The organism is Xenorhabdus vietnamensis, assembly GCF_002127535.1.
GTDB lineage: Bacteria > Pseudomonadota > Gammaproteobacteria > Enterobacterales > Enterobacteriaceae > Xenorhabdus > Xenorhabdus vietnamensis.
In genome coordinates, this window is record NZ_MUBJ01000004.1 from 116,595 (window position 1) to 231,937 (window position 115,343).

Annotated in this window: 93 protein-coding genes, 6 tRNA genes and 1 pseudogene (1 of these 100 only partly in view); 72 read left to right on the forward strand and 28 right to left on the reverse strand. The window is 39.7% G+C overall.

The window, feature by feature from the left end; translation table 11 throughout:
- A protein-coding gene (gene pgaA, locus Xvie_RS05685; protein ID WP_208612522.1) for a poly-beta-1,6 N-acetyl-D-glucosamine export porin PgaA crosses the window boundary here: on the reverse strand, positions 1-780 show its start. Its footprint begins 1,764 nt before the window's first position; 780 of the gene's 2,544 nt are visible here — the first part of the coding sequence; the start codon lies at positions 778-780; the stop codon falls past the left edge of the window.
- Between the two features lie 1,729 nt (positions 781-2,509).
- On the opposite strand from pgaA, the gene Xvie_RS05690 reads away from it, so the two are divergent.
- The 10 genes from Xvie_RS05690 to Xvie_RS05735 all read left to right on the forward strand — a co-directional run bounded on the left by Xvie_RS05690 (position 2,510) and on the right by Xvie_RS05735 (position 14,139).
- A complete protein-coding gene (locus Xvie_RS05690) occupies positions 2,510-3,040 on the forward strand; it encodes a fimbrial protein (protein WP_086108387.1) in 531 nt (176 codons plus the stop codon).
- A 103-nt stretch (positions 3,041-3,143) separates the two neighbouring features.
- On the forward strand, positions 3,144-3,842 hold the full coding sequence (locus Xvie_RS05695; RefSeq protein ID WP_086108388.1) for a fimbrial biogenesis chaperone: 699 nt from the start codon (positions 3,144-3,146) through the stop codon (positions 3,840-3,842).
- Positions 3,843-3,898: 56 nt separating this feature from the next.
- The gene (locus Xvie_RS05700; protein ID WP_086108389.1) at positions 3,899-6,475 is read left to right on the forward strand and encodes a fimbria/pilus outer membrane usher protein; all 2,577 of its coding nucleotides are present in this window, start codon (positions 3,899-3,901) and stop codon (positions 6,473-6,475) included.
- Positions 6,476-6,487: 12 nt separating this feature from the next.
- Positions 6,488-7,372 carry a fimbrial protein gene (locus Xvie_RS05705; protein WP_086108390.1) on the forward strand — a complete coding sequence of 295 codons (885 nt, stop codon included), beginning with the start codon at positions 6,488-6,490 and terminating at the stop codon, positions 7,370-7,372.
- Between the two features lie 290 nt (positions 7,373-7,662).
- Positions 7,663-9,336, forward strand: coding sequence for a 2-succinyl-5-enolpyruvyl-6-hydroxy-3-cyclohexene-1-carboxylic-acid synthase (menD, locus tag Xvie_RS05710; RefSeq protein WP_086108476.1), 1,674 nt, complete (start codon positions 7,663-7,665; stop codon positions 9,334-9,336).
- The gene (menH, locus tag Xvie_RS05715; RefSeq protein WP_086108391.1) at positions 9,333-10,130 is read left to right on the forward strand and encodes a 2-succinyl-6-hydroxy-2,4-cyclohexadiene-1-carboxylate synthase; all 798 of its coding nucleotides are present in this window, start codon (positions 9,333-9,335) and stop codon (positions 10,128-10,130) included. Before menD ends, menH begins: the two co-directional genes overlap by 4 nt.
- Entirely contained in the window at positions 10,130-10,987 is an 858-nt protein-coding gene (menB, locus tag Xvie_RS05720) for a 1,4-dihydroxy-2-naphthoyl-CoA synthase (RefSeq protein WP_086108392.1), read from the forward strand. Before menH ends, menB begins: the two co-directional genes overlap by 1 nt.
- A complete protein-coding gene (gene menC / locus Xvie_RS05725) occupies positions 10,987-12,009 on the forward strand; it encodes an o-succinylbenzoate synthase (RefSeq protein WP_086108393.1) in 1,023 nt (340 codons plus the stop codon). The genes menB and menC overlap by 1 nt, the downstream gene beginning before the upstream one ends.
- Positions 12,000-13,469, forward strand: a complete 1,470-nt coding sequence (gene menE, locus Xvie_RS05730; RefSeq protein WP_086108394.1) for an o-succinylbenzoate--CoA ligase — start codon at positions 12,000-12,002, stop codon at positions 13,467-13,469. The genes menC and menE overlap by 10 nt, the downstream gene beginning before the upstream one ends.
- A 127-nt stretch (positions 13,470-13,596) precedes the next feature.
- The gene (locus tag Xvie_RS05735) at positions 13,597-14,139 is read left to right on the forward strand and encodes a YfaZ family outer membrane protein (protein ID WP_086108395.1); all 543 of its coding nucleotides are present in this window, start codon (positions 13,597-13,599) and stop codon (positions 14,137-14,139) included.
- 82 nt (positions 14,140-14,221) lie between these two features.
- On the opposite strand, the gene tyrP is transcribed toward Xvie_RS05735, so the two are convergent.
- The 3 genes from tyrP to Xvie_RS05750 all read right to left on the reverse strand — a co-directional run bounded on the left by tyrP (position 14,222) and on the right by Xvie_RS05750 (position 16,115).
- Positions 14,222-15,367: a tyrosine transporter TyrP gene (tyrP, locus tag Xvie_RS05740; RefSeq protein ID WP_244175480.1), complete on the reverse strand. Its 1,146-nt coding sequence runs from the start codon at positions 15,365-15,367 to the stop codon at positions 14,222-14,224.
- Positions 15,368-15,945: 578 nt separating this feature from the next.
- Positions 15,946-16,021, reverse strand: a tRNA-Thr gene (locus Xvie_RS05745).
- Between the two features lie 6 nt (positions 16,022-16,027).
- A tRNA-Ser gene (locus Xvie_RS05750) sits at positions 16,028-16,115 on the reverse strand.
- Between the two features lie 211 nt (positions 16,116-16,326).
- On the opposite strand from Xvie_RS05750, the gene rcsD reads away from it, so the two are divergent.
- Positions 16,327-19,056 (forward strand): phosphotransferase RcsD, encoded by a 2,730-nt coding sequence (rcsD, locus tag Xvie_RS05755; protein WP_086108397.1) that lies wholly within the window; start codon positions 16,327-16,329, stop codon positions 19,054-19,056.
- 1 nt (position 19,057) lies between these two features.
- Positions 19,058-19,708 (forward strand): response regulator transcription factor RcsB, encoded by a 651-nt coding sequence (gene rcsB / locus Xvie_RS05760; RefSeq protein WP_086108398.1) that lies wholly within the window; start codon positions 19,058-19,060, stop codon positions 19,706-19,708.
- Between the two features lie 81 nt (positions 19,709-19,789).
- Here the strand turns inward: rcsB and rcsC are convergent, their stop codons facing one another.
- Both rcsC and gyrA read right to left on the reverse strand, forming a co-directional pair.
- Positions 19,790-22,624, reverse strand: a complete 2,835-nt coding sequence (rcsC, locus tag Xvie_RS05765) for a two-component system sensor histidine kinase RcsC (protein ID WP_086108399.1) — start codon at positions 22,622-22,624, stop codon at positions 19,790-19,792.
- Between the two features lie 189 nt (positions 22,625-22,813).
- Positions 22,814-25,447 (reverse strand): DNA topoisomerase (ATP-hydrolyzing) subunit A, encoded by a 2,634-nt coding sequence (gyrA, locus tag Xvie_RS05770; protein ID WP_086108400.1) that lies wholly within the window; start codon positions 25,445-25,447, stop codon positions 22,814-22,816.
- A 209-nt stretch (positions 25,448-25,656) separates the two neighbouring features.
- Here gyrA and ubiG point away from each other — a divergent pair, with 209 nt between their 5' ends.
- The 8 genes from ubiG (at position 25,657) to Xvie_RS05810 (ending at position 35,316) form a co-directional block, all read left to right on the forward strand.
- Positions 25,657-26,391 carry a bifunctional 2-polyprenyl-6-hydroxyphenol methylase/3-demethylubiquinol 3-O-methyltransferase UbiG gene (ubiG, locus tag Xvie_RS05775; RefSeq protein ID WP_086108401.1) on the forward strand — a complete coding sequence of 245 codons (735 nt, stop codon included), beginning with the start codon at positions 25,657-25,659 and terminating at the stop codon, positions 26,389-26,391.
- 418 nt (positions 26,392-26,809) lie between these two features.
- On the forward strand, positions 26,810-29,101 hold the full coding sequence (gene nrdA, locus Xvie_RS05780; RefSeq protein ID WP_086108402.1) for a class 1a ribonucleoside-diphosphate reductase subunit alpha: 2,292 nt from the start codon (positions 26,810-26,812) through the stop codon (positions 29,099-29,101).
- Between the two features lie 12 nt (positions 29,102-29,113).
- A complete protein-coding gene (nrdB, locus tag Xvie_RS05785; RefSeq protein ID WP_086108403.1) occupies positions 29,114-30,244 on the forward strand; it encodes a class Ia ribonucleoside-diphosphate reductase subunit beta in 1,131 nt (376 codons plus the stop codon).
- A 1-nt stretch (position 30,245) separates the two neighbouring features.
- On the forward strand, positions 30,246-30,512 hold the full coding sequence (yfaE, locus tag Xvie_RS05790) for a class I ribonucleotide reductase maintenance protein YfaE (protein WP_086108404.1): 267 nt from the start codon (positions 30,246-30,248) through the stop codon (positions 30,510-30,512).
- A 590-nt stretch (positions 30,513-31,102) separates the two neighbouring features.
- Complete coding sequence (locus tag Xvie_RS05795; protein WP_086108477.1) at positions 31,103-31,876, forward strand: N-acetylmuramoyl-L-alanine amidase; 774 nt, start codon at positions 31,103-31,105, stop codon at positions 31,874-31,876.
- Positions 31,877-32,200: 324 nt separating this feature from the next.
- Positions 32,201-33,094: a hypothetical protein gene (locus Xvie_RS05800; RefSeq protein WP_086108405.1), complete on the forward strand. Its 894-nt coding sequence runs from the start codon at positions 32,201-32,203 to the stop codon at positions 33,092-33,094.
- A 475-nt stretch (positions 33,095-33,569) separates the two neighbouring features.
- Positions 33,570-34,133, forward strand: a complete 564-nt coding sequence (locus tag Xvie_RS05805) for an Ail/Lom family outer membrane beta-barrel protein (RefSeq protein ID WP_086108406.1) — start codon at positions 33,570-33,572, stop codon at positions 34,131-34,133.
- A gap of 748 nt (positions 34,134-34,881) precedes the next feature.
- Entirely contained in the window at positions 34,882-35,316 is a 435-nt protein-coding gene (locus tag Xvie_RS05810) for a lysozyme (protein WP_086108407.1), read from the forward strand.
- A 72-nt stretch (positions 35,317-35,388) separates the two neighbouring features.
- Here the strand turns inward: Xvie_RS05810 and Xvie_RS05815 are convergent, their stop codons facing one another.
- The 3 genes from Xvie_RS05815 to Xvie_RS05825 all read right to left on the reverse strand — a co-directional run bounded on the left by Xvie_RS05815 (position 35,389) and on the right by Xvie_RS05825 (position 37,713).
- Complete coding sequence (locus tag Xvie_RS05815) at positions 35,389-35,784, reverse strand: VOC family protein (protein ID WP_086108408.1); 396 nt, start codon at positions 35,782-35,784, stop codon at positions 35,389-35,391.
- Between the two features lie 145 nt (positions 35,785-35,929).
- Positions 35,930-36,523: a lytic polysaccharide monooxygenase gene (locus Xvie_RS05820; RefSeq protein ID WP_086108409.1), complete on the reverse strand. Its 594-nt coding sequence runs from the start codon at positions 36,521-36,523 to the stop codon at positions 35,930-35,932.
- Positions 36,524-37,314: 791 nt separating this feature from the next.
- The gene (locus Xvie_RS05825; protein WP_086108410.1) at positions 37,315-37,713 is read right to left on the reverse strand and encodes a YjaA family stress response protein; all 399 of its coding nucleotides are present in this window, start codon (positions 37,711-37,713) and stop codon (positions 37,315-37,317) included.
- Positions 37,714-37,942: 229 nt separating this feature from the next.
- On the opposite strand from Xvie_RS05825, the pseudogene aac(3) reads away from it, so the two are divergent.
- Positions 37,943-38,623: pseudogene (gene aac(3) / locus Xvie_RS05830) on the forward strand (aminoglycoside 3-N-acetyltransferase); the annotation flags it as partial.
- Between the two features lie 97 nt (positions 38,624-38,720).
- On the opposite strand, the gene Xvie_RS25295 reads toward aac(3), so the two are convergent.
- Positions 38,721-38,957, reverse strand: coding sequence for a transposase (locus Xvie_RS25295; protein ID WP_422645956.1), 237 nt, complete (start codon positions 38,955-38,957; stop codon positions 38,721-38,723).
- A 167-nt stretch (positions 38,958-39,124) separates the two neighbouring features.
- Positions 39,125-39,838 (reverse strand): LexA family protein, encoded by a 714-nt coding sequence (locus Xvie_RS05840; RefSeq protein WP_086108412.1) that lies wholly within the window; start codon positions 39,836-39,838, stop codon positions 39,125-39,127.
- Between the two features lie 1,420 nt (positions 39,839-41,258).
- Here Xvie_RS05840 and Xvie_RS05850 point away from each other — a divergent pair.
- The 11 genes from Xvie_RS05850 (at position 41,259) to lldD (ending at position 50,213) form a co-directional block, all read left to right on the forward strand.
- Positions 41,259-42,092, forward strand: a complete 834-nt coding sequence (locus tag Xvie_RS05850) for a hypothetical protein (RefSeq protein WP_339373938.1) — start codon at positions 41,259-41,261, stop codon at positions 42,090-42,092.
- A 493-nt stretch (positions 42,093-42,585) separates the two neighbouring features.
- Positions 42,586-42,783, forward strand: coding sequence for a Cro/CI family transcriptional regulator (locus tag Xvie_RS05855; RefSeq protein WP_086108413.1), 198 nt, complete (start codon positions 42,586-42,588; stop codon positions 42,781-42,783).
- Between the two features lie 86 nt (positions 42,784-42,869).
- Positions 42,870-43,346 (forward strand): DUF2335 domain-containing protein, encoded by a 477-nt coding sequence (locus tag Xvie_RS05860; protein ID WP_244175484.1) that lies wholly within the window; start codon positions 42,870-42,872, stop codon positions 43,344-43,346.
- 211 nt (positions 43,347-43,557) lie between these two features.
- Entirely contained in the window at positions 43,558-44,100 is a 543-nt protein-coding gene (locus Xvie_RS05865; RefSeq protein ID WP_086108414.1) for an NADAR family protein, read from the forward strand.
- A 312-nt stretch (positions 44,101-44,412) separates the two neighbouring features.
- Positions 44,413-45,168, forward strand: coding sequence for a thioesterase II family protein (locus Xvie_RS05870; protein ID WP_086108415.1), 756 nt, complete (start codon positions 44,413-44,415; stop codon positions 45,166-45,168).
- A gap of 195 nt (positions 45,169-45,363) precedes the next feature.
- Positions 45,364-46,191 (forward strand): alpha/beta fold hydrolase, encoded by an 828-nt coding sequence (locus Xvie_RS05875; protein WP_086108416.1) that lies wholly within the window; start codon positions 45,364-45,366, stop codon positions 46,189-46,191.
- A gap of 124 nt (positions 46,192-46,315) precedes the next feature.
- Complete coding sequence (locus Xvie_RS05880) at positions 46,316-46,918, forward strand: RBBP9/YdeN family alpha/beta hydrolase (protein WP_086108417.1); 603 nt, start codon at positions 46,316-46,318, stop codon at positions 46,916-46,918.
- A gap of 326 nt (positions 46,919-47,244) precedes the next feature.
- Positions 47,245-48,024 (forward strand): polysaccharide lyase, encoded by a 780-nt coding sequence (locus Xvie_RS05885; RefSeq protein WP_086108418.1) that lies wholly within the window; start codon positions 47,245-47,247, stop codon positions 48,022-48,024.
- A 548-nt stretch (positions 48,025-48,572) separates the two neighbouring features.
- Complete coding sequence (locus tag Xvie_RS22670) at positions 48,573-48,722, forward strand: hypothetical protein (protein WP_244175486.1); 150 nt, start codon at positions 48,573-48,575, stop codon at positions 48,720-48,722.
- A 3-nt stretch (positions 48,723-48,725) separates the two neighbouring features.
- Positions 48,726-49,031, forward strand: coding sequence for an L-lactate permease (locus Xvie_RS22185; protein WP_244175488.1), 306 nt, complete (start codon positions 48,726-48,728; stop codon positions 49,029-49,031).
- A 39-nt stretch (positions 49,032-49,070) separates the two neighbouring features.
- Positions 49,071-50,213 (forward strand): FMN-dependent L-lactate dehydrogenase LldD, encoded by a 1,143-nt coding sequence (gene lldD, locus Xvie_RS05895; protein ID WP_086108419.1) that lies wholly within the window; start codon positions 49,071-49,073, stop codon positions 50,211-50,213.
- Between the two features lie 251 nt (positions 50,214-50,464).
- Here the strand turns inward: lldD and Xvie_RS05900 are convergent, their stop codons facing one another.
- Complete coding sequence (locus Xvie_RS05900; protein WP_086108420.1) at positions 50,465-51,253, reverse strand: PhzF family phenazine biosynthesis protein; 789 nt, start codon at positions 51,251-51,253, stop codon at positions 50,465-50,467.
- 173 nt (positions 51,254-51,426) lie between these two features.
- On the opposite strand from Xvie_RS05900, the gene Xvie_RS05905 reads away from it, so the two are divergent.
- A complete protein-coding gene (locus Xvie_RS05905) occupies positions 51,427-51,870 on the forward strand; it encodes a hypothetical protein (protein ID WP_086108421.1) in 444 nt (147 codons plus the stop codon).
- Positions 51,871-52,546: 676 nt separating this feature from the next.
- Here Xvie_RS05905 and Xvie_RS05910 read toward each other — a convergent pair.
- Both Xvie_RS05910 and Xvie_RS05915 read right to left on the reverse strand, forming a co-directional pair.
- Positions 52,547-54,082 carry a peptide MFS transporter gene (locus Xvie_RS05910; RefSeq protein ID WP_086108422.1) on the reverse strand — a complete coding sequence of 512 codons (1,536 nt, stop codon included), beginning with the start codon at positions 54,080-54,082 and terminating at the stop codon, positions 52,547-52,549.
- 696 nt (positions 54,083-54,778) lie between these two features.
- The gene (locus tag Xvie_RS05915) at positions 54,779-55,720 is read right to left on the reverse strand and encodes a Kdo(2)-lipid IV(A) acyltransferase (RefSeq protein WP_086108423.1); all 942 of its coding nucleotides are present in this window, start codon (positions 55,718-55,720) and stop codon (positions 54,779-54,781) included.
- A gap of 482 nt (positions 55,721-56,202) precedes the next feature.
- Here Xvie_RS05915 and trhO point away from each other — a divergent pair, with 482 nt between their 5' ends.
- Positions 56,203-57,261, forward strand: coding sequence for an oxygen-dependent tRNA uridine(34) hydroxylase TrhO (trhO, locus tag Xvie_RS05920; protein ID WP_086108424.1), 1,059 nt, complete (start codon positions 56,203-56,205; stop codon positions 57,259-57,261).
- A 157-nt stretch (positions 57,262-57,418) separates the two neighbouring features.
- On the opposite strand, the gene Xvie_RS05925 is transcribed toward trhO, so the two are convergent.
- From Xvie_RS05925 to Xvie_RS05960, 8 genes are all read right to left on the reverse strand, one after another.
- Positions 57,419-58,012: a LuxR C-terminal-related transcriptional regulator gene (locus tag Xvie_RS05925; RefSeq protein WP_086108425.1), complete on the reverse strand. Its 594-nt coding sequence runs from the start codon at positions 58,010-58,012 to the stop codon at positions 57,419-57,421.
- A 211-nt stretch (positions 58,013-58,223) separates the two neighbouring features.
- A complete protein-coding gene (gene bssS, locus Xvie_RS05930) occupies positions 58,224-58,478 on the reverse strand; it encodes a biofilm formation regulator BssS (protein WP_086108426.1) in 255 nt (84 codons plus the stop codon).
- Between the two features lie 232 nt (positions 58,479-58,710).
- Complete coding sequence (gene pyrC, locus Xvie_RS05935; protein ID WP_086108427.1) at positions 58,711-59,763, reverse strand: dihydroorotase; 1,053 nt, start codon at positions 59,761-59,763, stop codon at positions 58,711-58,713.
- Positions 59,764-59,992: 229 nt separating this feature from the next.
- Positions 59,993-60,068, reverse strand: a tRNA-Asn gene (locus Xvie_RS05940).
- 285 nt (positions 60,069-60,353) lie between these two features.
- Positions 60,354-60,429, reverse strand: a tRNA-Asn gene (locus tag Xvie_RS05945).
- Positions 60,430-60,820: 391 nt separating this feature from the next.
- Positions 60,821-60,896, reverse strand: a tRNA-Asn gene (locus Xvie_RS05950).
- A gap of 476 nt (positions 60,897-61,372) precedes the next feature.
- A tRNA-Asn gene (locus tag Xvie_RS05955) sits at positions 61,373-61,448 on the reverse strand.
- A gap of 126 nt (positions 61,449-61,574) precedes the next feature.
- Entirely contained in the window at positions 61,575-62,090 is a 516-nt protein-coding gene (locus tag Xvie_RS05960) for a YlaC family protein (RefSeq protein WP_086108428.1), read from the reverse strand.
- Positions 62,091-62,605: 515 nt separating this feature from the next.
- On the opposite strand from Xvie_RS05960, the gene cspE reads away from it, so the two are divergent.
- The 16 genes from cspE to Xvie_RS06040 all read left to right on the forward strand — a co-directional run bounded on the left by cspE (position 62,606) and on the right by Xvie_RS06040 (position 80,991).
- A complete protein-coding gene (cspE, locus tag Xvie_RS05965; RefSeq protein WP_045958852.1) occupies positions 62,606-62,818 on the forward strand; it encodes a transcription antiterminator/RNA stability regulator CspE in 213 nt (70 codons plus the stop codon).
- Between the two features lie 1,741 nt (positions 62,819-64,559).
- Positions 64,560-64,778, forward strand: a complete 219-nt coding sequence (locus Xvie_RS26200) for a hypothetical protein (RefSeq protein ID WP_479688391.1) — start codon at positions 64,560-64,562, stop codon at positions 64,776-64,778.
- 336 nt (positions 64,779-65,114) lie between these two features.
- The gene (locus tag Xvie_RS05975) at positions 65,115-65,306 is read left to right on the forward strand and encodes a hypothetical protein (RefSeq protein WP_086108429.1); all 192 of its coding nucleotides are present in this window, start codon (positions 65,115-65,117) and stop codon (positions 65,304-65,306) included.
- A 2,155-nt stretch (positions 65,307-67,461) separates the two neighbouring features.
- Positions 67,462-67,812 carry a flagellar transcriptional regulator FlhD gene (gene flhD, locus Xvie_RS05980; protein ID WP_086108430.1) on the forward strand — a complete coding sequence of 117 codons (351 nt, stop codon included), beginning with the start codon at positions 67,462-67,464 and terminating at the stop codon, positions 67,810-67,812.
- 2 nt (positions 67,813-67,814) lie between these two features.
- A complete protein-coding gene (gene flhC, locus Xvie_RS05985) occupies positions 67,815-68,396 on the forward strand; it encodes a flagellar transcriptional regulator FlhC (RefSeq protein WP_086108431.1) in 582 nt (193 codons plus the stop codon).
- 134 nt (positions 68,397-68,530) lie between these two features.
- Entirely contained in the window at positions 68,531-69,412 is an 882-nt protein-coding gene (motA, locus tag Xvie_RS05990; RefSeq protein WP_086108432.1) for a flagellar motor stator protein MotA, read from the forward strand.
- 2 nt (positions 69,413-69,414) lie between these two features.
- The gene (motB, locus tag Xvie_RS05995) at positions 69,415-70,428 is read left to right on the forward strand and encodes a flagellar motor protein MotB (protein WP_086108433.1); all 1,014 of its coding nucleotides are present in this window, start codon (positions 69,415-69,417) and stop codon (positions 70,426-70,428) included.
- Positions 70,429-70,434: 6 nt separating this feature from the next.
- Positions 70,435-72,663: a chemotaxis protein CheA gene (gene cheA, locus Xvie_RS06000; RefSeq protein ID WP_086108434.1), complete on the forward strand. Its 2,229-nt coding sequence runs from the start codon at positions 70,435-70,437 to the stop codon at positions 72,661-72,663.
- Between the two features lie 30 nt (positions 72,664-72,693).
- Positions 72,694-73,191, forward strand: coding sequence for a chemotaxis protein CheW (gene cheW, locus Xvie_RS06005; protein WP_086108435.1), 498 nt, complete (start codon positions 72,694-72,696; stop codon positions 73,189-73,191).
- 148 nt (positions 73,192-73,339) lie between these two features.
- Positions 73,340-75,043, forward strand: coding sequence for a methyl-accepting chemotaxis protein (locus Xvie_RS06010; protein ID WP_086108436.1), 1,704 nt, complete (start codon positions 73,340-73,342; stop codon positions 75,041-75,043).
- Positions 75,044-75,099: 56 nt separating this feature from the next.
- Complete coding sequence (locus Xvie_RS06015; RefSeq protein WP_086108437.1) at positions 75,100-76,731, forward strand: methyl-accepting chemotaxis protein; 1,632 nt, start codon at positions 75,100-75,102, stop codon at positions 76,729-76,731.
- A 6-nt stretch (positions 76,732-76,737) separates the two neighbouring features.
- The gene (gene cheR / locus Xvie_RS06020; RefSeq protein WP_086108438.1) at positions 76,738-77,625 is read left to right on the forward strand and encodes a protein-glutamate O-methyltransferase CheR; all 888 of its coding nucleotides are present in this window, start codon (positions 76,738-76,740) and stop codon (positions 77,623-77,625) included.
- Positions 77,618-78,670 carry a protein-glutamate methylesterase/protein-glutamine glutaminase gene (locus Xvie_RS06025; RefSeq protein ID WP_086108439.1) on the forward strand — a complete coding sequence of 351 codons (1,053 nt, stop codon included), beginning with the start codon at positions 77,618-77,620 and terminating at the stop codon, positions 78,668-78,670. Before cheR ends, Xvie_RS06025 begins: the two co-directional genes overlap by 8 nt.
- Positions 78,671-78,737: 67 nt before the next feature.
- Entirely contained in the window at positions 78,738-79,127 is a 390-nt protein-coding gene (cheY, locus tag Xvie_RS06030) for a chemotaxis response regulator CheY (protein ID WP_086108440.1), read from the forward strand.
- Positions 79,128-79,136: 9 nt separating this feature from the next.
- On the forward strand, positions 79,137-79,793 hold the full coding sequence (gene cheZ, locus Xvie_RS06035; protein ID WP_086108441.1) for a protein phosphatase CheZ: 657 nt from the start codon (positions 79,137-79,139) through the stop codon (positions 79,791-79,793).
- Positions 79,794-80,193: 400 nt separating this feature from the next.
- Positions 80,194-80,991, forward strand: coding sequence for an alpha/beta fold hydrolase (locus tag Xvie_RS06040; RefSeq protein WP_244175490.1), 798 nt, complete (start codon positions 80,194-80,196; stop codon positions 80,989-80,991).
- 4 nt (positions 80,992-80,995) lie between these two features.
- On the opposite strand, the gene Xvie_RS06045 is transcribed toward Xvie_RS06040, so the two are convergent.
- On the reverse strand, positions 80,996-81,574 hold the full coding sequence (locus tag Xvie_RS06045; protein WP_086108443.1) for a recombinase family protein: 579 nt from the start codon (positions 81,572-81,574) through the stop codon (positions 80,996-80,998).
- Positions 81,575-81,965: 391 nt separating this feature from the next.
- Between Xvie_RS06045 and flhB the strand changes: the two genes are divergently transcribed.
- From flhB to Xvie_RS06090, 7 genes are all read left to right on the forward strand, one after another.
- Positions 81,966-83,117, forward strand: coding sequence for a flagellar biosynthesis protein FlhB (gene flhB, locus Xvie_RS06055; RefSeq protein WP_086108445.1), 1,152 nt, complete (start codon positions 81,966-81,968; stop codon positions 83,115-83,117).
- The gene (flhA, locus tag Xvie_RS06060) at positions 83,110-85,212 is read left to right on the forward strand and encodes a flagellar biosynthesis protein FlhA (RefSeq protein ID WP_086108446.1); all 2,103 of its coding nucleotides are present in this window, start codon (positions 83,110-83,112) and stop codon (positions 85,210-85,212) included. The genes flhB and flhA overlap by 8 nt, the downstream gene beginning before the upstream one ends.
- Positions 85,213-85,812: 600 nt before the next feature.
- A complete protein-coding gene (locus tag Xvie_RS06070) occupies positions 85,813-86,394 on the forward strand; it encodes a DUF4291 domain-containing protein (RefSeq protein WP_086108447.1) in 582 nt (193 codons plus the stop codon).
- A 1,042-nt stretch (positions 86,395-87,436) separates the two neighbouring features.
- On the forward strand, positions 87,437-87,991 hold the full coding sequence (locus tag Xvie_RS06075; protein ID WP_086108448.1) for a fimbrial protein: 555 nt from the start codon (positions 87,437-87,439) through the stop codon (positions 87,989-87,991).
- A 104-nt stretch (positions 87,992-88,095) separates the two neighbouring features.
- Positions 88,096-88,803: a fimbrial biogenesis chaperone gene (locus tag Xvie_RS06080; protein ID WP_086108449.1), complete on the forward strand. Its 708-nt coding sequence runs from the start codon at positions 88,096-88,098 to the stop codon at positions 88,801-88,803.
- Positions 88,804-88,830: 27 nt separating this feature from the next.
- Positions 88,831-91,326: a fimbria/pilus outer membrane usher protein gene (locus Xvie_RS06085; protein WP_086108450.1), complete on the forward strand. Its 2,496-nt coding sequence runs from the start codon at positions 88,831-88,833 to the stop codon at positions 91,324-91,326.
- 100 nt (positions 91,327-91,426) lie between these two features.
- Positions 91,427-92,425 (forward strand): fimbrial protein, encoded by a 999-nt coding sequence (locus Xvie_RS06090; RefSeq protein ID WP_086108451.1) that lies wholly within the window; start codon positions 91,427-91,429, stop codon positions 92,423-92,425.
- Between the two features lie 365 nt (positions 92,426-92,790).
- Here Xvie_RS06090 and Xvie_RS06095 read toward each other — a convergent pair whose 3' ends face one another.
- The 3 genes from Xvie_RS06095 to flgA all read right to left on the reverse strand — a co-directional run bounded on the left by Xvie_RS06095 (position 92,791) and on the right by flgA (position 94,351).
- Positions 92,791-93,231, reverse strand: coding sequence for a flagella synthesis protein FlgN (locus Xvie_RS06095; protein ID WP_086108452.1), 441 nt, complete (start codon positions 93,229-93,231; stop codon positions 92,791-92,793).
- A 26-nt stretch (positions 93,232-93,257) separates the two neighbouring features.
- Positions 93,258-93,557, reverse strand: a complete 300-nt coding sequence (gene flgM, locus Xvie_RS06100; protein ID WP_086108453.1) for a flagellar biosynthesis anti-sigma factor FlgM — start codon at positions 93,555-93,557, stop codon at positions 93,258-93,260.
- A 122-nt stretch (positions 93,558-93,679) separates the two neighbouring features.
- Positions 93,680-94,351 carry a flagellar basal body P-ring formation chaperone FlgA gene (gene flgA / locus Xvie_RS06105; protein ID WP_086108454.1) on the reverse strand — a complete coding sequence of 224 codons (672 nt, stop codon included), beginning with the start codon at positions 94,349-94,351 and terminating at the stop codon, positions 93,680-93,682.
- A gap of 306 nt (positions 94,352-94,657) precedes the next feature.
- Between flgA and flgB the strand changes: the two genes are divergently transcribed.
- The 12 genes from flgB (at position 94,658) to Xvie_RS06165 (ending at position 105,702) form a co-directional block, all read left to right on the forward strand.
- Positions 94,658-95,074, forward strand: a complete 417-nt coding sequence (gene flgB, locus Xvie_RS06110) for a flagellar basal body rod protein FlgB (protein ID WP_086108455.1) — start codon at positions 94,658-94,660, stop codon at positions 95,072-95,074.
- A 5-nt stretch (positions 95,075-95,079) separates the two neighbouring features.
- A complete protein-coding gene (flgC, locus tag Xvie_RS06115; protein WP_086108456.1) occupies positions 95,080-95,484 on the forward strand; it encodes a flagellar basal body rod protein FlgC in 405 nt (134 codons plus the stop codon).
- 13 nt (positions 95,485-95,497) lie between these two features.
- Positions 95,498-96,193, forward strand: coding sequence for a flagellar hook assembly protein FlgD (locus tag Xvie_RS06120; RefSeq protein ID WP_086108457.1), 696 nt, complete (start codon positions 95,498-95,500; stop codon positions 96,191-96,193).
- A gap of 15 nt (positions 96,194-96,208) precedes the next feature.
- Positions 96,209-97,420, forward strand: a complete 1,212-nt coding sequence (gene flgE, locus Xvie_RS06125) for a flagellar hook protein FlgE (protein ID WP_086108458.1) — start codon at positions 96,209-96,211, stop codon at positions 97,418-97,420.
- 21 nt (positions 97,421-97,441) lie between these two features.
- Complete coding sequence (locus Xvie_RS06130) at positions 97,442-98,197, forward strand: flagellar basal body rod protein FlgF (protein ID WP_086108459.1); 756 nt, start codon at positions 97,442-97,444, stop codon at positions 98,195-98,197.
- 22 nt (positions 98,198-98,219) lie between these two features.
- Positions 98,220-99,002, forward strand: a complete 783-nt coding sequence (gene flgG, locus Xvie_RS06135) for a flagellar basal-body rod protein FlgG (RefSeq protein ID WP_086108460.1) — start codon at positions 98,220-98,222, stop codon at positions 99,000-99,002.
- A gap of 68 nt (positions 99,003-99,070) precedes the next feature.
- Positions 99,071-99,850 carry a flagellar basal body L-ring protein FlgH gene (locus Xvie_RS06140; protein WP_086108461.1) on the forward strand — a complete coding sequence of 260 codons (780 nt, stop codon included), beginning with the start codon at positions 99,071-99,073 and terminating at the stop codon, positions 99,848-99,850.
- A gap of 15 nt (positions 99,851-99,865) precedes the next feature.
- Positions 99,866-100,984, forward strand: a complete 1,119-nt coding sequence (locus tag Xvie_RS06145; protein ID WP_086108462.1) for a flagellar basal body P-ring protein FlgI — start codon at positions 99,866-99,868, stop codon at positions 100,982-100,984.
- Positions 100,981-101,949 (forward strand): flagellar assembly peptidoglycan hydrolase FlgJ, encoded by a 969-nt coding sequence (gene flgJ / locus Xvie_RS06150; protein WP_244175498.1) that lies wholly within the window; start codon positions 100,981-100,983, stop codon positions 101,947-101,949. Before Xvie_RS06145 ends, flgJ begins: the two co-directional genes overlap by 4 nt.
- 150 nt (positions 101,950-102,099) lie before the next feature.
- Positions 102,100-103,749: a flagellar hook-associated protein FlgK gene (gene flgK, locus Xvie_RS06155; protein ID WP_086108464.1), complete on the forward strand. Its 1,650-nt coding sequence runs from the start codon at positions 102,100-102,102 to the stop codon at positions 103,747-103,749.
- Between the two features lie 36 nt (positions 103,750-103,785).
- Positions 103,786-104,751, forward strand: coding sequence for a flagellar hook-associated protein FlgL (gene flgL / locus Xvie_RS06160; RefSeq protein WP_086108465.1), 966 nt, complete (start codon positions 103,786-103,788; stop codon positions 104,749-104,751).
- Positions 104,752-105,351: 600 nt separating this feature from the next.
- Positions 105,352-105,702, forward strand: a complete 351-nt coding sequence (locus Xvie_RS06165) for a DUF2645 family protein (protein WP_086108466.1) — start codon at positions 105,352-105,354, stop codon at positions 105,700-105,702.
- Positions 105,703-105,866: 164 nt separating this feature from the next.
- On the opposite strand, the gene Xvie_RS06170 is transcribed toward Xvie_RS06165, so the two are convergent.
- Positions 105,867-106,196 carry an antibiotic biosynthesis monooxygenase family protein gene (locus tag Xvie_RS06170; RefSeq protein WP_086108467.1) on the reverse strand — a complete coding sequence of 110 codons (330 nt, stop codon included), beginning with the start codon at positions 106,194-106,196 and terminating at the stop codon, positions 105,867-105,869.
- Between the two features lie 73 nt (positions 106,197-106,269).
- Here Xvie_RS06170 and Xvie_RS06175 point away from each other — a divergent pair, with 73 nt between their 5' ends.
- The 3 genes from Xvie_RS06175 to Xvie_RS06185 all read left to right on the forward strand — a co-directional run bounded on the left by Xvie_RS06175 (position 106,270) and on the right by Xvie_RS06185 (position 113,598).
- Positions 106,270-106,956, forward strand: a complete 687-nt coding sequence (locus Xvie_RS06175) for an ArsR/SmtB family transcription factor (protein ID WP_086108468.1) — start codon at positions 106,270-106,272, stop codon at positions 106,954-106,956.
- A 263-nt stretch (positions 106,957-107,219) separates the two neighbouring features.
- On the forward strand, positions 107,220-108,314 hold the full coding sequence (locus Xvie_RS06180; RefSeq protein WP_086108469.1) for a hypothetical protein: 1,095 nt from the start codon (positions 107,220-107,222) through the stop codon (positions 108,312-108,314).
- Positions 108,315-108,597: 283 nt separating this feature from the next.
- A complete protein-coding gene (locus Xvie_RS06185; RefSeq protein ID WP_086108470.1) occupies positions 108,598-113,598 on the forward strand; it encodes an RHS repeat-associated core domain-containing protein in 5,001 nt (1,666 codons plus the stop codon).
- A 146-nt stretch (positions 113,599-113,744) separates the two neighbouring features.
- Here the strand turns inward: Xvie_RS06185 and Xvie_RS06190 are convergent, their stop codons facing one another.
- Positions 113,745-114,671, reverse strand: a complete 927-nt coding sequence (locus tag Xvie_RS06190; protein WP_086108471.1) for a hypothetical protein — start codon at positions 114,669-114,671, stop codon at positions 113,745-113,747.
- Between the last annotated feature and the right edge of the window lie 672 nt (positions 114,672-115,343).

The following is a 115,343-nucleotide window of genomic DNA, read 5'->3' on the forward strand; positions in this document are numbered from 1 at the left end:
GGGAATCATTGACAAACGAACCAATTCAGCCGCGGCATCCGTTTCCAGCCTGCGCAATTGTTCAGTGGTTAATTGTGTGGAATGTTGTTGCCCTAAATGCCATGCAGAGCCACTGACCCGATTGTTTTTTAGGCTAATCAAATAATCTTGAACGACTTCTTTATTATTGGGAAACCGTTCATGCGCGGTAGAAAGCATTTGCATGGCATCCCATGTACGCCCGGCAGCTTGATCAACATAGGCCATTAAACGGTAATTGGCGGCGCTAGGTTGATGAAGCAATAAATCTTTTGCCAAACGGCGGGCTTCTTGGTCTTGTTTGGCATCGGCGAGCGTCATGATAAGGCCTGTTTTGATATCACTGTTTTGCTTACCTATATTTTGCTGATCTAAAATCAGGGCAGTGCGCCACAGCTGTATTGCTTGTGACCATTGGCGTTGATTGCGGTAGGCGCGGGCAACGGCTGAGATTCCTCTGGCGGGCAGGGTTACTGAGCGATAGCGTTGCCAGAGAGAAATAACTTCATTGTCATCTCCAGCCCAGCTCGCGACTTGTAACCAATCAGCAATTCGTGAGGAAGAAAGACGCTGTCGTTTTTCTTCCTCACGAATATATTCGAGCATGGGATCAGTATTACCATTTCTGGCTTGTTGAATTAATGCATCGTAATCTGCATGAGCAGATTCTGTTGTTATTAAACACCCTAGTGATATAAATAACGATAACAATTTACACCGATATCTATGAAAGCCGATCGGACGGAAATAAAGATATGACACACTATCCCCTTTTTATACTGCTTATTGGTTTTACAAATAGCATAACCAGACAGATTTTAGCTTAATTTAGATTAAGGTGATTTTTTACATTATTAATTTTCGAAGAGGCAGAATAATACGTACTGTGTGAATTTATATCAATGGGGAAATTTTGAAAAATTATTACATAGGGTTAATTATTCATTGGTATTATATTTTCAATTAATAATTAATTCTGATTATTTTATTGTGTTGTTATTTTTTTAATTGTATATTAATCAGCTGCTTAAGTTTGTTTTTTGTCTGGTATTAAAATGTTTTGAAAAATAAATTCTTGTGCTGTTAGAGAGATCAATAAAAAACACTTAGTCTGATAGTGAATGTTTTTCATAAAAACAGTAGTACAGAAAGTAATAACTGTTTTAGGTAACTGGATTATTTTAAGTTTCAATCGTATTTTTATTAACGATAAGTGAATGTTATTTATTGTTGATGTTTTTATTTGAAATAAATTAATGAAATTAAATTGACTGATTGAATGCTATTTTATCGTAAATATATGCTTGATAAGCTAACTTAATTAATAAATTACGGTCGTAAATTGAAATTTGACGGAGCTATTACCAAATTTTTTTGATTAAGATTATGACACTCATCAGTAGTTTTCCATATATATTCTTCGTCTTTCAAGTTGCCTCTTTGTTGGCTGCACTCACTTTCCTCGGTCACATAGTTATCTATGCTTCCGGGGATTTTCTACCTTGCCGCCGCGGTGCATATTGAAATCCATTGGGTATTTGCGTTTATAGGACTTGAATGCATGGAATTAAGTAAATTTTAATCAAGATCACTTGGGTAATTTACATTAATAATTATATGGATACTATTTTTGCTTGCAGATAACGACAAGTACTTTTGTTTCTAAAGTTTATTATAACTTAAAAATTAATAACAATAATAAATCAATGTTTGTTCGTTAAATGATCATTATGAGATTTGTCTTAGGTAAGATTAGTTCAATCACCAATTAATTCCCAGTCGTTTAATCCTTCTTTATTTTTATATCTATTTGAATTTATGGTATAAATTTAATTCATCATATTTTATGATGTAAGAAAAGAAATCATCTAATGAATTATTTCCATTAGTAAATGAAACCATAGTCAAAATTTATGGAATGATAATAATCATTAGCTTGCTAATTATATATTATTTTTAAATTAGGGAATTTTTAGAATTAAATCCATTGATTTCACCTATATATAATGTCATTTAGTAAACATTTAGGAAAATAATAGTATATAATTCTGAACATGATTTCTATTTAGATTATTATGTTGATCTATGTGAGATTGTCGCTATTATGATCTCGTCTTGTCCGGAATGTGCGAATGAACCCCATAAAAGACCACGTAGGGGAACATAAGCGCATTTTAATTTGGATAAAAGACAATGGCTGTAGGTACGCGGTTATACCTAATAGATTTCAGATTGGGGTATGGTGGAAAGAAAGCGAATTTCCAAAAGCATGAGAATTACGTGTGAGCTATACATGTGGACTAGGTATTTAAACTATGTACGTAAACTCTGTAATTGGTAATTAAGGTGAGTACAGACAGTAATACAACAGTTTGAAAGAGACAGGGTATATTGTGCGAAAGCTGTTTATCAATTAAGTAAATTTGTTTCCATATCGTCTGTAATTAGCCGATAGGATATTTTTGTATATTGACTAATGGGGTTTAATTTAATGAAATATAAGCTGCTTATTTCTTCTCTTTTTGTATCTTCTGTATTTGCTGCAACTGCAAATGCAGGAGATGGGACAGTGAGATTTGAAGGAGAAGTAATACAGAATGCTTGTAAGGTTCATGGTGATTCTGCTGATCAAACCGTTAATATGGGCGTTATTAGTGCTGATGCATTTAAGCAAGTCAATGATACGGCTGCGCCAACGGCATTTCGGATCAAATTGACTGATTGTCCTGCGGATATGAAAGAAAAAAACGTGTCTATTAAGTTTGATGGCCCGAGTGATAGCAATAACAGAGATCTTTTGTCTTTGACTAAAGTAGATAATGCTGCAACTGGTATCGCTATTGGTATTTATGAAGCTGATACTCAGGCCCGAGTTCCTGTAGCAGGAGCTTCTGGCGTTAATTCTCTTCACTTAGGTATTGATCAAGAATTGAAATTTATTGCCAAGTATGTTGCTACAAAGCCAAAAGTTGGTCCTGGTTCTGCTAATGCAGTAACGAATTTTACTGTAGTTTATAATTAATAATTTGATATTCTAGACATTGTATACCCAAAAATAAACCTGGCAAGGATGCTTGGGTTATTCAATTGAATATATACAATTATGATTTGGTGGGGAAACAACCATGTCGTGTTATCGTTTATTGTTTATTATTTTTTTATATTTATTTAGCTGTAATATTTCCATTGCGGGAGTTATTATTGGTGGAACCAGAGTTATTTATTTAAGCGATAGAAAAGAAGTTTCTGTCTCTATTAGGAATCCAGAAAAGAAGAGTGACTACCTCATTCAAAGCTGGATTCAAGATGAAAATGATAAAACCAAAACGCCTTTTGTTATAACACCACCTTTATTTAAGTTATCGGGAAATAATGAAAATATTTTACGTATAGTTAAGGTTGGCAATGATCTACCAATGGATAGAGAATCAGTATTTTGGGTTAACGTTAAATCTATTCCTGAGTCGTTACATACTGATCCAAATATAAATCAGTTACAAATTGTCGTGAATTCACGCTTGAAGCTATTTTATCGTCCTGTACAACTAACAGAACAAGCTGCGGTCGCTTATAAAAAATTAAAATTCAAGTACGAAAGAGGATTGTTATTGGTTGAAAATCCCACACCTTATTTTATCTCTCTTTCATCTCTTAGTGTTGATGAACAAGAGATTAAATATGCGGGAATGATTAAGCCTTTTAGCCAATCAAGTTGGCCTTTGTCATTAACGAATGCTAAAAGAGTGAGTTGGAAAGCTATCAATGATTATGGTGGCGTGACAAAAACAGAGTTTGCTGACCTTCAGTTTGGAAATCATATCTAATAGATATCAAGTTGTCGCCAGCAGGGCTAATTCATCATATTGCCAGAAAATTAAATATGTCAAAGCATGTTAAACATAATTTTGCCAAGCGATCGTATCCTGGCAGTAATTATAAATTTTTACTGTCTATATTCATTGTGGTTGGTAATTTATTTTATCATTTGACCGTATATGCGGAAAATAAATTTAACATCCACGCGTTAAAAATTGGTGGGAACTTACCTGATGATATTGATTTGTCGATTTTTCAGGATGGTATTCAGCCGCCCGGTGTTTACTGGGTGGATATTTATTTAAATTCTAAGATGGTGAGTGAACAAAATATCGAATTTATTTTGGTAGGTGGAAAACTACAGCCTAAAATTACACTTAACAAGTGGCGAAATATGGGCGTGGAAATTGACTCTTTCACTAAATTGGCAAGTTTATCTCCGGACACTGTGATTACAGATATCAGCCAATATATACCGTATGCCAATGCGGAATTTGATTTTAATCGACAGAGATTGAATATTAGTATTCCTCAGATTGCTTTGAGTCAGAAGGTGAGAAATGATGTTTCCCCTGTCTCTTGGGATCAAGGGTTAACTGCATTATTGATTAACTATAATTATAGTGGTGCAACAAGTTGGAATGAACACCATAATTCAGCACAGAGTAATTATTTGAATCTCAGATCAGGAATGAACTGGCACTCTTGGCGTTTGCGTAATAACGCAATTTATTCCGATCAAAACCAACGATGGAAAAGCCTCAATACCTATTTGCAACGTGATATTCAATCAATTCAGGGGCAACTGACAGTCGGTGATAGTTTTACTTCCAGTGAACTATTTGACGGCATTGAATTTCGCGGAATTCAGCTTGCATCTGATGAAAATATGTTGCCGGATAATCAGAAAGGTTTCGCACCGATTGTACGTGGTATTGCTCAAAGTAATGCACAAGTAACAATCAAACAAAATGGTTATGTTATTTATCAGACTTATGTTGCACCTGGCGCATTTGAAATCAGTGATCTTTATCCAACAACATCCAGTGGTGATCTGGAAGTTATCATCAAAGAGGCAGATGGTAAGGAACGCAGGTTTATTCAAGCATTTGCAATCACACCTATCATGCTACGGGAGAGGAGCCACAGATACTCAATTGCAATGGGACGTTATCGTACAACCAGTGGCAAAAAACGCGAACCCTATTTCTCCCAGGGAACATTGAGCTATGGTCTTCACAATAGGCTGACTGTCTATGGCGGCACAATTTTATCCCGTGACTACCAATCTGTTTTGTTAGGGGCTGGTACAGACTTGAGGGAACTGGGCGCGCTCTCTTTCGATGTAATTTATGCTAATACAGAATTATCCCCAATCCAAAAATCCACGGGGCAGGCTTATCGCCTGCGATATACAAAAAATTTTTCAATGACCGGAACAAATTTGGCATTGACGAATTATAGCTATTCAACAGAAGGGTTTTATGATTTTGGTGAGGCAAACCACTTTGGAGATAACCAATACTTGTTTTCTCGTTTTAATAAGAGAAATAGGCTGCAATTGCAAGTCAACCAGACATTAGGGGATTTTGGTAGCGTTTCTGTTACCGCATTGCAGCAAGATTATTGGCAACAGAAAGGTCGTGAGCGTTCACTTAATGCGGGTTATCACATTAGCCGCCAAGGGGTTAATTATAGCCTGAACTACACCTACAACCTTAATCCTGGCTCTAGTAAACATGAACAAATGTTTGCATTAGCTATCAGTGTACCTCTTGATCGTTGGCTGAAAAGAAGTTGGGCGAATTATAACGCTACCTTCAATCATCACGACAAAGTTTCACAGCAGGTCAGCCTGAATGGAACTGCGCTTGAAGATAATAATTTGTTCTACAGTGTGCAACAGAGCTATTCCAGTAGAGGGCATGCCAATAAAGGTGCAAACGTAGGTGGGAATATACATGGGGAATATCGGGGTTCTTATGGTCGAATCAATGGATCTTATAGTTATCAACGTCAAAACCAGCAGCATCAAAACCAGCAATTAAGTTATGGCATTAGTGGGGGAATTGTTATTCATCCGTATGGACTGACTTTATCTCAGGAATTAGGGGAAAGTGCGGTCTTGGTTCGTGCTGAGAATGCAAAAGGCGTCAAAGTTGCCAACAATACTTCAGTTGCCACGGATTGGAACGGTTATGCGATTTTGCCATATGCCAGCAGTTATCGTAAAAATCGGGTGGCGCTGGAGCCTCATTCATTTTCTGATGATGTCGAAATTGATGTGAATACCCAATCTGTCGTTCCGACGAAAGGTGCACTCGTTCTGGCTAATTTTAAGACAAGAGTGGGAAATAGGATTCTTATGTACCTGACTTATCGTGGCAAGCCAGTGCCTTTTGGGGCAAAAGTGGCATTAGAGGATGTGAATAAAAACGCAGGCCAGGCAAATAGAGTTGATGAACTGCATCGTGCCCTCGTCAGTAGTGAAGGGCAAGTCTATCTCACTGCAATGCCGGATAGCGGTAGATTGCGGATCAAATGGGGAGCATCAGGCACCAAAGATTGTGCGGTTAATTATGTATTACCGAAAAAAAGACCTCAATCTGGCGTATCTATCTTAGATATGAATTGTGAATAGGATCAGGTGCATATGTTTATTGTCCATAAGAAATATCGATTATTACTGGCGGTCAGCAATGTGTTGATTGGGTTGTTCGCCAGTATTTGTGCCTGTGCAGAGTCCTGTCACTTTGAGTCGAAATATATTGCACAAAATTTTTCCATCAATTCAGGGAGTTTTCCGGTAAGTCGGGAGATGAATATTGGTGGGATCATTGATTCTTATCCCGTCAAATCCGTGGGATTGAATAAAACCCATTGCGATGCTTCGACAAAAATAGAGTGGAAGTTTTCGGGATATCCCCTTATTACGGCAAACGGTAGCCAAGACCTTTATGATTCTGGGGTATCGGGTATCGGAATACGGGTTAATACCCAAGAGCATGAAGCTAAAATTGAGTTTGTGAAAACAGAGAATCAGACAGGCTCAGGCATGATAAAGTCTGGTACGCTTACTGCGTATATGGAAGGAACTGCCATATATTCTTATCATCTCAGTAACATAAGTTTTATTACTCCTAGCTGTTTTCTGCAAAAAAGAGACATCCTTGTTCCAATGGGAAAAATAGAAAGCGCTGAATTTTCTGGGATTAATAGCACTGCGGGGGAACGGGAATTTACTGTTGAATTGAGCTGTAATACCAGTACTCCTCTTGAATTAGTGTTTGGGACAAGTACGTTAAGTGGTTTTGGTGATGTCTTGGATCTTGATCAAGACAAGAATTCAGCGAGTGGAGTAGGTCTTCAGGTTTTGTACCAGAATCAGCCGATCCCATTTAATTCATCAATAAAACTGGGTAACACCACAGATGGAACTCATTCTGTTTCTTTAAAGGCTCGTTATATACAAACAGGAAATCGGATTACGGCGGGTAAAGCTAATGCAACCACAACATTGGACATTATTTACCCTTAATTTCTTGTCTTAATCGTTTCTGCCGCATGACCAGCCATAACCCTTTTTTATGGCTGGTTTTCATCTTCTCCATTCTATAAATTCACTTTTTGATGTAGACCCCTGCCCCAGTTTTGTTATCAATTGGCCTTACATTTTTTTGTTTATAGCGAAAATATCGCCAATTAAACGGCAATTCCTTGAACTAAGATAAGGAAATCGTTTTTACAGCCGTTAAGATAAAGGATGCTTTATATAATATCTTTTATTCTTTGGTGGCATCATTTTTAAAAGAAGTTTTTGAGCATTATATGTCAAACAGCGCATTTAACCGCCGTTGGGCGGAACTTTTATTGGAAGCATTGACCCGCCATGGATTACGTCATGTCTGTATTGCTCCCGGCTCCCGTTCGACACCATTGACACTGGCTGCTGCAAAAAACCATAAGTTGATCTGCCATACCCATTTTGATGAGCGTGGATTAGGGCATTTGGCATTGGGGTTGGCAAAAGCGGGCAAAGAGCCAGTTGCGGTTATTGTGACGTCTGGAACAGCGGTTGCCAATTTGTATCCGTCCTTGATTGAAGCAGGGCTGACGGGAGAACGGTTGGTGTTTCTCACTGCTGACAGACCACCTGAATTAATCAATTGTGGTGCGAATCAAGCCATTCGCCAGATAAACATTTTTGCTTCCCATCCCTCACAAACTTTAGCATTGCCGCGTCCGACCACAGATATTCCTGCCAGTTGGTTGGTCTCTTCCATAGATAATGAAATGTCAAACCTAAAACAAGGTGCTTTGCATATTAATTGCCCGTTTGCTGAACCTTTGTATGGTAATGAGGTAGCTGCGCATCAATATTGGTTACAAACATTGGGAGAATGGTGGCAAGGGGATGAACCGTGGTTAGCTCAGCCAGAAATGCATACTACGATTAAAGCTGCGGATTGGGATATCTGGCAGAAAAAACAGGGAATTATACTGGCAGGGAGAATGAGCGCTGAAGAAGGAAAATATGTCGCTCAATGGGCAAAAGATATGGGTTGGCCGCTAATTGGTGATGTGTTGTCTCAAACGGGGCAGCCTTTGCCACATGCCGATTTGTGGCTGAATCATCCCCGCACTCAAGAGATTTTGTCACAAGGACAACTGGTGATTCAGCTTGGTGCCAGTCTGACAGGAAAACGACTGCTGGAATGGCAGGCCAAATGCCAGCCTGAGCAGTATTGGATTGTCGATCCAATTGCTGGCAGGCTTGATCCAGCTAATCATCGAGGGCGCAAATTTACTTGCAGTGTGGCTGATTGGCTACGGGAGCATCCTGCATATTCCCGTGTGCCCTGGGCAGATGAATTAAATTCATGGTCAAGAAGCGCGTTTAAAGTTGTTGAAACAAAGTTGGCAGGAGAATTCAGCGAAGCGGCAGTTGCGCATCAGCTACATCAGTTACTACCAGAAGAAGGGCAATTGTTCGTTGGTAATAGTCTGATTGTGCGCTTGATTGATGCTTTGGGACAGCTTCCCGTGGGCTATCCGGTTTACAGCAACCGGGGGGCCAGCGGTATTGATGGATTGATCTCAACCGCTGCTGGTGTACAACGGGCAACAAATAAACCAACATTAGCGATTGTAGGTGATATTTCAGCTCTCTATGATCTGAATAGTTTAGCTTTATTGCGTCGTCTTTCTAACCCCATGTTATTGATCATCGTGAATAATAATGGAGGGCAGATTTTTTCTTTGTTATCAACGCCGCAGGAAGAACGCCAGCGTTTTTATTGTATGCCGCAAGATGTCAATTTTGATCATGCCGCAGCTATGTTTGGTTTGCACTATGCTGCACCACAAAGTTGGTTGGAATTAAAGCAGTGTGCCCAACAAGCATGGGAGCATAAAGAGACTACATTGATTGAGTTAAAAGTTTCAGGCAGTGAAGGGACGGCGTGTCTGCAAGAGCTACTGAAACAGGTGGCTGAGCTATGAAATTAAGCCCTGTAAAACTAAAGTGCCGGACATTTCATACACATAATCAAGGGATATGGTTAGTTTGGTTACATGGATTATTGGGAAAAGGTGAAGATTGGTTTTCCACGGTGGGTGCTTGCGATCAATATCCTTCACTGGTGATTGATTTACCGGGACACAGTAATTCTGCCGATGTTGCGTTGACAGGTGGCTTTGCTGAAATGAGTGAATTGTTGAGTGCAACTTTATCCAAGTATCAAATCACTGATTATTGTTTGATAGGTTATTCACTGGGGGGACGAATTGCCATGCACCACGCGATTCATGGTGAATACGATGGCTTGCGGGGATTGCTGGTGGAAGGAGGAAATCCCGGGCTGTTTTCCCGGCAGGAGCGTGATACGAGATTACAGCATGATCAACATTGGGCACAGCGTTTTCGTCAAGAATCAATAACATCAGTTTTGGCTGATTGGTATCAACAGCCAGTATTTGCTGATTTAACAGCAGCACAGCGTGATCAACTTATTCACCTGCGCAGCCAGAACAGGGGAGATAGCATTGCCGATATGCTGGAAAATATCTCGTTAGGACGGCAACCTTGGCTGGTTCCTGATTTGCAGCAAATAACTATCCCTTTCACCTACTTATGTGGAGAAAATGATCGTAAATTCCAAAGAATAGCACAGCAACATACGCTGCCATTAAAAACCATCCCTCGGGTTGGACATAATGCTCATTACGGCAATCCTGCGGCTTTTTCTAGTGCAGTGAACCACTTTTTATCATTTTTGGTTAAGGAAACACAGTAATGCGTTACCCAAACGAAGAAAAATTGTATGCCCCTATTGAATGGCAAGATTGCTCTGAAGGGTTTGAAGATATTCTCTATCATAAATCCACAGATGGTATTGCCAGAATTACGATTAATCGCCCACAAGTACGTAATGCGTTCCGCCCATTGACGGTCAAAGAGATGGTTCAGGCGTTGGCAGATGCCCGTTATGACGAGGCCATTGGAGTGATTATTCTGACGGGAATGGGTGAAAAGGCTTTCTGTGCTGGTGGTGACCAAAAAATCCGCGGCGATTATGGCGGTTATAAAGATGATAGTGGAGTACATCATCTGAATGTATTGGATTTTCAGCGGCAAATTCGTACTTGCCCAAAACCCGTGGTTGCCATGGTTGCAGGATATGCAATTGGCGGTGGGCACGTCTTGCATTTAATGTGTGATTTGACTATTGCAGCGGATAACGCCATTTTCGGTCAGACAGGTCCTAAAGTTGGCTCTTTTGATGGTGGTTGGGGAGCATCATACATGGCGCGGATCGTCGGGCAGAAAAAAGCGCGTGAAATTTGGTTTTTGTGTCGCCAGTACAGTGCTGAAGAAGCATTGGATATGGGACTGGTTAACACAGTTGTACCTTATGCCGAATTGGAAAGAGAAACTGTACGCTGGTGTCGTGAAATGCTGGAAAACAGCCCAATGGCGTTGCGTTGCCTGAAAGCGGCATTAAATGCAGATTGTGATGGTCAGGCTGGTTTGCAGGAGTTGGCTGGGAATGCCACCATGTTGTTCTACATGACGGAAGAAGGGCAGGAAGGACGCAATGCATTCAATGAAAAACGCCATCCTGATTTCAGTAAATTCAAGCGTAATCCATAATGCGTAAAGCGACTTTATACCAATTCAGCCTGCCAATGGAGGCAGGTATTATTCTGCGTTATCAGCGCCTGAAAACCCGTGATGGTTTTTTGGTTCACTTGCAGGAAGATGGGCGGGATGGTTGGGGTGAAATCTCCCCGTTACCGGAATTTAGCCATGAAACGCTTGAGCAAGCTAAGGCATCGGCTGTGGAATGGTTGCAGCAATGGTTACAACAACCGAGCTTACAACAATGCTTACAACCATCGTGGTGCCTGAACATGCAGCCAGAAGAAAGTTATCTTCCCTCTGTTGCATTTGGCATAAGTTGTGCCTTGGCTGAATTGCTGGGAAAACTGCCCGAAGCGGCTAATTATCGCAAGGCACCATTATGTACGGGCGATCCCGATGATGTGATTCTGCGTTTGGGAAATATGGCTGGTCAGAAGATTGCAAAAGTGAAAGTTGGGCTGTATGAGGCTGTACGAGATGGCATGGTAGTGAATGTTATGCTTGAAGCAGTGCCTGATCTCCAGCTGCGATTAGATGCCAATCGCGGTTGGACACGCACAAAAGCAGAGGGTTTCGCCAAATACGTCAATCCAGATTATCGGCAGAGAATTGCTTTCATCGAAGAACCTTGCAAAACCCGGGAAGAATCTCTGGCATTTGCGCGAGAGACTGGGATCGCCATTGCATGGGATGAAAGTGTACGTGAAGCTGATTTTACGGTAGAAGCACAAGAGGGAGTTTCTGCCATCGTCATTAAGCCAACATTGGTTGGTAGTATTGATCGTTGCCGGCAGTTAATTACCGAAGCACATCGATTAGGGTTGGAAGCAGTGATTAGCTCCAGTATTGAAAGTAGCTTTGGATTGACACAATTAGCCCGCCTCGCTCAATGGCTTACACCTGATTCACTCCCGGGCTTGGATACTCTGGATCTTATACAGTCACAACTCATCCGTTGTTGGCCAAATAGTGACATTCCGTGCGTCACGCTTGATAGGCTGGCAATGGTATGGAGTTGTGAATGTCAGTAACAGAGTGGGCAGCAGCAGAATGGTCAGCAACTGAATGGAATCAGTGGCCATGGCAGCATTGGGCTATTGTTTCGCCTAAAAAACAGGCTGTTCAATTATATGGTGAGCAATTAAATTGGTATCAATTGACACAAAGAATCAACGCCATTGCCAGCCATTTCCATCAACAGGGAGTTGTGGAGGATAGTGGGGTGATCCTCAGAGGCAAGAACAGTGCGGAACTTCTGCTATGTTATCTTGCTGTCTTACAGTGTGGTGCAAGAGCGTTACCCCTCAATCCTCAATTGCCTGACCGACTGTTGGCTGATTTATTGCCTAATCTCAATATGGATCATGGGATAGATTTTATGGATTCACCTTTGTCTGTTATTCAAGTTAAAAAACTTGACTGGCAACAAAAATTTCCAGCAAAACATCAACAGTGGATGAAAGATGCACGAAAGGTAAAAGAGGAACAATGGGTATTGTGGGAAAGTCTACGCCCCGCCAGCATGATCCTGACTTCTGGTTCTTCTGGATTGCCTAAGGTTGCAGTACATTCCATTGGTGCTCATCTTTCTAGTGCGCAGAGCATTCTTTCCTGCATGGATTTTCAGCCAGATGATAGTTGGTTGCTTTCATTACCGCTGTTTCATGTGTCAGGCCAGGGGATCCTTTGGCGCTGGTTGCAGGCAGGAGCAACATTGATGTTGCGGGATTTGCATCCATTGAATCTCGCTCTGTCTGGTTGTACTCATGCATCACTTGTACCGACTCAACTTTGGCGTTTATTAGAGCAATCACATGAATATCCATTGACGTTAAAAGAAGTGTTGTTGGGAGGAGCTATGATTCCAACGGAACTGACCCAACGGGCTGAAGAATTGGGTATCCGTTGTTGGTGTGGTTATGGGCTGACAGAAATGGCATCAACTGTTTGCGTAAAAAGGGCAGATAAATTGCCGGGTGTGGGAAAGCCGCTTCCTGGAAAATCCATCCGTTTAGTTGATGAAGAAATTCAGATACGAGCTGACAGTATCGCAAGCGGCTATTGGTTTAATGGGGAATTGAAGCCGTTAGTCGAGAACAAGGGATGGTTTTCTACTCGGGATAGAGGGATATTTGAACAAGGAGAGTTGCGGATCTTAGGACGCCTCGACAACCAATTTTTCAGTGGTGGGGAGGGGATCCAGCCAGAAGATATCGAGCGAATTATTAACCAGCATCCTCAAATTGAACAGAGCTTTGTGGTTCCCGTTGCTGATGCTGAGTTCGGCCATCGGCCAGTAGCTGTGATTGAAACTCAATATCCTGAGCTGACAGAAACAATTATTGATTGGATTTCAGATAAAATTGCCGTTTTCCAGCGACCTGTTGCTTGTTATCTATTGCCTTCAAAACTGAAAAGTGACGGAATAAAAGTCTCTCGTCAACTTGTTAATCAGTGGATATCGGAGGTAAATGGTAAAGTTTTTGGATAATTCCATTTACTTATGTTTATAAATCTGTACATTTAATTGCCTTTGTCATCTATATCGTCATGCTGATTTAAGTACAATGTCTCAGTCTGAGTTCATATGGGCATTTACTAAATAAAAGGACAATTTTATGAAAGGTTTTATTACTATTGGGACCGTCAGTTTGCTCTTCATAACTGGCGCAGCAAATGCGTTTTCCGTAGATGTACAAACAGGAAAACATAATACCAGTACATTTGTCGGTATTGGTGACAAAAATGCGGGCTTGTCTATGACTGGCAATTGGACTCGAAGTGATCATAATGGTCAGCTCGGTAGCATAGGTTTAGGCTTCGGTCTGCCAGTTTGGCGATTGGCAGTAAACGTTGGCGCGAAAGGGCTTTATTTGTCTCCTAAAGATGGGAAAGATGGGGCAGCATTGGCTGTGGGGGCTGGACTCAGTTGGGCAGTGTTGCCGTGCCTGTCTCTGTACGGGGAGGCTTATGGTTCACCATCAGGTCTAACATCAGGAATGGATTCTTATACTGAGGCCTCTGGAGGGGTACGATATACTCTGTTTAAACCAGTACATATAGATGGTGGCTATCGCGTCATTGATATAAAAGGAAACAACGGCAATCGCAGTAATAAAATTTCCGATGGTTTTTATGCTGGTATTGGTGTGAGTTTCTAATGGCTGGAATATTTCAATATTATTCATTATCTACTACCCGCATTAGAATTAATGCGGGTAGTAGATAGTTTAAGCAGGAAAATCATCCTATTTGTGGCAACATACCTGTAACGATACCAATTTGGATAGCGATAACTGCAAGCCCACACAGGAAAATAAAGACTAACGCGGGCTTCCCTCCTTTGACACGGTAACCTTCCTGATTTTCTTCACGGCTACGCCAAACTAACAGACAAGGCAATAACAGCGCGAGAATAGAAAGGGCAACTGCCGCAAATGTCAGTGCCATAACAAAATTAGGGTAATACAGCGCACAAAGCAATGGTGGAGCAAAAGTTATTAACCCTGTTTGTAAACGCCCTTTGGCATTATTACGACGTTTCAAAAGATCAGCAAGGTAATCAAACAGCCCTAAAGCAACACCAAGGAATGAGGTGGCTAATGCAAGATCAGCAAACAGGTGAACGGCAAGCTCTACTTTTGGAGAGGCGACAACTTCTCTGACTGCTTGCAATAGCCCATTCAGGCCAGATTGTTGTGCGAGAATGCCAACAAATGTATTTGAAGAGATAGCCCCGAGGGTGACCAATTGCCAAAGAATGTAGGCAAACAGTGGAATGGCACTACCGATGACAAAGATTTTCCTTAGTTTATTGGTATCTCCTCCCATATAGGCAACAATGCTTGGCACACTGCCGTGGAATCCGAATGAAGTAAAAATCACTGGGATGGCGGAGAGCACTAATCCTTGTTCAATAGGCATGGAGATCAAGTTGATTCTATCAACATGAAGCATCATTACACCGAGTACGATCACCAGAAAAATGATTTTAGCGGTGAATAACAGGCGATTAATTAAATCGACGGATTGGGTTCCAATGCAGACGACCCCTCCAGCAATAATGGTAAAAATGCTGATTCCAGCAGAGACAGAAATTGGCTTATCTAACCAAGAAGAGAGTGTGGTCGCTAGTAATTCTCCGGCACCACTAATATAAGCAGTTGTCAGAGCATACATTAGGAACAGCATACTGAAGCCAGTTAACACCTGCCCACCTAATCCAAGATAGCGTTTCGCAATGGTTCCTAATCCAGAATCAAATTTATTATGTTGATAAACTTCCACGAGTAGGAGGGCGGTATAACTCATCAAAGCCCACAGGGCGATTAACATGGCAAAGGTAGTTCCAAATCCCACACCTGCCGTTGCCAATGGCATTGCCAACATCCCAGCTCCAATCGTCGTTCCTGCGACGATAAAAATACTGCCAATAGTGCGATTTTTCACGCGATCCTCGTTTTTTTAATGTGCTAAAAAATTGTTATAAGGAAGCAGGTTAAATGATTGATTTATATCTGTCAAATCTATGGTACACAAGGTGTAAATAAATAATTACAATTATAGGGTGGAGATAAAAATGTCTTCATGGCTCAGTTTGTTTGATTAAAAATAGTATAACTACACCTAATAAATTCCTATTTTGTGATAGGAAGGTGAGCACACAAATGACATTGTATGTTAGATAACAAGTTGCTGAGCTAAGTGATTAAGAGAAAGTAACTAAGAAAGCAGAAGTATGTTAAGTTAAAAAGTAATCAGAATCTTCTTTGTTGAGTAACATAATTTATTGGTATGTTAAATAATCATTAGATGTACTATTCAAATAGGTAAGTATATCCAGTAAGACCAATAAACTAGCAGTGGGGAAGGATTGGAGGGAATATAGGACGTTTTATTTTTATACTACAACAAAATAAAAACCCGCTATTTTACCGATTGATTACGGAAAATAGCGGGTTTCTGTATGGTGCCGGCTACCGGAGTCGAACTGGTGACCTACTGATTACAAGTCAGTTGCTCTACCAACTGAGCTAAGCCGGCTAAATTTGGCGGAAGGATAGAGATTCGAACTCTAGGATGGTTTCCCATCGGCGGTTTTCAAGACCGCTGCCTTCGACCGCTCGGCCATCCTTCCATGGCGCGAGATTATGCCTATATCGTTTTAATGTGTCTAGCCCCTAAAGAAAAAAAATTGTGTTTTTTTTACTGTTTGCTCAAACTTCGATCTGCGATGGTCTTTTCATTCGCTAACCTGCTAGTATTAAGCTCAATATATAGGCTTATTTATCGACGGATTGATCCGTATTGACCAACATATATTCATACTAAAGGTAATTATCCAAAGAATGTATAAACAGCCACCTATCAAACCATCCGCTATTCCTCGTTTTTACGTGTTATTCGTTACTTTGCTTTTTACGTCTCTATTTTTATTCGGGTATAACTATTTTGATATTTGGTTAATGGAGAAAAAATATGCTATCAGTAGCGTAGTAACTAAAATGAGATTGCAGATTAAAGAGTATCGTTACCATGCAAATCATATCTTCAAACAGTCAAATGTTATGTCAGTCTCCTCTCCGGAGCAAATACCATTGCTTAAGTTGAACTTCAATACTTATTGGCTACAAAATAGCAATCAGTCCGTCGATGCAATTATTTTTGGACAATATAACGACCCGACTATTCAACTTGCCGAGAGTTTATCGAACTATCTAAAAATTCTCTGGGGAGCTCATAATGAATATATGTCTATGTATTATCTTAATGGACAGGAAAATAATCTATTATTGTTAACGACGCATCCAGTTCTAAAACCAGAAATCCAGCACAAGGAGAGTTATTTGACTCGGAATCTTGATGCTAGACGCATTGATATGTTGGAGCAATCCATCGCATTGGACGAAAAAGAAAGCATTTCGTTCATCAATGTATTACGTGGTGAAAATATTTATTTCTATACCTACAAAGCTACATTTAATGCAGTAGGGCAAGTGGCTACTGTTATTGCTTTTGATTTGCCTATTAATAATCTCTTGCCGGTTGATATGTCACCAGCAAACTTTCGTTTGAATATGATCAACTTAGGTGAATTTAAGGATTCCGATAAAGTTGAAGTTTCATTGAACGGTTTTTGGTTAGAATTTTCTCAGCCGCTTAATGTTATGCCGTATAAATTGATTTATCAGGTTCCACTGAAGACACTGATTGTAGATTTGTTGTTCAGAAACGTTTGGCTTCTGCTTTCAATATTGCTTTTCCTCCTGTTTTCCGTGAGTGGATTAGTTTATATACGTAGGCGATATATTGCACCGAATGCTTCCATGAATCTAGAATTACAAATTAAAGATTCTCTAAGCCGTGATATTATCTCCAATATTTCCATTGGAGTTATGGTCTATGATTTTGAATCAAATCAAATAATAACCAGTAATAAAGCTGCAGAAAAGTTGATACCTCACATAGAATTGAATAAAGTTAGGGCGATGGCACAACAACATCATGGCGTAATTCAGACATCTATTGATGAGGCGATTTATGAAGTGAGAATGTATAATAATAGCTTATTGCCAGAAACTTACCTCTTTTTATTGCAAGACAAAGATCAGGAAGTAATGGCCAATAAACGATTGCAACTTGCTCATCGGGAGTATGATAAAAGTATTCAAATTAGGCATATTATGCTCTCAAATATTAATAATGAAATAAAGTATCCTATTAATAGTGTGCATGAGATTGCGACTCAATTGAAGCAGTTATCACAAGATAAAAATATACAAAATATACTGGATAAATTATTGGTTAAATCAGGATATATAATAGAATGGATTGAAAATATTTCATTGCTCAATGAGTTGGAGTCGGATGATTGGCAGCCGGAAAATGAAGTATTTTCTCTGTCATCACAATTGGAAGATGTTCTGAAAACCTTTTTGCCAGCATTAAACGCTAAAGGACTGAGGGTCTATTATCATTTCAATATTTCTCGTGAATCTTTATTCATTGGAGATGCTGTAGAACTAAATAAAATCATTACATTATTATTTAATTATGCAATAACGACGACCAGTTATGGTAAAATATCATTGATTGTTAATAGCTCTGGTAAATATGACAACCATATTCAAATTGAGCTGATGGATAGTGGCTCTGGTTTAAGTGAAAGAGATTTGATCGGCTTGAATCACCCTTTTCTGAATAAATCAGTAGAGGATAAGTATTCTACCAGTTCTGGTATGACCTTTTATTTATGTAATCAGTTATGCAAAAGAATGGGAGGGAGCCTTGATATTAAAAGTAAGCTGGGGTTGGGAACACATTATGTTATCAATCTACCGTTATCTCAGCACGATGATGAAAATGGCGAAACACCTAAGCTTTTGGAAGGGATCACAGCTTTAATTGATATCAATAATCCTGAAATCAGCAAAATTATCCATACCTACCTTAATAGTTATGGCGCGGAGTACGTTAACAAAAGAAAAGAGAATATTACGGAAAAATACGATATTATTCTCACAGATAAACAATACAAAGAGGAAAAACCAACTATATTATTAGTAGGTAGTTTAGTAGGATTTAAGCAGCTGGAACCTGGATTGGTTCAGTGCAATTACAATTTTATTGATGCTGTTATCAATGCAATATCGTTTCTAATCGAAGAAAATGTCAGTTTAGATGAAGAATTCAGAGAAATGCCTGAACTCTCTGAACCAACATGTGATCTTGTTAAGGATATTGATGCATTTGAGAGCCTTGATAGTAGTATTTGCAATATTCTCGAAAATTATCAAACTCAGTTGATTGACAGTAACTATAGGAAATTATTTATAGAGACAGTACCTCCAGATATTACTAAACTGTATTCTGATATGGAACGACACGATTTGATATTACTTTCGCAAACGACACACCGTCTTAAGGGTGCGTTTGCTATGTTAGATTTAAAGCTTCTTAGGTCATCATGTGAGGCGTTGGAAAAACACATAGCAGACAGTAATGAAGTAGAAATTAAAAATAGCATCAGCCTCATTGATTCCTTTGTCACAAAGCTGTTGCAGCAAGGTAACCAATAATATGAAGAACCTTAATGTCATTATCGCCGATGATCATCCTATCGTTTTGTTTGGTATCCGAAAGTCACTTGAACAAATTGAGTGGATTAATGTGATCGGTGAATTTGAAAATTCAACTACACTCATTAATAGTTTGCCACATATAGAAGCAGATATTCTTATAACAGATTTGTCAATGCCCGGGGATAAATATGGTGATGGCATCACTCTGATAAAATATATTAAACGCCATTATCCTGGATTGGCAATCATTGTTCTTACAATGAACAATAACCCTGCTATTTTAAGTGCTATACTTGAACTTGATATTGAGGGAGTAGTATTAAAGCAAGGAGCACCAACAGATTTGCCTAAAGCCCTCTCTGCTTTGCAAAAGGGTAAGCAATTTACGCCTGAAAGTGTTTCTAAGTTACTGGAAAAGGTAAATGCTAATGGATATGGAGATAAGCGTTTATCTCCGAAAGAGAGTGAAGTTCTGCGTTTATTTGCTGAAGGCCTTCTTGTTACTGATATTGCTAAAAAACTTAATCGCAGTATTAAGACGATCAGTAGTCAGAAAAAATCAGCCATGTTAAAACTGGGCGTTGATAACGATATTGCACTGCTTAACTATTTATCTTCTGTCACTATCGAGAAAGATATTGGTAACTAACTAAAATAGTATTTTCTTAATGTAGAATCGGTAAACACTATTACTGATTCTACATTATTTAATTTATCAATACTTACAGGTTTAAATATCACTGTATTTGATTAATGTTTCTTTTAATATAGACAATGATACAGGTTTTGATAGGCAGTCATCCATTCCCATATTAACACAACGTTGTTTTTCTTCTGCCAATGCGTTGGCAGTAATACCGATAATTGATTTGGTATAACCTCTGCTCCTCAAATATTGAGCAAGTTCATATCCATCCATATTTGGCATATTGACATCCGTTAGAATAATATCTATTGGATTGTTTTTAAGGTATTCAATGGCATCAATGCCATCATTAACCATTGATGCCCTAAACCCTATTGAATTTAATTGATCGACCAGCAAATGTCGATTAATAGGATGGTCATCAACTACCAATACTTTAACTGTATTCAGGCAACTATCAGCTTGTGTGATTTTAGTTAAAATGGGGGATGCTAACACAGGAGCAGTTGGCAAAAAAGTATGTTCTATCAAGATATTGTCCAGCATACTATCCAAATCATTCAGTTCATAAGTGTTATACAGCCAATAATTTTCTCGAATTTGTTCTGGTGGGCCAATATGTTTTTCTGATATTTCTATAAAGTGGTATACAGAAATATTTGGTTTATCAGTTTGATCGATAATTAATATTTCTGTGCCATCTATTGCGCCTTCATCATAGAAGGCCACTTGAAAATGATTCTGTGAGAGAAAGTTTTGCAAATATTTTTCCAGAAAATTATTGTGAATGTACAATAAAATTCTTCTTTTTGACCGTTGGTCGGATAATTGTTTAGCATGATATTTAACACCATATAAAGGAATACGAATGGAAAAAATACTACCAACATATTTTTGTGAGACGAACTCAATATCACCATCCATCAAGTTGATCAGTTTTTCACAAATAGCGAGACCTAATCCAGTACCGTGAGAAGGATGTTCCTTATTGGCGCTAATTTGGAAAAATGGCTCAAATAATTGAAGTTGTAATTTATCTTCGATTCCAATGCCTGTATCTTTGATGCTGATATATAAGTACCCATGCGTCATTGTAACTTCAATGACGACACAGCCAGATGCTGTGAACTTGATCGCATTGTTAAGCAGGTTAGAGATGATTTGCTGTAGTCTTACTGGGTCACTGAAAATGCTATCGGGAACTTCTGGTTCAATATAACAATATAAACCCAATCCTTTTTTTGCCGTGAGGGGAAGATAATTTGAAATCACATGAGAGATTATTTCTCTGCAACTAAAATCTTTCGGTTCAATTTTTAATTGATTAGATTCTATTTTAGAGAAGTCTAGAATATCACTGATGATTTTTAGCAACAATGATGATGAATTATTCATTGTTGCCAACAATCGTGCAGATTCTGGCAATAATGAATGAGATTGCATGAGTTCCAGATTGCCAATTATGCCATATAGAGGTGTTCTTAGCTCATGGCTAACGGTTGCAAGAAACATAGATTTTGCCTGATTGGCTTGTTCTGCTGCTGAAGCCATTTCCTGCAAAGATTTCTCCATTCTTACACGAGTACTGACATCTATCAGTACACAAATTGCGACTTCTTCATTACGATAGCGTGAGTGTACAAAACTAATTTGTAGGTGATTATTGTTACTAGTGACTACATCAATATAGCTGCTGGTTTTATCACAAATAATGTCAACAATCCGTTTTTGATCTGTATGCGTCAGCATCTGGGTATAGTTATGTGCTAGCTCATTACTCAGGATATTAGCACCATCACTGACTCTCAAGATGCTGATCCCCACAGGGGCGGAAGCGACAATTTTATGGTTAAATTGCTCATGCTCTTCGAGGCGGATTGCATTGTCTAGAGCTGGCACAAACATTTTTCGCTCAAATAGCCAAACAAAAAAGATAATTGCGATCGCAGAAATAATATTCAATATAATATTGTGAATTACACTGACTTTCAGTTCATCATAAATAGTTTTTAGTGGTAATGAATAAACAACATATAATGATGAGGGTGATAAACGTCGTACTGATAGCAAAGTGGTAAAATTTTCATCGTAACCAAAATAAGGTGACTTTATATTTGTAAATATGGCCTTGTTATTACTTTTTGTAGGAATTTGTAATATAGGTTGATTTGATTCGCTCAGTAGCGTGATTTGGATAGGCCGCTCTCTTCTATATTGAAAGTTTTCTAGCATGATAGTTGTTTCGAGGCCTATGACGCCGATCATTTTTCCATTAACATAAACTGGTGTAATAACATAAATGGTACCATTATCTATTCTTGTATTGGGTAAGATCCAAAAGATAGTTTGTTCTTTTCCTAGTTCTTTCATATTAACTAGCTTGCGGGAGTTTTCATAGATTATCTTTTTTAGCTTATCCAGTTCTGTCATTTTATTGTTAGAGTATAGATTCGCCATGCACATACTTGAGGTTTCAACGAAAAAAACCTGACTTATTCCACGCATACCAGCGAAAATATCTTTCCAAAATAAAAATTGTGTACTCACTGGGATTAAATAATTATTTGTGCTGCCATGCAAAAGTTGACAATTGGAATTCGCATTTAGGGGAATGTATGAGGTAGTAGGGTTATAATGTGATGGAGTAACCATTATCTCTTTTGCATTCTTTTTTGATAAAAAGTTTTCCACCAAAGATTGAATATCACGCACATTACTGGTGATATGTCGCATATAAGCAAACGTTGTGTCGTAGTTACTATTATAATCTTGACGAATGTCTGATTTAACCGCATTAAAAATATTCGATAAATAAAAACTGCTTAATAAGGCGCCGAGTGCCCATAACATAAACCCAAGTACCCGGAAAAGGTAGCGGGATATCTTTAATGACGTTCGGAAAGAGGATAAATATCTCAAGAGATCGCCTGATGAAAAACATGATTAATAATAACTGTTCACAGCATATACTAGTGTAGCAGGGAATACAAAGTAGCATTTAGTTATTGCTAATTCTTCGCTATGACATCATTCAAAAAGCAGGCACTAATGCCTGCTTTGTTTTTGAAAGCTATACAGCTGAATCACAATAAGGTAAGTGAATTACACTTAATTTACTGAATCATCATGTTCTTCATCAGAAGAAATTGCTGTAGTGCCATCTTCATCTTCTTCATCAGGCTCAGCTACACGTTGTAGGCCAACAACTTTTTCGTCTTCTGCGGTACGGATCAGTGTGACACCTTGCGTGTTACGACCAACAACGCTGACTTCAGACACACGAGTTCTCACTAATGTGCCTGCATCAGTGATCATCATGATTTGATCAGTTGTCTCTACTTGAATTGCACCAATCACGTTGCCATTGCGTTCGCTGACTTTAATGGAGATAACGCCTTGAGTCGCTCGGGATTTTGTCGGATATTCGCTTTCAGCTGTACGTTTACCATAACCATTTTCGGTAACGGTCAGAATTTCTCCTTCTCCACGAGGAATGATCAGAGAAACAACTTTATCACCTTCACTGAGTTTGATGCCGCGAACCCCAGTTGCGGTACGCCCCATTGCACGTACACCTTTTACACGGACAGTACCATCTTCCAGCGTTTCTTCCTCTTCTTCGAGGAAACGAACAACTTTACCCTTTGCAGAGAACAGCATGACTTCATTGCTGCCATCAGTCAGGTCAACACCGATTAGCTCGTCTCCCTCATTCAGGTTCACTGCGATGATACCGGCACTGCGTGGACGACTGAATTCGCTGAGTTTGGTTTTCTTAACAATACCACTTGCTGTTGCCATGAAGATATTCAACCCATCTTCATATTCACGCACTGGTAGAATTGCTGTAATACGTTCGTTCTGATCCAATGGCAGAAGGTTAACAATTGGACGACCGCGGGCACCACGACTCGCTTCCGGCAATTGGTATACTTTCATCCAGTACATCTTGCCTTTATTTGAGAAGCAGAGGATGGTGTCATGGGTATTGGCTACCAGTAAACGCTCAATGAAATCTTCTTCTTTGGTACGTGCAGCTGATTTACCCTTGCCACCACGACGCTGTGCTTCGTAATCGGACAGTGGTTGGTATTTGACATATCCCTGATGGGATAGTGTAACCACAACATCTTCCTGATTAATCAGGTCTTCAATGTTGATATCCGCTGAATTCTCCGTCAGCTCAGTCCGGCGGGCATCGTTATACTGGTCTTTGATAACCAACAGCTCTTCACGAATGACTTCCATCAAGCGTTCTGGGCTTTCCAAAATGAACAGAAGTTCAGCGATTGCTTTCAGCAGTTCACGATATTCATCGAGCAGTTTTTCATGCTCAAGTCCGGTCAGTTTTTGTAGACGCAGATCTAAAATAGCCTGTGCTTGTTGTTCGGTCAGGTAATATTTACCGTCATGGATACCGTACTGTGGTTCCAGCCATTCAGGACGGGCAGCATCGTCACCTGCTTGTTCCAGCATAGACGCAACATTGCCCAATTGCCATGCTTGAGAAATCAAGCTGGTTTTCGCTTCAGCAGGAGTGGATGCGCGACGGATCAATTCGATAACAGGATCGATGTTTACCAGAGCAACAGCCAATGCTTCAAGGATATGAGCACGTTCGCGAGCTTTACGCAGTTCAAAAATCGTCCTACGTGTAACTACTTCACGGCGATGGCAAACAAACGCAGAAAGAATATCTTTCAGGTTGAGCAGCTTAGGCTGTCCTTGATGCAGGGCAACCATGTTGATACCAAAGGAAACCTGTAATTGAGTCAGGGAATACAGATTATTCAGGACAACTTCACCAACCGCATCACGTTTTACTTCGATAACGATGCGCATTCCATCTTTATCGGATTCGTCACGCAGTGCACTGATCCCCTCAATACGCTTCTCTTTGACCAGTTCAGCCATTTTTTCGATCAGCCGGGCTTTATTGACCTGATAAGGGATTTCATTGACGATAATGGTTTCGCGCCCATTTTTCTCGTCAGTTTCAACTTCTGCGCGGGCGCGGATGTAGATTTTACCGCGACCTGTACGGTAGGCTTCCTGAATGCCACGACGCCCGTTGATAATGGCAGCCGTAGGGAAATCCGGGCCTGGGATATATTCCATCAGGCCTTCAATACTGATGTTTTCATCATCAATATAAGCCAGGCAACCGTCGATCACCTCAGATAAGTTATGAGGCGGAATATTGGTTGCCATACCAACCGCAATCCCTGATGAACCATTCACCAGCAAGTTAGGAATGCGGGTTGGCATTACTTCGGGGATTTGTTCTGTGCCATCATAGTTGGGCACAAAGTCGACAGTTTCTTTTTCCAAGTCTGCCAGCAATTCATGGGCAATTTTTGCCATGCGTACTTCAGTGTAACGCATCGCTGCCGCAGAATCGCCATCGACTGACCCAAAGTTCCCCTGACCGTCAACCAGCATATAGCGCATGGAGAATGGTTGTGCCAGACGAACAATCGTGTCATAAACAGCGCTGTCACCATGTGGGTGGTATTTACCGATAACATCCCCAACAACGCGGGCAGATTTTTTATAGGGTTTATTCCAATCATTTCCCAATACATTCATCGCGAAAAGTACGCGGCGGTGTACCGGCTTCAGTCCGTCCCGAACATCTGGCAGTGCGCGTCCAACAATAACGGACATCGCATAATCCAGATACGAGCTTTTCAGCTCTTCTTCGATATTGACCGGTGTGATTTCTCTGGCAATGTCGCTCATGGAGCCACTGTCCCTCATACTCCGAATTCAAAGGCTTAGAATTATACCACAAATTGACAGTTTTATAAAAACCTGATGCGGGTATTTCGAGATTAAGGCATGTATAATAGTTTTCTATCACACATCCCCATAATACTGTTACATTTTCTGTGAATCAGTCTTCTGTGCACCAGTTTTCTGTGAAGCAGTTCCTAGGAGCGATATTGCTGATGAACGTCAAAACTCCCGATTCACACATTCAGCCCCATGCCAATGTGGATCAGCAGGAAATCGAAAAATTTGAAGCCGTTGCTTCCCGTTGGTGGGATCTTGAAGGCGAATTCAAGCCGCTGCACCGTATCAATCCACTGCGCTTGAGCTACATTTTGCAACACGCTGACGGCCTTTTTGGTAAAAAAGTGCTGGATGTTGGATGTGGTGGAGGCATCCTGTCAGAAAGCATGGCACGCGAAGGCGCGGAAGTGACAGGGCTGGATATGGGTTTTGAACCCCTGCAAGTTGCCCGTTTACATGCATTGGAATCCGGCGTTTCCGTTTCTTATGTTCAGGAAACGGTAGAAAGCCATGCTGAGCAGCACCAGAATGCTTATGATGTTGTGACCTGCCTGGAAATGCTCGAACATGTACCAGACCCCGGATCCGTGGTTAGTGCCTGTGCCAAATTGGTAAAACCCGGCGGCCATGTATTCTTTTCAACAATTAACCGGAATCGAAAAGCTTGGTTGATGGCTGTTGTTGGCGCTGAATATATATTAAACATGGTGCCAAAAGGTACACATGATGCGAAAAAATTCATTCGACCTTCTGAACTGATTAGCTGGATTGATAAGACTAATCTGAAAGAGCAACATATCATTGGTTTACATTACAACCCGTTAACAGACAAATTCCGTCTTGGACACAATGTAGACGTGAATTATATGCTGCACACTCAATCTGTTTGATAAAAACAGTTAAGGGATTAATAAAACGGCAAATAGATATTATTTTTAAGATTTTATTTTCCCTGTTCCGCCGATAGCCTTATGAAAGTAACACCAAGTAACTACGCAGGTTATCGGCTTTTTGCCAAAATTAATCCTCAAGGTTATCCACAAAACTTCCCAGTTTTGTGCACTTGATAAAACCCGAAATTAACATTATCTTGTTATTACCGTTTTAATCACCCCCTATATGTTGTGTTTCTTGTCACCTTGTAGTAGCAACTTGTAGTCGCAATACAGTAGCAACAGCAGTAGCGAAACAGCAGTGAATTGTAGCTAATCCCCGACTGGTCTCAGCCATTTTGGGTGCATCGTGCTGTCAAGAGGTCAAGGAAAATAATATAGGCGAGATACGAAAAGAGAGAAGGTGTATTTCCCCATGAACCAGAGTCTGCTAGTTACCAAACGTGATGGACATAAAGAACAAATTGATCTTGATAAAATTCACCGGGTTGTTGCCTGGGCTGCCGAAGGTCTGAAAAATGTCTCAGTATCACAAGTAGAACTGCGTTCCCAGATTCAATTTTACGATAGTATCAAAACATCTGATATCCATGAAACCATGATCAAAGCTGCGGCTGATTTGATTTCCGGTGATGCTCCTGATTATCAGTATCTGGCGGCACGTCTGGCGATCTTCCACTTACGCAAAAAAGCCTATGGCCAGTTTGAGCCACCTGCACTGTACGATCATGTCGTAAACATGGTTAAGTTAGGTAAATACGACAAACATTTGCTGGAAGACTATTCTCAAGAAGAATTCGAGCAAATGGATAGTTTTATTGATCATTTGCGTGATATGGATTTCTCTTATGCAGCGGTCAAGCAGTTAGAAGGGAAGTATTTAGTACAAAACCGTGTAACTGGTGAAATTTACGAAAGTGCTCAGTTCCTCTATATTTTAGTTGCTGCGTGCTTGTTTTCCACTTACCCAAAAGAAACGCGCCTGAACTATATCCGTCGTTTCTATGATGCGGTTTCTACCTTCAAAATTTCGCTGCCAACGCCAATCATGGCGGGGGTTCGTACACCAACTCGTCAATTCAGCTCCTGCGTTCTGATTGAGTGTGGTGATAGCCTGGACTCAATCAATGCGACTTCCAGCGCAATTGTTAAATATGTTTCCCAGCGTGCCGGCATTGGTGTAAACGCAGGTCGCATTCGTGCATTGGGTAGCCCAATCCGTGGTGGTGAAGCTTTCCACACAGGTTGTATCCCATTCTACAAACATTTCCAGACTGCGGTGAAATCTTGTTCCCAAGGTGGTGTGCGTGGTGGTGCGGCAACATTGTTCTATCCACTTTGGCATCTGGAAGTAGAAAGCCTATTGGTACTGAAAAATAACCGTGGTGTTGAAGGTAACCGTGTTCGTCACATGGACTATGGTGTACAAGTTAACAAACTGATGTATGAGCGCCTGATTAAAGGAGCAGACATTTCTTTGTTCAGCCCATCTGATGTTCCGGGATTGTACGATGCCTTCTTTGCGGATCAGGAAGAATTTGAGCGCCTGTATACTCAGTATGAAAATGACAGCAATATCCGTAAAGAGCGCATTAAAGCGGTTGAACTATTTTCGTTGATGATGCAAGAACGTGCTTCAACAGGTCGCATTTACATTCAGAACGTTGACCACTGCAATACTCACAGCCCGTTTGATCCAGCTATTGCGCCTGTTCGTCAATCGAATCTGTGTCTGGAAATTGCATTGCCAACTAAGCCATTGAACGATATCAACGATCAAAATGGTGAAATTGCACTGTGTACGCTGTCTGCCTTCAACTTGGGAGCCATCGAAAGTCTGACTGAATTGGAAGAGTTGTCAGAGTTGGCTGTTCGTGCTCTGGATGCCTTGCTGGATTACCAAGATTATCCAATTATCGCCGCAAAACAAGGTTCAATGGGGCGTCGAACGCTGGGTATTGGTGTAATTAACTTCGCTTATTATCTGGCAAAACATGGCGTACGCTATTCTGATGGCAGTGCAAATAACCTGACTCACAAAACATTTGAATCTATTCAGTACTACCTGCTGAAAGCCTCAAATGAACTGGCAAAAGAGAAAGGTGCTTGTCCGTGGTTTGGTGAAACCACTTATGCACAAGGTATTTTGCCGATTGATACTTACAAAAAAACACTGGATACCCTGACTAACGAACCTTTGTACATGGATTGGGAAGCTCTGCGCCGTGACATTCAACAATACGGGCTGCGTAACTCAACATTGTCTGCTTTGATGCCATCGGAGACCTCTTCACAGATTTCTAACGCGACCAACGGCATTGAACCACCACGTGGTTATATCAGTGTAAAAGCGTCCAAAGACGGTATTCTGCGTCAGGTCGTACCTGATTATGAACTTCTGAAAGGGGCTTATGAGCTGCTGTGGCAAATGCCGAGCAACGATGGCTACCTACAGTTGGTAGGGATCATGCAGAAATTCATCGATCAGTCGATTTCTGCCAATACTAACTATGATCCGGCACGTTTCCCTAATGGCAAGGTTCCGATGAACCAATTGCTGAAAGATTTACTGCTCGCTTACAAATATGGTGTGAAAACATTGTATTACCACAACACTCGTGATGGGGCAGAAGATGTTCAGGGTGATCTGGAAGAAGTTGTTGAGTCAGCAGATTCCGATTGTGAAGGCGGCGCGTGTAAGATTTAATTCGAGGAAACTATGTCCTATACCACTTTTTCGCAGATAAAAAATGATCAGCTACAAGAACCGATGTTTTTCGGTCAGTCGGTTAACGTGGCGCGTTTTGATCAGCAAAAATATCCTATTTTTGAGAAGTTGATCGAAAAACAACTCTCTTTCTTCTGGCGTCCAGAAGAAGTGGATGTTTCCCGTGATCGTATTGACTACAACGCGTTGCCGGATCATGAAAAGCACATTTTCATCAGCAACCTGAAATACCAGACACTGCTGGATTCTATTCAGGGTCGTAGCCCGAATGTGGCTTTTCTGCCGTTGATTTCCATTCCTGAATTGGAAACATGGGTTGAAACATGGTCGTTTTCAGAAACGATTCACTCGCGTTCTTACACGCATATTATCCGTAATATCGTTAATGATCCTTCCATCGTATTTGATGATATTGTGGAAAACGAACAGATTCTAAAACGCGCAAAAGACATTTCCTCGTATTACGATGATCTGATCGAAATGACCAACTATTATCATCAGTTGGGTGAAGGAACATTCGATGTCGCGGGTAAAACTATCACCGTTTATCTGCGTGAATTGAAAAAGCAACTTTACTTGTGCTTGATGAGTGTTAACGCTTTGGAGGCCATTCGCTTCTATGTCAGTTTTGCGTGCTCATTTGCTTTTGCTGAACGTGAATTGATGGAAGGTAATGCCAAAATCATTAAACTGATTGCCCGTGATGAAGCACTGCATTTAACGGGAACGCAGCATATGTTAAACCTGTTGCGCTCTGGTCAGGATGATCCTGAGATGGCGGAAATTGCTAAAGAGTGTGAACAAAAATGCTACGAACTGTTCGTACAGGCAGCAGAACAGGAAAAAGAGTGGGCTGATTATTTGTTTAAAGATGGCTCCATGATTGGCCTGAACAAAGATATTCTGTGTCAGTATGTCGAATATATAACCAATATTCGTATGCAGGCAGTTGGCTTGAAGTTACCGTTTGAAACTCGCTCTAATCCTATCCCATGGATCAATGCGTGGCTGGTTTCTGACAATGTCCAAGTGGCTCCACAGGAAGTCGAAGTCAGTTCTTACCTGGTTGGTCAGATTGATTCGGAAGTCAATACTGAGGATCTCAGCGGTTTCGAACTCTGATATGGCTGATTACAAAGTCACCCTGCCGTCACGGCAGGGTTTATATATCCATTATTCCTCTGGCTTCCACGGTAATTTGTTGGAAGCACTGGAACACGGTAAAGTCCAGCTTGAATACCAATGTCGACAGGGGTATTGCGGTTCTTGTCGTGTTCGTTTGGTGAAAGGGAAAGTAGGTTATCCTTGTAAGCCATTAGCATTTGTTAACGAAGGGGAAATTTTACCTTGTAGCTGTTATCCACTGACAGATATTGAAATTGAGGCATAATTTCTCTTAAGTTAACGCAGTCTTATTGGTAGGCAAGATATATCTTTCATTTTCAAGTTGCAGTTTTGCAACCTGAAACCCAGTGGATATAGGTAATTTGTTAACTTTATTGCTGCAACGATCTTCGAATTGTTCTTGGCAGTGGACATATTTATCATGACGGTGATATGTTCACATCACCCATCATATTTTCTTGTCTTTTACATGATGTTCCCAAAATAAATAATTGATAGTTTCTCTTCTTAGCTGTCTTAGTATTTTATTGATTTTTATCGGATCTTTTAAAGGAAAAATAAATAGTGTAAATTTCAATTTTTCTTTGAACTTTTCTCCATATTCCGCTGTATGGATATTGTCTGGGAATACTCAGATGTTGCGGGAGATGAACACAATTACATGAGTAAAAATCATTCCCTTTTCATTAAAAAGAATAGTGGTAACAAACCCTGTTTAAATATGCTCATTGGTTTATTATAACTGTGATCTATAATGTATTTTAGGAAGTGGTTTGATATTTAGCGTGTTACACAGCAAAATCAATGGAGGAGAAACTTAATGAAAAATAGCAATAATCAAGGAGAACAATAATGATGTATAAAATTGATTATAATTCATATCGTTCAATTAAAAGTTTTAACAGACGTTCCCGCTTTTTAGTTATGCACTATACTGCTTTGAATTTTGAAAAATCTGTTCATGCATTAACAGGAGAGTTAGCCAGCGCCCACTACCTCATTCCAAACCCAGATGATCCGACTTATCGAGCAGCTGGGTTTAATAAAATTCACATATTCAATTTGGTTGATGAACTTGAAAGAGCTTGGCATGCTGGGATAAGTTGTTGGGCAGGACGAAAAGGGTTAAATGATACATCCATTGGTATTGAGATTGTGAATGAAGCTACTAACAATGGTGGTGTTTTCACTTTCCCCCCGTATCATCCTGAGCAAATCACTGCAATTAAAGAGTTGGCCATAAATATCTTACAACGTTATCCAGATATTACACCAACTCATGTTGTCGGACATTCAGATATTTCATGGCAAAGAAAAACGGATCCAGGCCCATCTTTTCCATGGAAAGAATTATATGATATGGGAGTTGGAGCATGGTATGACGAAGAAACGAAACAAAAATACATTGAGCAATTTGAGCATTGTTTGCCTGATGTTGTTGAGATTTTAGAAAAATTCAAACGCTATGGTTATGATGTTACCGGAACAGAAGAAGAAGAAAACTTTCAATTTTTAATCAAAGTATTTCAGATGCATTTCCGTCCGTCATATTATAACGGTGTGATAGATATAGAAACCATTGCCATTTTATATGCCTTGGTTGAGAAATATTTTGATAATAAAACATAATTTCTGATGAAATATATTTTTCAAATTGCAGAACATTAATTGATCTGCAATTTGAAAAGGGATGGACATAGAAAAATTTTTATTTCTTAATAAAATAATTGAAAGCATGATTTTTTATTGGGCAACTGATATCATTAGATAAAATTTTATTGAGTTTGATAATTTATCTTTCAATTTATTATTATCAGCTCTCATTTTATACAATTGTCTAAACATTTAGATTAATGAATTTTTTTTGCTAATTACATAACTGGAATTTTAAATATATTGGTATAAGTTTTGATATGGTAATTTTTAATTAAAATATAGGATAAGGATTATATCATGCGTTCTTCTTCACGTGTTATCGTATTGGCTTCGTTGCCATTTTTTCTAACCGCCTGTGATTTCTTGGATTCTGACGATCGCATAGGTCAGTTTTATTTCACTAACTCAGCAGAATTGCCGCTAGAATTTAAGATTGATGATCGAACATTTTCGGTAAAACGTAATGAAGTTGGCATGGTTGATTTAAAGCCAGGTAAACATATTTTGGAAACGACAAAGGGAAAAAAACAGTCATTTTTTGTTTATCCTCAAAATAAAGGAGGGATCATCAACCCGAATAGAGAGTTGTACTATGCTTATAATATGATGTATGTGGTTGGAGATTACGAAAATAAACATATACCACGTGGTAAGGAAGTGGTGATTGATGGTATGATTTTTGAAGGAGGAATTCGTAGTAGTGATTCCGTCTTTATTGATAATAATGCTTTTCACTGTTCTTACCAGCTTGGAATGCCATTACCTGATGAGATTACAATTCGTGATGAAAAAATGAAACAAGCCGTCAGAACGAAATGTTTCAGTAAGCAAGAATTTATCGGTTTTTATGAAAAAGAATCGGGAGAGAAATTTAGTTCTCCCAATGATCCAGACTCACTGTATAGTAATGAAAACACAGTAACAGATCAATTTTACTATCAGATTCCAACTGCGAATTTTTCGGATCCAATTTTGCAAAAAGATGCGACTGAGCTAGTTTCATTAATAAAGGATTATATAAGGTCTGATTCGGTTACAGAACAAGAAGAGCTGCGTAAAAAACACACTGATATTATTATGCATAGACTCAATCGGGACGATAGTAATTTTGATGTTAAAGAACGTGTTAAGTTCGAAAAATTGTGTAATCAAGTCAATGACATTATAGCTGCTGGTATCATAGCTAAGTAGATCATTTTCTATTTTTCAAGTTGTAGCCTTATGTACTGCAACTTGAAATCTATTAGGATGTAATTTATACAAACACTTGATTTATTTGTTATGAATTATCTTTTATATATATAAATAATTTATTTAAAGTTTAAATGTAATCTAATTACATAAAATTCATTGTTAAGATATATCTTAAAATTTAAAGTTTACTCTGGATTTACTTAATTAATTGATAATAATGTGGTTTTTCGAATTAAATTATCTTGAATGATATTGGCATATGGATAATCTATTATCTTTTGATAAAAGCCGAATTTCTATGTAAGAAATTGAATTTAAATTAAATTTATAATAAATGTAAATTTTTCGGATAAAGTTAGGCTTTTCTTATAAAAAGTTGAATTATGAATATAAGACTTGTATATTCCGCAAGCTTTTCCTGATAGAGCGAATACATTGTACTCATCGCATGAATGAAAGAGAGTTTTTACTTATGAAAAAAATACTATCGACAACCACTATTATTGTGGGATTATCTATACTTGCCTTTAATGCTAACGCAAACAAGAGTAATAAAAATACTATTTCTTTGGGTTATGCTCAGAGCAATGCATCCCTAAAAAATAATATTGAAATCTATCATAACGATATGAAGATGGATAAAAAGCAATATGGATTAAACCTGAAGTATCGCTATGAATTTAATGAACATATTGGTGTCATTGGTTCATTGACTTATACTCAATATGTACATGAATATGACTACCTTGGATCATTCTCAAAATTCAAATGGAAAAATACCTCTCTAATGGCTGGTCCAACATATCGCTTTAATGATTATATTAGTGCATATGGATTGATTGGTGCGACCCGTAGTAAAGTAGGTTTTTCTGATGCAAAAGATAATAATTTTAAGACAGAAACACGACTATCTTACGGTGTAGGTTTACAATTTAACCCCACCTTAAATTGGGCTGTTGATGCTTCATATTCATATGCTAACTTAAAAGACGCTAAGCTTGGTACTTGGGTATTGGGTGTTGGTTATCGTTTCTAAGCTATCTTCATTTATACTTGTTATTTTTTATTTAGTTACACATTTCATTTTGAAATCTGTTTGACTTTTAATGAGAAGTTTTTAGATTCTAATTTTTGCCTGAATTTTTAGTAATAAGATTCGGGCTTTTTATTATTGATGTAGTAAATATTTGTATCATTTATATGGATGAGTTATTTTGAAAATTTCTGCTATTGCCATATTACAGCTTAAAACTCATTGGATATATAAGACAGATTTTTCAGAATGGTAGTTTAATGAATAGTGGGTAAGTAACGAAATAGGAAAGAAAGTGTTTACCTTAGAATTGTATCAATGATAAAGAAGCCAGTTCTTTTTTTGAGCTGGCTTATCTATGTATTGTGACAACTCTTACATGAAGCGAGTTGATGACAATCGGATAACAACGCAGTGTACGTTTGAGAGGAAAGATTTTACAGATTTCATGATGATTTCCTTTGAGGGTTATAAGTTGTGATTTACTTCACGAAAATCTAAATTCTGAGGAGGATTTTATGCTCAAAACAAAAAGAGTCAAGATATTTATTGAATTATTTTTTTAAAAATTAAAAAAAAATTGAAATAAAGATTAATTTATTGAAAATTAATGATTTATTTATATTTGTTTTTCTGTGATTCCGTTAAAATTGTAACTGCACTGATTGTTTCTTCACTTATACTTAATCTATGGATTGTTTTTTAAACAAAAAATCAATCCTGATACTCAATTTAGTTGTGGAGAAAATGAATGGAAATTAGTGAAATCGGTATTAATAAACTTAAAAGTTATGAAAGTTTGAGATTAAAAGCATATCCAGATCCTGCCACTGGAGCAGAGCCATGGACAATCGGGTATGGTCATACAAGGGGAGTCAAATCCGGACAAGTGATTACTGCACAACAAGCTGACGCATTTTTGCATCAAGATCTTGTTCCTATTTATGGCGCTATTCAGCGGCTAGTTAAAGTCCCCTTAACGCAAGGGCGATTTGATGCCTTATGTTCGTTTATTTTCAATTTGGGAATTGGCAATTTTACTCATTCAACATTGTTGAAAAAATTGAACGCAGGTGATTACCAAGGTGCAGCAGAAGAGTTTTTGAAGTGGGATCGTGCCGATGGGCATGCATTAGCAGGCCTACGTATGCGAAGGGAGTCAGAACAGCAAACATTTTTATCATAAAATCTTCAATAAATTTCAAGTTGCAGCTCAACGAGCAACACCGCAACTTGAAAGATTATGGATATAGAGCAACTAAACCTCTAATGCTCCATGTTGCAATACAACACGATAACCATCAATATCTTCAAAGGTTTTTCCACTCTTATCCCAATAAGGATTATAAGAAAGAACTGGAATAAACCCAGCATTTTGCATTGATTTTATTTGCTCATGCCATTCAAGTTGATCCTCTATATAAAATACTAATAAATTATCTTTAGTTGGAGCCTTACCAACATGTGTATTTTGATGGTGAGTAAATTCAAGATGCCAGGAATGATTAGGATGCCCCAACATAATACCATCAAAACTATCGTGATCTTTGAATTCACCTAGTATAGTGAAATTCAAACCACGACAATACATTTCTGCAATTTTATTAAGATTATCAGTTGGTCTGGCAATTCTAAGAATTGTTGATTTTTTCATGTTTTTCTATATGTAGTGTTGAATTAGGAAAGGTATATTATCTGAGAATACTTTAATTTACTTAGAGAAAAGTGCTGGTAAATAGCCAGCACTTTTTGTGTATAGATAATACTTATAAATAAAACGTTATCTTCACTAAAAAATATTATTTAATATCAGCATCAATAACTTGATAGAAGGCATTATTGGTGTCAGCAATTGTCCATACACCGAGAATAACATGATACCCTGAGCGCTCGGGAACATCACAGGTCAGAGTAACACTTTGGGCTGGATTTTTTCCGTGATCAAACCGCTCACAGAAGGGGTTTAAATCAAGTTGATTGCGTGTTAGGGATTTGTTTGGATCCCAATCAGGTTTAGTAATAAAAAATTGCCACGAAGTGGTACTATGGCGGGCCGTTATTGTCCATTTAAAAGTATTGCTTCCTTTATTGACAGTAACATGATGCCAGCGGTCTGCACTTTGTTCATTGAGTTGTTTGAATTGACCAACACCACCACTGGCAATTTCTCCATCTGATGGTCCACCTTGAGGAAAGCCTTTGGGGCCTTCAACCGACTGTGGCTCATACATGATAGGTCCGCAGTCTTTATTGAGGCCCTTTTGACATAAAAGTGCTCTGCTTGGTGGTGTGTCGATATATCCATGACGCGAGGTTGGTTCAGCAATACTAGAAAATGGGATTGTACCAAAAGCCGTCAATCCCACCAAAAGTAATGACTTTTTAATGTTCATGATGAATTTCCTATTTTTTCCGTACTTGACTGTAAAATGAGTTAATCTATTTTTTGTTGTTATATAGTTGATAAAAATTAACTTGCTTCTTAAGAAAATGCACAGAAATGTTTATAACAAAATTAGTTAATTATAAATACTTAATTTATGATAGGGGTATTCCAAAAAGATGTTATTGAAAGGGATAGTCATCATTGGATTTGGCACAATTATGGATAATAGGAAAGATTTTGTTTTAAATTATCTTAAATTACAAAAATCCCCCCCTGAACTCAGGGAGGGGAAAGAAATAAATTAAGAAGCAAATGAGGATGCACTAAAAAAGTACGATTTTTAGTACACATAAATTAAAGTAGGCCAAAATAGAAAAATATGCAATTAACTAACCTTAAATAAAGGGTTGGTGTTTAGTATTTTAGATACAATACCATTATAGTATTATCAATTTCATAAATTAAACAATAAGAATTATCTATTTTATTTTTTTAAATCAATGTGTTAAGTTTTTATGATCACTATGGCGTTTTTGTCAAATTAATGATTTTCCATCTCTTGATTTTTTTGAAATCTACCAGTTTTAGGTGCAAATTGTTATTAGAATGAAAGTTTATTATTTTATGTGATAACTTTCACATATCTAAACAAGTCAGTATTATTTTTTACTAACATTAAATACTGTTATCCAATTTTTTGCATAATGGTTATATTCGAGTAGCTGAAGTTTTATAGTGGATTTGAAGTTAATTAGGAACACAATGATTTTTATCTAAATAAAATAATTTGATATATTGCTATTTATGATTAAATAATGAATCTGTGGATATCAAATGACGAATTTCATCATCTGAAAGAGGAATCGTTCGTGGTGAACAAAGATAAACTTTTTTGCTTGAAGTAATACTCTTGGCTAGATCCATGTAAGCTCTAAACTCAACTTGGCTGTGTCCACCTTCATTCATTTCCATAGGTTGGATGATAACTTTGTGATTTGATAGAAATTGGTGATACCAAGTCTCTGCACCTACTTTTTTGACTAGCTTCTTGAGTAAAGCCATCGCTGATACTATCTGACCAAGTAACAAACGAGATGTACTAAAAGGGGTATCGGGAATACCAGAGGTTTCCTGGCCAGTACTAATATTACGGACAGTCATTTTATTAATGTATAATTTTATATAAATTATGCTCATGAAAAATTTATTCTATTCAGTGGTCTTTAGGTCTTTCCATTATACGTTTTTTATTTAATTTATTGAAGCTCTATGTTGATTAGGGATTTGATTCAATTATATTGAGAAATTTATATTTAATAGTTTCAATGAGAAACTTTTTGCTCGTAGAGTATTTTTATCTATGGTATAAAACAAGGTGATGTTGCTATGCGTTCTGTTGGCAATTGTTTAACATGGTGTAGATGATCTTATCCAGGCTCTTTTAACTGTTGTAGGAGTTGAAGGAACGTTGTTGTGCTATACGAATTGGGAACAAAGTTACGAAGATAGTCTGAGTGTAAACGGTTATATTCCATCTACATTAAAACCTGAGATCATGCCATATGATCGATTATTTTCACGGGCAAGCAGAGATCATGGTATATTAGCTGAATGTGTCAGAACAACCAAAGGAGCTATTCGAAGTCAAAATCCTGGCGCTTCTGTAGCTGTTCTTGGAAATAATGCTGCATATTTCGTAGAAAATCATTCATTAAATTATGGTTATGGTACTAACTCACCATTTGCAAAATTTGTAGCGTGTCAGGGAAAAATTCTTATGGTTGGGGCTCCATATGAAACTATGAGCCTTTTACATCATGCTGAACATTTGGCAAATATTCCCAATAAGCGTATTAGGAAAATGGAACTTCCACTATTACAAAATAACCAAGTATCATGGGTTATGTTAGAGGAATTCGATACTGTAGATCCTGTTTGTAAACAATTTAATCAAGATTATTTTAAGGATATTGTTGAACATTTTTGTTATTTGCATCCAGAGATGATTGTTAAAGGCATCATTGGTTCTGCGGATACATTGCTTGTTCCGGCTAAAGAAATCTTGGATTATGCAGTACATTGGATGGAGAATCATTATAATTGTTGATGATGAAGAGTGATACGAGCCTTATTTTTCTCGACATAATATTGTCTTATATCTAATTAACATGAAGATGCTGATTTCAATATTTGAAAATTATTATTTAGCCAACAAACAAGTTTATTCTTTTTTCTCTAAGAGTGACATTTAAAAAGTGGTGGGGTACTTTGCGAAAAACTTTCAGATTCGGAAAACAATAATTATTACACACTTGCTGATTTATGAATTTCCATAATCGTTCGGCCATATTCAGATTGGGGCGATAAGGAGGAAGATAATGCAGCTCGATATTGAGAAAAAACGCCATCTGTTTTACTAACTGAGCGTGATGGTAACCTATACGATCTCAGAATGAGATAAATTTTTTGCGGGAGTGGGGAACTCACTCTGATAGTACCGAAAAATAAGCCATATTGTTCGCGTCGAAATGGAGATGAGGATACTCCCGAATGATGGTATCTTCTCTTCTCCGCTGTAAATTGATGGTATTCATGATGATGCTTATTTTTAAGGCAATCTTCCAATCTTAGCTTCTACAATCACTCCGACAATATGCACATGACTATTGAGAGGAATCATATTGTATTGGGAATTCAATGGCTTTAAAAACGCGTCATATCCTTCCGTAATTAGTTGTTTGAAAGTCAGTTCCTTCTCACCATTAAGTTTTGCTACGACTAAATTATTGGGTGCTGGTTTAATTTCTGGATCAACCAAAATGATCATGCCTTGCGGTATGCTTAGTCCATTCGGCGATACCATTGAGTCACCTTTTACTTCCAACCAAAAAGCTCGTTGTGAGCACTCAACAGAGGCCGCATATACTTTTTCAATGCGGCTTGTCTGATATTTTGGTGTGAGATCTTCACACCAATTGCCTGCATTTACCCAGTCGAGTAGCGGGTATTGTTTGTGAGAAAGTGCATGGTTGGAAAATGCTGCATTATCGCCATAGAGAACAGCGACAAGCTTTCTTGCTTGTTTATCCAGCGATGGACTGAAATCTGCAATCTGAATTCCCAATTTTTGGGCAAAATAGGTTGCCATCTCCAAGTTAAGGGCGTTTATCCCATTGAGATAGTGTGAAATTGCACTTTGTGTCTTGTCAATTTCTTCTGCAAGCGTTTCCTGAGAGATGCCGAGCTGCTTTTTCTTGGACTCAAATAGCTCTTTTAAGCGTGCGGCATCTGCAAGTTGTTCTACTGTGAGTTTCTTTTTCATAAACTCATTTTAATACCAATGCTATTGAAATGACAAATACCAAAGGTATTGAATTATTTAGTACTATAGATATTATTTTTGAGTAATTATGACTATCGAACTAAACAAGTAAGGAGGCTCCCCGAATATTACCAGCGGTCAAGAGTGGGAAGGTGTTACCGTGTCAGATGATTCAGAAGGATGTACTTTTCTTGTAAAAGTGGGGCGAAAGGGGTCATCGGATACGGCGGATTAGTTTAACGATAAGATAGCTGGGGGCAATGCGATTGCGTGTGATTCTTTTGCAACGTTACCGAGTAAATTGAATTTTGCATTTATAGGTGACCTGTCATTTGAACATGGTGGAAAAAAATATTCAGGTACCGATATTGTTATAGCGCAAGGGCATAATGCTAGATCTAGAAATAATTGGTGGCTTGGTGATAAAAATATGTAAAAAATTGCAGATCTTCCTGCAGAAATATTTTCACTTCAGGGGAAAAAATTTACCGAATCTGGCGGTAGTTTACCTTTTTCTATTGTGACTTTCGGGTCAAAAATCGGCTGTGAATCAAATATGTCTGTGGGAATTTTAGGGATATAATTATTTGGCAGTCTATGGCATTTAGTTTATTTTTTGCAGAATGAATTCCGAAGATTGAATTAAGATATCAATCTTCGGTTTAAGTTCGCTGTATATTTTCTTTATACTAGTTTAGTAAAAACTACAAGCGACAGTAGTTTTCTTTTCCACTGCTCTACAATTTTCCGCTTTTCTTTCAGATAGTCATATTGGTCATAATGATTAGTTGAGACTCTGGGTTTTGTAGTTCTGTAATCTATCCTGCATCTCTGAACTGATCTCTCATTCCTATCTAACGAGTGTAAAATCCATTGCTATAGGCTGTATTGAATATTTTTCTTGTTTTTTATCAGGTTCATTATCAGTGAGTCTATCCAATAAAGAAGGCAATATTTTATCTTTGGCTGTAAAGTGCGTAGAGTTATTTCGACTGCAATAACCGTCAATTTCAATGGGTAACTGTACTGGTTTGTGTTCGAGATCACTGGAATTCACATTAAGTGATAATGAGCTCGCATTTTTCGATCCGCATTAGTGGTCGCTGTCTGATAAATCAGACTCACATTAATTGCATGAAATTAAAAATACGGGGCCAGCTGTAGACTTATGTCAACCCAGATAAATTTTTCCTGTTAATAGGCTGAAATAATAAGTGGGGAACGACAATGAAGTAATATCAGATTAAAATTATCGTCTTTTGTTGTTGTCAAAGATTCTAGTTTTTATCACCAGAGGGATGTGAATATGCGGATTATTATGATGTGTTTTATTTTTTTATTTTGTGTGGGGAGTGTGTAAGCAGCTACTCCTCAAAATTATCTTTACACATCTTCCGGACAACTTGAAGAGTTACGCCCATTGCTTGCGAGGCCTGATATTAATGGTGTACAGATTGTTTATACTTGGAAACAACTGGAAAAATCAAAAGGAAAATATGACTTTTCAGTCATAGAAAAAGATCTATCAATACTGAACAAAATGAATAAAAAGCTTTTCATCCAGATTCAAGACCGATTTTTCGAACCAAACAACAGAAATATTCCGCTCTATTTACTTCAGGGATCTCAATATAATGGCGGTTTAATTGCGCAGTCGGACAACCCTGGTGAAGGTCAGGTGACTGTTCAGGGCTGGGTCTCCATACAGTGGAATACAGCCTTAAGGGAACGATATCAACATCTTATTGCAGCATTGGCAACATCATTTGATGGAAGAATCATCGGCATTAACCTTCCCGAAACCGCCATCGATATTGATATGAAAAAAGCAAATGCTAATTTTACTTGCGACAAGTACTTCTTAGCAACCATAGACAACATAATATTTGCCAGAAAAATTTTTAAAAAATCGTATGTTGTACAGTATGTTAATTTCTGGCCCTGCGAATGGAATAACGATTGTGGCTATATGTCTCGTCTGTTTGATATTGCACAAAAAAACAATATTGGGCTTGGAGGACCTGATATCGTTCCGTATAAGAAGGCACAAATGAAAAACTCATATCCATTTTTCCATAGATATAAAAACAAACTAAACTTCGTTGCTATGGCAGTTCAGGAACCCACACTAACCTATACAAACCCACAAACAAAAAAGAAATTCACTCAGCAAGAGTTTATTCAATTTGCAGAAGAATATCTGGGGGTTAATATCATTTTTTGGAGTACTAGTTCTCCTTGGCTGAGTAAATAAATTGGATGAAGTTCTTGTTATCAATATAAGGTTTATGTTTAGTTCAGTAAACGTAACTATTAACCAGCTCCTTATTGACATGAAAAGGGTGATGAACATCGCCTGATCTGCTTTTCCCTGTTACCCGATCCTTTCAGGCCGGTAATTTACTTTCTATGAAAGAAAAGTACTTTACCCCTGAATCACCTGAGGTGAGTAATATCAGTGAAGCCATGCGGAAAATCTGTTTTGGCACGAAAACAGCTTTACCCGGATGTATTCAATCTGACTTTTGGCTAGTGAATGGTTACCAATGATCTATGTATAAATAATTGTATAAATAAATTCAAAGAATTACTTAATTAAAAATTAATTTAATATCAAATGATTACAATAAAATGATTAATTGATTTTACCTGAGCTCCTTTTAATACCAATACTATTAAAATATTAAATACTAAAAGTATTGAAATATTTAGTACTTTAGATATTATTTTAAGGAAGGAGGATATGTATGGAAAAAATCCCATTGTCAGAATATGTGAAGTTGAATGGTCAAGCTAATACGGCGAGTTTAGTGGGAGTTCATCAAACTGCAATCAGTAAAGCATTGCGTTCGGGACGTAAAATATTTTTGATTCGTCAGGAAGATGGAACCTACAAAGCGGAAGAATGCCGCCCATTTCCCAGTCAAAAACAAGGTGAATTATGAATGGAAAAAATATCAGTGATACGATTAATTCATCTATATTATAGGTTGAACTTAATTATCTCACTGATTTTATTAAGGTGTTTTTTGTGTATATTGTTGAGGAAGAAGATGTGAACTCTAACATTAGTCATTACTTCAGAGCGATAGGGAGCATTCTCGATATTATGCCTACAAATGATTACCGTGATGCTTTAGATGCTGATTCATCAAATAAATATTTGCTTGAAAATAAAGAAATTTCTCATTGTGTTGATTTATTTCCATCCCCTGAGGTATTGGAAAGTTATGAATCAATCTTACCGGGTTATGCTGAAAGGGTATTCTCTCTGAGAGAAAAAGAACAGGCTTTTCAACATGAAAAGCAAAATAAGGCACTGAATGGATTGATAAATAGAGATAGAAGGGGGCAATGGATGGGTTTTTTCATTGCTATATTTATCTTAGTAGTGGCGATTGTTTTTGCTCTCAGGGGAGAAATGTTGTTTGCTGGTACTTTAATCACAATTGATTTGGTGGGATTGGCTGCTGTATTTGCCATTGGTCGTAAATCTAATATTAAATAATTTAAGAATAATATGAAAATTTATTCAAAAAATATGTGATTGTTTTTACTTACTATCTTTTGTATTAGTGACTTTTGTTTCAATGTATTTTTGTCATTCTTATTCTATATCAATGAAACTGACATGATATGCATCGACAAACATAAAAAAAATTGTATGATAGGGAACATTTATGTATTAAAGATAAATTAGTGTGTTATAGAGAGTTAATATGGATATTAAAACTTTATGTGATTTACACCAATCAGGAAAAAAACTGAAATATCTTTTTTTCTGGGGACATAAAACCAATCATTCCAACCACATAACCAAATCTTGTTTAAGCCAGTGGTACCCGGCTCAATTTACTATTGATGATGTAAAATATGCCAGTACGGAACACTATATGATGGCAGGAAAAGCCCGATTATTTAATGACTCTGAAGTGCTGAAAAAAATTATCCATGCTAGAACGCCTGGAGCGGCAAAGGCATATGGACGTGAAATACGCGGGTTTAATCAATCGATTTGGGATGAACATCGGTTAAAAATAGTGATTGAAGGAAACCTGGCAAAATTTTCTCAAAACAGGCATTTGGCAGAGTTTTTATTGAATACTGGGGATAAAATATTAGTTGAGGCTAGCCCTGTTGATCGCATTTGGGGAATCGGATTAGCAGAAGATGCCATTAATATCAATAATCCTTTGACGTGGGATGGTCTGAACTTATTAGGGTTTGCACTGATGGCTGTACGCGATAAGTTAAAGACATAAGTTAAGATATAGCGCCTATCTGATAGGCGCTATATCTTTTATAGCTTAATTTCTAGGTACTTACTAATTTTGTACCTTCCTGTGTGTCATTATCAGACTTGACATTGCTAGTTAATTAATAATTATAATCTAATCAATTTTTTCTGTTATAGAAAAAGAATTAAATAGTTATTATTCTACCCCTAATGCATATTTTTTAGAATTATTAATATTTAATCTGTTTCAAGTTACAGTGTGAGCATGAAGAAACCACTTGAAAGATTTAATAGAATACTTCTTATTTTATTTTTATACTGCTAAAGGAACTTAAATTTGTCTGATTCAGTTTTATTTTCTGCGATTAAAAGGCCAGAAGCTGGAGTACAGCTGTTGTTTTTACATCACGCCGGAGGCTCTTGTTTTTCCTACATCGAGTTGGCTTACAAATTATCGGAATTTATTGAAGTCTACTGTCTAGAACTTGCAGGCAGGGGAATGCGTATTTCAGAGTCTTTTCAGATGGATGTTGAAACTGTCCTGTCCGATATTCTTGCTTCAATAAAGCATCTAAGGTTAGGTGAGGATAAGCCTTTAATACTGTGTGGACACAGTTTAGGTGCGGAACTTGCTTATCAGGTGGCTTGTAAACTTAAGAGTGAATTACCAGAGAAACAGTTGATGCTCATTATCTCTGCCCGTGGTTTTAGAGATCCTGAAAGTTTCAAAAATGAACCATGTGAGGAATATTCTGACTCTTATGTTTTGAATGTCCTTGAGCAATGTGAGGGAACGCCAGCAGATGTTCTTGCTAATCCTGAATTACGTAATTATGTGATCGAAACAATGAGAAATGATCTAATTTTATTGGATTCTGTGTCTCGATTACCGAAGGTTAAGTTGAATGTTCCGGCTTATGTGATAGGTGGGGCTCAGGATAATAGAGTTCCTGTTTCTCGGTTAGCGGAATGGTGGAAGGTGTTACCTGCTCTAGTAGAGCAACAGATTTTCACGGGAGGACATTTTTATTTGTTCAAGAATAACTCAGTGATTTCTTGGCTCGAAAAACAGGCCAAAGAACTAGCAGGATAAGTCTGAGGTTATGGTTTTTGATACTGTTTGAAAGCTAATAATTAATATAATTCAATGAATGGAAACCAAATGAAACTTAACAAGGAAGTTGTTTCATATAGACTTCAGGTTGTATTACAACTAACAATGCAACAGCTTGAAAAACACGGAATATAAAACTTATAAAAATAAATGGTACGTTATAACGGATAAGTAATGAACAGATATCAGGAAAATAAAATCACTGCCAATGGTGCCCAGTTTGTGTATCTTCGTAATCATGAAAATAATAAAACGCCGTTATTATTTCTGCATGGTGCTTTAGCTGATAGCTATATGTGGTATCAACATATGATTGAGCTAGAAGATACAGTGTCGCCGATAGCTTTGAGCCTGCGTCATTTTGGCGGCTCCGCGAAAGTTGGTGGCTTTGGTATTGAAACCCATGCTAATGATGTGGTTGAAATAATCCGCAAGATAGGTTGTTCTCCGGTAAATCTGGCTGCATGGTCTTATGGTGCTGATGTAGCATTATTGGCAGTATTAAAAGCACCTGAATTGTTCCGTAGTCTTTTTCTTTATGAACCCGGATATCCGTCTCATTTAACTGAGAACGAGCTAGCACTGTTTATAGCAGATGCTCAGGCTATGTTTGGCCCTTTATTGGAATCAACAGGAAAAATGAAACTATCTGAGATGGTAGAAATCTTGATTGATGGCTCAGGAAACCAAAAAGGTTATTTTGCATCACAGCCTAAATCTGTGCGCGTGGCCCAATTGGCCCAAGCAGATACGGTAATCAAGCAATTAAATCAGACTGAGAAACCAGACATAAGTGCAAACTCTCTGGCGGCAATAAAATTACCTGTGCATGTAGCTTATGGTGAACATTCCCGTTCATTGTTTCAGCTGGTTAGTGTGTCAGTGGCAAGAAATATTGCCAATTGCCAGTTGGAAGTTGTTACAGGGGAAACACATATGTTTCCTGTGGAGCAACCTGCTGCTTTTAATGCAAAAATAAAGAATTTTATTTCGTTGTTATAATTTAAATAATAGCTAACCTGTGATTACATATATGGGTATTGATTTATATCAATCATAATCTCTTAATAATAAGAGGATTACCTTCATTCCATAAGTGGATGAATTATTAAATGAGATAAAGTCAATGACATCAGAAAAAACAAACAGTAATGGTCGGTTCTCTGGCAAAAAAATAATTATTGTTCATGGATATACTGCTTCATCTTCATCAAATTGGTTTCCCTGGTTAAAAGAAAAGCTGAATCAACAAGGTGCGGAAGTTATTGTACCTACAATGCCGGAATCATCAGCTCCTAAACCTGAAAAATGGGCGAAAATGTTGATGAATATCGTGCCGGAGGTAGACAGAGACACGATTTTTATTGGTCACAGTCTCGGCTGCATTACTGTATTGCGGCATCTAGAATCGATACGCTTTCAATACCTGCATATTGGTGGATATGTTTTAGTCTCCGGTTTTGACGCTCCCCAAATTACTTTACCAGAATTAAACTCTTTTACTGCTGAACCATTGGATTATGCTTTCTTACGTGGGGTAACTGAACACCGTATTTCACTCATTTCTTCTAATGATGAAATTGTTTCTCCGCAATCCTCGCGAAAATTGGCTCTTTCTTTACAAACTACAGTGATTAATGTTGATAATGGTGGTCATTTTCTTGATAGAGATGGGTTTACTAGCCTGTTACCTGTCTATAATATTCTGGAAAATATACTATCAAAATAAGCATAGATGAATAATATCCTCTAATAATAGTGATACATTTAGCTCTTGAAGCTCCCTTACTCCTCGCGGTGTGAGGAGTAAGAAAGTGATCTAGAATTTTGAGAACTTATTTAGATCTCCAGTCGATTGATTTAATCTGGAGGAAGGATGCTTTAATATATTAAATATAAAAGACCAGTGAGTTATTTTAGATATAGTCTGTTAACTATAAGGTTTGACTGTAATTTTAAATAGAGTCAATATAAAAATATTTTTCAAAATAGTTTTTTTGTCTTTAATTTGAGTTTTGTGTGGAAGTATAAATATAACTTAATAAGGAGTTAATTATGGTGCCAGCTCATTCTTCCCTTGTTTCTGATGTAAATAATAATGATTTAATTAATGTGGATTTTGAACACAAGATAGGTAAATACTCCTCCAAAAATTTTAAATCTGACTGGAGTATTTCACCTACTTCATCATCTGGTCTTAATCAAGGAAGGTTAAATATTGTTATTGATCCTCAGGATGATAAAAACAAAGTCTTAGAACTCACTTATCTTTCCAACACTGTCGGATCTAAGGCCGGAACTTCTTTTAATGCTCCGATTAATGGTGAGCATGAAGCGTTGTGGCTACAATATAGGGTGATGTTCAGTAAAGATTTTATGTGGATTAAAGGAGGAAAACTACCGGGATTGTCTGGTGGTGATCATCCATCAGGTTGTATTGATAATGGCAGTTTTGATGGTTTCAGTAGTCGTTTGATGTGGAGGAAAGCAGGAGAGTTATTTGGTTATCTCTACTACCCTGAAAAAAATGAACGATGTGGCGATTACATTAAATTAAATACCTCTTTAAATAAAAGTGTCTGGTATACCCTGACACAATATGTAAAGCTGAATAGTATTAGTAAACATGACGGTATATATATACAATATATCGATAATAAAGAGGTTTTCAGAGCGAATAATCTTAATTTTAGAAACCAAAGCGATGTTTTTATTGATGCGATAAAATGGAGTTCGTTTTTCGGCGGTTCTACGCTGGATTGGGCTCCTCCAGTAGAACAATATGCTTATTTTGATGATTTTATTGTTAGTTTAGAAAAACCTGATAATATTTAATGGCTTAATAAATGAAAAAATAAAAATAAACCGCGTGTTATTATAATGCGTAAAAATAGACTTATGTTTTGCGGGTCATATACCAAAATGTGAGTCATTTGGTGTTTTTATAGGTTCTCTAAGACATTATTGATTTATTATTTTTCGAGTTTAAATTGTCTACCTTAAATGCATATTGAAGTGCACAAAATGGAGGGTGACTTTATCAGCATTCCAAAAAAATCAGCATACGAATTCAGGGTGCATTGTATGATTCCTATCTGTAGAAATGTGAATAATCAGTAGGGATTATATGCCATTATTTTTCTGCATTGCTCCGATTGTCCTGTTGATTTGGATGATGACCAAACGTAATGGTATTTAATCCTTTATTATTTTACCGTTGACAGCAGTAATTATTTATTTAATACAATTATTTTTGTTTGGCATCCAGTCTATATTATTATATGTCAATATTATTACAGCCCTGATTTCAGTTTTTACTTCTATCATAATTATTTTAGGCGCAATATTGCTGAGTAAATTGATTCAAACCAGTGGAGCTGAAGATGTTCTGCGAAACAACTTCTTGTATTTTCAAGCCGTTTATTGCGTTATTTGGTGCGTTAGCGATGGTGAATGTGATGATGTTAGGGGACGAAAATGCGCCTGTAATTATTATTGGTAAAGCACTGGCCGAAATTACAGGAAAAAGTTGATTATTGTTCTCTTCATTTTTAGAAGCATTGGGTTCATTTTTCTCAGGTTCTAATACTGTTTCAAATCTGACACTTGGAGGAATACAGCATCCCATTGCGTTGAACAATGGAATGAATGTCAATTTGATGCTGGCACTACAATCTGTTGGTGGTGCGATGGGCAACATGATTTGCCTGAATAACATTATTGCCGTTTGCTCTATCTTGAGGATCACTAACTCAGAAGGCCAGATTATGAAAAAGACAATTTTACCAATGCTGGTCTATGGGAGAATTGCGGCTGTCATGGCCTTGATTCTGGCATCTTGAAAAATGTGCGAATAACTTCTCAATATAAAGGTACATATTATGATTATTTCCGCTTCAACGGATTATCGGGTTGCAGCACAAGCTAAGTTACCGCCTTTTCTATTCCACTATATTGATGGTGGAGCTTACGCAGAGCATACCCTTAAACGTAATACTGCAGATTTATCCAATATTGAATTGCGTCAGCGTGTGTTGAAGGACATGTCCGAATTAAGCTTGGAAACTAGCTTGTTCGGAGAAAAAATGTCAATGCCAGTGGCACTTGCTCCTGTCGGATTAACGGGAATGTATGCACGCCGTGGGGAAGTACAAGCTGCCCGTGCTGCGGCTAAAAAAGGGATTCCATTTACTCTGTCGACTGTATCAGTATGCCCGATTGAAGAAGTTGCTCCCGCGATAGATCGTCCAATATGGTTTCAACTCTATGTATTGAAAGATCGTGGTTTTATGCGCAACGTACTAGAAAGGGCGCAGGCAGCGGGTGTCAAAAATCTGGTATTTACCGTTGATATGCCGACTCCTGGAGCACGTTATCGTGATGCGCACTCTGGGATGAGTGGCCCAAATGCGGTTATGCGTCGTATTTTTCAGGCGATGACCCATCCTCAATGGGCATGGGATGTTGGATTGTGGGGCAAGCCACATGATCTCGGCAATATTTCCATATATCGCGGTAAGCCGACCAAATTGAAAGATTACATTGGGTGGTTGGGAAGTAATTTTGATCCATCCATTTCATGGAAAGATTTGGAATGGATCCGTGATTCCTGGAAAGGGCCGATGATTATCAAAGGAATACTCGATCCAGAAGATGCTAAAGATGCTGTGCGTTTTGGGGCAGATGGGATTGTTGTTTCAAACCATGGAGGACGCCAGCTTGACGGTGTTTTGTCTACGGCACGAGCCTTGCCTGCGATTGTGGATGCAGTCAAAAATGATATTACTATTCTTACTGACTCAGGTATCCGAACAGGGTTGGATGTGGTGAGAATGATTGCTCTGGGTGCCGATAGTGTTTTACTGGGGCGTGCTTTTGTTTATGCGTTGGCAGCGGCAGGTGAAGCGGGTGTTTCCAATTTGCTCGATCTGATCGATAAAGAAATGCGGGTGGCGATGACCTTAACAGGAGCAAGATCAATCTCAGAGATTAATTCGGATTTGCTGGTATGTAATCAAGCTTAACCAACTTTAACGGCGGACGAGCCATTATTGGTCAGCAGAATTTATCCTGCTGACCGTGAAGGTTTTCAATCAAATGGATAGATAACCACTGACTTATTTGAAAAGTATAGTCATCAATATCTTTCAGGTTATCTTTATGCTGTTGACTATAATCGGACAATAAATTTTATTTAGCTTTTTCCTTTGCTTATTTTTAGTCACTTTCATCTATTGTGACTTCGTGCCGATCTTATTTTGTCAAAAATGAGGCGTTATATATCTTCAAGCAGTATTTCACCATGTGAAAAGAGTTTTGCTTTGCCTGTCAAGTAAACACGATCTCTCTCTATTCGACATAACAACTCACCACCTCGTTCGGATAATTGACGAGCATGAAGTTCGGTTTTATTCAGCCGCTTTCCCCAGAAGAGTGCGAGAACACAATGGCTGGAGCCTGTGACAGGATCTTCATTGACACCTTTGGCCGGCGCAAAATAGCGTGAAACAAAATCAGAGGATGAATCACCTAGAGCTGTAATGGCAAGCCCCGGCAGGGGTAGGGCAGCAATTTTATCAAAATCAGGTTGGGTATTGATAATCTGTTCTATGGAATCCAAAACACAAATATAGCGGTCACGTGAAACTAACACGGCGGAAACATTTTGTCCCAGAGCATCTTGGATAATAGGGATGAGAGCGTTTTCTTCATGACAATCAGCGGAAGGGAAATCCAATGTAAAAACGCCATCTTGATGAGAAACTCGGAGTTCACCGGAGCGGCTTTTGAATGTGAGGAACTGATCTTGACGGTTGCGATATGTTATGAGAACAAACGCGGTTGCCAAAGTTGCATGCCCACATAAATCCACTTCGACTTTTGGTGTAAACCAGCGCAGATGATTTTCTACCAGAAAAGCAGTTTCTGGAAGACCTATTTCAGCAGCGATAGAAATCAGCATTTCATCTGATGGCCATTTATCCAGCAAAACAACGGCGGCGGGATTGCCAGAAAACGATTTTTCGGTGAAGGCATCAACGTGGTAAATAGGATATGAATGCATCAGAGTCTCACTTATTTTTGTAATAAAAAACCGGATACAGGATGTTGAAACTACATTGATTTGTAAAGAGTTATCTTATTTGAACGCAAAATGTACATAAATTGGAGTATTGACCTTAGGTGATAATGATTATTAAATAATAATTCTTTGTTATAGTTCCACTAAGGAAAGATATGAAAATCAAAGGATCTTATTGCCTATTTTTTATTTTGTCAGTGTTCTTTTCTCAAGCTCTGGCTTTGGATTTTAGCTACAAAAGTGATATACCAGCGGATAACAAACCTTCAGAAGAGTACCTGAAAAAGAGAGATAAATTGAACCATGAAAATTGGAATATGGAGAAACTGGCTGAAGATAATGCCTTAGCTGAGAAGCGGGAGAATGAACGGAAAGAATACAACAATAGATTTGAACAGAGAAATAGCTTGGCATTTTCTTATAATTGGGACGCGGGGCAGTTTAATCTTTCTCCTCATATGAAACAAAACCAAGTTATGGAGCACTTCAGAGAACAGACTCAACGTCGCTGCTATAGAGAAACAAGGCAGAAATTAGAGAAAGAGCAGGGCAATGGCTATTCCTATGCTGATATTGCAGATGCTTGTAGCTTTTATTAATAAAACTACTAATTCCTGATTTTATTCATTTAGTGAGTTACAAAACAGTTTTTTGTAGCTCACTGTAACCAGAGAATGTTCCTCGATGACATAATTTTCCGTGAAAGAGTCTGATATGCCCTAAACGATCAATCGAAACTGAACAAGCAGAGCATTTATATGTGATTCTGATTAGATCGCACCAGATGCATTTTAAAGCACGTGATTTGATGGTGTTAAAGATATCATATGATGTATTCTTGTTTAAAATTAGCTAAGAAATAAATTAATGGCTAATGCTATAAATATTAAACATGTTATTTTATTAAGTGCAATTTGTATTGAAGGTTTATTTGATATCGCATTATTAAATAAACCGGATAGATAAGATATTATCTAAATACAATATAACACCTAATTGCTTTGAAAATTCAGTAAGATTAAGTGTTTGCAATATTGATACTAATGCTGGCAATAGTTTGTAATTATTCAAGATGTTTTGTCCGGATATGAATCGTCTGGTAATTATATAATTAATATGCACTTTGAGTAAAAAAGTAAATTCAATGTTTGTTACAAGAGAAGAGTTTCTGCTTAAAAAAACGATATTTTACTAAAAGAAGAAAAAATGGCCACTGAGTATCTCCGACTTAGGAATAGAGATACTTAATAGTGGCCTAACTAAAATTTAGGTTACTTAAGACTTTGTTTCTGCTTCATGCAAACTGCTTGTCAAACGGCGGATAGGAATAATTAAGACAAGTAAAATAGCGGAGCAAATAACTAATGACAGGGATACGTTAGAGAATAGCTGAGGCAAACTATCCAATTTATCTGCACGTACATTGCCGCCAATCAGGCCTGCGGCCAGATTGCCTAATGCGCTGGCACAAAACCATAAGCCCATGACTTGCCCACGCATGCGAGAAGGTGCTAACACTGTCATCGTTGCCAACCCGATTGGGCTAAGGCAAAGTTCACCAAGAGTCAGGAAGAGAACACTGAAAACGATCCATAGTGGTGAAACTGAGCTACCGCTCTCCAGTACATTTTGAGCGGCAAACATCATAATTGTAAAACCAGCAGCGGCAAACAGCATACCAATAACAAACTTACCAATACTGCTTAGGTTCATATTGCGTTTTGCCAATGCAGGCCACAACCAGCTAAAGAGTGGGGCCAGCAAAATAATGTACAACGGATTTATTGACTGGAACCAGACAGCAGGAATTTCATAGCCCAGTATGACTCGATCAGTATAATCATTGGCAAATAAATTAAATGATGTCGGTTTCTGTTCGAATGCTGACCAAAATAGAGCGGCTGAAACCAGCAAAATAAAGCAAATGAGTAAGCGAACTTTCTCATTACGGGTTAATCCAGCAAACAGGAATAAATAAGTAAAATAGAGAATCACGCTTGAAGAGATGATATAAACTAATAGGTTAGCAACTTTGACCGGATTAAATGGGATAACACCCATTATCAAGAGTATAACAATTGCACTGACAGCTATTGATATTGCGCTGACCCATTTACCAACATTTTTGCGTTTTACCATTGGACGATCCCAACTGGAATCCAGTCCTGCTTCTTTATCATAACTACGCATCAAAGGGACAGTATAGAAACGGAAAATCAGCAAGGCGATCAGCATACCTAATCCACCGACGCCAAAACCCCAATGCCAGCCGTAATCTTTCACTAACCAGCCAGCAATTAGAGCGGCAATTAAAGACCCTAGGTTGATGCCCATATAAAACAGAGAGAAACCACCGTCACGGCGGGGATCATCTTTTGTATACAGTGTTCCGACCATTACAGTAACACAGGTTTTGAACAGGCCAGTGCCGAGTGCAATGAGCAGCAATCCAATGAAGAACAGATTATTGCTCCAGATTGAGGAGAGAGCGATTGATAGATGGCCTAAGGCAATAATGATCGAACCGTACCAAACGGCAAGGCGTTGCCCTAACCAGTTATCGGCTAGCCAGCCGCCAGGTAACGATGTCAAGTAAATACTACCAGCAAAAATCCCGACAATTGCCGATGCCTGTTCACGCGGTATTCCCATACCACCTTCAAAGATTGCGGCAGACATGAATAATATCAGAAGGGGACGAATGCCATAGAACGAAAACCGCTCCCACATTTCTGTCAGAAAAAGAGAGCTAAGTGGATAAGGGTGCCCAAAAAAGGTCCTACTATTTCTGTTGTTGGTTGAAGATTGCATCTAATAATTCTTCCTAAAAATCCATCTGCATGTTGGATATGTTTTACAAGTTAAAATAAAAAGGTTGTTTTATAAGCATGTTATTAATATTGTTAACATATTTTTATAAAACTGATTACTTAATTGTTGGTGTATTTTTAACATGTTCTTTGTACTTTTCATCCGGCACAAAGCACATTTTTTATTTTATATTCCATTTTTTAAAACAAAAGTCGATGAAAATCTCAATTTCAGAATTTAATCGATGCTATATGAATGAGAGTCTTGACTTAAAAATTTTTCTATTCTCTATGATTTTTTTATTAAAGATTTTATAAAATAAATAATTATTTTTTAATTGATTATTATTGTTATCTTTTCGTGTGCTACGTATATTAATTTGTTCTTAAATGGTGAGAGATTACATAAAGACAATAAATTTATCGTGGTATATCTCAGAAACACTGTAGAGGCGTGAACAGATGGAGGATTTTTTTGGCTAATTAAATGATTAAAAGATGTAAAAATAATGCTTATTAAAATTTATCAATGACAGAAAAAATAAATTCATTAATGATTTTGCAACATTAGTGTTATGGAGGAGAATATAATTTTGTTTTATTGATTGCACTACACCTAGAATCTATCAGGTATATATCGAATGGTTAGAAGAAGGCCTTGGCTGTTATTGAGAAAATAACAGCCAGATTGTGCTTATCAGTGAATATTATCGTTATCACCATACAAGGATGACATACCTTTGGGGCGGGTTTTGAACCGGCGATGTAACCACATATATTGGTCTGGCGCCTGCATAATTTCCTTCTCGATCACTTTATTCATGAATGTTGCAGCTTCTATTTCATTTTTTAGAGGGAAATTTTCCACTGCAGACTGAATAATCAGCTCATAACCTTCTCCATTGGGTAATCTTCGGGGAGTAAAAGGAATTAGTGCGGGCTTGGCTAAACGGGCGAGAATTGAAGTCCCCGTCGTGGTTGCTGCATGCTCAACAGCAAATAAGGGAGCAAATACGCTGTTACGTGGGCCGTAATCATGATCAGGGGCATACCAAACAATTTCACCATTTTTCAAGCATCGGACCATGCCCTTAACATCTTTCCTGTCCAGCATGTACTTATTGGAACGGAGCCGTCCCCAAGTTTGTAGCCAATCCATGACAGGATTGTCATTTGGGCGATAAACTCCAATACCTGGATTTAGCATGCCAAAGATCCGCGCACCCAATTCCAGTGTCAGAAAATGGATCCCAATGACGATAATTCCTTGACCTGTAGATTGCGCTGTCTGGATATGTTCCCGTCCGGTGACTTTAAACCAACGTTTGATCCTCCAATCTGGCCAAAACCAGGCCATTCCGGTCTCAAATACGCCCATTCCAACAGATTCGAAGTTTTTGACTAACCACTCATGCCGTTTCTCCACTGGCATATTGGGGAAACAAAGTGCCAGATTGCGCTCTGCAATTTTGGCTCGTTTTTTCAAGAAACGCTGTGATAGTCTACCAAGTCGGGTTCCCATCCAATAAATCGCTGGATAAGGCAGTAAAACCAGTAAATAAAGTATGCCGATACCTAGCCAAGTTAACCAGTAACGGGGGTGTAAAAGTGAACGGTGAAAAGGAGGTGCTTGTATCATGTGTTTTCAGTATGTTTGTTATTTGTCATTTTGAATCGATGCTGCGTTCATAATCCTTGCGTATTTGTCCTTAATGAACGACCTATACGCTCCGGTTCTTGTACGTAGTTTATGTTCAATCAGTCTGCAATCATAAGTGCCTGAATGAGATAGACTATAAAAGTCATATTGGCGTATTGTGACACTTTTTAGTGAAAGATCGAAATTCTGGGGCATTTAATACTTAATCTGATGATAATTTATTCGATTAGCTCACCATTTGGCAAGGTCTACTGTTTTTTTAGCTTATCGTAGTCAATGTTGTAGCCAGGGTTATTAGGGGGCGCCAAAAGCATATTGTGGCCATTATTTTCACTATATTGGTGTGATAGAAAAGCATAAATCACTACCCGCTAACGGCCATTTTCGTTATGATATCCCGTCATCAATAGGCAACCATTAACGTTTTTATTTTTTGTAATCGAAATTCAGGAAAGTACACCATGCCAGTGTTACATAACCGTATTTCTAATAAAGAGCTGAAAGAGCGCATGCTGGCTGAAACTGAGCCGCGCACGACCATCTCTTTTTATAAATATTTTACCATTTCAGAACCACAGGCTTTTCGCGACAGCCTGTACCGGAAGTTTACTGAGTTATCTGTCTTTGGGCGGGTTTATATTGCCAAAGAAGGTATCAATGCACAAATTAGTGTGCCTTCCAAAAATGTTAGTACTTTAAAAGCATTATTGGATGAGACTGATCCGGCATTATATAATTTGCGTCTTAACATTGCGCTGGAAGATGACGGTAAATCATTCTGGGTATTGCGCATGAAAGTGCGTGAACTCATTGTTGCTGATGGTATTGAAGATGAAACTTTTAATCCATCTAAAACAGGCGAGTACCTTAAAGCGGAGCAGGTTAACCAAATGTTGGATGATCCTGAAACCGTTTTTGTTGATATGCGTAACCACTACGAATATGAAGTCGGGCATTTTGAAAACGCGATTGAAGTTCCATCAGATACATTTCGTGAACAGTTGCCAATGGCTGTAGAAATGCTGAAGGACAATAAAGATAAAAATATAGTTATGTATTGTACTGGCGGTATTCGCTGCGAAAAAGCGAGTGCTTATATGCTGCATAATGGTTTTAATAAAGTCTATCACGTAGAGGGTGGCATTATTGAATATGCCCGTAAAGCGAAAGAACAAGAATTGCCAGTTCGGTTTATTGGCAAGAATTTTGTCTTTGATGAGCGTATGGGTGAACGTATTTCTGAAGAAATCATTGCGCACTGTCACCAATGTGGGGTGGCATGTGATAGCCATACCAACTGTAAGAATGATGGTTGCCACTTGTTGTTTATCCAATGTCTGTCTTGTGCTGAACATTTCGAAGGTTGTTGCAGTGATGCTTGCTGTGGAGAGATGAAACTACCAGAAGACGAACAACGTACTCGTCGGGCTGGAAGAGAGAACGGGGCTAAGATTTTCAATAAATCCCGCTATCGGTTAAATGATGGTTTGAATATTACCTCTCTGCAATCGATTAAATAATCACTCTCATCTTTCAAGCCGCTACTTTTTGTTTGCATTCACTTACTTCAGTCACATAATTAGTTATGTGACTGAAGGCTCACTTCCTTGCTACAGAGCGGCAGCTTGATATAAATAACATCAATTTATTTACATTAAAATAGATTCTTCAAAAGACTTAACAGAAATATTTAAAGACATTGTAAATAAAAAGTAACTCTATTTTGTTAGAAACACCTGTTTTCTCTATAATATGTCTCTTATGAGAATAAACTGTGCTTTTACTGATTTTTAATTCTTTGGAGATTTTATATGTATCCATTTCTAACATCCAATAATAGATGATTCGATTTTCCTGATGACTGAAAATAGAACTGTACACACTAAAATTAGAAAAATAACGTTGAATATCATGTGATGCCATTTCTTTTAGACGTTCAAGTAATATTGTCAAATATTCTTTTGATAATATAAAATCCTTGTTTGTCAATTGGATAGGTTTATCATTGTAAGGATATTCTTTGTCTATATAAATATAGATACGAGCACCATAAACTGAAGAGATTAATAATTTTAGTTGTTCACAATATTTACTGTAGTAGCCATAATTTGTCAGGTTTACCAAGATAATTTCTGGAGAAAATATAGGCAAAATATTTATGGCATCATGTATTGATACAGTACCTAAAGAAAGGATATCTGTATTTTCTTTCAGAGATTCAATAATACCCAAGCGCGTATAGTGGCATTCATCAATGACTAATAATTTCATTACTTGAACATCCTTGTTCTACTATGGTTATATTTAAATAATCAGCTTAATAGTTAAGTATTAGGCGGATGAACACGGAATTATAATACAATATTATGAAAAATAATAAACCATATGTATAATTTTATTGGTTAATATGTGTTCAGTTGTTGATTTGGGACACCCAATATATTTGGGTGTCCCAAATACGCTAGATCATCTAAATATATTACTAATGCTTAATATAATCGAACTGACTATATACTGAGGTTTCTATTTTCTCAACCTCGGCTTGCAATATGAGGATAAGTTGCTTCGCTACATCTGTCGTTAGCCATAACGTTTTGTCAACACTGATATTTTTTGTATTTTGATCTTGGGTGGATGAGTAGTAAAGACGTATCATTATGGCATCGTAGGCACCAACAGGACTGATGTCCCAGCCTACAACAGGATGAGTCTGGATTATTTCATTGCTTTCCATAATAACCCCCTAATCAGACTACAGCATCGTTATTGATATAATTGACTAAGAGCAAAAGACTTCATCTAAGATGAATCTCAGGCAGTATAAACCTTTTTAGCAAGCTAAGAAGTGAAAAGAGCGGGATTTTTTGCATTACAACTGAAAGGAATCATTGTAATTTATTACCGCAGTTTATTAAGTTGAATTTGTGTGGAAATAAAGGCTATTTTCCACACAAATAATGGTGATAAAGCTACTTACATACCTTTATATCCCATCCCACATTTTCTCCTGCGAGGAAAGGAATTAATTTTTCATTACCGCATTCGATATATTCAACGACTGGAGTCGGCTTGCGTGTAAGCTCGATAAAGCCATTGTTGATTGGTAAATCGTAAAATGTGGGGCCATTTAGGGAACAGAAAGACTCAAAATATTTCATTGCTGCCATTTCTTCAAAAACCGTGGCATAAGCTGCCAGAGCGGTTGGGGCATTGAAAACACCTGCGCAGCCACAAGAGGATTCTTTGCGGTGCAGCACATGAGGAGCGGAATCCGTACCTAAGAAAAAACGGTTACAACCACTGGCTATTGCTGCGCGGAGTGCTTCCTGATGAATATTGCGTTTTAGTACAGGTAAGCAGTAAAGATGGGGACGAATACCACCAACTAACATATGGTTACGATTAAACATTAAATGCTGTGGTGTCAGTGTCGCACCTAATTTATCGTTACCTTCAAGAACGTATTCTGCAGCTTCTTTGGTTGTAATGTGTTCAAAAACAACTTTTAATCCAGGGAATTTTTGGCGCAATGGTTCCATTACTTGTTCGATAAAGCGTGCTTCTCGGTCAAAAATATCAATATGAGAGGCGGTGACTTCTCCGTGGATCAGTAATGGCATGCCTATTTTTTCCATGGTTTCTAATAACGGATAGATCTTTTTGACATCAGAAACACCGTGACTGGAATTAGTTGTTGCATTGGCAGGATAAAGTTTGCAGGCGGTGAAAATTCCTTCTTTATAGCCAATCTCAATTTGATCGCTAGCTGTTGAATCTGTCAGATAGCAGGTCATAAGAGGTTGGAAGTTATGATCTGGCGGAGTAGCTGCGATTATCCGTTCTTTATAGGCTTTAGCACTGGTAACATCTGTCACTGGAGGGACAAGGTTGGGCATGACTATAGCCCGACCAAAGAAATGGCTAGTATGGGGCACAACTGTCTTTAACATATCCCCATCACGGAAATGGACATGCCAGTCGTCAGGGCGGCGGATTTTAATTGTGTATGATTCAGTGGTCATGGAACCGGCTCCAGAATATAGGTGATAAATGATGGATGCTGATTCAGCACTCCTTAAGCCGGAGGAGGATGATAAAGTGAAAATAGCTAAATAGCTATTATTGAATGATAATTTCTCTGAATTTTGGGAAATTAGAATTTTAAGTTTATCTGGACTAGGGTATTCAGAGGGGATTATCGTATCAAAAAAAGGAAAATATAGAAGTAATAACACGAGGGTGAATTGAATTTGGCTCCTCCAGCTGGACTCGAACCAGCGACATACGGATTAACAGTCCGCCGTTCTACCGACTGAACTATGGAGGAACTCCTTCAAGACGGGGTGCATATTAACGGCACTATTTACGTTTGTCAAAGCAGAAAATAACAATAATTGTTTGATTGATTGTAATTTATCCGTTGTGTGTATTTTTTGACTTAAAATCGACTGGTTTACAATAAGTATGGGAGTAGATATAGGGGATAAAGCAACAAGAAGAGAGATTTTTAAAAATGGGGAACTTAAAAATAGGAAAAGTTTAAAACAGAAAAGTGAAAAGTCATAAAACAAAAAACCTGATTAGCAAAACTAATCAGGCTCTTCAGAAGATCTGGCTCCTCCAGCTGGACTCGAACCAGCGACATACGGATTAACAGTCCGCCGTTCTACCGACTGAACTATGGAGGAACTCCTTTAAGACGGGGGAGATATTAACGGCACTATTTACGTTTGTCAAAGCAGAAAATAACAATAATTGTTTGATTGCTCGCAATGTGTGCACGTTGGATTGTTTTTGATCTTGTGTATGTTTTGATATAGGGAATCACATTAAAAAGGGGTTGAAAAAAATTGCATTATCTCTACATTTGCCATCTTTCAAGTTGCTGCTTTTTGTTGGCTGTACGCTTAATGGCATCGTTAGCACAGTGCTAGGGGATTCATCCTCTTGTTGCTGAGCTGCAACTTGAAATCTATTGGGTATAAAATTTTAAATCGGAGAGTAATTGGTAACGTTTCAGTCTTTTGTTCCCAAAAGCAAAAATCCCGACTAGCAAAGCTAATCGGGATTTCCAGAATTTGGCTCCTCCAGCTGGACTCGAACCAGCGACATACGGATTAACAGTCCGCCGTTCTACCGACTGAACTATGGAGGAATTGAATTGTTCCTGAGAACGGAGCGAATAATACAGTGAATGATTCGATATTGTAAAGCAAAAAAAATAAAAATAAGCTCAGTCGGTTAGATTGAAATCAGAGTGATGTTTTTTTGTTATTTTTGCTTATAAAATATCTGATATGTTGAAGATTTATTGGTTTTACAACTTTTGAGAATATGTTGTTTATCTTACAAAAATTACATTTATTTTATGATTATCGATTTTATCCCTATTTATTCATAAATACGAGATAAACAGACACAAATTCTTACAAAACAGGTATATAACAGAATTTGGGTTTCAATGAGAACTGGCAAAAAATGTAGAATGTATTGAATTCCATCAGGAAAAGTAAAAAAGCAGTGATATAAAAAAAACGGCTTCCTGATTAGGAAGCCGCCTTATGTGATCTAGGTTTAGCTATCTCAACCTTTTAATTTCACGCTTTGTTCATCCAGCGAGAAATTTTAATTTGGCTCCTCCAGCTGGACTCGAACCAGCGACATACGGATTAACAGTCCGCCGTTCTACCGACTGAACTATGGAGGAATTGGATTGTTCCTGAGAACGGGACGAATACTAGCGATGTACTAGAATAGTGTCAACGCAAAAATTCTTTTTTCTTACTGTTTGCTCATCATATGAGCTTCTTGATTTATCATTGTACTATTTTTATTAAATCCCTACGCTTTTATTAACCATGTTAATAGGTTGAGCATAGGGTGACTGTTCTGAGCAGGTAAGCATAAACACATCATAAAAACAAATACCCTGTTTTTTCTGCATGATATGTTTAATATTGTCTTTGATTTCATTAGGTATTTGAGGATGAGTGAGTATCTTATTGATAGCTTTTTTAGAAACTTGCTCGTTGACAAACCATTCACCATTATAACATACACGTAAATCGAGAACGTCAATATCTTCAAAATGATAAATTGGTTTGATATCAAATAGCAGAATGGCTGCCATAGCGATAAAGGCTAGGGTAAAGGCAAAAAGAGACCACGCACCGAAATAGGGCGCGTACCACATGAGCATAGCAAGAAAAGCATAAGCGACAACCATCGCCAGACACAAATAGGGGTGGTGGCGGATAAAGACGCTGTTGAAATGTACTTTACCATCACGATGCTCTTTAAGATTGATCCGCTTAAGATCCTGAATCAATATCTGTTTTATGATTTTCATAATACTAACCCATTTATTTGTAAACTGATTTGTAGAAATAGTGTTGTAAAAAGCGCTGTACAAATCGTGATTGAATTGAAATCTATGGCATTTTCAAGATTAGCATGCCCTGAACCCACATCTGTATAGCAATTGGTTTAATTTATTGGGTAAATTGTTATTGTTAACGAGCCGACGAACAATATCTATGTTTTTGCCAAAACAAAAATTGAATAAATCAAACAAAACGATAAAATATTTTGTCATTCTGTTCTAATATTGAGCGTGTGAGGAGTTTTTAAAACGATAATACACAAAAAGGTTGCTATTCATGTGCGTTAATGCGTTAATTGTCTTCGGCCTGATTAACAGACCTACTTTATGTACGACATCTTGAGTTAATGCGTTGTAAGTGCTATCCCTGGTAGCCTTTGTTGACCGTTTCCTTCTGAAAGTGCCTCCATAAGTAATAGCTGATACTGGCCAACACATGCCCAAGGTGGCAACACGTTTATATCAATACATAGGAAAGTCGAATGTCTGACAAAATGAAAGGTCAAGTGAAGTGGTTCAACGAATCTAAAGGCTTTGGTTTCATCACTCCAGCTGATGGTAGCAAAGACGTATTTGTACACTTCTCTGCCATTCAAGGTAACGGTTTCAAAACTCTGGCAGAAGGCCAGGATGTAGAATTCACCATTGAAAGTGGTGCCAAAGGCCCAGCAGCAGCAAACGTAACTGCTATCTAATTTCGCCTTTATGCCTTATTTAAGCTCGCCAGCACAAAATGCCGTGGCGGGCTTTTTGTCTTTCTATACCATAAAATTTATTTTACGAATTTTATCTTACGTATTCGATCCTGAAGTTTTCTAGATTTACTTATTTAATCGCTAAAAATAATGGAATGAAAATAATTATGATATTAGCCATGAGTTAATATCAGTTTTCATTGTATGACCAAATATTGTATGGTCAGAAATTGTATGATGTTGTTACTACTTAGTAAAACAGAAAATCATCGTTGTCTTACAAAAATTTCCCCGTGCTAAAATTTTCATTTGTTAATTCTAACTTCTTATAATTCCCAAAAATTCAATTAGAGAGTGATTAATTGGATAGTTAAGGTTTTAGTTTTAATAAAAATAATCCTGTAACTTGTTAATTTTCCTTTAGATTTCCTGATCACCTGAAATGTTGAGTGGCACTGTATCGATATCATGAACTGTATTAACCTGAAGAGAAACTATCTGATATTAGGAAACCATTTAGTTGGATTTTTAGGAGGATATTAATTGACGTTATATTAGGGCATACGTGATGATACAGTCATATATTCGTTCTTTATTCCCTCTGACGGCATACGAATACTCGAATTAAATATTTGTTATCAGAATATTCCATGTACGATGGAAGAATGTTCTCTTAAGGATATCTATTGTATGTTAGTTTTATAGCGAATGGTTTCTAGTGGTTAAATTTCTCATATACAACAAATGAAGAATTATCATTTATGTAGCAATAATCCTATGTGGTAGTAACGCTTGTGCGGCAACGATTTTATGCGTAGAAATCGTAGAAGCCATTATACAAATTCAACTAATGAAGTTAGCCAAACCAGCTCCTATTTTCATGATGTTCTATATATCCATTTAATATTATGGAGGATGTCATGTTGTTGACATCCATTGCAATGTATTTATTACTGTGCTGCCATTTGAGGATTTGATCGGGGCTGAACGTCAGTGGCATCAAGGTATGAGCATTTGAGGTTTAATATAGCAGCAACATTATGGTGTTTGACGGGGATAGGGGAGTTATGTGGTGTGGAGCAATATTTGGGCTACAGGTATTGCTACAGTCATCATTATTTGTGTGAACATTTTATTGAGAGAAATTGCGTAACGAATTAATACTCAGCCTCACCAGCAAGCTTTAAATTTAGAGTAGCGCTATAAAACCCACTTTATCTGCGATGTAAATGATGAAATTCTGGTAAGGACTTTGATTTTACAAGAACTCAATAGCTTATATGTTAGATTACTGACATCCCCACTCTGATGAAGTGTTGCCTATAGAGTAGATTTGGCAGGAATATCGAGCAAGTAAGGTATATAGGGAGCCTTGAAATCAATGGATTAACAAAAGAAAATTGGTTTGATTCGGAATTATTTATGTTGGCTATTGCAGTGTCAAAGAAAATATTTATTGTCAACTGGCTCAATACAATACCAAACTTTGGTGCAATGAACATATTATATACGAATAGAACAGAGGTATTAATTCACGACAAAATTATTCTCCAACACTATTTAGATAAAGAAGATAGGGGAGGTAATTAACTAAATATAGTTAAATAGCCCCACTAAAGAGGTACTAAGAACTGAAGGGATTCAAGTAATTGTTAGGTATAAATGCGGTAATTCAGATATTGATTACCTCTGCAGCTACAGAAAAATTGATGAGTTACCTTTTGATTTTGTTAGAGGCTGGTTGTCGATTTTTATACAAAATTTGTATAAAAAACATCAATTAGCCTTCAGGTATGCCGTTGAGAAAATGCTATCAGCTTGCTCCTTTATGGGGGTAAAAGAGAAAATTATTTCTCTCACTGAAGAAAGTCGTAACAATGTAATGGAACTAGTTAGCAACGATAACTCTCAAGGATTCAGGGTTGTTAATCATAGTAATGGAAGGGTTAAGTCACTATGAAGTGATACACCCATTTCTGTTACTGATGAAAATGGGATGGTATTACAAGGTTTATTGGCATTTTTAGGTCTGCTAAAAGAAAGTACTATAATGGTAATTTCGGTATTAAGGCACAATGATATTTTGGTTACGGTATTTGCCGTAGATAATTCTGTTGTTACGGTTAAAGTTTGTTGAGATATGGATTTAGGTTCTGTAAATATCCTTATTGATACTAATGTTGAACTTAATGACTGATGAAGACCGTTAAAAGAAGTGGAATTAAGGTCGCCCTTTTGTAAGTTAACCCCTCTGTGAAAATCCCGCGTTTTAAAATCATTGTAAAATAATAGTCATATGATTGGTTTTCTTGAGGATGGAATAAATGACAAGCCAGCATTATGGGATGCAGGTGTTGGAATTTTAGTTAATATAGGGACGAATATCGCAAAGGAGGTAGCCGATCTCATTCTGTTTGAGAAAAATTTGATGGTATTAGGGAGAGAATTAAGGAAAGTGAAACGTTTGGGAATATCATCAAGTATTTAAATATGACGGTTAGTGCAATCTTTAGGAAACGTATTTTCTGTATTGGTCGCCAGTGCATTTATTCCATTTTTATCGATATTGTCACTTCATTTTCTTGTATAAAACCTAATGTACGATATTTCACAATTGCCTTGTCGTTAGGAAAAATAGATAAATAGTTTCTGAAAAAATTCTGTAAGTGGGATGTAAAAGTATAGGATGTTTTTATGCTCAGGATTGGCGCTACTTTTTTATCTTTAACATCACGGCTTACGTTGTGATGTGGCATGTATTTGCAGAAGACAATATGGAACATCAGACATTATTTCAACCGGATAGCTTATGGAAGAGGTATTGTCACAGATTTCTATTGTACATATATTGAACAAGCAAAAAGCACTTTGTGCAGAGTACAGCGGTACGTTATTTTATTAACTACACTAATAATAATGGTACTAGGCAATTACATTCCATTCTCTGCATTTGATACCCTAACTGGGTTACAGCCACGATTTTGGGAATACTCTTTATGGTTAATTGGGTTACTAATAAGCTACGGTATCATTGCTTAAATGATGAAGCAGTTTTGGTTTCATCGATTTGGTGGATGGTTGTAAATAATTCTCATTAATTGATATGTTACTCTGTATAGCATAAGGCAGTAATGTATACAGGATATATACTATTGTGGCTCTTATCATGATGAACTTTTTCAGATATTTAGAATAGGTCTTGATGTTATTCTTTGAAAATAAACTGTCTATCACAATATAAATTAATTTAAGGAAGTAATAGAGTTATATTTATCGGTCATTTTTTTTATTTGAAACGACAATTTAATCTACCTGTTATTGTTTTTTTCAGAGTTGAATGGGATAAATTACTTTTTAATGTCTGTGCTTATATCTTTCTTTGTTTTTTTATGCCAAATTTTCTATTCTTCTTTTAATTAGGTTTTATGTAATAAGATGTTGTTGCCAAATTTGCATTTGGGAATTATTTTGTATTTATATTTTCTGTTATTTAAGTAAATTAATTTTCATTCAATGCACCACCTCGTTTTGGGGTTTGGTTATCGGTTTGTTTGTTATGATAATCCCACCAAAGCATTTGTATTTCTTATCATTTAGGTTGTGAGTATAAAATAAATACATTAATTTTTATTATCAATTGTGCGCATAAGCTAGACAATAAGGGGAAATAATCAGCAAGGATTGTTTAGTTAAAACTGTGTCACAAACTGACTGTGTATACGTTTATTTTGTTTAGTTAAATTTATTAATTATGATGGCTGGAAGTGGTCTTAATGGCTTTCAGGGGGCTTGAATTTTGTTTGGTTAGCAAAGCCTTGCTAGTTATGTTTACTAGGGGGGAGATATACAGATGTTTTTTTATTTCAATATCATACTGTATTTTATCTTATTTTTGTGATTTGAGTGATATTTGAGTTCAGAGTAGAAATGAGGGGTCTCTTTCTTTTGTTTGAAAATAGCGCGATCATAAACCAAAAATGATCAGACTGATAGCTTTTTAATAACTAGTATTCACATATAATTAATAAATTTGGCATAACAATGACCTAAATCAAGTTATAGTGGAAGATGAGTACCTACCTACATTATCAAGAAGCAAATTTTATTAAAACACTATCAATTTAGCTAAGGGGGAGATTTTTTGTCGTTATTTTGAATTTATAAGTTTAATAGATCGTATAAAACAAAAAACAGTTCCTAATATTTTTATTTAGATAATTTAACTTATTAATTGTAGACTATTTTTTATTTTTTATTGCTTGAATAGTTAATGAGCTAGAAGCATAATAAAAAGCATTAGTTTTGTGACGACCATCACATAATATTTAAAATGACATATATTCTCCGTTGTATAAGTTGATGATTCAGGAGTAAAGTTAATTAGTATTAAGATTATTCTTAATCAATTTTGGCAAGTGCATTACCCAGATGACGCAATAATACTTTCACAACCCATTACCGAAATATTTTAGAAATTGGGCGATCCCAAGAGTAATACAAAGGACAGTTACTGCTCTGGCTAAAGATGTATATTTCAGTTATGTCGGAGATTATTGAATCTCATGCTACTGGTAATTTTGTCGTGAGTGATTCTTTGATCACTTAATTTAATTTTTTCATGTAATCGGACGGGATATATAGAAATGAGTACGGTTGAATTGCTCAAACATATTTATGACATAAATTTATCGTATTTGCTTTTAGCACAACGGCTAATTAACCATGAGAAAGCATCTGCGATGTTCCGTTTAGGTATTAGTGAATCGATGGCTGATACGTTGGCCGAGCTGACATTGCCTCAGTTAGTAAAATTAGCTGAAACAAACCAACTGATTTGCCATTTTCGTTTTGAAGACCACGAAACCGTGCAGCAGTTAACTAAGGAATCGCGGGTGGATGATCTGCAACAAATTCATACAGGTATCTTGCTGTCTACTCATCTTTTTCAGCAGTTATCCGCTCGGGATGACAATTCAATCAAGAAAAGAGCGTAAAGATGGTTGAAAAAAGTATTGTTCAAGAAGCGAAAGATATTCAGCTGGCAATGGAACTCATCACTTTAGGCGCGCGATTACAGATGCTTGAAAGTGAAACGCAACTAAGTAGAGGCCGATTGATCCGGTTGTATAAAGAGTTGCGGGGAAGCCCTCCGCCTAAAGGGATGCTACCCTTTTCGACGGATTGGTTTATGACTTGGGAACAGAATATTCATTCGTCAATGTTCTACAATGCTTACCGTTTTCTGTTGAAAAGTGGACATTGTGAAGGTGTAGAGGTTGTTGTCAAAGCCTATCGGCTGTACCTTGAGCAATGTCCTCCAGGGAATGAAGAGGTGCCTGTTTTGGCATTAACCAGAGCTTGGACATTGGTGCGTTTTGTTGACAGTGGAATGTTACAGCCAACACAATGTCGCTGCTGTGGTGGAACTTTCATTACACACGCCCACCAGCCGGTAAATAGCTTTGTTTGTAGTCTTTGTCAGCCACCTTCACGGGCAGTAAAAAAACGTAAACTTTCCTCTCAACTTGCCGATACTAATTCACAACTGCTGGATGGATTTGCTCAGCAAGCTATGTGAATTTAAATGGGAAAGTAAAATGTAGGTTACAGGTTTGAGCATAAACTCTGTAACCTGTTATCACACCCTTCTTCGTTTATCAATTCGCCCTGTTCAAATCCCATCTGCTCACCAACTTAGCTAAAGGATATCGCGTGTTAGTACTTTTAGGATATATCGTGGTTTTTGGTGCGGTAATTGGTGGCTACCTACTTGTCGGTGGTCACATGGGCGCACTTTATCAGCCAGCAGAATTTTTAATTATTGCAGGTGCGGGAATTGGCGCTTTTATCGTGGGCAATAATGGTAAGGCGATAAAGGCAACACTGCGTGTTTTGCCAAAAGTATTGCGCAGATCAAAATACAATAAAGCGATGTATATGGATCTCATGGCGTTGCAGTTTCGTTTGTTGTCCAAATCTCGCCAAAATGGATTACTGGCTTTGGAGCGGGATATTGAAAATCCACAGCAAAGCGACATTTTTACGCAGTATCCCCGTTTGTTGAAAGATCAGCATTTAATGGATTTCATCACTGATTATATGCGCCTGATCATCAGCGGTAATATGAATCCCCATGAAATTGAAGCCTTGATGGATGAAGAAATTGAGACTTACGAACAGGAAAGTGAAGTGCCGGCGACCAGCTTGGCAATGGTTGGCGATTCACTGCCTGCATTCGGGATTGTTGCTGCCGTAATGGGAGTCGTTCATGCGCTGGGATCGGCGGATCGTCCGGCAGGAGAACTGGGCGCGTTGATTGCACATGCGATGGTGGGAACATTTCTGGGGATTTTATTGGCTTATGGTTTTGTTTCCCCTTTGGCGACGCTGCTTCGTCAACGCAGCAGTGAACAGGTCAAAATGATGCAATGCATCAAGGTGACACTACTTTCCAGTTTGCATGGTTATGCACCACAAATTGCGGTTGAATTCGGTCGTAAAACATTATTCCTCACAGATCGTCCTTCATTTACAGAACTTGAAGAACATGTTCGTCGGGTTAAGTCCCCTGTACAACAAGAAGTTGAAGAATAATTATGAGAGCGAATAATGTTTCCGTTGTCAGAATAAAAAAACGTAGAAAACATGATTCAGGCCATGTTGGCGGATCATGGAAGATTGCTTACGCTGATTTTATGACTGCAATGATGGCATTCTTTCTGGTCATGTGGCTGATATCGATTGCCAGTCCACAGGAATTGACCAGCATTGCAGAATATTTCCGTACCCCTTTACAGGTAGCGATCAACAAAGGACAGCAAAGTAGTGATAGTACCAACCCGATCCCAGGGGGAGGGGATGATGTTTTCCAACAGAACGGGGAGGTTTTTCGCCAATCCAACGATGTTGAAACCAAAGAAGAAAATCGTCGCTTGAATCGGTTACACCAGCAACTTGACCAGTTGATAATTACCGATCCTCGCCTTAAAGAACTGCGCCCTCATCTATTGATTGACATGATGGATGAAGGTTTACGTATTCAGATTATCGATCGAGAAAATCGCCCAATGTTCATGATTGGTAGTTCAAAGGTCGAAAGTTACATGAGCGATATCTTGCGGGCAATTGCGCCGATCCTGAACGGTATTCCAAACAAAATTAGCCTTTCTGGTCATACTGATAGCTTACCGTATGCTAATGGTCAGCGGGGTTACAGTAACTGGGAGCTTTCTTCTGATCGAGCCAATGCATCAAGACGTGAATTGCTGATAGGTGGTCTGGATGAAGTCAAAGTCCTGAGGGTTGTGGGTATGGCATCCACTGTCAGTATGCAGAAAGGTATTGATCCTAATGCGCCGATTAACCGTCGTATCAGCATCATTGTACTGAATAAAGATGCAGAAAAAAGGATTGAGCAGGAAAACAGTGGCGGTAACGCCATGACCGCTAACAATAGTATGGATATGCAAGAAGTCATCAGAATGGATTCGAATGAGGGCACGACTGCTCAGCAACCCACCGAACAATCCCATGTGATCATAAAACATGAAATCATAAAATTGGAACAGCTATCGGCTGAACCGTTGAGTGATACTAAGATGACAGAGTAAGTAACGATGGATATTACCGCGTTTTATCAGACTTTCTTTGATGAAGCAGATGAATTATTGGCTGATATGGAGCAGCATTTATTGTTGCTCAATGCCGATGAACCTGATCGTGAACAGCTGAATGCAATATTTCGCAGCGCCCACTCCATTAAGGGGGGCGCTGCAACTTTTGGTTTTACCAAACTGCAACAGACTACGCATGTTTTGGAAAATCTGCTCGATAGTGCCAGACGTGACGAAATACGTTTGACCATTGACATTATCAACCTGTTTTTAGAAGCGAAAGATATTATGCAGCAACAATTGGATGCCTATAAAAGTTCTCAGGAGCCGGATGAAGATACATTCAATTATATCTGCGAGACACTGCGTCAGCTTGCATTAGAACTACAGCAAGAGCAGCAGGAAGAAGCATTTTTTGCAGCAACATCTACAGCTCAGGCTGAACTTGTTACGGAGGACGTCGTAAACAAAGTCGAGGAAAAACAATCGGTAACATCAGATCAGCCCGAAAAAAAACAATCCGGAGAAAACCAGCCAGAAGAAAAACATGCTTCGGCAGACAAATCCAATCATGGGCAGATCCGTGTTCATTTATCTGGACTGAAAGAGCGTGAAGTCAGTTTAATGAAGGATGAGTTGGGGCATCTGGGTGAGATTTATGATGTAGAACAGACTACAAACAGCCTTGAAGCATCATTGATCACGTCTGCCACAGAAGATGATATCACGGCTGTATTGTGTTTTGTTATTGAGCCTGAGCAGATAACTTTTTTACCAACAGATGAATCTCAGCCGGAAAACACGGATACTGAAACAGAACAAGATGCTGTTGTAAAAGCTGTGGCAATAAATAATGCAGCAGAAAATAATACAGCAGACAGTGACGCAGAAAAAAATACGGTGGCAGAGGCTACCACAGCAGCAAATATAAACAATCCACAGCCGATTAATACCCCTAAAAAAACAGATCTACATGAAGTCGGACGTCCAGCACCACGTCCGGCAGCGGGATCGCCGCGTCAACGTGCGGAATCGTCCAGTATCCGAGTTGCTGTTGAAAAGGTTGATCAGCTTATCAATTTAGTGGGCGAATTGGTCATTACTCAATCTATGCTTGCACAGCACTGTAACGGTCTGGAACCGACAAAACACAGCGAATTACTGAGTTGTATGGCTCAATTGCAGCGCAATTCCCGCGATTTGCAAGAGTCTGTCATGTCAATACGTATGATGCCGATGGAATACGTTTTTAGCCGTTATCCGCGCTTGGTACGGGATTTGGCTGGGAAACTCAATAAGAAAGTGGAATTGACATTGATTGGTAGTTCGACCGAACTGGATAAAAGTTTAATTGAACGAATTATCGATCCTCTGACGCATTTGGTACGCAACAGTCTTGATCACGGTATCGAAAACCCGGAAAAACGTCTTGCTGCTGGAAAATCAGAAACTGGTAATTTGACTCTGGCCGCTGAACATCAGGGTGGAAATATCTGTATTGAAGTTATTGATGATGGGGCTGGTCTAAACCGTGAGAAGATCTTGGCAAAAGCACAATCTCAAGGCCTGAGTGTCAGTGAAAACATGAGCAACGAAGAAGTGGCTATGCTGATTTTTGCTCCCGGTTTCTCTACTGCAGAAGTGGTAACAGATGTTTCCGGCCGCGGTGTCGGCATGGATGTGGTCAAGCGCAATATTCAAGATATGGGCGGACAAATTCAGATTAATTTCCAAGAAGGGAAGGGAACTGTTATTCGCATTTTGCTGCCACTGACATTAGCGATACTGGATGGTATGTCGGTCAAAGTTAATGGTGAAGTTTTCATCCTGCCATTGAGCGCAGTGGTCAGTTCATTGCAGCCACAGGATGAAGATATTTATCCGTTGGCGGGTGATGAAAAACTATTGCAGGTACGTGGTGAATATTTGCCGCTGCTTGAACTATATCGCATATTCGATATCCCGAATGGAATGGTTGACCCAACGAAAGGTATTGCTGTCATTGTGCAGAGTGCCGGGCGTCGCTATGCATTGCTGGTGGATGAACTGGTGGGACAACATCAAGTTGTTGTTAAAAATATTGAGAGCAATTACCGCAAAGTACCGGGCATTTCGGCGGCCACCATTATGGGGGATGGTAGTGTTGCGCTCATTATTGATATTCCTGCTTTGCAGAAACTTAACCATGAACAATTGGCTGAGCGTAAAGCGGATTTGGTGAATAACAAATAAGATTATCCAATCACACTAAAAGGTAACATCATGTCAGCCATAGAAGAATTCAATAAATTATCGGGCGAAACAACCGGAAAGGAATATCTGGTTTTCACCTTGGGTGACGAAGAGTATGGAATTGAAATATTGAAAGTGCAGGAAATTCGCGGTTATGATCAAGTTACCCGCATTGCGAATACGCCTGCTTTTATAAAAGGGATCACCAACCTGCGCGGAGTGATTGTTCCCATCATCGATTTGCGGATCAAATTCTCGCAGGAAAATGTCACCTATAACGATAATACCGTAGTGATTGTCCTGAATTTGCTTAACCGTGTTGTTGGGATTGTGGTTGATGGTGTGTCTGATGTGTTGTCTCTGAAGGACGATCAGATTTGTCCTGCGCCAGAATTCGCAGTCACTTTATCAACAGAATATCTAACAGGGCTTGGTTCTCTTGATGAACGGATGCTGATTCTGGTTGATATCGAAAAACTTCTCAACAGTGAAGAAATGGCGTTAGTTGATTCAGTTGCCAAAGGTTGATGTTTTGGGCTGCTGCAATACAAAACAGCAGCCTTTTTGTTTTAGATCAAAAAAATGCTGTAAAAAATCAATTTTTAGAATTACGCGTAAAGTTCCCTTTAAGCGTGCCGATAACACTGGCATAGCAATTTATTAAAAAAGGGAAGTCATGTTTAACCGAATGAAGATAGTGACGGGACTCATCTCAGTCATCATATTGTTTGGTGCTTTGCAATTTATCTCCGGGGGATTGTTCTTCAAAGGGTTGAAGAATGATATAGAAGCCTTTAATTTAATAGATAAAATGAGAAAGCAGCAAATCTATCTGGATGAAAGCTGGGTTAACCTGTTGCAAGCCCGCAATAACCTGAACCGTGTTAGCGTTATTTATATAATGAAAGGGCGCGGTGTTGAAGGTAGTTATAACATTGAAGACGCTCAGGCAGAAGCCAAAACTAATATTGCCCGCGCTGAACGACTTTTCGAGCAATATGATCAGACTGAAAAACTGTCTTTTTATGATCAAGAGCGTCTCCAACGTTTGAAACAGACCCATCATGATTATCTAAATGCACTGAAAGAATTAGATAACATGCTGGAACATGAAAAGTTTGAAGAGTTTTTTCTACATAAAACAACTGATTATCAGAACGCTTTTAATAAGGAACTTAGTTTTTATCTGTCCCAGAGCGCAAAACTTTATGATCAGGTGTCACATGAAGCTGATGAGGCTTACAGTAATATCATCGTTTCGTCGATCTTTGTGATGATTCTGCTGGTTGTGGTCATGATAATAAGCTGGATTGGCTTACGTAAAGCATTGCTCGATCCATTGAATCAACTGCTAGATAACATTAAGGCCTTCTCAAAAGGGGACTTGACCCAGACGATTACCGTATCTGGTAATAATGAAATGGGCATGTTAGCTGTTGGTCTGATGCACATGCAGATGGAGCTGATCAATACGGTCAGAAGTGTTCATCAAAGCACCGAAACCATCTATACCGGCACTAGTGAAATTGCTGCGGGTAACAATGATCTTTCTTCTCGTACTGAACAGCAAGTGGCTTCATTGGAAGAAACTGCTGCTAGCATGGAACAGTTGACTGCAACCGTAAAACAAAATGCTGACAATGCTCGTCAAGCCAGCAACTTGGCTGATAACGCCTCTGAGATCGCCCGTCAGGGAGGTAAAGTGGTGGCCAATGTTGTTCAGACCATGCATGAAATTGCAGACAGTTCTCGCAAAATCTCCGATATCACAGGCGTGATTGATGCGATTGCTTTCCAAACTAACATTCTTGCTCTTAATGCTGCTGTAGAAGCTGCCCGTGCTGGTGAGCATGGACGTGGTTTTGCTGTGGTAGCTGGTGAAGTGCGCAATCTGGCTCAGCGCAGTGCAGAAGCGGCCAAAGAAATTAAGTCACTGATTGAAGACTCTGTAAACCGTACTGATACTGGCTCTGAGCTGGTCGGCAGTGCTGGTGAAACCATGAATAAAATTGTCGATTCTGTGACCCGCGTGACTGACATCATGGGAGAAATTGCATCGGCTTCTGATGAGCAAAGTAGAGGAATTACCCAAGTTGGTGTAGCTATTTCTGAAATGGATAGAGTTACCCAACAAAACGCGTCACTGGTTGAACAGTCTGCCGCTGCCGCTGCGGCATTGGAAGAACAGGCCAAAATATTGACCAAAGCTGTCGCGTTGTTTCAGTTACCGGAGCAGGCAGAAAGGATGAAGCCTGAAAATAGAAAACATGAAGTTTTATTGACGAGTAAATCGTCAACTCCTCCAGCTAATAAAACGAATACTCCCGTACTGAAAAAAAACAGTAGTGTGGAAGACCCATCTAACTGGGAAACATTCTAAAAAAATAATAGCGATAACCACGGCTGCATAATGCAGCCGTTAAACGAGGTGATTACATGTTAGGCAAGCTTCGCATATCAACCAGTTTGTATCTGTTACTGATGATGTTTTGTGTTATGCAAATTATTTCGAGTGGTTTATCTCTGGGAATAATTCATACGGACCAGTCATATATTGAAAAAATTGATCTGGGAACTCAACGGAGAGATACTCTTGGCTTGAGTTGGGCGGCATTGTTACAAACGCGTAATACTCTGAACAAAATCGCAATTGCTCAGAAAGTGGGGCAACCACAAACTCAAATAGATGCAATGGAAGCGTTACTCAAAAGTTCACTGAATGAGGCAGACAGAAACTTTGCCAAATTCAGCTCATTACCTCAGATGGAAAAAACTGACAACAGTGCAGTTTTATTGTCTGCGGTTGAACATTCTTACCAAGAATATATCAACGCATTGAAAGAACTACAAACTTACCTCTATGAAGGTGATTTTCAGGCTTTTCTTGCTCAACCTACAGAAGAATATCAGCGCAAGATGGAAATTGCATATAACAACTATATGCAGTACCTCGGTGCGAACATTAGAGAAGCAGTTTCTGATGGTGCGTTTTACTATAAAGTATCCATTGCCATGTTCTTTGGCGCTGTCTTGATGGTATTTGTTGTTTCAGCAGCGGCTCATTGGTGGCTGAGACGTAATCTGCTTAGACCGTTTTCGAATATGAGAGCTTGCTTTCAGGATGTAGCCGAAGGCCGCTTGGATAAAGAAATTGCCGTAACCACCAGTGATGAAATTGGTGATATCTTCCGAAAACTGCGTGATATGCAGACCTCATTAATCAAATCCATTGCTTCTGTACGTGAGAATACCAATCAAATGTATTCTGGCATTCAGGAAATCACACAGGGCAATACGGACTTATCTTCACGTACAGAACAACAGGCGGCATCGTTGGAAGAAACGGCTGCCAGTATGGAAGAACTGACCGTTACTGTTAAACAGAATGCAGAAAATGCGCGTCAAGCCAGTGAACTGGCGGTATCTGCTTCCCTGACCGCTTCAAAAGGTGGTGAACTGACCACAAGTGTTGTAGCAACTATGGATGAAATCACCAATAGTTCGAAGAAAATCAGCGCCATTATCAGTGTTATTGATGGCATCGCCTTCCAGACCAATATTCTGGCATTGAATGCAGCCGTTGAAGCGGCACGTGCTGGTGAACAGGGGCGAGGTTTTTCTGTGGTAGCTGGCGAAGTACGTGACTTGGCACAACGTAGTGCTGAAGCAGCAAAAGAAATCAAAACATTAATTGATGAATCTGTCCACCGTGTTAACCAAGGTTCAGAACTGGTTAACAATGCGGGGCAGACTATGGATGAATTAGTTCGATCAGTGAATCAAGTAACTGATCTCATGGCCGAAATTGCTGCTGCTTCTGATGAGCAAAGTCGTGGCATTCATCAAGTTGCTCAAGCCGTCAGTCAAATGGATCAAGTCACACAGCAAAATGCTGCATTGGTGGAACAATCTGCGGCTGCGGCTTCTGCCCTTGAAGACAAGGCAGATATATTGGTGAGAACCGTCGCCCAATTTGAGTTGCCTAGAAGCTTGGAAAATGAGCACGATTATCAAACGTCTTCTGCATCAAACATGACTGATGAGTATGTTGTAAGCCAAGTACGCTGAGGTCAGATGAAATCCAACTTAATAGCTTCAGATACTGATGCTACCGCACCGCTGAACTTTATGCTTCAGCGGCATGCTTTGTCGGATGCGCAATTTGAGCGCATCTGCCAGTTTATTTATCAACGGGCTGGCATTGTACTGGCAAAAAATAAACGTGAGATGGTATACAATCGCTTAGTCAGGCGGCTTCGTGTATTGGAGCTTAATGATTTTGGTCAATACCTGTCCATTCTTGAACAAGATAGCCACAGTAAAGAATGGGAATTATTTATTAACGCATTGACTACCAATCTCACGGCATTTTTCAGGGAAGTCCATCATTTTCCCATTCTGGCGGCACATGCCAGCAGGAAAAACGGAGGAACATACCGCGTTTGGAGCGCCGCAGCTTCAACGGGGGAGGAGCCGTATTCTATTGCTATGACCTTGTGTGATGCGCTGGGGCATCGGTCAAATCGGATAAAAATCATTGGCAGCGATATTGACACCAGTGTGCTGGAAAAAGCCCGGCAGGGTGTTTATCGGCTGGAAGAATTACAGTATCTGAATGAAAGCCAAAAGAAAAAATATTTTTTCAAAGGAGTAGGTCTCTTTGAAGGATATGCTCGGGTTCGCCCTTTACTGGCTGAATTGGTGAATTTTCAGCACTTGAATCTACTGGATTCTGATTGGGCACTCGAAGGCAAGTTTGATGCGATATTCTGCCGTAATGTCATGATTTACTTTGATAAAAAGACACAGGAAAGGATCTTGCGCCGTTTTGTCAATTTCTTAAAACCGGATGGTTTGCTCTTTGCAGGGCATTCCGAAAACGTCACTCAAATCAGCCGAGAGTTCTACTTGCAAGGACAGACCGTTTACGGTGTAGGTCGGGCAAGGAGGGGTCATGAATAAAATAACTGTTCTTTGTGTGGATGATTCGGCGCTGATGCGCCAAATCATGCGTGAAATTATCAATAGTCACCCTGACATGGAAGTGGTGGACTGTGCACCGGATCCATTTGTTGCCCGCGATTTAATCAAAAAACACAATCCGCAGGTATTAACATTGGATGTTGAAATGCCGCGCATGGATGGAATTGATTTTTTGGAAAAATTAATGAGATTACGCCCTATGCCTGTCGTGATGGTGTCTTCTCTGACAGCAAAAGGTTCGGAAATTACACTAAAGGCACTAGAGCTGGGCGCTGTGGACTTTGTGACTAAGCCACAACTGGGTATCCGTGAAGGCATGTTGGCTTATAGCGAACTGATTGCTGAAAAAATCCGTGCTGCGGCTCAGGCCAAAATAAGTACTGCGGCACCCGAATCTGTGAGTGCCGCTCCCTTGACTTTCAAACCGCTATTATCCAGTGAAAAACTGATCGCAGTAGGGGCATCAACAGGGGGAACGGAAGCAATCAAAAATTTGCTGCAACCCTTGCCGGTCACTAGTCCGGCTTTACTAATTACTCAACACATGCCTCCAGGTTTCACACGTTCTTTTGCTGAAAGGCTCAATAAACTGAGCCAGATTACAGTAAAAGAGGCGGAGGATGGAGAACGAGTCCTGCCGGGACATGCTTACATTGCTCCAGGGGATCGCCATATGGAGCTTTGCCGCAGCGGCGCTAATTATCAAATCATGATAACTAGTGCGCTGCCAGTTAATCGCCATCGTCCTTCTGTTGATGTTTTATTTCGTTCCGTTGCTAAACATGCAGGGCGTAATGCCGTAGGCGTGATTTTAACTGGCATGGGCAGTGATGGTGCTGCGGGGTTGCTGGAAATGAAGCAAGCAGGAGCTTATACGTTGGCTCAGAGCGAAAAAAGCTGTGTGGTATTTGGAATGCCACGTGCAGCGATCCAGTTGGGAGCGGTAGATGAAATCATGGATCTTCAAAAAATCAGCAAAACTATGCTGGCCAAAATCAGCGTGGGGCAATCGATTCGTATTTAGTTGTTATATTTGATGTTAATTTTTGCAGCGCTGTGCTGCTGGGTAAGTGAAATTCCAAGGAGTTTTTATGGCAAGTAAGGATCTGAGATTTCTGGTAGTCGATGACTTTTCAACAATGCGTCGAATTGTACGTAATCTACTGAAAGAACTGGGCTTTAATAATGTAGATGAAGCACAGGATGGAGCAGAAGCGTTGACTAGACTCCGCACTTCCGAATTTGATTTCGTTATTTCTGACTGGAACATGCCAAATATTGATGGCCTCGAATTGCTGAAAACGATTCGCAGTGAAGAAAAACTGGCTGCCTTACCTGTTTTGATGGTAACGGCAGAGGCAAAAAAAGAGAACATTATTGCAGCAGCACAGGCCGGAGCCAGCGGTTATGTTGTGAAACCGTTTACTGCGGCCATTTTGGAAGAGAAACTCAATAAAATATTTGAAAAATTGGGGCTCTAAGGAGACAAAATGAGTGAAAATCCAGTCATGCCGAGAAATGAGGCGATCCCGACCAGTGAAATAATCAGTCGTATTGGGCAGTTAACGAGAATGCTGCGTGACAGTTTACGAGAACTGGGATTGGATCAAACTATCGCTCAGGCGGCTGAGGCGATCCCAGATGCGAGGGAGCGATTGAATTACGTTGTCCAAATGACGGCACAGGCGGCTGAAAGGGTGCTGAACTGTGTTGAAGTGGCGCAGCCCCGTCAGAATGAGTTGGAGGCGTCTGCAAAAGACTTGACCCAACGTTGGGATGAGTGGTTTGCAAACCCGAACAACTTGGATCAGATTGATGCCCGCTCATTGGTAACAGACACGAGAAACTACCTGAATCTCGTGCCCGATTACACCTCATTTACTAATGCCCAATTGCTTGAGATCATGATGGCGCAAGACTTTCAGGATCTCACTGGGCAAGTAATCAAGCGGATGATGGAAGTCATTCAGGAACTGGAAAAACAGTTGGTCATGGTATTGATGGAAAATATGCCCTCTGACCAGATGGCTAAGGCGAAAAAAGAGAACGACAGTCTTCTTAACGGCCCTCAGGTTAACCAGAGTAGTGCTGGCGTTATTGCCAATCAAGCACAGGTTGATGATTTATTGGATAGTTTAGGTTTTTGATAACGAGTGTGAGTACTTTAACGAACAGAACTTTTATATTTTGAGTGCGTTTGGGTGAGCCGGGTGGCTGGCCCAAACGTCTGCCCCGACATTATTTCCCCCATCATTTTTTATACCCATTATTCTTGAATATACTGGAAAGAAGATCAGGTCACAGAGTTATCCACTTAATTTAGTGTATAAAAATACACTAATCCAGAGCATACAGAGGAAAACATTGTGAAGTTTATTTTCCATATGAAAGGTTAAAACCACCGTCTTTAGACGGTTACTTTGACTTTAATTTTTTGACATATGCGCGTTTACGAGGTGCGTGGTTCGACGACTTTTAGTCGTCGGCACCGAAGTGCGCTAACCCACCTACTTCAGTAGGTGGTAGTTAAGTGATAAAGTTATTAAGTTGACAGATTCATTTGTTTCTTACCGTAAGGAATTTCAAGAAGATCAGCAGAGTAACAAAAAACCGATCGTCTTCCTGCACGGCACAAATAGCAACGGCAACAGTAGCTTTGGAGAAATAAAAAAAGCGTTTGGCGGTGATCGGACGGTTATCATCCCTGATTATGCAGGATGTGGAGATTCTGAATTACCGTCAGGAACAGTGACTATTGAGCATCTGGCGGAGCAAATTGCTGCTGTGATAGAAGATAGCAGTAACATTCCTGTTGATTTAGTCGGCGTTTCTTTAGGGGCAGTAGTTGCGGCGGTTGTGGCAGCCGAATACCCGTCTCTCATCAATAAATTGATACTGACAGCACCGTGGGTGACAAATAATGATCCTCGCCATCAATTAATATTTAATACTTGGTTGCATCTGGAGCTGAATGATAAAGCATCAGCGATGGCTTTTGGTTTATCGCATGCCTTAAGCACAGAATTTCTCTCATCTCTGGGGCATGAAACTATACAGAGAATCTGTTCTCAACCAGAAGAGAAAGAGATAGAAAGACGTATTGCCTTGGGATTAACGATAAATATAAAAAATTATCTTAATAAAATAGATAAAGAGACATTGATTATTGGATTAAGTAGAGATACGTTAATTCCGCCTTATTTGGTACGTGAAGTTTATAAAAATGTGAAAAACAGTGCATACAAAGAAATTAATAGTGGTCATGCGGTGCAAATTGAGAAGCCAACAGAATGGATTGATGTAATCAAAGATTTTACTTTCTCCACACCAATGTTTTCTCATTAAGTTGTTAATCATGGAATGGAAAATTAATCACTTTTCCTACTGGCAAATACTTATAAATTGTTGATAACGACACATTGTAAATAATCGACAACTGTTTCCGGGTATGCCCTTTATTCAGCAATCTGGCCGCTTGTTGTCGATCTTCCTCGGTAAACATCACTGGCCGACCGCCAATTCGCCCCTGTTCCCGTGCTGCTGCCAGACCTGCATTGGTTCTTTCCACAATCAGTTCGCGTTCCATTTCTGCCAATGCACTCATTACGTGAAAGAAAAATCGTCCCATTGCTGTGCTGGTGTCGATGCTATCAGTCAGGCTTTGAAAATGAATTCCACGTTCATGCAGCTCTGAAATGAGTGTCACCAAATTTTTCACACTGCGCCCTAACCGATCCAATTTCCAAACCACCAGCGTGTCACCGGATTTAAGATGCTTTAAAGCACGTTTGAGTCCTGGGCGATTAGCTGTTTTCCCACTGATTTTATCTTCAAAAATCAATTCACAGTTGATGCTGACCAAGGCATTTCTTTGTAAGTCACTATTTTGATCATTCGTTGATACTCTGATGTAACCAACTCTTGCCACTGAAAATCCTTTATCTATTTAATGAACTATTTATTTTAAAATAATACCATTTATTTTTTATAAAAAACCTTTAATTTTATTAAATGAGAGATAAAATTCTGATATGAAAAAGTTAATATCATCATGAGAGATGTAAGAAACGCCCTCTCTATCGATGAGATGACGAGGGGGGGAATGCTATCATGATGATCCTTAATTACGACTAGGCTACTTGATCCAATCTCTGGTGTTTTGTTGGGCAGTTGCCATAATTCCCCAAATACCCCCGCAAATTCCGCAGTGTTCCCCCCATTGAATTTCTTGGCTTTTGTCATGCTTAGCATAATTTTATTTGCCCTTTGCTGAAGGCAAATTTTCTGCATGTAATCACGAATGCTCACCAAGGAAAGCTGTGGCTGAAGATAGCGATCTCGAAAAAACTGAAGAACCCACGCCCCATAAACGGGAAAAAGCCCGTAAAGATGGGCAAATTGCACGTTCCAGGGAGCTTACTTCTATTCTGATGTTGGCAGGAGGCGTAAGCCTGCTCTGGATGAGCGGACAGTCGATCACCCATGAACTTTCATTGATGGTATTTGAAGGATTTAATTTCGACCATAATATGGTCAGCAATGATAAACAGATGGTGCAGCAAGTTGGTCGCTTACTGAAGCAGGCCGTTTGGGCGTTGTTGCCCGTATTTGTGGGATTGGTATTGATTGCCCTCAGTGCCCCTGTCTTGATGGGAGGGCTGATATTCAGCTCAAAATCCATCAAATTTGATCTAGCCAAGCTTAATCCTGTTTCTGGCCTGAAGAAAATCTTCTCCATGAACGCACTGGCGGAACTGTTCAAAGCTATCTTGAAAGCATCTCTGGTAGGCGGTGGCGCAGCCCTGTTTATCTTGCTGAACTGGCCTACCATGTTGAAACTGACCGTTCAACCTCCGCTGATAGCATTGAGCGATGCCATGATGATGCTGATTTTTGCTGGTTACATTGTTTTATTTATGTTGATACCGATGGTTGCGTTTGATGTGCTTTATCAAATCCGTAGTCATCTGAAAAAATTGAGAATGACCCGTCAGGAGATCAAGGATGAATTCAAGGAACAAGAAGGGGACCCACATGTAAAGGCGCGGATACGTCAGCAACAACGTGCGGCTGCGCGTAAACGCATGATGGCGGATGTGCCCAAGGCTGATGTCATTGTCACCAACCCAACTCATTACGCCGTTGCCTTGCAGTATGACAGCAAAAAAATGAGCGCACCCAAAGTATTGGCTAAAGGGGCAGGGCTTATTGCATTGCGCATTAAAGAAATTGGTGCGGAAAATCGCATTCCATTACTGGAAGCTCCTCCTTTGGCGAGGGCATTATTTCGCCATGCCGAAGTAGGAGGCTTTATTCCTGCGGCGCTCTATGCTGCCGTTGCAGAAGTGCTTGCCTGGGTTTACCAATTGAAACGTTGGAAACAGGAAGGTGGCCTAAAACCGAAAACACCTGAAAATCTGCCAGTGCCGCCAGCACTGGATTTTGCTGGAGAAAATAATCGTCATGGCTAATCTGGCCTCATTACTACGTTTATCGGGAAATCGTTTACCGGGGAATATAAAAGGCTCCCAGTGGCAGATGCTTGCGGGGCCTGTTCTGATCTTAATGATCTTGTCGATGATGGTGTTACCGTTGCCACCATTTTTGCTCGATCTACTATTTACTTTTAACATCGCACTTTCCATCATGGTTTTGCTGGTGGCGATGTTTACCCGTCGGACACTGGATTTTGCTGCTTTCCCGACCATCTTGCTGTTCTCAACCTTGCTGCGCTTGTCACTGAACGTTGCTTCTACGCGAATAATCCTGATGGAGGGGCATACCGGTTCAGCGGCTGCAGGGCAGGTAGTGGAAGCCTTTGGTCACTTCCTTGTCGGTGGTAATTTCGCCATTGGTATTGTGGTTTTTGTGATCTTGATCCTGATTAACTTTATGGTCATTACCAAAGGTGCGGGGCGCATCGCTGAAGTTGGTGCACGCTTTGTACTTGATGGTATGCCCGGTAAACAGATGGCAATTGATGCTGACCTGAATGCCGGATTGATCGGTGAGGATGAAGCTAAAAAGCGTCGTGCAGAAGTCACGCAGGAAGCTGATTTTTATGGCTCAATGGACGGTGCGAGTAAATTCGTGCGCGGTGATGCCATAGCCGGATTGATGATACTTGTAATCAATATTGTTGGTGGATTGATAGTCGGTGTTGCTCAACATGGTTTGACTCTGGGTGATGCAGCAGAAGCCTATACCTTGCTGACTATCGGTGATGGATTGGTTGCCCAGCTGCCTGCATTAATCATCTCCACAGCGGCAGGTGTGATTGTAACCCGCGTGGCGACTGATGAAGATGTTGGTCAGCAAATGGTTACCCAGCTTTTCAATAATCCTAAAGTGATGATGTTGAGTGCCGGGGTACTTGGTTTGCTCGGTCTGGTGCCGGGAATGCCTAACTTTGTTTTTCTATTGTTTACGGTGGCGCTGGCAGGTGTGGGCTATTTCCTGTTACGTAAAGATAAAAATCCACTGGCGGCGCAACATGAAGAGATGAAAGCGGTAGAAGAGCAGCAACAAACTGCAGAGGCTTCATGGTCTGATGTGCAATTGGAAGATCCACTGGGAATGGAGGTAGGTTATCGGCTGATCCCAATGGTGGACTTCCGTCAAAATGGCGAATTACTTGGCCGTATCAGTGGTATCCGCAAAAAATTTGCGCAAGAAGTGGGATATCTGCCACCTGTCGTGCATATTCGTGACAACCTTGAATTGGCTCCAGCCAGTTATCGCATCATGATGAAAGGGGTCGAAATTGGTCGTGGCGAAGCACATCCTGGACGTTGGTTGGCGATTAATCCGGGTGGAGCAGTGGGTGAATTGCAAGGTGATTTGACGACAGATCCTGCTTTTGGTCTGGCTGCTGTTTGGATTGATGATAGCTTAAGAGAACAGGCGCAGGTGCAGGGTTATACTGTCGTGGCAGCCAGCACCGTTGTTGCAACTCACTTAAACCATTTGTTATCACAGCATTCCAGTGAATTATTTGGAAGACAGGAAGCGCAGCAATTGTTTGAGCGTGTCAGTCAGGAAATGCCGAAACTGACGGAAGATTTCATTCCTGATGTTGTTAGTCTGACAACTTTGCATAAAGTCTTGCAAAATTTGATGGCGGAGCAAGTACCCATTCGCGATATGCGTACCATTATTGAAACCCTGGCAGAATACGCTCCGGCACAGAAAGATCCTTATGAATTGACTGCCATGATTCGAATTGCACTTGGTAGGGCGATTGCTCAGCAATGGTTCCCAGGAGCGGATGAAATCAAAGTCATTGGTTTAGATGCAGGGTTGGAAAGGTTGCTGCTTCAGGCACTGCAAAACGGTGGCGGACTGGAGCCGGGATTGGCGGAAAGTCTGGAGCGTCAGGCGGCAGAGGCATTGGAGCGCCAGGAAATGTTGGGAGCACCGCCTGTATTATTGGTCAATCATGCACTGCGCCCACTGTTATCTCGTTTCCTGCGTCGTATACTGCCTCGGCTGGTTGTATTGTCTAGCCTTGAAATTACCGATAATCGTCAGATCAGAATGACGGCAACAATTGGTGGTGCGAGGTAGTATTAGCAACTATACCCTTCATCTTTCAAGTTGCCTCTTTGTTGGCTGCGTTTACTCACCCCGGTTACATAGTTATCTATGCTCCCGGGGATTCGTTCCCTTGCCGCCGCGATACATCTTGAAATCCATTGGGTATAAGTATTTGGGTATAAGTATTTTGATGAGTAAGAATAAAGAATATAGGGTGATCGCTGCGGTGATCACCTTTATTATGGAGTGATAACGTATAATCAACCTTTAGGCCCTTGCCATTGCAGCTTCTTTTTCATTTTGTCTGGAACCAATTTAAAGAGCATTTTAATTCGTTCTTTATGGAAATGATAATTAGAGCACATCTTATCGTTAGCATTTTCTAAATAATACCTAGCTTGATTATTTAAAAAATGATGGATCAAGTGTTTGCACATTTCTGATATGGGGAAGTGCAAATCTCAACATCTCAATATATATATCAATACGGTTCATGATACTATCCTAAGTATAAAAATTATCTTTCATTCAGAAAAGGTACGTTGTACAGTTTTATAATTCTAATGCGTATGTTTATTTTAATCTAATTATTATGTATTTTTCCGGTTGAATATAATAAATAAGGATAATATGTTTTCACATAAAAATAACTCAATCAAGGCATATTACACTGATGAATATATCAGGGTATATCAGGCTTTTTCCGATTCAATTGCTGATAGTACCATTAAGAATGGTACTTTTGTATCCCCTCCTTTTAGCATGACTCGCATGACATGGATCAAACCCTCCTTTCTATGGATGATGTATCGATCAGGTTGGGCAAAAAAAGATGATGGACAGAAAAGAATTCTGGCAATTGACCTTACACATGAAGGATTTAAAGAAATTATTCAGCAAGGTGTGATTAGCCATTTTGATCCTAAATTTTTTGATTCAAAGAAAACTTGGGAAGAGAAGGTGCAAAGCAGTGATGTTGTAATTCAATGGGATCCGGAGCGGGATATTTCCTTGAATAAGTTAGAACAAAGAACAATACAGATTGGTTTACGCAACAAAGCGGTAGAGAGCTATGTCAACCACTGGATTGTTAAGATTACTGATGTTACTGAACTGGCACATGAAATTCATGAATTAGTGAAAGATAATAATTGGGATAAGGCCCTATCTTTGTTGCCAGAAGATAGGATATATTCAGGCAACAATCAATAAATTATAAGTTACAGCGTAGTCAACGACGCTGTAACACCATTAAGAATCGTTATGCAATGGAAAATAAAAAAATAATAAAGTATGTATTTATTATATGAATACATGTAGTGATAATTTGTTATTTAATTCAGAATATTATCTTGATAGAGATAAGGCTATAGTTTATTTTAATAAAAATGGAAAAATATTTTATAGGTGTTTTTAACTAAAAATTAAATCATAAATAAATTTTTTATTAACTGTTTTGTGTAATCAATATTTTCATTTTTCGGTTCTCATAAAAATGGGGTAATTACTGAGTTGGAGTTAGAGTAATAATGTAATTTCTGGAAATTTAAAGCCTCTAGAATGGTGTTGTGCATAAACTCGATAACTCTCTTGAGTGATGTTCACATGAATTTTAAAATTAGTTAATTGCTCATTATATAAACTAAAATCAAGAATATTGAGTGATTGACAGTATATAACGATCGAAATTAGAATTTTAATAGTTTTTACCTATCGATTGTTGCTAATAAATAGTTAATAACAATTTTAATGACAATATGAGTTAGTGTATCTTGCCTCCTTTGATAATAGAGATTTTATTGTTTTAGTTCATAGGATGAGTTTATATAAGTCAAATTTATATAATAATATCTGGCATGGAGGCTGTGCTTATGTTTTTTCTAGATACGGATATTCTTCTCTGTAGTTTTCATACAACATTTCCATAACAAAATGAATGGCATTTAATCAAAAAATGCTTTTGTGATTTTATACATATATAAGCGTATATATAGCTGTATGAATTGATGGGAAAATAATAGAAATTATCGAGCTGATATTTGGATAAGATATGTATAGAGATAAATGCATATCTCAATTTTATTTCTATCATTGAAAGTGTATTTATTAAGGGAGAATAATGTAAAGGATTATATTTATTAAATAGAATTAATTAAATTTTTTAATATTAATTTATTGATGTTTTATGGATTTTTAATCGAAAAATATTATCATTTCGATGAGTTTTGCACACATAATATAAATGGAATAAAGAATGAAGTTATTAATAAAATCGGCTGTTACTGCGGTGATTTGGGGGTCTATGATTGTTTCTGCATTTGCTATTAGTAATACTGGCAATATTACCTTTACTGGCAAAGTGACTAAAGGAACATGTTCTTCTGCGGTAGCGAGTGATTCTGGTAATGTCACTATGCCTGACGTCGGTATAGGGGATTTTACAAGTAAGGGTGACACTAAAGGTGATAGAGATTTTCAAATTATGCTGAATAAGTGTAGTGTCAATCCATCGGGTAATTCTTCAGTAAAAATCAAATTTACTGGTGACTCAGATACAGATAATTCAAAGGTGCTGAGGAATAGAGCATCGAGTTCTCCCGCAGTTGGTGTTGGTATTGGCATTTATAATAAATTAGCGGGATCGCAAATTGAAATAGGAGGTTCACCTGTGGAAGTTGCCACGTTAACTTCTAAAGAGACCAGTAAGGAATTAAAATTTATTGCTAAGTATGTGGCGACAAAAGATAAAGCCGATATTAAACCTGGTCCAGTGCGAGCTAATGCGAATTTTACAATAGAGTACGACTAATTCTAATTCCTTACATTTTCATTTTTTTATTGCATCTGTGATATTTCCACTGTTTTTGGTGGGAATATCCCTTATTTTTAATTTATGTAGGGATGGATATCGTTATGTCAAAATATTTTTTGATCGGGTTGTTATTTTCTCTGCCTGTTTTTCTTGCCGCTCCCGTCCACGCTGGGATATCACTCAGTAATACTCGGGTGGTCTATGAAGCCTCTCAACGTGAAGTAACCATTTCCGTCATCAATGACAGTAAAGAAAATGTTTATCTTATGCAGTCTTGGGTAGATATGTTTACTCCAACGGCTGAATCTTCTGGTCAAAAAGCACCATTTTTAGTAACTCCCCCTTTGTTTCGTTTAGATGGTGAGCAAGAAAACCGTCTGCGAATTATTTTGACGAATGACACATTACCTCGAGATCGTGAATCTATCTTTTGGCTTAATGTTAAGGCCATTCCTGCCCTGAGCGAAAATAAAGAAAATCTCTTGTTGATATCGCTGAAGAATCGGATAAAACTTTTTTATCGTCCGGAGGGATTGACAGAGCAACTTGCTGCTAATGCTTATCAACAACTCACTTTTTCCCAGAAAGCGGGACAATTGGTGGTGAAAAATCCAACGCCTTTTTATATCTCTTTTTATGACATTAAGCTAGGGAGCAGTTCAATACCGGAAGCTGGCATGGTAGCACCGTTTAGCCATCAGCAATGGGGGTTACCCACAGGTTCTGGCAATACCATTACTTGGAGAGCCATCAATGATTATGGTGGCATCACTGAGCCTCAATACCAAACATTATCATCCATACAATAACCTATCAGTCAGAAGATATTTGGTGTCATGAGTTTGATTATTCCTACTGTCTGTAAACGGCTAGCGTTGTTGATGATAGCAACAGGGTTCCTGCCTACTGTTGGGTATGCCCGTGAATACTTTGACACCAATGCGCTGGAAATTCATGATCCGTCTGCCCCGCCCCCCGATTTAAGTTATTTTGCAGAAAAAGGGGGCAGTGCGCCAGGAACATACAGGGTTGTTATCCGTGTCAATGATCAGGACAAAGGTACACAGGATATCCAGTTTGTGGTGGGAGCCAAAAAAAAGCTTCAACCCGTCTTATCGGTTCAGCAATTGGTTGACTGGGGAGTCAATATATCTGCTTTTGCTGGTTTGAATTCAGAATATCAACTTTCTAATTTATCTGATTTTATTCCTTATTCCAGTGCATCATTACAACTGGGCCAACAAACTTTGCTGATCACTATTCCTCAGGCAGAAATGACAACAGCAGCCCGTGGTGCAATTGATTCATCGCTTTGGCAGCAAGGGGAATCAGCATTATGGGCTAGTTATGACCTCAGTGGTGTTGACACTCGAGATAAAAGCGGCTCTGGTACAAATAATCTCTATATGAATTTACGTAGTGGGCTGAATTGGGAAAGCTGGCGCTTACGGAATTATTCCACCTACTATCGAAACTTCGGCAGAAATAGTGGCGATAAAGCACATTGGGAAAATCTGAGTACATATTTGCAACGTGGTATTCATTCTCTAAAAAGCCAGCTCGTGATTGGTGAGACTAATACACGGGGAGAGCTGTTTAGTGGATTTGCCTTTCGAGGTGTCACTCTGACATCGGATGATAACATGCTACCGGATAGTCAGCGGGGCTTTGCTCCGGTAGTGAGGGGGATAGCAGAAAGTAATGCTCAGCTCACTATTCGTCAAAACGGGTACATTATTTATCAGACCAATGTTCCACCTGGGGCTTTTGTGATTGATGACCTTTATCCTATATCTTCCGGGGGAAGTCTGGATGTGGTTATTCGGGAAGCTGATGGTCGTGAACGCCACTTTGTTCAACCATTTTCATCAATTCCCGTTATGTTGAGGGAAGGGCAATTCAAATACAGCTTTACGGTGGGTGAATACCGCAATTCAAACACAGATGCCGATCAACCAATCTTTATGCAAAGTGAGGTTTATTATGGCCTGCCATATGCAACAACTATGTATGGCGGTATGCTGTTGTCTCCAAATTATCAGGCGTATGCAGCTGGTGTAGGATACAGTTTTGGTCACTGGGGATCTTTGGCATTTGATATCACACAATCACAGTCTGATATTATCAATAAAGGTCAACAACGAGGTTGGGTCTATCGGGCACAGTATGCTAAAGATTTCGAACAGACTGGCACTAATCTGTCTTTGACCAGTTATTATTACCCTTCACCATATTTTTATGATTTTCAGAATGTTAATGACAGAGCGACGTATAATGAGCAGTCATATCTCAATAAACATAAATTTCAGTTCACACTGAACCAAAGTTTGTCGGATTATGGCAGTCTCTATTTTTCCGGTTACTTGCAGAACAATTGGGGAAGCAGAGGCACTACCCGCAGTTTGAATGTCGGGTACAGCGTGAATTATTCCAATATCCATTACTCGCTGAATTACACCCAAAATATGAGTTCAGGCAACTCAATGGCCGATAATCAACTGGCATTCAATGTACAGATTCCCCTCGATCGCTGGCAGACAAATAGTTGGGCGACTTATAGTATCAATCATAATCGTAGGGGCGATATCAACCAATCGGTTGGATTGAGTGGCATGGCCTTAGGTAAATTGAATTACTCTCTGCAACAGAGCCACAGTAATAGCGGCCAGGGCACTAGCAGTAATATAAACCTTAACTATAAAGCGCGTTATGGTGTGTTGTCTGGCGGATACCACTACAGTGATGATTCACAGCAGGTTAGTTATGGTTTTAGAGGGGGTGTTGTTGCCCATCGTCATGGCTTGACTTGGTCGCAACCGCTGGGTGAAACCATTGTTTTGGTCAAAGCGTCTGGAGCTGCTGGCGTTAAAGTTACTGGCTATAGTGGTATTGAAACTGATGGACAGGGCCATGCGGTATTACCTTATGCCAGTCCTTATCACCGTAATCGTGTTGCCTTATCACCGGATTCTTTTGGGGAGGGGGTGGACATAGAGTCTAATACCCAGACTGTTATTCCAACACAGGGAGCCATGGTCGTGGCTGACTTCCAAACACGGATCGGTCGCCGGGTATTATTTAATTTAACTCATCAGGGCAAATCTATTCCTTTTGGCGCAATAGCTACCTTGAATGAAGAAAATACATCCCATTCCTTTATTGCAAATCAGAGCATTGTTGGCAATGGGGGAGAAGTTTATTTCGGAGGTGTTCCAGAACAAGGCCAATTATTTGTCCAATGGGGGAGTGGTCAGTTTGAACAATGTAAAATGCATTTTATGTTGCCAAAAAGTGAAGCTGTGGTGATTTCGATACATGAAAATTGTCAGTGATGGCAGGAGGCAATCATATTTTTGTGTTAACCATTTTTTGTGTCAACAATGGTGACATAACAATAAGTGACAGAATTAATATTAATATAAGGAATGGCTGATGAAAGTATTTATTTATCCATGGTTACTGCTGGCTTCTATGTTTTTTATTTCTGGTAAAGTGTATGCTGATTGTTCTGGAAGCGATGAAACATTGCCTCAATATGAGGGCTCTATCCCTATACATGCCCCTTTTCTTTTGCGAGTCAATGAGATAGTCATAAATACTAGTAAGGCAATAACATGTGTAAATCTACCAACAGGAATTACAGATATAGCTGTTGGTATAAAATCCTATGGGATAGATTCGGGAAAAACTACTGAAAACCGTAAAATTTTTAAACTGGGCAATAGTGGTCTTGGATATACCGTTAGAGGTACACATAATGGCAGAGGAAATCGAAAATATATAACGGGTAGGGAGGAAATTTCTGGCCAAAATACCCGGAAGATTTATTCTGTAAAAGTACAACGAAATGGTTCTGCTAATTTGCAGTTGGAACTCAAATTTGATTTTTACAAGATTGGTCCAATAATTCCAGGTAATTATACTTCCCAGTTATTGGGAGCTGTCGTTATTGCACCGAATCATGGAGGGGAGAAGCAAGAATTTAAATTTACCACAAGCATGATAACAATTAATACACGATCGTGCTCCATTAATGACAGCAATATTCAAGTCTCATTAGACTCGATCACACGAATGCAGTTACCCCGAATTGGTTCCACCGCAGCGGAAAAAGCATTTGATATACCTCTAAATTGCGACGCACGCATTAAAGTTAACATGCTTTTGCTGGCAGGTTCTCAAGGAGCTTATGACTTCCAAAAGGGGATTATCAAACTTAATCCTAATGCCAATGCGGCTGGTGGTATTGGTATTCAAATTTTGGATGGTAAGAAGTCAACCCCTATTCCTCTTAGTAAAAAAATTGAGTATATCGAAACTATAACAGAAGGACCTGTCAATATTCCTTTAAAAGCGCGTTATTATCGGTATGGCAACGTTAAGGAAGGGATAATTAATGCGACAGCGACATTTACCATGAGTTATGAGTAATATCGATCTTAATTTATAATTGAAATTGAAATTCTATCTACAAATAGGGTTACATACTTGTTTTCAAAGAGTGTGTAACTATAAAGTGTTTCATTTTGAAAAACCAAGCCCGAAACAATAATTTTATCTTCTGTCAGAAATCCATTTATTTCATAACAAAAATTATTATTATATTGTTTTAAATAAAATTTATTTTTATCTATGATTTTTTGAATAAATTCAAAATGTGATATTAAAAAATAGTGTAATGAGAATCATTATTTTTTGTGACGGAGGATAATATAAACATACAGAAACAGACCCCTTATCATTACCTATAAACCAAGAGGTCTGTAAAGATTACTACTTAAGCAGTAAACAAATAATCAAACGCTGATCTTGTGGCCTGATAACGCTGAATTATGACGGGCTTGTCCATCAGCACCATAAAGAGAAGGGCTGTGGTGACTTTTCAGAAAAGCAATTGCTTTACTGTTCAACTCAATATGTTGATCCAGCAAAAATCCGTTATGCGAATTTAAATCATGGATACGTTCAATAGTTTGGCTAATCTGACTCCATAATACTGCCAATCTTTCATAGTCAGCATATGGTGCATTTATTTTCAGCGTTTCATTTAATTGCTGGCGTTTTCGTTCAGCATGATCAAGTGCCGAAAGCAAAAATGTTTTTTGTTCCGTCACACGATGTAAATGATTCGCCTCAATAAAACCTTCGCTCAATATGCGCTGTTCTTCTGCCATAGTTTGCGAAAGCGAATTTAAGTATGCGCTCTGCTGTTCAAGCAAGAGTTGAAGTTCTTTCATTTACGGCTCTTTATGATTTTAATGGTTTACTTATCATATTCCATGTTTTCAAGGGCCTCCCTGAATAGGGCATCAGCAATTTTACCGCTGTCCATCGTCAGTGTTCCCTTTGCAATGGCTTCTTTCAATTGTTGCACTTTCTGGATATTAATATCCTGGCTACTTGGCTGGACGAGCTTTTTCTGCGCTTCGCTCAGCTTGACTTGTGTATCGGCGCTTTTTTCGGCGACAGCCACAGTTCTGCGAGCGCCCTGAGCACCTTCATTGGCATTGCGTTGCTGCAAAGCTGCAATGGCCAGTAGAGGTTGAGTGCGTTCAATACTCATAATCGTAATCCTTTAATCAGGCATTATTTATTTGTCTTAGGTAGCAGGCGATATACCGCTGGCATGCCTGTAAATCATGGTCTGTTGGTTATATCGGCTTGTAAAAATAAAACTTTAGCCATTTATAACATCATTTTTACACTGCCATTTTCCTGAGCTTTTCCAATAATAACCTGTCCGGAGTTCAGGCGGACACGGATATTATCAAAACTCGCGGCGTTGTTAATCGCTTTTCCTTCGTAACGCACCTGAAAATGATGTCCATCTACGGTGACGACCACATTTTGTCCAGCTTTAATCGCCCATGGACGCCGAATCATGTTGCGTGTGATGAATTGTCCGGCAGGTATGTTGCGGATCGCAATACCATTTTGTATGGCCTTTCTGTTACGGATTATGTCGTTTGGCAGCTTATCTGAAGATCCTGTTTTTACTTGAAAATCTTTTTCTGTCAGGGCCGTATTGCGATTAATGGCTCGCTTAGAAACCAAATAAGGGCCAGTAACATTGACATACGCCTGAATAAAACGGCGTTGCTGTCCACAAGTCACAGGAACGGAAAGGTTACCCCAATTTTTGTTGCCAATTGACGGTTGTATTTCAGGAAGTTCACAAGTCGGCCATTGTTGTTCAGGCGTTTTGATTTCCACTGAGACTTTATGGCCCGGTGTGTGATGAATCTGCCTGAAATGGTCAGTTATCAATTGCGGTAAGCTATTCCCCCAAGCCAAGGAACTACAAAAAAATAGATTAAGGAAAAAAGCAAATAACCCGATAAATTTTAATGCAGGCATTTCACCACCTTAATCTCATTAGCGAACCATGATTTCAAAAAATATTCAGCACCTGTTGGATGTTAATAGTGTAACGCGATTGATTATTCGTTAATGAGATAAATAGCAATTCAATTTGTTTCTATTCTTCGAATTACCTTTTTCTTCTGCGTTTATTCTGTTAGCTGCTTGGAGCTTATACCCCGCAGCTTTCATGTGGAATTAGCAAGTTGATACATTGTGTTTGCATGAATGATGAAAAGAAGGTGATAAGTTCTTGATGCATGATTGGGGGCTACCCCTATAGAACATATCTGAGGGAGGAATATGCTCGATAAATTAGATGCTGCTTTTCAATTTCGACAAGAAGCGTTGGCACTCCGCAGCCAGCGGCAGGAAATTTTGTCTGCCAATATTGCCAATGCAGATACCCCTGGCTATCAGGCGCGTGATATCGATTTTGCTGCTCAACTGAACAAGGTAATGGCACATGGTCATGTATCTGGGAATGGAATTGAGCTAACTCTGACTTCCGATCGACATATTCCCGGTCAGTATGAAAAAGGTTTGGAGATGGATCTGCTATATCGGGTGCCATTCCAGACAGCCATGGATGGAAATACCGTTGACATGGATATGGAACGTAGCAATTTCGCAGATAACAGCCTGAAATATCAGGCCGAACTTACCATGATGAATGCGCAAATTAAAAGCATGATGTCAGTTCTACAGTCACAAGGATAACGGGAATGTCTCTACTCAGTGTTTTTGAGATTGCCAGCTCTGCGCTCACCGCTCAGTCTCAGCGACTGAACGTCAGCGCCAGCAATATGGCGAATGCCGATAGTATCGTAGGGCCGGATGGCGAACCCTATCGCGCCAAGCAAGTGGTTTTCCGTGTTGCTGCGCCAGCAGGACAGGAAATAGGCGGTGTTCGTGTCAGCGAAGTAGTGGATGATCCCACGCCTTTCCGCCTCGAATACCAGCCGGGCAATCCGCTGGCCGACGAAAAAGGCTATGTGCGTATGCCGAATGTGGATGTTGTCGGGGAAATGGTTAATACCATCTCTGCTTCCCGCAGCTATCAGGCGAATGTTGAAGTATTGAACACCACTAAGTCCATCATGTTGAAAACGCTGACTCTGGGTCAGTGACAGGAATTCCACTATGGCAGTGACCACTTCAATCAATGATTCGTTGGATAATTCAACGGTAGGTGAACTTGCTCCCGCGAGTAAAATAAAACCACAAAGCAGCGAAGATATTAAAGATAATTTCTTGAACTTATTAATCGCACAGCTCAAAAACCAAGATCCAACCAATCCAATGCAAAACAATGAGATAACTGCTCAGATTGCACAGATCAGTACCGTTGAAGGTATTGAAAAACTCAATAAAACACTGGGAACTATTGTTGGGCAGATGGACAACAATCAAGCAATGCAAACAACATCGCTGATTGGTCATCACGTCATGATTCTTGGCGATAAGATTTTAGTCGGTTCCAGTGAAGAAAAAGGCATCGACATCAGTCGATATGGTGTTGAACTGACCCGACCTGCCGATAATGTCAAAGTCACAATAAAAGACAAAGATGGCGTAGTTGTTCGGGAAATGAGCATTAGCAATTTAAATGCTGGTGTTCATAAACTGTTATGGGATGGCAAAGACGCAGATGGCAAGGAGGTGGCAACCGGTAAGTATAGCTTCACCGTTTCCGCAAGCTATCAAGATGAAGCGTTAGTGGCACTTCCGTTAACGTCTGCTCCAGTTTTAGGCGTTACACGGGGTGAGGATGGCACTAAATTAGATTTAGGGCTGACGGGTACGGTAACCATGGATAAAGTTCGTCAGATTCTTTAATTAAACGGAGGACATATGTCTTTTTCACAAGCGGTTAGTGGCTTGAATGCCGCAGCGAGTAATTTGGACGTTATTGGTAATAACATCGCAAACTCAGCGACATTTGGCTTTAAATCTAGTTCCGCTGCTTTTGCGGACATTTTCAGCGGCTCAGAAGTGGGCTTGGGTGTTAAAGTTTCTGGTATGTTGCAGAACTTTAAAGATGGCTCAACCACCAAGACTAATCGCCAGTTGGATATGGCAATTACACAGGGCGGCTTTTTCCGTATGCAGGATACCAACGGTGATATTTTCTACTCCCGTAATGGTCAGTTCCAAATGGATAAAGAGCGTAATCTGATCAATATGCAGAACATGAAGCTGACGGGTTATCCGGCGGTAAACGGAGAAATTCAGCAAGGTGGAGCAGTAGAGCCGCTTTCGATTCCACAGGATATATTGAGTGCGAAAGCAACCACAAAAGCTGAGTTGAAAGCTACGCTGAATTCAATGCACTCAGCGATTGATCCGCTAAAAACCGCCTTTGATCCAAATAATCCAGCCAGTTTTAGCTACAGTACAACTCTGCCAGTTTTTGACAGTCTGGGTAATCAGCATGATCTTAATATATTCTTCGTGAAAAGAGACGATAAGAATAAATGGGAATTTTATGCTAAGGATATTTCTGTAGAGGTTTCTGGCCTTAAGAAGTTGGGTGATGTGCAATTTGACGGCAATGGTCAAATGGTCGGCACCAATAATGTATTCAAATTCGATGTAGAACCTCTGAATGGTTCAAATAAGGCAGAAATCTTCATCGATTTTTCTGGTAGTAAACAGCAGAACATCGGGACAGATTTTGTCTCGAATCCCATACAAGATGGCTATGCCGCAGGTAGTTTCATTGACTACAGTGTGGAAGATGACGGCAAAATTTACGGTAGATATTCCAACAACCAGAGACAAGTATTAGGTCAGGTGGTACTGGCAAACTTTGCTAACCCTGAAGGTTTGGCTGCGCAAGGCAATAACGTCTGGGTAGAGTCCGGTGCATCTGGTGGTCCGGTTGTGGGTGTCGCAGGTTCGGGTAACTTCGGTAAGCTGATCAATAGTGCGTTGGAAGCCTCTAACGTAGATCTGAGCCAAGAGCTGGTCAGTATGATCGTCGCCCAGCGTAACTATCAATCCAACGCCCAGACCATCAAGACGCAGGATCAAATTCTGCAAACGCTGGTCAGCATGCGTTAATAGCCTCAGGCGGATAGTTTTATGGATCACGTCATTTATACCGCTATGGGAGCAGCGCGCCAAACGCTGGAACATCAGGCTGTTACTGCCAACAATCTGGCCAACGCATCAACGCCGGGCTTCAAGGCTCAGCTTGCTGCATTGCGTGCCGTACCGATTGAAGGTGAAACCCTGCCGACGCGCACATTGACCGTTGCTTCTACCCCCGGCATGGATAGCCGTCAGGGACCAATGAATTATACCTCTCGCCCGTTAGATGTGGCTGTCGGACAAGGTGGCTTTCTGGCTGTCCAGCTCGAAGATGAGACGGAAGCCTATACCCGCAATGGTAGCATCCAGATTTCTCCCGAAGGGCAACTGATGGTGCAGGGGCGCATGTTGATGGGCGAAAACGGGCCGATTGATGTTCCGCCGCAGGCTGAACTGACTATTGCCGCCGATGGTGCCATCTCAGCCCTGATTGCCAGCGATCCGCCAACTTTGTTGGGACAGATTGGCAAACTGAAAATCGTTAAACCAGAAGCTAATCAAGTGGTGCGGGGCGATGATGGTTTGTTCCACTTAACGCCACAGGCACGGGAACAACAGGGCAATGAGCTGGCGGCCAGCACGGAAGTGAAAATCATGCCGGGTGTACTGGAAGGCAGTAATGTCAATCCAGTGGAAAGCATGGTGAACATGATCGCTAATGCACGTCGTTTTGAGATGCAGATGAAAGTCATACATAGTTCCGATGAAAATGCGCAGCGGGCTAATCAAATTCTCGCTATGAGCTGAATCGGGAACAGGGGATAAATTCATGATCCGATCTTTATGGATTGCCAAGACTGGGCTGGATGCTCAGCAAACAAATATGGATGTTATTGCCAACAACCTGGCAAACGTCAGCACCAATGGTTTTAAACGCCAGCGAGCGGTATTTGAAGATTTGCTCTATCAAACAGAACGTCAGCCGGGTGCAATGTCATCTGAACAGACTAACCTGCCATCAGGGTTGCAGATTGGTACAGGCGCGCGTCCGGTAGCGACCGAACGCCTGCACAATCAGGGCAATTTGGCACAGACCAGTAACAGCAAAGACGTGGCAATCAAAGGGCAGGGCTTCTTCCAAATTCAGATGCCCGATGGCACAACAGGCTATACCCGCGATGGATCATTCCAAGTGGATCAAAATGGTCAGTTAGTGACAGCCGGTGGTTTTCAGGTCGTGCCTGCGATCATCCTTCCGGATAATGCCACCAAAATGAGCATTGCCCGTGATGGTATCGTCAGCGTAAACGTGCAGGGGCAAAACGCGCCTCAGCAGGTTGGACAACTGACGCTGACCACGTTTATCAATGAAAGCGGTTTGGAAAGCGTCGGTGAGAACCTGTATCTGGAAACCAACAGTTCCGGCGTTCCGGTAGAAAATGCACCGGGCATCAATGGTGCAGGGTTGCTCTATCAAGGTTATGTTGAAACGTCTAACGTCAATGTAGCGGAAGAACTGGTCAATATGATTCAGGTTCAGCGAGCCTATGAAATCAACAGTAAAGCAGTATCGACATCTGATCAGATGCTGCAAAAACTGACTCAGTTATAACCTAATCATTAATGGTGGGGGAAAGCGTTCCTCCACTATTATCTACGATAAACTTAAGAGCATAGAAGATGGATACAATGCCCGTTGCCGAAAGCCATGCTAAAAACCATGTAGCTTATGGCTCCACTGGTTTACGGAAAAACCAGAGAAATAAGTGGCGTATCAGCATATCTGTGGCGGTACTAGCATTGTCGGCCCTGACATTAGGGGGTTGTGCTTATATGCCGCACAAGCCGCTGGTGAAAGGACAGACAACCGCAAATCCCACCGAAGCGCCTGCTCCAACGCCGAATGGTTCAATTTTTCAAGTTGTCCAACCGGTCTATTACGGTTATCAACCGCTGTTTGAAGACCGCCGCCCACGTAATATCGGTGATACGCTGACCATTATTTTGCAAGAGAACGTCAGTGCGAGCAAAAACTCTTCGGCCAATGCCGGCCGCAATGGAAAAACCGGTTTCACGGCTGCCTTGACCCCTCGTTTCTTGCAGGGATTGATAGGTGGTGAGAAAACCGATTTGGGCATGGAAGGCAATAGTGAGTTTGGCGGCAAAGGTGGAGCGAATGCCAACAATACATTCAAGGGCACGATTACAGTGACCGTGAATAAGTTGCTGGCAAACGGCAACCTGCATGTGGTAGGGGAAAAACAGATTGCGATCAATCAGGGAACAGAATTTATTCGTTTTTCTGGTGTTGTTAACCCGCGCACGATCACCGGCAACAATACAGTGAGTTCCAACCAAGTTGCAGATGCCCGCATTGAGTATGTTGGTGATGGCTATATCAACGAAGCGCAGCATATGGGCTGGTTGCAACGTTTCTTTATGAATATCTCACCGTTTTAAAAGAGGATGGTCAGGATGAGAAAATTAGTTGCCAGCCTTTTTACGCTTTTATTGGTGCTGTCTGGTACGTTCGTGTCTACCAGTGTTTTTGCGGAGCGTATTCGTGACTTGACGACCATTGAGGGAATTAGGGATAACGCACTGATTGGTTATGGTCTGGTGGTTGGGCTGGATGGCACGGGTGACCAAACCATGCAGACGCCTTTTACCACTCAAAGTCTAAGCAATATGCTGTCACAGTTGGGCATTACCGTGCCATCCGGTACGAATATGCAGCTTAAGAACGTAGCTGCCGTAATGGTGACAGCAAAGCTGCCACCTTTTGCGCGTTCAGGGCAAAACATTGACGTTGTGGTTTCCTCATTGGGTAATGCCAAGAGTCTGCGTGGTGGTACATTGCTGATGACTCCGCTGAAAGGGGTGGATAATCAGATCTACGCGTTGGCTCAGGGGAATATCCTCGTGGGAGGAGCTGGTGCGAGTGCGGGCGGGAACAGCATTAAAATCAACCAGCTTGCAGGTGGACGTATTTCAAATGGTGCGGTGATTGAACGTGAATTACCGACGCAATTCGGCCAGAAAGGTACGCTAAACCTGCAATTGAATGATGATGATTTCAGTCTGGCCCAGCAGATTAGTGATGCGGTCAACCGTTTGAAAGGAACAGGAACGGCAACTCCGCTGGATTCTCGTACTGTTCAGTTGCGTCTGCCAATCGAAAACAGCGAGCAGGTTAAGTTTCTGTCTCAGGTTCAGAATGTAAATATTCGCGTCAATGATGGTGATGCCAAAGTGATTTTCAACTCCCGTACAGGGTCTGTGGTCATGAACCGCAATGTCACATTGGATAGCTGTGCGATTGCACATGGTAGTCTCTCGGTAACGGTTGAACGTCAAACCGCGGTCAGTCAGCCTGATACACCATTGGCGGGAGGAAATACCGTCGTGACCCGCAATACAGGTATTGGCATTCAGGAACAGGGTGGCGCATTGCAAAAAGTCAATGCCAGCGCGAATCTGACTCAAGTTGTGCGTGCGTTGAATGCACTCGGTGCAACGCCAACAGATTTAATGTCGATTTTGCAGGCAATGGAGAGTGCAGGCTGTCTGCGCGCGAAGTTGGAGATTATCTGATGAATGATTTTCTGACAATGTCCAATGCTGCATACGATGTGAATTCGTTGCATTCACTAAAAGCTAAACTGTCACAGGAACCACAACAAGGGCTACGGCAAGTAGCCCAACAACTGGAAGGCGTCTTCGTTCAGATGATGCTGAAAAGTATGCGTTCCTCGTTGCCACAGAATGGTATGTTGAGCAGTGACCAGACGCGTTTTTATACTTCGATGTACGATCAGCAAATTGCCCAAGACCTTTCCCAAAAGGGATTGGGTTTTGCCGATATGATCGTCAAGCAATTCTCTAACGCTAATAATATGCCTAGTGAATTGGCTGGCACCATGCCGATGCCGCTGGATAATGAAATCCTGCAAACATTGCCGAAGCAGGCACTGGCGCATTTCATGCGCCGAACCATGCCTGAAAACGCTTCTTCATCTTTTTCCAATGAAACCACTAAGTCGAAGCCATTGCCAATGCAAAGCGCCGGCTTTGTCTCCATGCTCTCCGTACCGGCACAGTTGGCAAGCCAGCAAAGCGGTATTCCGCATTTATTAATTATTGCGCAGGCTGCTCTGGAATCCGGTTGGGGGCAACGGGAAATTCTGACCACAGAAGGTAAACCAAGCCATAACCTGTTTGGTATCAAAGCAGGAAAATATTGGAAAGGGCCTGTCACCAATATTATGACGACGGAATACATTGATGGTGAACCGAAGAAAATACAGGACAGCTTCCGTGTATATGGTTCCTACGTGGAGGCAATAACAGATTACGTCAAATTACTGACGGAAAATCCCCGTTACGCCAAAGTAGCGCAATCAACAACGGCAGAGCAGGGGGCGTACTCCTTGCAGGATGCGGGGTATGCTACCGATCCTGGCTATGCCAAAAAATTAGTGTCACTGATCCAGCAGTTAAAAAATACAGGCAATCAAATGGCAAAAGCCTATGCCTATGATTTCGATAACTTGTTTTAAATAATCTTGTTCTAAGCAGGCCAGTATTGAACCGTGGGTATCGAAATCAAGAGCATTTTTGTTCAAGGAACAGGGAGCTTTGCCGATAACTGTAACAGTGAATGACCTCCCACCAATGGAGGTTTAAAGAAAACGTAAAAGGATCTACATATGTCCAATAGTCTAATGAATACTGCCATGAGTGGTATTAATGCTGCGCAGGTGGCAATGGGTGTAGTAGGTAATAACATTGCCAACTCCAAAAACGCGGACTATAACCGACAGACTACCGTGATGACGCAAAATAATGGAACCATGTCGCCAGTGGGCTTTGTCGGCAACGGAGTGGTTGTCAGCACCATTAACCGTGAATACAGTGAATTCATCAGCCAGGAATACAATGCAGGGCAAACTAAACTTGCCGCATTGAAGGCTTACAATCAACAGATTACTCAAATCAATAATCTATTGGCAGATAAAGACGCCAGCCTGTCTAACTCTATCGAAGATGTCTTCAAGAGTTTGGGTGTTGTTGAAAGCAATGCGAAAGACAGCGCAGCCAGAACAACGGTGTTAGACAAAGCGCAAGGTTTGGTCAGCCGATTCCAAGAAGCTGATGGGTTTCTGCGCCAGATAGATCACGGCATTAATTCCCAAATTGAACACAATGTTCAGGAGATCAATAAATACGCGGAAGAAATCGCCAAACTGAATAATGAAATTACGCGTATGCGCGGTGCAGGTAGGGGCGAACCACTGGCGTTGCTGGATAAGCGTGATGAAGCAGTTAACCGATTAAATCAATTGGTGGAAATCAATGTCGTTCAGCAGGATGGTGACACTTATAACGTCTCATTCGGTGGTGGCATGATGCTGGTATCGGGCAATAAGTCCTATCAAATGGAAGCGATTCCATCCAGCACTGATAGTAGCCGTATCACGTTGGGCTACAACAACGGTACAGTTGGTACCAGAGAAATTGACGAACGCTTTATCTCCCAAGGTGCATTGGGCGGCGTATTACAAGTGCGCAAAGAAGTGGTGGACCCAACCCGCAATAAATTGAACCAATTGGCTCTGGTGATGGCGGACCAATTCAATCAGGTGCAGAATAGCGGTTTTGACCTGCACAACAAGAAGGGTGAAGATTTCTTTAATTTCACCAAGCCTGTAGTCATTTCCAATAGCAACAACAAAGGCACGGCTGAGATTACGGTGGAATATGCCGATACCACTAAAGTAAAAGCCAGTGACTATACTCTCAAATTTGAAGGCGGAGATTGGAAAGTTCAACGTGTTTCTGACAGTGCGATGATCCCGGTGAAAAAAGGCGGGGATACGCTGGAGTTTGATGGACTGAAAGTCAGGCTCGATTCTGCCAAGGCAGAAGAACACGATACTTACACCCTGAAAACAGTCAGCAACGTCGTAGCAAATTTGAAAGTGAATCCTAATCTGAAAAATGATTCTTCCTTATTGGCGATGGCCAGTGACAAAAATGCGGGTCCAAGTGATAACCGCAATGCGAAGAAATTCCTTGAATTGCAGAATAAGGATTTGGTTGATGGCAAATCTTCCTTTACAGAAGCGTATGCATCACTGGTCAGCACCGTGGGCAGTACTGCGAATAGAGTTCAAGTGAGCGTCGACACTCAGGGACATATAGTTGATAAAGTTAACTCAACTCGCCAGTCTATTTCTGGCGTCAATATGGATGAAGAATACGGCGAATTACAACGCTTGCAGCAGTATTATCTGGCAAACGCCCGCGTGATCCAGACCGCAACAACATTGTTTGATGCAATTTTGGGTATTCGTTAATCACCGTTTGGCTGAAGATAAAAAGGAAATGATATTGTGCGTGTAAGTACGAATCAATTATATACTCAGAAAATGAATGGGATTTTTGACTCCCAGTCAAAATGGATGAAATCGAGTGAGCAACTGTCAAGTGGTCGTCGGGTAATTAATCCATCCGATGATCCTTTGGCAGCTTCGCAGAGCATCATGGTTTCTCAATCTGAATCAAAAAACCAGCAGTTTGCCACTGCCCGTATCTTTGCCAAAAATACCATGTCTGAGCAATTGAACATTATCTCAAATGTCGTAACAGTTGCGAATAATGTTTTTGAAACGTGGGTGGCAGCCGCAGATGAGCATAGTGAGCAAGATCGAGCAACCTATGCACAGCAGTTGGAAGGTCTTAAACAACAATTGCTGAATTTAGGTAACAAAACAGATGGTAATAATCGTTATATTTTTGCTGGCTACAAGACGGATGTACCGCCTTTCGTCGCAGATAGCAGCGGAAAGGTAAGTTATGTCGGTGGTCATGAACAAATCACGCAGAAAGTAGATGATAACCGTTCGATGATTATCGCTCATACTGGTCATCAGGTTTTTTTATCCCAGCCCGACAGCCCGATTAAAGAACCTGATGGCAAAACCACGAGTGAATCAGATATTTTCGCTTCCATTGATATGGCGATCAAAGCATTAAAAATGCCTTATAGTACTGCCAGTGAAGACGAAAAAAAGGAAGCCGTGGAGCTGATGGATAAAGCCAACCGTGGTATCCGCAATAGCCAGAATAACTTTTCATCTGTGGAAGCGGTTCTCGGGTTGCAGCTGCAAGAATTGGACAAACTGGATTCACTGAGTAGTGAACGCAGCATGTCTAATAAAGTGCGTATGGGAGAATTGGTTGATGTCGATTGGACATCCGCTATTTCCGATTATTACCAGCAACAAGCCGCATTGCAGGCTTCCTTCAAGGCATTTACTGACTTAAAAGGCATGTCTTTGTTTGAGATGTATCGCTAATTAAGATTTAGTATATAGCGCGTTCTATTTGTAGGCCCTTGTCTTTTTTCCATTGAATTGGAAGGCAAGGGTTTATTTCTTTCTCCATTTTTACATTTTCCGCAATTGCATATCCTGTTGTTTATCTGTTTCCAACATATATCTTCCACATAAAAACATTAGCAATTTCAAAATAACAAAGAGTAATTATCAAACAACATTTGTATAAATAATGACATGAAAATAAATGATGATGTATTGAAAATCTAGAGAGAATAAATTTCAAGAATTATCGTTATAGAAAATGTTTTAGCTTTCTTTTATCTCTTATATGAATGATTTTGGGAAAAATATAGCAGAGAATATGGTGAAATAGACTTATCATCAATCTTTTTAAATGGTAATTTTTGTCAAAAATTCGCGAGAGTAAAACTCTCTATTCCTTGGTAAATTCCAATTTTTTTATTTATTATATTATTTTATCTTGTGATCAAGATCTTATCTTTGATAGGAAAGAAGAATATTGCATTAGATTTTTTGATATAAATCATTGGTGTGTCTCGATGATTTTAGGGCAGGGTGAGATCTTGTCTTACCTATAGATGATAAGAATAAATAAACATGAAAATTATAAATTTACTCTTTTGTGCTATTTTTATCCTGTTCAGTACGATATTGATTGGTTGTTTAGCAACAATTGATTATGACTGGATGATTGGAGAAAAAGGGTTCAATACAATTTGTGATGTGATGAATAATTTTACCATTAATGATGACAGAGCATTGACAGCACCTTTGTGTTTTTTTCTTCTGGTGCCTTTTATGATTTTTTTGATGATTAAGGGAGTGAAAGGATTTTCAGACAATATATTGCAATTGGTGGTCAATTTATTGACAGTTATGTTTTCTGTTGGATATTGGTACTGGATGTTTTTTGGTCGATTCGTATCATGCCCGTTTCCAGTATATTGAATTAATAGATCCTAATTAAGAATTATTAAGATGAAAAATAAAGATATAGTATTCGCTGGATTTATTATCTGCATATCATTAAAGAAAAATATTGGGGATAATGGTTCCTGATATTATCACCCAATAATAATTAAACGGGAACGTAATTAAAATATTTGGTCAGTTTATATCGTTGTTGGCTGTTCCTCCTGTGTATGCATCTCATAATCACGAATAATGGCGGCGACTCTCAGGTGGTAACCGGCAAAAATGCTATTGCGTCCTAACTCTTGTGCTTCCTGATGTTGGCAATTATTTCCCCACTGTTTTATCGCTTCTTCATCACGCCAGTAAGAGAGAGAAAGATATTTATTGTTATGGCTGATACTTTGAAAACGTTCTACGGAAATAAATCCCGGAATGGTGTTTAATAATGGTGAGATTGCAGCTGCGGCATCAAAATAATGTTTGCTTTGGTTTTCTGCAATTTCGACTTCAAATATAACAGCTAACATTTTGTCCCCTTGAAGAATAAAAAAGCCTAAGATATCTTGTTGAAATCATATTCACTTCGATGGTTATCAAAATATGCATGAATGTAATCTTGAAGACAGAGTCGCGGCCATTGCAGCAGTACTGGCAGATCGCACACGTGCCCGTATGTTGTTTTTGATGATGGATGGGCGTGCCTATACAGCGACTGAATTAAGTGCTGCGACCGATGTTGCTCCGTCAACAACCAGTTCCCATTTAAATCGTCTGGCAGCAGAAAATTTAATAAGCTACGTTCAACAGGGGCGGCATCGTTATTTTAAGATCACTAATGCAGCAGTGGCTAATTTATTAGAAAACATGATGCATTTCGCTCATGGCGGATATCCGAATATTGCCAGAATTTCCACACCTCAATCGCTGCGCATATTCCGAACTTGCTATGACCATATGGCAGGGGAAATTGCGGTAAAAATTCATGATAGCTTGTTAGCGAATCAGTGGATGACTGATAATTATGCATTAACGTCAATAGGTAAAGAGTTCCTGACTTCTTTTGGGATATGTTGTGATGCAGATACTTCTTCTCGGCGAATATTTGCCTGCTCCTGCCTTGATTGGAGTGAATGGCGATTTCATCTTGGTGGTTTTTTAGGGGCATCGTTACTTGATACTTTTTTAAGGAAAAAATGGGCTGTCAGACAGTTGGATAGCCGGGAATTGAACTTAACAGAAGCCGGTAGGGTTATTATAAGAAAAATGGGGGCTGAGCTTATTACCTAAATTTACTGTTTGTTTTTTGTTTTATTAATTGATGTATATTATTTTTCTTCTAAACTTAATAGTGAAAATCTTCGTATTTGAGTCATGGGTATTATCATGGCCTTCTGTTGGAATATATAGAGGATATTATGTGTAACATAACAATATCTTGATTGTTAAATTATTTTTTAATTATAATTATCTATTTATATTCCAAGATGGTTTTGAAAGTATTCTCTTTGAGAATGTTTTGTTTGATAACATTTAATATAAAGGAATTCTTTATGAATAAGATTAAATCTTACGATAAAAATAACAAATGGAATAGTATTTCAGAGTTAAGGATAAGATTACGTCGCAATAGTATTAATGAGAAAAATAAGGAAATGATAATGTTTGCTAATGGAAGAAATATGGCAACAATAGATGTCTACATTCAATTAAAAAATGCGCAAGATAATGTTATAAAAGATATTAGTGAGGAACTCTTAGATGATCTCACCGAGAGTATTTTTCTTATTGACTACAATACAGGGGAAAAGCTTATTCGGAACGCACAAGAAAAAAGTGATTTTAAATGGTCATATAGGAATATGCCAAATGAATTTACTGCAACCCCAAGTATTATAGTTCCAAACCCTCTAACGCTTATTGAGCGGGATAGTGTAAATTTAATTAATAAATCTAAGGGGCTTAAGATATTTACCTTTTATGTCTACTGTTCAGCTAAAGAGGTCAATCAAGTTAAACAAATCGGTGCATTGGTGCACGCGCCAGATGGAAAACATTCTACAGCATATGGAGAAATTTATGATGATCACGTTCAGTTAAAAGCAATAGGTGAAGTCATTTATACAAAGGATAGCTTAGAAATAGAACGTAAGTTTATTGTTAATAATCTTGGTGATCAGTCAATTAGAAAAAAGTTGGGAGGAAATTGGTTACAGTATAATACATATGTATCGCTCAAAGTAAAAGACAACTATGGAAAACGATATATTACAAAATTACAATCTGATGACATACCAGATTGTGGTGCTTATCAGTTATATCATCATGACTACGGGTATGATGGATATTATATACATTTCCTTTGGCCTTTAGGTAAAAAAAAGTGGATTTCTGTCGGGAATACTAAGTGGATGGAGCTGTCTATAAATTTTGAATTAGGGATCATGATTAGACAAAAGCCTAATGCCATCTGCTTTACTGTATTATATGTGAGTAGTTCGTTTTTTCCTAAGCTACAGGATAGATGGAAGGATATAGAGATTTTTATCTATGATCAATATGGTAATAGAGGGAAATTTTTGTTGAAGCACAATAATAAAAATGAAACTGAAAAAGAAAAGATTCATATTGAGGATGTAAAGGAATGATGAATTAGAATAAAAAGTGATTTAAATGAAAGTTGTGTTAATTCTTGTTATAGTGTATTTATACTGAATTGTACAGTGGGTTTTATCATTTATAATGAATGAAAATAAGATTGAGAATATCAGCGATTGGTAAGATATCTGTTTTATATAAGATAGTTTTAATTTTAATAAGGATGCAATCATGTGATATTAACAGGATAGCCTGATTAATTCTAATGATATATAAGATAATACAGATGGATATCTTAATGTTTCCATGAAATAAAGATGAAGGAAATAGAAGATGAATAGTAATTTTTTTTCTAATGTCCATAATTTTCAGAGTGCTGCGATAGGTAATGTTGATCCCCGGACCGGTCTGTTTAATTATTTGATGCCGATTGCACATCTTATCGGTAATAATTACCTTGGGCCGGAACAGGCAATTATGTTGTCTTATAGCCCGTTGAATACGAATGATATTGGCTTTGGTGCGGGTTTTTCTATCGGATTGACTCAGTATGATGCCCAGAATCGGCTTTTAATCTTATCGACTGGGGAACGCTATAAGGTGGATGAAACCGCAGAGACTGTCTTTTTAAGGCAGTACAAGCAAAATGCTATACGTTTTGAAAAAGATGTGACTAAAAATGTTTATCGAGTGATTCATAAATCCGGCCGAGTTGAAGTGCTGACCGGACCCCAAAATGCGTTTGATCTTAAAGTGCCGATACAGATAGTTAACCCGCTGGGCTACTCTTTAAAATTAAGTTGGCATTTTAATTTGAGCACTATTCCCTACCTGTCTTCAATAGCCGATGAAGAGAAAGCGTTGTTAAATATCCATTATGAATTGGGCGCCTATACACGAATAACGGTCTGGCCAAACACCTCTGAATCCTATGATATTCAATTATTATTTAATAATGAGTATATGGTCAGTATCCAAAAAGGCGTGGCGGGCCAAATGTTGAAATGGGAGATGGACTATGACACGGATAACCGGTTTTTAACACAGGTCTTGTCCCCGACGGGGCTGAAGGAAATTGTGGACTATAATTCTGACGGCCATCAGCTCCCAGACAATGCGAATCTGCCGATATTGCCCTATGTCGCTCGGTACACACAATCGCCCGGTCATGGCCCTGATATTGTGCGCACTTATGAATACACCCATTTTAATTTTCTGGGTTATGGGGCAGCAGGAAACTGGAGCCGTGATGAGGATTATCTTTATAACATTTTTACTTATTACCGATATGGCTCGACCGAAAGCTGGCAGGAGGGGAAAACACAGCGCCATATCACCCGGCGCTATAACAATTATCATCTGTTGACCTCAGAAGTGATCCAGCAAAATGATTGTAAGCGTCATCATAAGACAGAGTATTATGCACAGATTGGCGTTGATTTTGAGGATCAGCCCCCGCAATTTCAGATGCCGAAATCGGCGATTGTCCGCTTTAATGAGGCCGCCAACGGGGAAAACCATCAGATACAGTTTGATGGCTCAGGTAATCCCACCGTGCAGATTGCGCCGGATGGCACACGTACCGACTGGACTTATTATCCCGCCAGTGGGGAGGCGGGGGCCTGTCCGCCAGATCCCCATGGTTTTGTGCGTTTCGTCAAGTCCAAGACCGTCACGCCGGGTCAGTGTTCCCCCGAGGGGATCTATGAGGAGGTACCTGTTTACAAAACAATCTATCGCTATGCTCAGTTGCCAGCCCGCCTCGGTTCACCCTTGTCCTATGCTGTCGTGCGTACCTATCAGGGGACATTCAGCGCAGGTCGGCTACTGCTTGAAAGACAGACTCACTATGTGAATGAAGTCACTTCACCTCATCATGGCCGTCTTCACCGGGTTGATGAAACGGTGCATGGTACACAGGATGGCGGTCAGGCATGGACGAGCCAGCAAGTTTTCAGCTATGTCCTTCAGGGAGAGGCGCTGGTGCAGGGTATTCAGTGGACAGGGCATGACCAACTCAGCATAGCCACCCAACGCACACAATCGCGGGTCAGTGGCAAATTATGGCATGAGGTGGATGCGCAGGGCCGTACAACACGTTATCACTATGATACTTTTGGGCGCATCCTGAAACGCCTCAATAATGAGGGAACCGATTACGCCCGGGAGATAACGTATGCCTATGCCATTGAAGATGCCGGTGCGGTAACAACAACACAAACTGATGCTTGGGGGAATCAGGTGCGTACCCGCTTTGATGGGCTGGGGCGTGCTTATCAGCAGGAGAAACTGGAGAAAGGGCAGGAAAAACAGGGCTGGCGTTTGGTGTCTGAAACCATCTATGACAATGGGGGGCGTGTAGAGAAACATGTCAGCCATGACTGGCTGCCCGTCGGTGAGGGGACGGGCGCGATTGCTCAAGTTTCTTCCGGTCAGTGTTTTGAATATGATGATTGGGGACAGCGATATCTTGTGATAAAGGATACTGGAGAGCGTCTCCGACACGAGTACGATCCTGCTACCCGGACTGCACAGATCACCCGACTGGCTGAAGGGCTGCGTTTTGGTAAAACAACCGTGGTATATAATGCCCGTCACCAGCCCGTCACCATTACACACTATGACAGCCAAGGGCAGCTTTATAGTCAACAGATCCACCATTATGATGGCCTGGGACGATTACGGGCCACCATCGATGAGCTTAACCAAAAGACAGAATATATTTACGATCTGTTTAGCCGGGTTTCAGCCATCAAACACAGTGATGGCACGGTGATCCGAAAAAACTATGCCCCTTTCAGTGCTGGCAATTTACTGACTCAAATTGAGGCTGGTGGTCATGTATTGGGGACTCGCGATTTTGACAGCCTGCAGCGCAATATTGCCACCACCTGTGGCGGACGTACTTACCGTCATACTTATCAGGGGGGAAGTCCTTATCCCAGCCAGTCCATTGATCCTTTGGCTCAGACAGTCACACATCACTATGAGCCTTTATTAGGGAACGCCCTGACGAAAGTGGAGGCAGAAGGAATAGAACAACGCTTTAGTTATGATCTCAAAACGGGGGCGATGACTCAGGCTTCTGCCTCGCAGATAGCTACACATGAGATGAGCTATACCGCCTCGGGGCGGTTGCGTCAGACCCGTTACCATTTTGAAGATGGACAGGCTGACGCCGTCCGGGCGGTCGACTATACCTATTCTCCCCTTGGCCTGATGACGGATTACAAGGATGTGACGGGGGAAAAATGTTATACGCGCTTTGATTCATTTGGCCGTCCGATAGCAAGGCGAGATTCGGATATTGAGATCACTTTAACCTATGATACAGCCAGTCGTGTAAACAGTTGGATGGTTCATGATAAACAACACAACCAAAAATTAACCATAACCCTGAGTTTTGATGATTTTGGTCGTGAGGTCAATCGTCAGCTCTGGACTAACACTGATACGCTGACGTTAGAACAGGGCTATAACGTCAAGGGACAGGTGATCTCCCGTAGCACCCGTTCGCAGGCGTCCGGCGTGTTACGGCAGGAAACCTACACCTATGATCCCGCGCGCAGCTGGTTGAGGGAATACCACTGCACCGGTTCGGAGCTTTCCCGTGATGCCTACGGTTTTGGCATTGCTTGTCAGCGCTTTACCTATGATGTTCTGGGTAATATCCAAACTTGTATAACCACACTTGAAGATGGCCACAGTGATACGGCAACGTTCACTTACAGTGAAGCAGACCCCTGTCAGTTGCACGGGGTAACCCATACCCATCCCGGTTATCCAGCCACCATCACATTGGCTTATGACAACGCGGGAAGATTGATCCGGGATGAGGCTGGGCGTCATTTAACTTATGATGCGCTGGGACGGTTGAGTTCAGTGCGTTTAAATGTGGCCACAAGTGATTACGCTTATGACGCGGCCAACCGCTTGGTGCTGCAATACATTGATGCAGAAGGAATTGATGCAAAGAAAATTGGCACAAAAAAAACCTATGAGCTTTATTATCAGGGCGCGATCCGTGTAGCCGAGATATTACGGGAAAGCGGGGCCGCGACCCGTCTGTTACATGCCCACGGAGAAACGGTTGCGACGGTGACAGGTCCAGAGGTGCATTTGCTGGGGACGGATAAACACAGCAGCGTGCTGCTGAGCCACAAGGGAAATGGCGCTGAAACACGCTACCGTTATTCCCCGCATGGACAGCAGGCGGCAGATGAACGTGCCCCCGACCTGCCTGCCTACAATGGCGGGCGTCTTGATCCCGTATGGGGAACTTACCACTTAGGCAATGGCTATCGCACCTATAATCCTGTATTGATGCGGTTTACTGCGCCGGACAATCTGAGCCCATTCGGTGCTGGCGGTATCAACAGCTATGCTTATTGCCTGAATGATCCGATAAACCGGACTGATCCCAGTGGGCATATGAGTCTGGGGGGCATTTTGGGTATTGTTTTTGGTACTGTCGGGTTAGTTGTTGGTATCGTCTTGGCCATTCCGACAGGGGGGGCATCACTGTCCATCGGAGGGGCCGTTTTGGCCGGACTGGGATTAGCCGCTGATGCCACAGGAATAGCCAGTGCAGTCACCGAAGACAGTGACCCCCATACCTCTGCGATCCTCGGTTGGGTCTCTATGGGGCTCGGTGTGGTCAGCATGGGAGCTGGTGCCATCGGCGGCGTGACCATCGGTATGCGGCGATCAGGAAATCGGCTGATAACCAGTTTTAGCCATGGGATGAGTGGTAGGAGGGTTCCTGAAGCCGCAAATAATTTGCTAGAAAACACTGAATACACCCGGACGTTCCAGTCTATGCTACATGAAAATAGGGTTCGCCAAATCGAAAATCCAGTAAGTAGCGGTGCTTATACTTTAAAAGTATATACTGACGGATTAAATGATGACGTGATTCGTCGGTTGGATAGATTGGGGTTTGAAATAATTAGCCCTAATGGTGAATCAAGAATGATTGATAATATCTCTAATGCGTTAGGCATACAATTTTCGCTGAACATCACAGAAAGGAACTATCTAAGTTTATATGGGCAATTTATAACAAGTAACACTCCCTATGGGAGTATTCATATAATTAATAGGTTTCGCCATATAATAAATACGTACAGGAGAGTGGGGTTGTCTCTTAGTGATCAGGTAATAAATTCGATGGAGGATGCATGGAGAGCTACTAGATTTAGCGATGATGTAAATCGGTGGCTACATTTTGAAATGCTAGAGAGGTGGCCTAACATTGGGGAATCTATGACGGAAGAGCGACTACAGTTGTCCGCATTCGATATATATAATGACTTTGTTCCAAATATTGATTAAAGGTTGATTCTTTCATAAACAAGGGATGCCCGTGGTTCTAAACGAATGGTTCTAAGCGAACCGATTATCTCCAATTTTATTTTTTAAACATTATTCCCCCCGAAGGGGGAGTTATGAAACTTAATACGTTAATAAATAGTATCAATTTATATTTTAACGCCATGATAGCCGGATAAAATTAATTCCCATTCCTGTTGAGCGAACCAAGTTTGGGTATTTCCATTATAATGCATTTCATCGGACAGGAAGACGCCATATTCAGAAGCAATGCCTGTGTAATTTGGTGAACTCCGTGCATCAATTAGTGAACGGTATTGAGGAGCAGCGGCAATAACATCTTGGATTGCTTCATCCACATAGCTGGTATTGAGAGGATCGAACGCTACCGAAAGGGGGTAATATAATCGCCATGGAATCTGACGGGAGCCGATTGCATCACTAATGCCAGTGATGATTCGGGTAAAATTCATCTCTGATGCTTTGGCCGCCGCTAAACTCTCAATTTCGGCTTCCCATTGGTTCCAATGTACCGCCAGAATGCGCGGATTTTTGCCCATCTTACGCAATGATTCAACTGTCATACGTAAGGTTCTAATTGCGCGGGGATAAAGGGATTCTACGTCTTTTGGATCGCGCTCTGGTGCCCAGCGATTATCGGGAGGGTTATTTAAATACATGCCCTGACCGCCGTAACCCATTAAAATTACATAAAGATCGGGTAAATTCAGTGTATTGCCCTGATCAATGTGATCTTGCCAGAATTTAGCGAAACGGTTGGCAATATTGTAAGGATGATCTTGATTACCACGTGCTAAGCCGACAGGAGCACCAATATTAGCATTACCAAAACTGGTCAATCCTGTCCAATTAATGGTAGTAAAGTTGATGCTATAGACTTCTGGCAGGGATAGGGTGAATACATTATCTAAACCCTGGGTAATTCTTTCATCTGGTGGCAACAGTGTACCGTGACCATAGCTATTAGATTGTCCAAGAACGATGAATAGCGGGGCATTATTGGATTCCCATGACGGATATTTCATTTCGGGAGAGTGAAGCTGTTTGTATGTCATCAGTTTCCCCTTAAAATGTATTAATTAGATGTCGCACTCCTTGCAAAAAAATATTTATGTCAGGTAAAGTATACATGGTTAATTAATCCAAACTATTTTGCTTAACTTAAATAAAACAGATAAAAACAATCCGTCATTTTTCTGATTATATGTGATGGCATGGGTTTTTAAATAACCTTTTTTCTCAATCGGATAAATATATTGATCTTCGTTGTTTGATTTTTATTTACTCGTTGATAAATTTGATAACTTATCTTAATAAAGATATATCCAGTAAACTCCCATTGGATTAGATTATTCAGCAATAATTGAACCGTTGGCATATGCGATGCATGGTATTCATAGAATGTATCACTGAGATTTCACCAGAGCATTTTCATATTACTATCAATTAATGGTTCATCCAGTATAAAAAAAGACATAGTAGGATAAGTCAGAAAAATATTCAGTATTACCTGCCCATACGGAATTATGTGATGAGATTTCATGTCCTGTTCTTGAAAATAGCGTAAATTCATTAACTATATTAGATATTACATGGTTAATTGGTTGAATCTCCCTCTTTATTGGGAAATTATATACCCAATGGATTTCAAGATGCATTGCGGCAGCAAGGGAACGAATCCCCGGGAGCATAGATAACTATGTGACTGGGGTGAGTGAGCGCAGACA

Excerpts from the sequence above, each read along its gene's own strand:
- Xvie_RS06025 (WP_086108439.1), top strand. The coding sequence starts at position 77,618 with ATGAATAAAATAACTGTTCTTTGTGTGGATGATTCGGCGCTGATGCGC.
- menB (WP_086108392.1), top strand. The coding sequence starts at position 10,130 with ATGCGTTACCCAAACGAAGAAAAATTGTATGCCCCTATTGAATGGCAA.
- Xvie_RS06085 (WP_086108450.1), top strand. The coding sequence starts at position 88,831 with ATGAGTTTGATTATTCCTACTGTCTGTAAACGGCTAGCGTTGTTGATG.
- nrdA (WP_086108402.1), top strand. The coding sequence starts at position 26,810 with ATGAACCAGAGTCTGCTAGTTACCAAACGTGATGGACATAAAGAACAA.
- Xvie_RS06070 (WP_086108447.1), top strand. The coding sequence starts at position 85,813 with ATGTTTTCACATAAAAATAACTCAATCAAGGCATATTACACTGATGAA.
- flgK (WP_086108464.1), top strand. The coding sequence starts at position 102,100 with ATGTCCAATAGTCTAATGAATACTGCCATGAGTGGTATTAATGCTGCG.
- Xvie_RS05795 (WP_086108477.1), top strand. The coding sequence starts at position 31,103 with ATGTATAAAATTGATTATAATTCATATCGTTCAATTAAAAGTTTTAAC.
- Xvie_RS05960 (WP_086108428.1), bottom strand. The coding sequence starts at position 62,090 with ATGAAAATCATAAAACAGATATTGATTCAGGATCTTAAGCGGATCAAT.
- motB (WP_086108433.1), top strand. The coding sequence starts at position 69,415 with ATGAGAGCGAATAATGTTTCCGTTGTCAGAATAAAAAAACGTAGAAAA.
- flhA (WP_086108446.1), top strand. The coding sequence starts at position 83,110 with ATGGCTAATCTGGCCTCATTACTACGTTTATCGGGAAATCGTTTACCG.
- Xvie_RS06075 (WP_086108448.1), top strand. The coding sequence starts at position 87,437 with ATGAAGTTATTAATAAAATCGGCTGTTACTGCGGTGATTTGGGGGTCT.
- Xvie_RS05925 (WP_086108425.1), bottom strand. The coding sequence starts at position 58,012 with ATGAAATTATTAGTCATTGATGAATGCCACTATACGCGCTTGGGTATT.
- cheR (WP_086108438.1), top strand. The coding sequence starts at position 76,738 with ATGAAATCCAACTTAATAGCTTCAGATACTGATGCTACCGCACCGCTG.
- Xvie_RS05855 (WP_086108413.1), top strand. The coding sequence starts at position 42,586 with ATGGAAAAAATCCCATTGTCAGAATATGTGAAGTTGAATGGTCAAGCT.
- Xvie_RS06190 (WP_086108471.1), bottom strand. The coding sequence starts at position 114,671 with ATGACATACAAACAGCTTCACTCTCCCGAAATGAAATATCCGTCATGG.
- Xvie_RS06090 (WP_086108451.1), top strand. The coding sequence starts at position 91,427 with ATGAAAGTATTTATTTATCCATGGTTACTGCTGGCTTCTATGTTTTTT.
- Xvie_RS06130 (WP_086108459.1), top strand. The coding sequence starts at position 97,442 with ATGGATCACGTCATTTATACCGCTATGGGAGCAGCGCGCCAAACGCTG.
- Xvie_RS05700 (WP_086108389.1), top strand. The coding sequence starts at position 3,899 with ATGTCAAAGCATGTTAAACATAATTTTGCCAAGCGATCGTATCCTGGC.
- Xvie_RS05880 (WP_086108417.1), top strand. The coding sequence starts at position 46,316 with ATGACATCAGAAAAAACAAACAGTAATGGTCGGTTCTCTGGCAAAAAA.
- Xvie_RS05900 (WP_086108420.1), bottom strand. The coding sequence starts at position 51,253 with ATGCATTCATATCCTATTTACCACGTTGATGCCTTCACCGAAAAATCG.
- Xvie_RS05840 (WP_086108412.1), bottom strand. The coding sequence starts at position 39,838 with ATGAAAAAGAAACTCACAGTAGAACAACTTGCAGATGCCGCACGCTTA.
- Xvie_RS06010 (WP_086108436.1), top strand. The coding sequence starts at position 73,340 with ATGTTTAACCGAATGAAGATAGTGACGGGACTCATCTCAGTCATCATA.
- gyrA (WP_086108400.1), bottom strand. The coding sequence starts at position 25,447 with ATGAGCGACATTGCCAGAGAAATCACACCGGTCAATATCGAAGAAGAG.
- Xvie_RS05875 (WP_086108416.1), top strand. The coding sequence starts at position 45,364 with ATGAACAGATATCAGGAAAATAAAATCACTGCCAATGGTGCCCAGTTT.
- menE (WP_086108394.1), top strand. The coding sequence starts at position 12,000 with ATGTCAGTAACAGAGTGGGCAGCAGCAGAATGGTCAGCAACTGAATGG.
- flhC (WP_086108431.1), top strand. The coding sequence starts at position 67,815 with ATGGTTGAAAAAAGTATTGTTCAAGAAGCGAAAGATATTCAGCTGGCA.
- Xvie_RS05820 (WP_086108409.1), bottom strand. The coding sequence starts at position 36,523 with ATGAACATTAAAAAGTCATTACTTTTGGTGGGATTGACGGCTTTTGGT.
- Xvie_RS05975 (WP_086108429.1), top strand. The coding sequence starts at position 65,115 with ATGATTGGTTTTCTTGAGGATGGAATAAATGACAAGCCAGCATTATGG.
- Xvie_RS06120 (WP_086108457.1), top strand. The coding sequence starts at position 95,498 with ATGGCAGTGACCACTTCAATCAATGATTCGTTGGATAATTCAACGGTA.
- nrdB (WP_086108403.1), top strand. The coding sequence starts at position 29,114 with ATGTCCTATACCACTTTTTCGCAGATAAAAAATGATCAGCTACAAGAA.
- cheY (WP_086108440.1), top strand. The coding sequence starts at position 78,738 with ATGGCAAGTAAGGATCTGAGATTTCTGGTAGTCGATGACTTTTCAACA.
- Xvie_RS05915 (WP_086108423.1), bottom strand. The coding sequence starts at position 55,720 with ATGATACAAGCACCTCCTTTTCACCGTTCACTTTTACACCCCCGTTAC.
- flgG (WP_086108460.1), top strand. The coding sequence starts at position 98,220 with ATGATCCGATCTTTATGGATTGCCAAGACTGGGCTGGATGCTCAGCAA.
- yfaE (WP_086108404.1), top strand. The coding sequence starts at position 30,246 with ATGGCTGATTACAAAGTCACCCTGCCGTCACGGCAGGGTTTATATATC.
- rcsB (WP_086108398.1), top strand. The coding sequence starts at position 19,058 with ATGAAGAACCTTAATGTCATTATCGCCGATGATCATCCTATCGTTTTG.
- cheW (WP_086108435.1), top strand. The coding sequence starts at position 72,694 with ATGTCAGCCATAGAAGAATTCAATAAATTATCGGGCGAAACAACCGGA.
- flgM (WP_086108453.1), bottom strand. The coding sequence starts at position 93,557 with ATGAGTATTGAACGCACTCAACCTCTACTGGCCATTGCAGCTTTGCAG.
- Xvie_RS05885 (WP_086108418.1), top strand. The coding sequence starts at position 47,245 with ATGGTGCCAGCTCATTCTTCCCTTGTTTCTGATGTAAATAATAATGAT.
- Xvie_RS22670 (WP_244175486.1), top strand. The coding sequence starts at position 48,573 with ATGTTCTGCGAAACAACTTCTTGTATTTTCAAGCCGTTTATTGCGTTA.
- Xvie_RS05690 (WP_086108387.1), top strand. The coding sequence starts at position 2,510 with ATGAAATATAAGCTGCTTATTTCTTCTCTTTTTGTATCTTCTGTATTT.
- cheZ (WP_086108441.1), top strand. The coding sequence starts at position 79,137 with ATGAGTGAAAATCCAGTCATGCCGAGAAATGAGGCGATCCCGACCAGT.
- rcsD (WP_086108397.1), top strand. The coding sequence starts at position 16,327 with ATGTATAAACAGCCACCTATCAAACCATCCGCTATTCCTCGTTTTTAC.
- Xvie_RS06180 (WP_086108469.1), top strand. The coding sequence starts at position 107,220 with ATGAATAAGATTAAATCTTACGATAAAAATAACAAATGGAATAGTATT.
- lldD (WP_086108419.1), top strand. The coding sequence starts at position 49,071 with ATGATTATTTCCGCTTCAACGGATTATCGGGTTGCAGCACAAGCTAAG.
- Xvie_RS06080 (WP_086108449.1), top strand. The coding sequence starts at position 88,096 with ATGTCAAAATATTTTTTGATCGGGTTGTTATTTTCTCTGCCTGTTTTT.
- menD (WP_086108476.1), top strand. The coding sequence starts at position 7,663 with ATGTCAAACAGCGCATTTAACCGCCGTTGGGCGGAACTTTTATTGGAA.
- Xvie_RS05910 (WP_086108422.1), bottom strand. The coding sequence starts at position 54,082 with ATGCAATCTTCAACCAACAACAGAAATAGTAGGACCTTTTTTGGGCAC.
- Xvie_RS05815 (WP_086108408.1), bottom strand. The coding sequence starts at position 35,784 with ATGAAAAAATCAACAATTCTTAGAATTGCCAGACCAACTGATAATCTT.
- Xvie_RS05735 (WP_086108395.1), top strand. The coding sequence starts at position 13,597 with ATGAAAGGTTTTATTACTATTGGGACCGTCAGTTTGCTCTTCATAACT.
- Xvie_RS05865 (WP_086108414.1), top strand. The coding sequence starts at position 43,558 with ATGGATATTAAAACTTTATGTGATTTACACCAATCAGGAAAAAAACTG.
- flgB (WP_086108455.1), top strand. The coding sequence starts at position 94,658 with ATGCTCGATAAATTAGATGCTGCTTTTCAATTTCGACAAGAAGCGTTG.
- menH (WP_086108391.1), top strand. The coding sequence starts at position 9,333 with ATGAAATTAAGCCCTGTAAAACTAAAGTGCCGGACATTTCATACACAT.
- Xvie_RS06185 (WP_086108470.1), top strand. The coding sequence starts at position 108,598 with ATGAATAGTAATTTTTTTTCTAATGTCCATAATTTTCAGAGTGCTGCG.
- Xvie_RS06165 (WP_086108466.1), top strand. The coding sequence starts at position 105,352 with ATGAAAATTATAAATTTACTCTTTTGTGCTATTTTTATCCTGTTCAGT.
- Xvie_RS06145 (WP_086108462.1), top strand. The coding sequence starts at position 99,866 with ATGAGAAAATTAGTTGCCAGCCTTTTTACGCTTTTATTGGTGCTGTCT.
- Xvie_RS05825 (WP_086108410.1), bottom strand. The coding sequence starts at position 37,713 with ATGAGCATAATTTATATAAAATTATACATTAATAAAATGACTGTCCGT.
- Xvie_RS06095 (WP_086108452.1), bottom strand. The coding sequence starts at position 93,231 with ATGAAAGAACTTCAACTCTTGCTTGAACAGCAGAGCGCATACTTAAAT.
- ubiG (WP_086108401.1), top strand. The coding sequence starts at position 25,657 with ATGAACGTCAAAACTCCCGATTCACACATTCAGCCCCATGCCAATGTG.
- Xvie_RS05695 (WP_086108388.1), top strand. The coding sequence starts at position 3,144 with ATGTCGTGTTATCGTTTATTGTTTATTATTTTTTTATATTTATTTAGC.
- Xvie_RS06175 (WP_086108468.1), top strand. The coding sequence starts at position 106,270 with ATGCATGAATGTAATCTTGAAGACAGAGTCGCGGCCATTGCAGCAGTA.
- Xvie_RS05905 (WP_086108421.1), top strand. The coding sequence starts at position 51,427 with ATGAAAATCAAAGGATCTTATTGCCTATTTTTTATTTTGTCAGTGTTC.
- flgE (WP_086108458.1), top strand. The coding sequence starts at position 96,209 with ATGTCTTTTTCACAAGCGGTTAGTGGCTTGAATGCCGCAGCGAGTAAT.
- Xvie_RS06015 (WP_086108437.1), top strand. The coding sequence starts at position 75,100 with ATGTTAGGCAAGCTTCGCATATCAACCAGTTTGTATCTGTTACTGATG.
- Xvie_RS05800 (WP_086108405.1), top strand. The coding sequence starts at position 32,201 with ATGCGTTCTTCTTCACGTGTTATCGTATTGGCTTCGTTGCCATTTTTT.
- Xvie_RS06170 (WP_086108467.1), bottom strand. The coding sequence starts at position 106,196 with ATGTTAGCTGTTATATTTGAAGTCGAAATTGCAGAAAACCAAAGCAAA.
- tyrP (WP_244175480.1), bottom strand. The coding sequence starts at position 15,367 with ATGTTGGCAATGCCATTGGCAACGGCAGGTGTGGGATTTGGAACTACC.
- flhD (WP_086108430.1), top strand. The coding sequence starts at position 67,462 with ATGAGTACGGTTGAATTGCTCAAACATATTTATGACATAAATTTATCG.
- Xvie_RS05705 (WP_086108390.1), top strand. The coding sequence starts at position 6,488 with ATGTTTATTGTCCATAAGAAATATCGATTATTACTGGCGGTCAGCAAT.
- flgC (WP_086108456.1), top strand. The coding sequence starts at position 95,080 with ATGTCTCTACTCAGTGTTTTTGAGATTGCCAGCTCTGCGCTCACCGCT.
- menC (WP_086108393.1), top strand. The coding sequence starts at position 10,987 with ATGCGTAAAGCGACTTTATACCAATTCAGCCTGCCAATGGAGGCAGGT.
- Xvie_RS05810 (WP_086108407.1), top strand. The coding sequence starts at position 34,882 with ATGGAAATTAGTGAAATCGGTATTAATAAACTTAAAAGTTATGAAAGT.
- pyrC (WP_086108427.1), bottom strand. The coding sequence starts at position 59,763 with ATGACCACTGAATCATACACAATTAAAATCCGCCGCCCTGACGACTGG.
- trhO (WP_086108424.1), top strand. The coding sequence starts at position 56,203 with ATGCCAGTGTTACATAACCGTATTTCTAATAAAGAGCTGAAAGAGCGC.
- Xvie_RS05805 (WP_086108406.1), top strand. The coding sequence starts at position 33,570 with ATGAAAAAAATACTATCGACAACCACTATTATTGTGGGATTATCTATA.
- flgA (WP_086108454.1), bottom strand. The coding sequence starts at position 94,351 with ATGCCTGCATTAAAATTTATCGGGTTATTTGCTTTTTTCCTTAATCTA.
- cspE (WP_045958852.1), top strand. The coding sequence starts at position 62,606 with ATGTCTGACAAAATGAAAGGTCAAGTGAAGTGGTTCAACGAATCTAAA.
- Xvie_RS06140 (WP_086108461.1), top strand. The coding sequence starts at position 99,071 with ATGGATACAATGCCCGTTGCCGAAAGCCATGCTAAAAACCATGTAGCT.
- cheA (WP_086108434.1), top strand. The coding sequence starts at position 70,435 with ATGGATATTACCGCGTTTTATCAGACTTTCTTTGATGAAGCAGATGAA.